This is a genomic window from Planococcus sp. ANT_H30 (genome assembly GCF_008369335.1).
Lineage (GTDB): Bacteria > Bacillota > Bacilli > Bacillales_A > Planococcaceae > Planococcus > Planococcus kocurii.
In genome coordinates, this window is the sequence record NZ_VOBJ01000007.1 from 57672 (window position 1) to 155510 (window position 97839).

General features: G+C 40.6%; 87 protein-coding genes (1 of these 87 cut by a window edge). 25 read left to right on the forward strand and 62 right to left on the reverse strand.

Going from position 1 to position 97839, the window contains the following annotated elements:
* Nucleotides 1-316 carry the start of a DEAD/DEAH box helicase gene (locus tag FQ085_RS13950; RefSeq protein WP_149456889.1) on the reverse strand. Its footprint begins 2837 nt before the window's first position, so 316 of the gene's 3153 nt are visible here — the first part of the coding sequence; its start codon is at nt 314-316; its stop codon lies beyond the left edge, outside the window.
* Between the two features lie 170 nt (nt 317-486).
* The gene (gene mnmH / locus FQ085_RS13955; RefSeq protein WP_058383936.1) at nt 487-1536 is read right to left on the reverse strand and encodes a tRNA 2-selenouridine(34) synthase MnmH; all 1050 of its coding nucleotides are present in this window, start codon (nt 1534-1536) and stop codon (nt 487-489) included.
* Nucleotides 1537-1740: 204 nt separating this feature from the next.
* Between mnmH and FQ085_RS13960 the strand changes: the two genes are divergently transcribed.
* Nucleotides 1741-2724, forward strand: a complete 984-nt coding sequence (locus FQ085_RS13960; RefSeq protein ID WP_149456890.1) for a cation diffusion facilitator family transporter — start codon at nt 1741-1743, stop codon at nt 2722-2724.
* A gap of 63 nt (nt 2725-2787) precedes the next feature.
* On the opposite strand, the gene FQ085_RS13965 is transcribed toward FQ085_RS13960, so the two are convergent.
* On the reverse strand, nt 2788-3669 hold the full coding sequence (locus FQ085_RS13965; protein ID WP_149456891.1) for an HAD family hydrolase: 882 nt from the start codon (nt 3667-3669) through the stop codon (nt 2788-2790).
* 317 nt (nt 3670-3986) lie between these two features.
* Between FQ085_RS13965 and glcT the strand changes: the two genes are divergently transcribed.
* From glcT to FQ085_RS13980, 3 genes are all read left to right on the forward strand, one after another.
* A complete protein-coding gene (gene glcT / locus FQ085_RS13970) occupies nt 3987-4829 on the forward strand; it encodes a glucose PTS transporter transcription antiterminator GlcT (protein ID WP_058383933.1) in 843 nt (280 codons plus the stop codon).
* 158 nt (nt 4830-4987) lie between these two features.
* The gene (gene ptsG / locus FQ085_RS13975; RefSeq protein WP_149456892.1) at nt 4988-7024 is read left to right on the forward strand and encodes a glucose-specific PTS transporter subunit IIBC; all 2037 of its coding nucleotides are present in this window, start codon (nt 4988-4990) and stop codon (nt 7022-7024) included.
* Nucleotides 7025-7220: 196 nt separating this feature from the next.
* Nucleotides 7221-7763: an ECF transporter S component gene (locus FQ085_RS13980; RefSeq protein WP_058383931.1), complete on the forward strand. Its 543-nt coding sequence runs from the start codon at nt 7221-7223 to the stop codon at nt 7761-7763.
* A gap of 489 nt (nt 7764-8252) precedes the next feature.
* On the opposite strand, the gene FQ085_RS13985 is transcribed toward FQ085_RS13980, so the two are convergent.
* The 9 genes from FQ085_RS13985 to FQ085_RS14025 form a co-directional block, all read right to left on the reverse strand.
* Entirely contained in the window at nt 8253-9752 is a 1500-nt protein-coding gene (locus tag FQ085_RS13985) for a malate:quinone oxidoreductase (RefSeq protein WP_149456893.1), read from the reverse strand.
* A 273-nt stretch (nt 9753-10025) separates the two neighbouring features.
* Nucleotides 10026-11165, reverse strand: a complete 1140-nt coding sequence (locus tag FQ085_RS13990; RefSeq protein ID WP_149456894.1) for a mannitol-1-phosphate 5-dehydrogenase — start codon at nt 11163-11165, stop codon at nt 10026-10028.
* 5 nt (nt 11166-11170) lie between these two features.
* Nucleotides 11171-13258 carry a BglG family transcription antiterminator gene (locus FQ085_RS13995; RefSeq protein WP_149456895.1) on the reverse strand — a complete coding sequence of 696 codons (2088 nt, stop codon included), beginning with the start codon at nt 13256-13258 and terminating at the stop codon, nt 11171-11173.
* A gap of 96 nt (nt 13259-13354) precedes the next feature.
* Entirely contained in the window at nt 13355-15268 is a 1914-nt protein-coding gene (locus FQ085_RS14000) for a PTS mannitol transporter subunit IICBA (RefSeq protein ID WP_058383927.1), read from the reverse strand.
* 184 nt (nt 15269-15452) lie between these two features.
* Nucleotides 15453-17927, reverse strand: coding sequence for a sensor domain-containing protein (locus FQ085_RS14005; RefSeq protein WP_149456896.1), 2475 nt, complete (start codon nt 17925-17927; stop codon nt 15453-15455).
* A gap of 469 nt (nt 17928-18396) precedes the next feature.
* Nucleotides 18397-19575, reverse strand: a complete 1179-nt coding sequence (locus tag FQ085_RS14010) for an ankyrin repeat domain-containing protein (RefSeq protein ID WP_149456897.1) — start codon at nt 19573-19575, stop codon at nt 18397-18399.
* Nucleotides 19576-19594: 19 nt separating this feature from the next.
* Complete coding sequence (locus FQ085_RS14015) at nt 19595-20815, reverse strand: amidohydrolase (protein WP_149456898.1); 1221 nt, start codon at nt 20813-20815, stop codon at nt 19595-19597.
* A 22-nt stretch (nt 20816-20837) separates the two neighbouring features.
* Complete coding sequence (locus FQ085_RS14020; protein ID WP_149456899.1) at nt 20838-22064, reverse strand: amidohydrolase family protein; 1227 nt, start codon at nt 22062-22064, stop codon at nt 20838-20840.
* 68 nt (nt 22065-22132) lie between these two features.
* Nucleotides 22133-23704: a glutathione ABC transporter substrate-binding protein gene (locus tag FQ085_RS14025; RefSeq protein ID WP_149456900.1), complete on the reverse strand. Its 1572-nt coding sequence runs from the start codon at nt 23702-23704 to the stop codon at nt 22133-22135.
* Between the two features lie 260 nt (nt 23705-23964).
* Between FQ085_RS14025 and FQ085_RS14030 the strand changes: the two genes are divergently transcribed.
* The 8 genes from FQ085_RS14030 (at nt 23965) to FQ085_RS14065 (ending at nt 32216) form a co-directional block, all read left to right on the forward strand.
* Nucleotides 23965-24867 carry an ABC transporter permease gene (locus FQ085_RS14030; protein ID WP_058383921.1) on the forward strand — a complete coding sequence of 301 codons (903 nt, stop codon included), beginning with the start codon at nt 23965-23967 and terminating at the stop codon, nt 24865-24867.
* A gap of 28 nt (nt 24868-24895) precedes the next feature.
* Nucleotides 24896-25816 carry a nickel ABC transporter permease gene (gene nikB / locus FQ085_RS14035; RefSeq protein WP_058383920.1) on the forward strand — a complete coding sequence of 307 codons (921 nt, stop codon included), beginning with the start codon at nt 24896-24898 and terminating at the stop codon, nt 25814-25816.
* Between the two features lie 16 nt (nt 25817-25832).
* Nucleotides 25833-26849 (forward strand): ABC transporter ATP-binding protein, encoded by a 1017-nt coding sequence (locus tag FQ085_RS14040; protein WP_058383919.1) that lies wholly within the window; start codon nt 25833-25835, stop codon nt 26847-26849.
* Entirely contained in the window at nt 26849-27844 is a 996-nt protein-coding gene (locus FQ085_RS14045) for an ABC transporter ATP-binding protein (protein ID WP_058383918.1), read from the forward strand. The genes FQ085_RS14040 and FQ085_RS14045 overlap by 1 nt, the downstream gene beginning before the upstream one ends.
* Before the next feature lie 149 nt (nt 27845-27993).
* Nucleotides 27994-28749 (forward strand): sensor histidine kinase, encoded by a 756-nt coding sequence (locus FQ085_RS14050; protein ID WP_058383917.1) that lies wholly within the window; start codon nt 27994-27996, stop codon nt 28747-28749.
* An 8-nt stretch (nt 28750-28757) separates the two neighbouring features.
* Nucleotides 28758-29450 carry a response regulator gene (locus FQ085_RS14055; protein ID WP_058383916.1) on the forward strand — a complete coding sequence of 231 codons (693 nt, stop codon included), beginning with the start codon at nt 28758-28760 and terminating at the stop codon, nt 29448-29450.
* Complete coding sequence (locus tag FQ085_RS14060; RefSeq protein ID WP_058383915.1) at nt 29447-30790, forward strand: sodium:solute symporter family transporter; 1344 nt, start codon at nt 29447-29449, stop codon at nt 30788-30790. The genes FQ085_RS14055 and FQ085_RS14060 overlap by 4 nt, the downstream gene beginning before the upstream one ends.
* Nucleotides 30777-32216 carry a cytosine permease gene (locus FQ085_RS14065; RefSeq protein WP_149456901.1) on the forward strand — a complete coding sequence of 480 codons (1440 nt, stop codon included), beginning with the start codon at nt 30777-30779 and terminating at the stop codon, nt 32214-32216. The genes FQ085_RS14060 and FQ085_RS14065 overlap by 14 nt, the downstream gene beginning before the upstream one ends.
* 36 nt (nt 32217-32252) lie before the next feature.
* On the opposite strand, the gene FQ085_RS14070 is transcribed toward FQ085_RS14065, so the two are convergent.
* The 5 genes from FQ085_RS14070 to FQ085_RS14090 form a co-directional block, all read right to left on the reverse strand.
* Complete coding sequence (locus FQ085_RS14070; protein ID WP_149456902.1) at nt 32253-33467, reverse strand: amidohydrolase; 1215 nt, start codon at nt 33465-33467, stop codon at nt 32253-32255.
* Nucleotides 33468-33573: 106 nt separating this feature from the next.
* Complete coding sequence (locus FQ085_RS14075; RefSeq protein WP_149456921.1) at nt 33574-35088, reverse strand: glutathione ABC transporter substrate-binding protein; 1515 nt, start codon at nt 35086-35088, stop codon at nt 33574-33576.
* 108 nt (nt 35089-35196) lie between these two features.
* Nucleotides 35197-36717, reverse strand: coding sequence for an amidohydrolase family protein (locus FQ085_RS14080; protein ID WP_149456903.1), 1521 nt, complete (start codon nt 36715-36717; stop codon nt 35197-35199).
* Nucleotides 36714-38228, reverse strand: coding sequence for an amidohydrolase family protein (locus FQ085_RS14085; protein WP_149456904.1), 1515 nt, complete (start codon nt 38226-38228; stop codon nt 36714-36716). The genes FQ085_RS14080 and FQ085_RS14085 overlap by 4 nt, the downstream gene beginning before the upstream one ends.
* A 244-nt stretch (nt 38229-38472) precedes the next feature.
* Nucleotides 38473-38814, reverse strand: coding sequence for a winged helix-turn-helix transcriptional regulator (locus FQ085_RS14090; RefSeq protein ID WP_149456905.1), 342 nt, complete (start codon nt 38812-38814; stop codon nt 38473-38475).
* A gap of 157 nt (nt 38815-38971) precedes the next feature.
* On the opposite strand from FQ085_RS14090, the gene FQ085_RS14095 reads away from it, so the two are divergent.
* A complete protein-coding gene (locus FQ085_RS14095) occupies nt 38972-39466 on the forward strand; it encodes a lactoylglutathione lyase family protein (RefSeq protein WP_058383910.1) in 495 nt (164 codons plus the stop codon).
* Nucleotides 39467-39551: 85 nt separating this feature from the next.
* Here FQ085_RS14095 and FQ085_RS14100 read toward each other — a convergent pair whose 3' ends face one another.
* The gene (locus tag FQ085_RS14100) at nt 39552-40364 is read right to left on the reverse strand and encodes a MerR family transcriptional regulator (protein ID WP_058383909.1); all 813 of its coding nucleotides are present in this window, start codon (nt 40362-40364) and stop codon (nt 39552-39554) included.
* Between the two features lie 77 nt (nt 40365-40441).
* Here FQ085_RS14100 and FQ085_RS14105 point away from each other — a divergent pair, with 77 nt between their 5' ends.
* Nucleotides 40442-40879, forward strand: coding sequence for a GNAT family N-acetyltransferase (locus FQ085_RS14105; RefSeq protein WP_262499806.1), 438 nt, complete (start codon nt 40442-40444; stop codon nt 40877-40879).
* A 53-nt stretch (nt 40880-40932) separates the two neighbouring features.
* Here FQ085_RS14105 and katG read toward each other — a convergent pair whose 3' ends face one another.
* From katG to FQ085_RS14150, 11 genes are all read right to left on the reverse strand, one after another.
* A complete protein-coding gene (katG, locus tag FQ085_RS14110; protein WP_058383908.1) occupies nt 40933-43149 on the reverse strand; it encodes a catalase/peroxidase HPI in 2217 nt (738 codons plus the stop codon).
* Nucleotides 43150-43387: 238 nt separating this feature from the next.
* Nucleotides 43388-44581: a DUF4317 domain-containing protein gene (locus FQ085_RS14115; RefSeq protein WP_071152925.1), complete on the reverse strand. Its 1194-nt coding sequence runs from the start codon at nt 44579-44581 to the stop codon at nt 43388-43390.
* A gap of 153 nt (nt 44582-44734) precedes the next feature.
* Nucleotides 44735-45220: a nucleoside deaminase gene (locus FQ085_RS14120; protein WP_058383906.1), complete on the reverse strand. Its 486-nt coding sequence runs from the start codon at nt 45218-45220 to the stop codon at nt 44735-44737.
* A 29-nt stretch (nt 45221-45249) separates the two neighbouring features.
* Nucleotides 45250-45867, reverse strand: coding sequence for an NAD(P)-dependent oxidoreductase (locus FQ085_RS14125; protein WP_149456906.1), 618 nt, complete (start codon nt 45865-45867; stop codon nt 45250-45252).
* Nucleotides 45868-46152: 285 nt separating this feature from the next.
* Nucleotides 46153-47112 carry a nucleoside hydrolase gene (locus FQ085_RS14130; RefSeq protein WP_058383904.1) on the reverse strand — a complete coding sequence of 320 codons (960 nt, stop codon included), beginning with the start codon at nt 47110-47112 and terminating at the stop codon, nt 46153-46155.
* A 49-nt stretch (nt 47113-47161) separates the two neighbouring features.
* On the reverse strand, nt 47162-47575 hold the full coding sequence (locus FQ085_RS14135) for a MarR family winged helix-turn-helix transcriptional regulator (protein ID WP_058383903.1): 414 nt from the start codon (nt 47573-47575) through the stop codon (nt 47162-47164).
* 144 nt (nt 47576-47719) lie between these two features.
* Entirely contained in the window at nt 47720-49021 is a 1302-nt protein-coding gene (locus FQ085_RS14140) for an MFS transporter (RefSeq protein ID WP_149456907.1), read from the reverse strand.
* Nucleotides 49014-49811 (reverse strand): SDR family NAD(P)-dependent oxidoreductase, encoded by a 798-nt coding sequence (locus FQ085_RS14145; protein WP_058383901.1) that lies wholly within the window; start codon nt 49809-49811, stop codon nt 49014-49016. Before FQ085_RS14145 ends, FQ085_RS14140 begins: the two co-directional genes overlap by 8 nt.
* 32 nt (nt 49812-49843) lie before the next feature.
* Nucleotides 49844-50110, reverse strand: coding sequence for a hypothetical protein (locus tag FQ085_RS18130; protein WP_223145208.1), 267 nt, complete (start codon nt 50108-50110; stop codon nt 49844-49846).
* On the reverse strand, nt 50052-50210 hold the full coding sequence (locus FQ085_RS18135; protein WP_188074757.1) for a hypothetical protein: 159 nt from the start codon (nt 50208-50210) through the stop codon (nt 50052-50054). The genes FQ085_RS18130 and FQ085_RS18135 overlap by 59 nt, the downstream gene beginning before the upstream one ends.
* Nucleotides 50211-50489: 279 nt before the next feature.
* Entirely contained in the window at nt 50490-51161 is a 672-nt protein-coding gene (locus tag FQ085_RS14150) for an ankyrin repeat domain-containing protein (protein WP_058383900.1), read from the reverse strand.
* Between the two features lie 101 nt (nt 51162-51262).
* On the opposite strand from FQ085_RS14150, the gene FQ085_RS18140 reads away from it, so the two are divergent.
* Nucleotides 51263-51400, forward strand: coding sequence for a hypothetical protein (locus FQ085_RS18140; protein ID WP_169793172.1), 138 nt, complete (start codon nt 51263-51265; stop codon nt 51398-51400).
* A 411-nt stretch (nt 51401-51811) separates the two neighbouring features.
* Nucleotides 51812-52501: a class I SAM-dependent methyltransferase gene (locus FQ085_RS14155; protein WP_149456908.1), complete on the forward strand. Its 690-nt coding sequence runs from the start codon at nt 51812-51814 to the stop codon at nt 52499-52501.
* Nucleotides 52502-52637: 136 nt separating this feature from the next.
* Here the strand turns inward: FQ085_RS14155 and FQ085_RS14160 are convergent, their stop codons facing one another.
* Nucleotides 52638-53009, reverse strand: a complete 372-nt coding sequence (locus FQ085_RS14160) for a winged helix-turn-helix transcriptional regulator (protein WP_058383898.1) — start codon at nt 53007-53009, stop codon at nt 52638-52640.
* A 207-nt stretch (nt 53010-53216) separates the two neighbouring features.
* On the opposite strand from FQ085_RS14160, the gene fdhA reads away from it, so the two are divergent.
* Nucleotides 53217-54434 carry a formaldehyde dehydrogenase, glutathione-independent gene (gene fdhA, locus FQ085_RS14165; protein WP_058383897.1) on the forward strand — a complete coding sequence of 406 codons (1218 nt, stop codon included), beginning with the start codon at nt 53217-53219 and terminating at the stop codon, nt 54432-54434.
* A gap of 317 nt (nt 54435-54751) precedes the next feature.
* Here fdhA and FQ085_RS14170 read toward each other — a convergent pair whose 3' ends face one another.
* The 3 genes from FQ085_RS14170 to FQ085_RS14180 all read right to left on the reverse strand — a co-directional run bounded on the left by FQ085_RS14170 (nt 54752) and on the right by FQ085_RS14180 (nt 57313).
* Nucleotides 54752-56260 (reverse strand): DUF1846 domain-containing protein, encoded by a 1509-nt coding sequence (locus FQ085_RS14170; protein WP_149456909.1) that lies wholly within the window; start codon nt 56258-56260, stop codon nt 54752-54754.
* 319 nt (nt 56261-56579) lie between these two features.
* A complete protein-coding gene (gene rlmH, locus FQ085_RS14175; RefSeq protein ID WP_082707516.1) occupies nt 56580-57059 on the reverse strand; it encodes a 23S rRNA (pseudouridine(1915)-N(3))-methyltransferase RlmH in 480 nt (159 codons plus the stop codon).
* An 89-nt stretch (nt 57060-57148) separates the two neighbouring features.
* Nucleotides 57149-57313 carry a CxxH/CxxC protein gene (locus tag FQ085_RS14180; RefSeq protein ID WP_071152944.1) on the reverse strand — a complete coding sequence of 55 codons (165 nt, stop codon included), beginning with the start codon at nt 57311-57313 and terminating at the stop codon, nt 57149-57151.
* 386 nt (nt 57314-57699) lie between these two features.
* Here FQ085_RS14180 and FQ085_RS14185 point away from each other — a divergent pair, with 386 nt between their 5' ends.
* Nucleotides 57700-58449 (forward strand): SDR family NAD(P)-dependent oxidoreductase, encoded by a 750-nt coding sequence (locus FQ085_RS14185; protein ID WP_149456910.1) that lies wholly within the window; start codon nt 57700-57702, stop codon nt 58447-58449.
* Between the two features lie 131 nt (nt 58450-58580).
* Here the strand turns inward: FQ085_RS14185 and FQ085_RS14190 are convergent, their stop codons facing one another.
* The 14 genes from FQ085_RS14190 to rpsF form a co-directional block, all read right to left on the reverse strand.
* Nucleotides 58581-59783: a S1C family serine protease gene (locus FQ085_RS14190; RefSeq protein ID WP_049693586.1), complete on the reverse strand. Its 1203-nt coding sequence runs from the start codon at nt 59781-59783 to the stop codon at nt 58581-58583.
* A gap of 348 nt (nt 59784-60131) precedes the next feature.
* Nucleotides 60132-60920, reverse strand: a complete 789-nt coding sequence (locus tag FQ085_RS14195) for an MBL fold metallo-hydrolase (protein WP_058383875.1) — start codon at nt 60918-60920, stop codon at nt 60132-60134.
* 13 nt (nt 60921-60933) lie between these two features.
* Complete coding sequence (locus FQ085_RS14200) at nt 60934-61740, reverse strand: two-component system regulatory protein YycI (protein WP_058383874.1); 807 nt, start codon at nt 61738-61740, stop codon at nt 60934-60936.
* Nucleotides 61727-63070: a YycH family regulatory protein gene (locus FQ085_RS14205; protein WP_262499807.1), complete on the reverse strand. Its 1344-nt coding sequence runs from the start codon at nt 63068-63070 to the stop codon at nt 61727-61729. The genes FQ085_RS14200 and FQ085_RS14205 overlap by 14 nt, the downstream gene beginning before the upstream one ends.
* Nucleotides 63061-64887 (reverse strand): cell wall metabolism sensor histidine kinase WalK, encoded by a 1827-nt coding sequence (gene walK, locus FQ085_RS14210; protein WP_058383872.1) that lies wholly within the window; start codon nt 64885-64887, stop codon nt 63061-63063. The genes FQ085_RS14205 and walK overlap by 10 nt, the downstream gene beginning before the upstream one ends.
* Nucleotides 64888-64891: 4 nt before the next feature.
* Nucleotides 64892-65599: a response regulator YycF gene (gene yycF / locus FQ085_RS14215; RefSeq protein WP_058383871.1), complete on the reverse strand. Its 708-nt coding sequence runs from the start codon at nt 65597-65599 to the stop codon at nt 64892-64894.
* Between the two features lie 286 nt (nt 65600-65885).
* A complete protein-coding gene (locus FQ085_RS14220) occupies nt 65886-67172 on the reverse strand; it encodes an adenylosuccinate synthase (RefSeq protein WP_149456913.1) in 1287 nt (428 codons plus the stop codon).
* Between the two features lie 131 nt (nt 67173-67303).
* Nucleotides 67304-68659, reverse strand: coding sequence for a replicative DNA helicase (gene dnaB, locus FQ085_RS14225; RefSeq protein ID WP_049693565.1), 1356 nt, complete (start codon nt 68657-68659; stop codon nt 67304-67306).
* A gap of 12 nt (nt 68660-68671) precedes the next feature.
* Entirely contained in the window at nt 68672-69121 is a 450-nt protein-coding gene (gene rplI / locus FQ085_RS14230; RefSeq protein ID WP_058383869.1) for a 50S ribosomal protein L9, read from the reverse strand.
* Nucleotides 69118-71094, reverse strand: a complete 1977-nt coding sequence (locus tag FQ085_RS14235) for a DHH family phosphoesterase (RefSeq protein WP_058383868.1) — start codon at nt 71092-71094, stop codon at nt 69118-69120. Before FQ085_RS14235 ends, rplI begins: the two co-directional genes overlap by 4 nt.
* A 14-nt stretch (nt 71095-71108) precedes the next feature.
* A complete protein-coding gene (locus tag FQ085_RS14240; RefSeq protein WP_058383867.1) occupies nt 71109-72068 on the reverse strand; it encodes a YybS family protein in 960 nt (319 codons plus the stop codon).
* A 204-nt stretch (nt 72069-72272) separates the two neighbouring features.
* Nucleotides 72273-72509, reverse strand: a complete 237-nt coding sequence (rpsR, locus tag FQ085_RS14245) for a 30S ribosomal protein S18 (RefSeq protein WP_006830564.1) — start codon at nt 72507-72509, stop codon at nt 72273-72275.
* Nucleotides 72510-72558: 49 nt separating this feature from the next.
* Complete coding sequence (gene ssb, locus FQ085_RS14250; RefSeq protein WP_008497641.1) at nt 72559-73032, reverse strand: single-stranded DNA-binding protein; 474 nt, start codon at nt 73030-73032, stop codon at nt 72559-72561.
* Between the two features lie 50 nt (nt 73033-73082).
* Nucleotides 73083-73370, reverse strand: a complete 288-nt coding sequence (gene rpsF, locus FQ085_RS14255) for a 30S ribosomal protein S6 (protein ID WP_058383866.1) — start codon at nt 73368-73370, stop codon at nt 73083-73085.
* A gap of 179 nt (nt 73371-73549) precedes the next feature.
* On the opposite strand from rpsF, the gene FQ085_RS14260 reads away from it, so the two are divergent.
* Complete coding sequence (locus FQ085_RS14260; protein WP_149456914.1) at nt 73550-74107, forward strand: DUF3267 domain-containing protein; 558 nt, start codon at nt 73550-73552, stop codon at nt 74105-74107.
* A gap of 17 nt (nt 74108-74124) precedes the next feature.
* Here FQ085_RS14260 and FQ085_RS14265 read toward each other — a convergent pair whose 3' ends face one another.
* The 15 genes from FQ085_RS14265 to rpmH all read right to left on the reverse strand — a co-directional run bounded on the left by FQ085_RS14265 (nt 74125) and on the right by rpmH (nt 87566).
* The gene (locus FQ085_RS14265; protein ID WP_058383864.1) at nt 74125-74505 is read right to left on the reverse strand and encodes a gamma-glutamylcyclotransferase family protein; all 381 of its coding nucleotides are present in this window, start codon (nt 74503-74505) and stop codon (nt 74125-74127) included.
* A gap of 598 nt (nt 74506-75103) precedes the next feature.
* Nucleotides 75104-76204: a redox-regulated ATPase YchF gene (gene ychF / locus FQ085_RS14270; RefSeq protein ID WP_058386809.1), complete on the reverse strand. Its 1101-nt coding sequence runs from the start codon at nt 76202-76204 to the stop codon at nt 75104-75106.
* An 88-nt stretch (nt 76205-76292) separates the two neighbouring features.
* Nucleotides 76293-76493, reverse strand: coding sequence for a DUF951 domain-containing protein (locus FQ085_RS14275; protein WP_058383863.1), 201 nt, complete (start codon nt 76491-76493; stop codon nt 76293-76295).
* Nucleotides 76494-76508: 15 nt separating this feature from the next.
* Nucleotides 76509-77399 carry a mechanosensitive ion channel family protein gene (locus FQ085_RS14280; protein WP_149456915.1) on the reverse strand — a complete coding sequence of 297 codons (891 nt, stop codon included), beginning with the start codon at nt 77397-77399 and terminating at the stop codon, nt 76509-76511.
* Nucleotides 77400-77417: 18 nt separating this feature from the next.
* On the reverse strand, nt 77418-78131 hold the full coding sequence (locus tag FQ085_RS14285) for a DUF554 domain-containing protein (RefSeq protein ID WP_149456916.1): 714 nt from the start codon (nt 78129-78131) through the stop codon (nt 77418-77420).
* Between the two features lie 128 nt (nt 78132-78259).
* Nucleotides 78260-79093: a ParB/RepB/Spo0J family partition protein gene (locus FQ085_RS14290; protein ID WP_149456917.1), complete on the reverse strand. Its 834-nt coding sequence runs from the start codon at nt 79091-79093 to the stop codon at nt 78260-78262.
* Nucleotides 79086-79847, reverse strand: a complete 762-nt coding sequence (locus FQ085_RS14295; protein WP_058383860.1) for a ParA family protein — start codon at nt 79845-79847, stop codon at nt 79086-79088. Before FQ085_RS14295 ends, FQ085_RS14290 begins: the two co-directional genes overlap by 8 nt.
* Nucleotides 79848-80066: 219 nt before the next feature.
* On the reverse strand, nt 80067-80933 hold the full coding sequence (gene noc, locus FQ085_RS14300) for a nucleoid occlusion protein (RefSeq protein WP_149456918.1): 867 nt from the start codon (nt 80931-80933) through the stop codon (nt 80067-80069).
* 78 nt (nt 80934-81011) lie between these two features.
* The gene (gene rsmG, locus FQ085_RS14305) at nt 81012-81725 is read right to left on the reverse strand and encodes a 16S rRNA (guanine(527)-N(7))-methyltransferase RsmG (protein ID WP_058383858.1); all 714 of its coding nucleotides are present in this window, start codon (nt 81723-81725) and stop codon (nt 81012-81014) included.
* Between the two features lie 93 nt (nt 81726-81818).
* Nucleotides 81819-83708, reverse strand: a complete 1890-nt coding sequence (gene mnmG / locus FQ085_RS14310) for a tRNA uridine-5-carboxymethylaminomethyl(34) synthesis enzyme MnmG (RefSeq protein ID WP_058383857.1) — start codon at nt 83706-83708, stop codon at nt 81819-81821.
* 22 nt (nt 83709-83730) lie between these two features.
* On the reverse strand, nt 83731-85116 hold the full coding sequence (gene mnmE / locus FQ085_RS14315; protein ID WP_149456919.1) for a tRNA uridine-5-carboxymethylaminomethyl(34) synthesis GTPase MnmE: 1386 nt from the start codon (nt 85114-85116) through the stop codon (nt 83731-83733).
* Nucleotides 85117-85428: 312 nt separating this feature from the next.
* Nucleotides 85429-86169, reverse strand: coding sequence for an RNA-binding cell elongation regulator Jag/EloR (jag, locus tag FQ085_RS14320; RefSeq protein WP_058383855.1), 741 nt, complete (start codon nt 86167-86169; stop codon nt 85429-85431).
* On the reverse strand, nt 86166-86945 hold the full coding sequence (yidC, locus tag FQ085_RS14325) for a membrane protein insertase YidC (RefSeq protein ID WP_058383854.1): 780 nt from the start codon (nt 86943-86945) through the stop codon (nt 86166-86168). Before yidC ends, jag begins: the two co-directional genes overlap by 4 nt.
* Nucleotides 86946-87005: 60 nt before the next feature.
* On the reverse strand, nt 87006-87347 hold the full coding sequence (gene rnpA, locus FQ085_RS14330; protein ID WP_058383853.1) for a ribonuclease P protein component: 342 nt from the start codon (nt 87345-87347) through the stop codon (nt 87006-87008).
* A gap of 81 nt (nt 87348-87428) precedes the next feature.
* Nucleotides 87429-87566, reverse strand: a complete 138-nt coding sequence (rpmH, locus tag FQ085_RS14335; protein ID WP_038705267.1) for a 50S ribosomal protein L34 — start codon at nt 87564-87566, stop codon at nt 87429-87431.
* Nucleotides 87567-88057: 491 nt separating this feature from the next.
* Between rpmH and dnaA the strand changes: the two genes are divergently transcribed.
* From dnaA to gyrA, 6 genes are all read left to right on the forward strand, one after another.
* Entirely contained in the window at nt 88058-89401 is a 1344-nt protein-coding gene (dnaA, locus tag FQ085_RS14340; protein ID WP_149456920.1) for a chromosomal replication initiator protein DnaA, read from the forward strand.
* Nucleotides 89402-89573: 172 nt separating this feature from the next.
* Nucleotides 89574-90710, forward strand: coding sequence for a DNA polymerase III subunit beta (gene dnaN, locus FQ085_RS14345; RefSeq protein WP_058383851.1), 1137 nt, complete (start codon nt 89574-89576; stop codon nt 90708-90710).
* Nucleotides 90711-90816: 106 nt separating this feature from the next.
* On the forward strand, nt 90817-91056 hold the full coding sequence (gene yaaA / locus FQ085_RS14350) for a S4 domain-containing protein YaaA (RefSeq protein WP_058383850.1): 240 nt from the start codon (nt 90817-90819) through the stop codon (nt 91054-91056).
* Nucleotides 91046-92158: a DNA replication/repair protein RecF gene (recF, locus tag FQ085_RS14355; RefSeq protein WP_058383849.1), complete on the forward strand. Its 1113-nt coding sequence runs from the start codon at nt 91046-91048 to the stop codon at nt 92156-92158. The genes yaaA and recF overlap by 11 nt, the downstream gene beginning before the upstream one ends.
* A gap of 149 nt (nt 92159-92307) precedes the next feature.
* On the forward strand, nt 92308-94236 hold the full coding sequence (gene gyrB, locus FQ085_RS14360; RefSeq protein WP_058383848.1) for a DNA topoisomerase (ATP-hydrolyzing) subunit B: 1929 nt from the start codon (nt 92308-92310) through the stop codon (nt 94234-94236).
* Nucleotides 94237-94266: 30 nt separating this feature from the next.
* The gene (gene gyrA, locus FQ085_RS14365) at nt 94267-96849 is read left to right on the forward strand and encodes a DNA gyrase subunit A (protein WP_058383847.1); all 2583 of its coding nucleotides are present in this window, start codon (nt 94267-94269) and stop codon (nt 96847-96849) included.
* Nucleotides 96850-97839 lie beyond the last annotated feature (990 nt).

Consider the following 97839-nt stretch of genomic DNA (forward strand, 5'->3'; position numbering starts at 1 on the left):
CCAACATTTTCACAGCTGGATTCTCACGTTGTTGCATGTCATCTATCGCTAGTAAAACTCCTGCAATATGATGGCAATAGGTCTGCACAAAACCTACCGGTGGACAGCTACAAGAAGCGAGGATTTCACCATCCTCCTGTTGTTTAACGCTCACGTAAAATTCATTGCGTCCTGTAACAACAGCTTTTATCAGTCGGTCATCACTCAAATCTGGTAATAGCCGAATTTTTCCAGCTTGAATAAAGCTTTTGCCTTTTTTATAAGCTGCGATTCCGCATAATTTTTTTATTTTTATTTCATTAAGTGAAAAATTCATGATAGTAGTTCCTTTCCAGGACACTCGAATACCGGTGACAGTTGTCTTTATTATCCCCGACTGCGGAGGGTGAATCAACTTCTCTACCTGTTCGACTTTGATAGTTAAAGAAAATCCCCTCCAACAAGACGTTGAGGGGATTTTTTTTGATTTTAAAAGTTACTTATCATTTATATGATTGGAGATTCTTCAATTTTCGGAATCTGTTTTTTTATCGCTTCAATGGCTTCTTCTAAATTCCTAACTTGCAGTACTTTTTTTTGCGCATCAGGATATTGAAGACCTGTATGTTGATAGCGTGAATCGTAATAATACTCCAGCAGCAATCTTACTGCAGAGGGAAATTCACCGACTTCTAAAGCTACTTCAATTTGCTTTGAAATGTTTAAAGGCATCCGTGTTTTGATTCGTTGAAAAGCTGCGATACACTCGGCTTGGTATTCCACTGGACGGTAATCTTCAATAATTTCTTTGATTCGTTCTTCCATGGGCATGTCGATGATCAGTTGAACGCTATTGGCTTTCAATTCTGTTAGCCAACTCGGAATGACAATTTTCCCGATTCTCGCGCTTTCGGCTTCAAAAAGAATAAATGGAGATTTCTCTAGCTCTCGGCATTGCTGGACCAGCAGCGAATCAAACATTTTCTGATTATGTGGCTCAACGCCAATATGACCGAAAATCGAACCTTTATGATTGGCCAGTCCTTCTAAATCGATAACCGGATAGCCCTGCTTTTCCAAAGCTTTTAAAATTCTTGTTTTACCTGTACCGGTTAAGCCGTTCAATACATATGCTTTAAAAGGTGCTTCTGGCTGGTCGAGCTGGCTCACAACCCATCTGCGGTATTCGCGGATTCCGCCCTCTAAGCGACTGACGTGAACGTCCATCAACGACAAAAGTGTAGCTGTAGTGCGGCTACGCATGCCACCGCGCCAGCAAAAGACCGTTTTGCTGCCTTCAACCTGCTTAAACCGTTGAACAAATTCTGGTAATTTAGCTGATATAATCTCCAGACCTCGTACTTTTGCAGCTTCCACACTCGCTTGCTTATAAAGAGTTCCAATTTCTGCTCGTTCTGTATCATCGAAAAAAGGAATATTGATGCTGCCTGGTATTGAAAAATTCTTATACTCCGATGGCGACCTGACATCGATTAGCACCATCTTTTTCTGTTCACTTAAAGGCATCAAATCATTTACTGAAATATTGCTAAACATCCTTTTTCCTCCAAACACGCGCTTGTTTTACGTATTGTAACAGTATACACCCATATGGAACGGTTTTCTTTTTTGATTGCTCATCAGATTTTCACCGTTTTATTGTTCTCTGCCAACTGCTCTGTGTTTCAACTTCGGGACTGAGGGAATTGAATTAACTAATGGTAAATTATCAATGTCTCATGGCTGGAAGGAGAAAATAGTATGAGGGAACTTTTCGGATTGATGAAATTCGGTACAAGGTCGGCTTTATGGGCAGCCGTTATTAATAGTGTCGTTGCCATCATCAAGACGGCAGCCTATATGATTACTGGGAATGTCGCGATGTTTGCTGAAATGATGCATAGCTTTGGTGATGCCGCCAATCAATTTTTTGTGTTTATCGGCTCCGCATTGAGTAAGAAAGAACCAACAGAAAAATTTCCTGGAGGATTTGGACGTTTGGTCAATCTCGTCCTGCTCGGTGCCGTATTGATTGTTGCTGTCTTAGCTTATGAAACAATTGTTGAGGGAATTCATCACATTTCGAATGCTACACATTCAGAAGATTGGTTTTGGTTGAATATTGGTGTATTGGGTGCTTCGGCGCTTCTTGAAGCTGCTGTTCTTTATAAAGCCATGAAAGAAATTACGGAGCACCTTCCAAAAGAACAAGTTAAAGGATTTAAATTGATTCCAGAAAGCTATAAACACGTGAAAGATGCTAAACCTGCTTCGAAATTGGTCTTTTTAGAAGACAATGTTGCAGTTGGTGGAGCGGTCCTTGCCATGCTGGCAATTATCGTTGCGACATATACACCTTTTCATAGTGCGACAGGCTACGCTTCGATTATTATTGGTGTTGCACTTGTTTTGGTAGTCGGTCGTATCTTTATGGATAATGCAGCCGGTGCACTTGGTGTAGCTGATGTGAAAATGCAGGCACGGATGGGTGCTCGAATTTTACAACATCCACACATCAACGACATTCAAGATCTGGACGTCATTAAAGAAGGTGAAAGTCTTCATGTTGAACTCAAAGTTGAAGTAGATTCCAATATGACCATTAAAGAAGCAGATGATATTCGAAATTATATTGAGAAGAAAATAAAAGAAAGCGTAAAAAATGTAACAGATGTTATTATTGAATTTGACGACGATGATGGTATTGATACATGGAGCAGTATCTCTCCTAAAGATAACCAATAGTTTCGTGGTTTCATAAAAAATAACCCAAACTGGAAAATGAAAACATCTCCGGTTTGGGTTATTTTAAGCTCTTGGTGATTTCTTAGCGATATTTGCCAACACACTCGTTTTCAGGTAATGGTAAACACCGTTTTCATCACAAGTAAACGCTGTGACTTCATCCACTACTGCTTGAATGTGAGCGGGGGCGTTTTTCATTGCTACAGCGTGAGATACGTATTCGAACATCTTTACATCGTTGTCACTGTCTCCAATGGCGAGTGTTTCAAAGCCGATTAACCCAAAGCGTTCCAGCATTTGAGCGATTCCAGACGCCTTGCTCACATTCGCGACCATTACTTCCATATTATTTGGAGAAGAGGGAGTCATCGTAAACTGCATAAGCTTTTGTAGCTCTTCTAACTCTTGTTTCCAGTTGTCGATTTCATCGCGAGTTCTTGCAAAAAAATAAAATTTGGAGAAATGACTTTCTGTTAGTTCCTCTACCCATCTAATATCTTCTTTGATTGCTTGTTGGCGTGAAATCCATTCGTTCGTCTGTACCGATTCGGGCTTGGGATCGCGCACTGCAGCTTCGACAAATTCTTTGTCCTGCTTTAATACTTGCTGGGATTGACCATGCGGAAAAAGTTCGTAATAGATTTTATGTTCACGCGCTTTCTTGATGATGGCTTCTACTAAATCCAGCGGAAGAGAGTGCTCAAAAACTACTTCGTTTCCAATGTAACCCGCCATGCCGTTTGCGGTAATGATGCCATCTACCATAAACCCTTCCGGTAGCATCCCCACCAGTTCAGCAGAAGACCTTCCTGTCGCGATAAATACGAAAATGCCTTCATTTCGCAGCTCATCTATAATTTGTTTCGTTTCTGCACTCACTTTGTTGTGGTGATTTAAAATTGTTCCGTCCATGTCCAAAAAGACGGCTTTAGGTTTGATTGACACGTTATTACCTCCTGTTGATTAAAGACAACTAATTAATACAAGTATACGTCCTGTTATTTTTAAACTCAATGAATCTGCCGTGCCGCCTACCGTATCTACACCGATTAAAACTCTGGTACCTTCTTTAAGGCATCCAAATAGCTAGATATCCTCAGTTCTAGAATATAGCGTAATAAATTTCTATTGCGAATAGACAGAAAATGTTAGAATGACGGAAAGAGGAATTTCGAATTTTACGTATGGTTCACAGAAAATACGCCTAACACGCAAGAAATATTCAGCTGTTACATAAGTTGAAGCTGCAGATGGAGGCTAGTATGGAACAAATTTTAATCATTCAAAAAGTATTAAATAATAATGTTGTGATTGCCCACCATGATACCTATAAAGAAGTCGTATTAATTGGCAATGGCCTCGGATTCAATCGAAAAAAAGGAGATTCGATTCCTTTTGACGAAGCAGATAAAACATTTTTGCTAAAAGATGAAAATGAAATGGAACAATATGTCAATCTACTTCCTTATATTGAGGAAAAGCTCCTTATCTTTATTCATGAACTCCTTCTTTTCATCGAGGAAAAAATGGATAAGCAATTGAACGAGCATATCCACGTGGCTTTGACTGATCACATTGCGTTTGCCATTAATCGTGCAAAAAAAGAGATTCAATTCTCCAATCCTTTTTTATTTGAAATTGAGTCACTGTATCCAAAAGAATACTTAGTGGCCAAAGACGTTGTGACAAAGGTGGAAGAGCGGACAGGCGTTTCTTTTCCAGAAGGTGAAGTTGGTTTTATCGCGCTCCATATTCACAGTGCGGTAACAGATAAGTCTTTACGCGACATCAATCGGTACCATGCGCTGATTTCAAAAATGGTGAATATTATCGAAGACAATCTTGATATTCAATTGGAAAAAAACAATATTGACTATCATCGTCTCATTCAACACCTTCACCGCGCGATTGACCGAGCCGCAAAAGGCACGTTGCTTGGTGAAGAAAATAAATTAGCTGCTATGTTGAAAAGTGAATATCCTGTATGCTATAATCTTGCCTACAAGCTCATTAAAGTCATGCAAAATCAATTGAATAAGCCGGTAGATGAAGCGGAAGTCATGTATTTGACCATTCATCTGCAACGCTTAACACATAAATTCTGACATACGTGTTACTGATTCGATCAGGCATGAGTATGAAAAGATGAAAAGTTGACTACTAGGACAAACCTGCCCTCTGACCAACTTTCCCTTTTCTGCTCATGCCTTTTTGTATCCATTCAATTGTTTTTTCATAGTTAAAACATAAAGGAGGAAGTTATATGTCATTCAATTTTTTCGGTACTTTGCAAAAAGTAGGTAAAGCTTTAATGTTACCTGTCGCACTCTTGCCCGCTGCTGGTATTCTGTTAGCTTTTGGTACTAGTTTTGCACAAGAATCATTTTTGGAAGCGGTTCCTTTTATGGGAGCTGACTGGATTCAGCAATTATTATACGTTATGGCAGAAGCGGGTGGAGTTGTCTTTGCTAACTTACCTTTACTCTTTGCTGTAGGTGTCGCCATTGGTCTTGCCGGCGGTGACGGGGTAGCAGGACTCGCAGCCATCATCGGTTACTTGATCATGAATGTTACGATGAAGGCATTTGGTGGAATTACGCTGGAAATGACTACTGATCCAGCATACGCTAATGTATTAGGCATCCCTACGCTACAGACCGGTGTTTTCGGCGGAATTATCGTTGGTGTCTTAGCCGCTTTCATGTACAATAAATTTTTCAATATCCAATTGCCACAGTTTTTAGGATTTTTTGCAGGAAAGCGCTTTGTTCCCATCGTTACGGCTTTCTCTGCTGTTTTTCTTGGCATTATTATGTTCATGGTTTGGCCATTCGCTCAAACTGGATTAAATACACTTTCCCATTTCATGTTGGAGACAAACCGTACGCTTGCAGCTTTTGTATTCGGTGTTATTGAACGCTCTCTGATTCCATTTGGATTGCACCATATTTTCTACTCGCCTTTCTGGTTTGAATTCGGTCAATACACAACAGCGGCTGGTGAAATTGTCCGCGGCGACCAACGGATCTTCTTTGCTCAATTGCAGGACGGTGTAGACTTTACGGCTGGTACATTCATGACCGGTAAATTTCCATTCATGATGTTCGGCCTTCCCGCTGCAGCACTTGCTATCTATCATTGTGCACGCCCTGAGAAAAAGAAAATTGTTGGCGGTATTATGGCCTCAGGTGCGTTGACTTCTTTCTTAACTGGAATTACAGAACCACTTGAGTTCACATTTTTGTTTGTAGCTCCTGTGTTGTTTGGTATTCATGCTATTTTCGCAGGATTGTCGTTTATGACGATGCACTTGCTCGATGTTAAAATCGGAATGACGTTCTCCGGTGGACTGATTGACTTTTTGCTCTTCGGTGTTTTACCCGGTAGAACAGAATGGTTCTGGGTCATCGTTGTCGGTCTCGTGTTCTCGGTCATCTACTACTTTGGTTTCCGTTTTGCCATCTTGAAATTCAACTTGATGACACCTGGACGCGAACCAGAAGAAGAAGGCGACGAAGAGATGGAAGAAATCGGCGACTTGCCGTATGAAATTCTTGCTGCCATGGGCGGACAAGAAAACATCAAACACCTTGATGCTTGTATCACACGTCTGCGCGTCAGTGTAGCAGATAAAGGAAACGTCGATAAAAAGAGATTGAAAAAACTTGGCGCTTCCGGTGTCATGGAAGTCGGCAACAACATTCAGGCGATCTTCGGACCGGTTTCGGATAGCTTACGCGGACAAATGCAGGATATCATGAATGGTAAATCCCCTCGTCCAGCTTCCAAAACTGCTGCTCCGACGGAAAATACAGTTGCATCGGCAACGCCATTAGAATTCAATAGCCCGATTACAGGTGAACTTCTTCCAATTTCAGAAGTTCCGGACCAAGTATTCTCCGGCAAAATGGTTGGAGATGGATTTGCAATTAAACCGACAGAAGGAAAAGTTTTTTCTCCGGTAAACGGAAAAGTTGTTACGGTCTTCCCTACTAAGCACGCTATTGGGATTGCGGCAGATAACGGTACGGAAATTCTAATTCACATCGGTATTGATACAGTCCATCTAAAAGGCGAAGGGTTTACATCGCATATTGAACAAGGTGACTTGGTAGAGCAAGGACAACTCTTGATGGAAATGGATCTTGATTATATCGCTGAACATGCGGCTTCCATCGTTACGCCTATCGTTTTCACAAATCTTGAAGAAAGCCAGTCAATCAAACTCCTAAAGTCTGGTGCAGTGACAGCTAAAGATACAGGAATTATGGAAATTATCCACGGAGAACCTGTTGTTTGACTTGATACCCCTACTTAAAAGCCCAGCTAGACTCGGAAACTTTCCGAATCTAGCTGGGCTTTACCGTCTTATAAATTTCTCCTATCAATTTAAAATACAATCTGACCTCTAAGTTTTGTTCGGAATTGATACTTTTAACTAGTCCAATCTTCTGCTAATGTTATGTGAAAACGGACAGATAGGAAGGTTACTAACGATGCAAAAAACGACTAGCTATTCACCTGCCGCTAATTCACGGACACTCGATTTGATTTTGAGCGCTATGGCCATTGCCCTTGTCTTCGTCGCTACTTTACTACTAAATATTCGCTTGCCAATTGCTGCAAACGGCGGCCTTGTCCACCTTGGTACTGCGATGCTTTTCATCATCGCCATTCTTTTTGGTCCCAAAAAAGGCTTGATTGCTGGTGCAATCGGCATGGGGCTATTTGATTTAGTCTCTGGGTGGACTTTATGGGCGCCCATTACAATTGTGGCTCGTGGTCTCCAAGGTTACTTAGTCGGGAAAATTGCTTGGTCTGGTGGCAGAAATGGTAGCAGTACAGCTTTCAATATTTTTGCAGCAACTCTTTCAATTCCGCTGATGGTTGCCATTTATTACGTCGGGGAAGCTATTATCTTTAGCAGTTGGATTATTCCTGCTGCTTCGATTCCTGGAAACTTAGTTCAAAACTTCGTCGGACTGATTATTGCCATTCCAGTTGCAGTTGCCTTGAAAAAAACTCCATTCTTTAAATAACACAACCGGAGAAAAATAGTTTTTGAATTGCCACTGGGAATGTAAAAAGTAGAATTTAAAAGGGGCTGTCCCATAAGTCCCTAAAAAGACGATGAAAAAGAAATTTTTTTCATCGTCTTTTTTTGTGATGAGCTTCCTGAACGCAGTTGACGATGCCGTATGCTTTTAGAAGATTGTAGGTCCATGCCACAATTTCGAACGTCGTATACACTTTATCGAGGCCCGGGAGGAGGAATCGACGGAACGACGGATTGCCCTTAGTAGGATGCAACACACTTTCTCGGTCAATTTTGTGGTGCCTGTTCAAAGAAGCTGATGGGAGCAGTGACGGAGCGACGCGTGGTGAAGACGGCAGCCGGCTGAGGCCGTGCCCGCGGAAAGCGTCCGTCGGAATGGACAGCAACTATTTCTCAGCCATACAAAAAAGGGCTGCCCTGAAAAGTCATTTTTCATGACTTTTGGGACAGCCCTTTTGATATATTTTTCTACTTAAATTCCGATTGGGCTTTTTTCATCCAATTGCAACGCTTTTGCTGTTGAAGTATGGATTTCTTGAAGAAGCTCAGGATTCTCAGCCAACGAGATGCCGTAAGACGGAATCATCTCTTTGATCTTCGGTTCCCATTCGCCCACATGATCCGGAAAACATCTTTGGAAAATTTCAAGCATGGCATGAACAGCCGTAGATGCACCTGGTGAAGCGCCTAATAAAGCAGCAACCGAACCGTCCCCAGAAGTAACAATTTCCGTACCAAACTGAAGAGTTCCTTTGCCTTTATCCGTATCTTTAATAACTTGTACACGCTGTCCTGCGACTACTACATCCCAGTCTGCAAGTTTGGCAGTCGGAATAAATTCGCGCAGTTCTTCCACGCGTTTTTCATTGGATAGCAATACTTGCTGAACCAAATATTTTGTTAACGACATTTCTTTCGCCCCTGCAGCAAGCATGGTAAAGACGTTATTTGGTTTTACAGAACCGAGTAAATCCATGTTTGAGCCTGTTTTCAGGAATTTCGGTGAAAATCCTGCAAATGGTCCGAACAATAATGATTTCTTGCCGTCAATAAAGCGTGTATCCAAATGCGGTACGGACATTGGCGGAGCGCCAACTTTTGCTTTTCCATATACTTTTGCATGATGTTGCTCTACAATTTCAGGATCGTTGCAAACTAAGAACAAGCCACTCACTGGGAAGCCGCCAATATGCTTAGACTCAGGAATACCCGTCTTTTGAAGCAAAGGCAAACTTCCGCCACCGCCGCCGATAAAGACGAAGTCCGCGTTATGGTACTCAATTTTGTTGTTTTCAAGGTCCTGAACTTTGACTTCCCACGTGCTATCACTACTACGTTTAATGTCTTTAACTGCATGGTTGTAGTTCATTTCGACTTGTTGCTCTTCCAAATGAGTAAACAGCATTTCCGTTAAAGCACCAAAGTTAACATCCGTACCCGTATCAATTTTGGTTGCCGCCATGGCTTCAGTTGAAGTTCGACCTTCCATAATAAGGGGAATCCATTCTTTCAACTTTTCTAGGTCAGCTGAATATTCCATGCCTTTAAATAAAGGACTTTTTGATAATGCTTCAAATCGGTTGTTTAAGAAACGTACATTGTCTTCTCCTTGTACCAAACTCATGTGCGGAATCGACATAATAAAGTCCTGTGGATTAGCAATGCGTTTGTGATTTACAAGAAACGACCAAAATTGTCTCGAAAGTTGAAACTGTTCGTTGATGCTACTCGCTTTTTTTATATCGATAGAGCCGTCAGCTTGTTCAGGTGTATAGTTCAGCTCGCAAAGTGCTGCATGTCCTGTTCCAGCGTTATTCCATTCGTTGGAACTTTCGGCTCCTGCTTTTTCAAGTTTTTCAAACACTTTAATATTCCAGCTAGGGGCTAACTCTTTAAGCATTGCTCCCAAAGTCGCGCTCATAACTCCAGCGCCGATCAAGATAACGTTCTTGTTTTTTTGTTGGTTGTCCATTATAACCTTCCTTATCCCGTATATTTGCAAATAGGTGCAGCTTGCTCCTGATCAAATAATACAAAAAGCCAGGCTCAACCGTAAAACACACCTTTTCTGCCTCAATTTAATAATTATATCACATTTTTCGATTCGACCTATGTGGTTTTGCCTGTCAATTATACCTTACTTAAAGCCTGTAAAAAAGAAAGACCTCTATTGCAATTGGAGATTTACTCGAAGCAATTAAAAAAGCCACTACTTTTTATCAGTAGTGGCCTTTTCCGTTGGATTTTACCCTTGCAGCACTTTATAACGACGAATAACTTCTTTGGTAACATCGCTATCTTCAGCGAGGCCACTAAACTTCTGTAACGTCTCTGCAAGTCCATGTTCACGAATCATTTCTTGGATTTCCACCGCTTCTTCATCTTCTGGGTAATCGAATAATAACGCAGCTGCAACCGCATTCGCTAGATGTGTGTACGGCAATCCCGCTTTTTGCGCTTGTGTAGCTGGTCGAATTAGCCGATCTTCAGGTCCTAGCTTACGAATAGGAGCACGTCCGACTCGTGTCACGCCATCGTTCAAATAAGCATTTTTAAAGCGCTCGATATTTTTATCAATATAGGCCAAATGCTCAGCTTCATCAAGTTTGTATTGCTTTATTAAATAAGCACCTGTTTCTTTTAACGTCGCTCTTACTTCCCTAACAATTTCTTCATCGCCTAAGGTTTCATCAATGGTCGTTTTTCCCGCTAAATAGCCCAAATAAGCAATCACGGCATGACCAGTATTCACGGTAAACAACTTCCGTTCGATAAACGGTGCAAGATCTTTGACTATTGTCATGCCAGTTACTGGCGGAATATCCTCTGTCGTTTCCACGACCCACTCGTAATACGGTTCAACTAACACATCCAATGAATCCTGATTTTGGATTGGCACAATGCGGTCAACCGCTGAGTTGAAAAAGCAAATTTTCTCTTCCAGTTGGGTTTTCGTTTCTTCGTCTAGATTATCCAAAATGTGCTGCTTTAGTATGTCGGTCGCCCCAATTTGATTTTCACAGGCAATAACATAAAGCTTATCCTCTGTTGCCGTGATGCGCTTAGCTAAACCACGAGCAATTAACGGTGCAATTAACGGCAAAATTTTCGGACCGATGGCAGTGGTTAAATAAGTTGCTTGTTGAATCGCCTCAATGACGTCATTTTCATGTGTCCGGTTGTTAATACCCGAAACATTGGTGATCGCAATGGTTTCTTCCTGCGATTGTGCCAATTTTACTTGATAGCCTTTTTCTTCATTTAACTTATTGATTACTTGATCTGCAACATCCACAAACGTTACGTGATAGCCCGATTCGGAAAATAACGCACCGATAAACCCTCTACCAATGTTTCCCGCTCCAAAATGAATAGCCTTCTTCACTGTCATCATTCCTTTATCAACTTATTTTGTAAATAATCCAAAAAGAGTTCTTCTAATTTTTGCCGAATTACTTTTTCGTTAGCTGATGTGTAAATCATCATAGACCTTTCGCTTTCAATCAAACTGGTACTGATTAAACTTAGTATTTCCTGCTCTCTAGCTGTCAGCAATGTAGGGGCTAGCATTAATAAGAGGTTTTTTATACGCATTTCTTTCCCATCCATCCCTCGAACAACAAGAGCGGTATCGAGATGAACAACTTGAAACAATAGCCCACGGATAGAGTCGTCACGACAATGAAAAAGAGCCATATTCGTATCTGGAATTCCAAGTCCACCTTTTTTCTCTCGTTCTTTTAGTTCATGCATGGCAGCGTCAATGTCTGTAATAAGTGCTTCTTTTTCAGCCTGTTCCATTACTTCCCGCAAAACTTGCCAATGATCTGTAGCAAGCTGTGTGTTAATGACTTTAAAATTAGTTAACAGTGTATCCATGCTTACTTGTACTTCTTTAATTTCCCTCAGTACATTTTGAATATTCGGCTTTTTGTTAGCAGTTACCGACCGGTCAGAATTCTCAAGATCCAAATATCGTTTCTTACTAGTAATTTTTTCTACATTTTTTTGCAAATAGTTTTCAATATAGCCAATATCTTGATCACTCAATAAAGGACTAACCATAATATAATCCACTTCTGTTACAGGCAATCTAATTGTCGAAATGACTAGATCGTAATCTTGGAAATGAGCTGTCTGAAATTCGTTAATAGAAAGAATTTCAACTGAATTGATTTCAGGAAGTTCTTTTTGAATCCGACTGGCTAGCATTTTAGAAGTTCCGATGCCTGTTGGACAAATAACAACTGCATCAATCCGAACCCTTTCTTCATTCATCAGTAAAGCTGAGCCGAAATGCAGGACGACGTAGGCGATCTCACCTGCCGGAAAATCCAAATCCTCAAATTCACTTTCTAAACTTTGCTTGACTGCCATAAACAAAACGGGGTATTTTCGCTTGATCTCGTCTGTTAACGGATTAAAGGATTCTAGTTTTTGGTTTAAACGGAAAATCGATGGGCCCATATGCGCAAGCAACCCTTGGTACAATGAAAAGTCATCGACAAGATCTACATGTAGTTGCGCTGAAACGTCGCGGATTAAATTTTTTATCAATCGACCTAGCAAGACGCTATCGTAATAACCCGTATCAGCCGCTTGAACTTTTGACCCTTTTAAAATCACTGATAAAAAATAGATATCTTCCGCAGTCAATGGAATAGAAAGCTGTTTACTCAACTCTCGACAAACTGCATCCATCAATTGATGTTCGCGCTCAGTGCCATACTCTGGTTGTTCTTCAAGTTCAATCGGAAATCCATTTTCCGTGCGCTGTACTGTCAAGCAACAATAAACAACCAGGCCAATATAATCTCTATCCGCTAACTTCGTTTGTTCTTTATTGATTTTCTGGTCAACTAATCCATCCACGACAATCATGTATCCCGGTAAAAAATAACCGAGAATTTTTTGTTGTTGTTTTTTTCCTTGTTGAAGAAAATACAAACTTTCAACCATCTCTTCGTAAAAAAAGGACAAAACATAACTTCCTAAAGCATGACGCTTGTCGGTCTCTCTACCAACCACTTCCACACCTACGCCACGTGTTCGTGATAACTCAACTGAAAACTTCCCTAACCAGCTTATTAGATCCTCTAAATAAACGGTTAGTGTAGCGGTGCTGACACCTAGATTGTTGGCGAGCATTTGCTTTTTAAAAAACGGGCCTTCATGCAGCAAAATTAGGAGCAACTTCAATTTTCTCTCCTCTGCTGTTTCATCTGCCGGACTGGTCGTTATCAAATTTTGTATGAGACGATAAACTTGATCGTTGGGTCCTTCGATAAAAAGCCCTTCATCCGCGGTACGTTCCACCGTCAAGTCGAATTGCTGCAATAGCTTTCCTACTGATTTTAAATCCCGCTGAATGGTTCGAGCACTAACATCCAAATAGGAAGACAGCGAATTTACCGTATGTTTTCCAGAGGTTTTAACAATTAGCTCGATTATGGATTTTTCTCTAAACGTGATAAACATGCAGCTCACTCATTTCGCTTTAAAATGCCTTCAACAAGACTGGGAAATGCAAATAGCACAAAAAGGCAGGAGCTCCCGCCTTTTTGTTGTTGTCATTTAATTGCTGTTAATGATGTCGATGATTTCTTTAGCAGATTTCGCTGCTACGAGTCGATCGACATTGTCTTGGTCCGCACAAACGACTGCGATTCCTGAAAGGATTTCTAAATGTGTGCCATCTTTTCCAGCAATCCCAAAAATCATTTTTGCACGCTCTCCATCAAAGTCTACTCCATTTGGGACTTGAACAACAGTAAAGCCAGACTTGATGACTGCTTTTTTCGCCTCTTCTGTGCCATGAGGAATGGCAACGTTATTGCCCATATATGTCGTTGTGATTTCCTCACGCTTGAGCATATCCCCCACATAGGATTCTTCCACATAACCCGCTTTTACTAATGCCTGTCCAGCAAATCGAATAGCTTCTTCTTTTGTGCGGAATCTTTGTCCGATAAAGACATTTTCTTCAAGCAACAGCTGATCCTCTTCAGCGCTGCCAGCGACAACCGCTCGATTTTCTTCCACCACTTCTTGCTCTTCACTCGTCGCATCGTTTTGTAAACGCTCGATCAGCTTGTCGTATTCCGGACTGGATAGAAAATTGTCAACTGAAATATGATAAGCAGCTGGCACCTTATTTTCAGCACGCGGTGTCAATTTTTCCTGCGTAATGACGATTTGTGAGTCACTTGGAATTGTGCTGATGGCCGTATTTGTGACGACTATACCTAATCCTGCCTCTTTTACTTTCTTACGTAATAAAGAAGCACCCATAGCACTTGATCCCATCCCGGCATCACAAGCAAAGACAATTTTTTGGACATTTCCAGGAAATACACTGCTAGTAGCTGTAGCTGTTGGAATTATTTCCTGGGAAATAGAACTCTTCTTCCCTTTCATCTGTTCCATTTTCTTTGTTGCTTCTTCGATTCCTTCATCTGTTTGTTTGCTTGATTTTAAAACGATTGCTGAAATAACAAAAGATACAGCCGTTGCAACAAATACCGCAGTAAAGTTGGCTAAGTATGCCAATCCTTCAGGTGGTGTGACCGCTGCAATGGCTAAAATACTTCCTGGTGATGCAGGCGCAACCAATCCGCCACCCATTAACACAAGAGTAAAGACGCCACTCATCCCCCCAAAAATTACGGCCAACAACAACATTGGCTTCATTAGTACATAGGGGAAATAAATTTCGTGAATTCCCCCGAAGAAATGAATGATCGCTGCTCCAGGTGCCGATTGTTTCGCAATTCCTTTTCCAAAGAACATAAAGCCCAGTAGAACGCCGAGTCCTGGACCTGGATTCGCTTCAAGTAGAAACAAAATTGATTTTCCTGCTTGTTGAACTTGTTCCAAGCCGATCGGTGTCAAAACACCATGGTTAATTGCGTTGTTTAAGAACAAAATTTTCGCAGGTTCAATCAAAATACTCGTCAATGGTAACAATCCAGCTTCTAACAACCAGTCTACACCTGAAACGAGAACGCTCGTAAAGGCACTTACAGCAGGTCCGATACCGAGAAACGCAAAAATCGCCAGTGCCCCACCCAAAATTCCTGCAGAGAAGTTGTTGACCAACATTTCAAAGCCAGTCCGAATTTTCCCATCAATCAACTGATCAAATTTCTTGATCACATATGCGCCGAGAGGACCCATAATCATAGCACCTAAAAACATAGGTGTATCAGGAGCCCCAATAATGACACCCATGGTCGCAATTGTTCCGACTACTGCACCTCGCTGGTCATAAATCAAGCGCCCACCTGTATAGCCGATAAGAAGCGGCAGCATATAGTGAACCATTGGTCCAACTAATTTCCCAAGCTCTTCGTTAGGAAAGAACCCTGTTGGAATAAACAAAGCTGTGATTAATCCCCACGCAATAAATGCACCAATATTCGGTAAAACCATAGAGCTCAAGAAGTTCCCAAACTTTTGTATCCCGACCTTTGTTTTCGAATCGTTCATGTGATCCTCCCTTTCTCAAAATAGTTAGTTATGTTGTTTCTTTATCATAGTTCATAATTGGAAGCGTATTCAATAACAAGCAAAGTCAACTTTGTCGTTTCCTTCACGACAAGACTACTGTTTCTGTAGGTAGCAAAAAAAGCTGTCGAGAACTCAACAGCTTTACATTCATTAGAACTAATTTTTAATTGTCTGTCACCCCTAAATAATTAGGAGGAACGTAATCCATTTGTGAGCTTTTTAGCAAGTTAGCATTAAAGTTCTCTTTCAAAAACTTCGTCATTTCATTTCGATTTAAAGGTTTGGCATACAAATACCCTTGTACTTCATTACACCCGATAGCGGTTAAGTAATCTTGTTGCTCTACCGTTTCCACTCGCTCCGCAAGCGAAACTAACTTTAAGTTTTTTGCCATGACAATGATGGTATTGATGATGGTTCTTGCTTTTTCATCGGTTGCAATGTCTTGAACAAGAGAACCATCAATCTTCAAGCGATCGATTGAAAAGTTTTTTAAGTGATTTAACGAACTATAGCCTGTCCCAAAGTCATCCATGCTAATTGAAATGCCGAGATTTCTTATCTTATCAAAAATATCCTTGGCATATTCTACATCTCGAATAGCCATACTTTCCGTTATTTCTAAGTCGAGCATGTTAAGAGCATAGCCCGTTTTTTTAACTATCTCTTTAATATTCTTGATAAAGTTCTGGTGGAAAAATTGTTTAATGGAGACGTTTACACTCAAGTGCAGTTTCTCGTGTCCTGCTTCTTGCCAAATTTTAACCTGTTTACTAGACTCTGCTAACACCCACTGCCCCAATTCAATAATCAACTGGTTGTTTTCCGCTGTTGCAATAAAATCTTCTGGACTGATCAATCCTTCCTCTGGATGATTCCATCTCAATAAAGCTTCTACGCCAAATACTTTTCCAGTCGCGAAATTTATCTGAGGTTGATAATATATCTCGAATTGCTTTTCTTTTACTGCTTTTCTCATATCTGCTTCTAACAACAATTGTTTAGGGTTCATTTCTTTCAGGTGATTTTGATAAAACTCATACATGTTTTTACCCTTTTCCTTAGCACTATACATCGCCGCATCCGCAAATTTCATCAAATCTTCTCCAAAGCAACTATCCTGAGGATATAAAGCTATTCCGATACTTCCTGTTATGTAAAATTCCTGATTTTCGAGAAGAAACGGCGTTTGTATTTGACTTAAAACATCTTCTACCTGTTTTTCGAAATTTTCATGTGATGAAATATCCGAAAACAGAAAAGTAAACTCATCCCCGCCTAACCTTGAAATGACTAGGTCTTGTTTGTTCATAGCGGTAAATCGATTTGCCAATACCTGAAGCAAATGATCTCCTGCTTGATGACCCAATATATCGTTCACCAACTTAAAACGATCCAAATCCAAGAAACACACAGCCATCTGTGCGTCGGGGCTAGAAGCAGCAATTCTAAGACTTAACTCTTCTTCAAAAAACCTTCTATTTGGTAAGAGAGTGAGTGGATCATGGTAAGCCAGATGATGAATTTTTTCTCTCGCCTCAACAATTTCCGAAATGTCTTTTGCAAAAATAGTGATATGTGTTAACTCTTCTTCTAAAAAATTAGGCACTAACGTGATTTGTACATTGACCTCCGTTTTCATATGAGTGAGTAACTTCGTTTCGAACATTTGTGATTCCCCGTTAAAGGCTATTACCGATAAACTTAGAAACTCATCTTTTCGTTGAGCATGAATCAATTCACTAAACGAAGACAATTCTTTTAACTCCTTTAGTTGAAAACCTAACATTTCTTGAGTCGCCTTATTAATTTTAGTTATTTTCCCGCTCGCATCTAGCGTAAAAATCGCAATCGCTTGGTTTTCAAACAGTGTCTCGTATTGATGCTTATTTTTATTTATCAGCTCTTTTTGTTTTTCACTATAAAAGTCTGAAACAAAACCTGGGAACAGTTCTAAGAATACTAAGCCAAACACGTTGATCGTTAACGGCAATAGCGTGTCATTTAGGTAAAGCCAATTAGAAATCGGAATGTCACGATTATTAAACAGATCTATATTAGAAAATAGCGTAATGCTGGAAAACAATGTAAATCGAATGCTCGCGAATGCGATGCCAACTGCAATACTTCCGTAAATGATCCAGCTAATATTTACTTTCTCAATTTTTCTCAACTGCCGTATAAATCGAAAAGTGGCAATTGTGTTACCTAACAGCAAAATGTTCGCACTAACAAATAATAAAATATTCATTTTTAGATTCTTCTCGACCATTTCCGTTCGAATATCAATAAAGTTAACTAAACTAATGCAACAAGCAAAAATGATGGCGCCCAACAATAATTTTTGAAAGGAAATTTCTTTAGAACATATCGCAAGTACTGCCGTATAAACCGCAAAAGAACTGAAAAGAAAAACAAAGATACCCGTTAGTAAACTACTCAGTGAACCAATGTCTAAAAAGGAAGAGTCGAGATAAGTAAAATAAATGATGGCTCCAACGATAATTGAGAGAATGCGTACTTTGTTTTTGTTCTCTCTTGTGAAATCTACTTTTCTTATGACTGTAATACCAATAAAGGCCGCTATACTGGCAATTGTAATTGATAACATGTAATCACTAAGTGAATAGTAATCCACTACAAACCCCTCTTTTCTGACCAATTACACAGATGACAAATAATTAATACAACATACGTAACGAAAAGTTTATTTAGCCACATTTACGAACTTCGATTTACAGTTCATACACATCACTCTTTTAGATTCCAATTCACATGTATCTAACGAACTAAATTACACCCATAATACAGGTATATCTGCTGATTATCAATAGCTGTACTCTGATAATTCAGTTAGTTGAATGTATCATTACTTTTTTAATGTTAGCAAGTACCTCTCATTAATGCGGTAGTCGAAATTTAGATAGCCTTATTTAATTTTTTTATTTTGTATAACGGATTGTCAGCAAAAAAATAATAGTACTCGCTTCTTGTCTAGCAACATCGTTTAAGTAGCCAATACTCCGTTATTTTTCACCATGACAAAAAGGCAGATCATTTTGATCTGCCTTTTTGTCATGGTGAAAAGAAAAAAAACGAGAATTTTACTAGCCTTTTTTTCCGCTCTTGTTCAGTAATTCAATGGAACGATTTTTATGCTCTGTGAATAACTTATTGTCGGTATCTAATGCGATAGCTAAATCCATCGCTTGGATTGCCTCACTGTGACTCGCTATCGCTCGTAAACTATTTGCTTTATGAAATAGGTAGTCAGGGCGTGCTGGTGACTTTTCTAACAGCCGGTTCATCACACAGACTGCTTCTTGATGTCTGCCAAGTTCGCGCAAGTAATTAGATTTGTGATACAAGAAAAAAGAAGCTGCAGGATTTTTTGTGATGGCCTTGTCAAATACGTTCAATGCTTCTTCTGGCTGCTCCAATAAGCGATAGCAATTTGCGATGTAGAAATAAAATTGGCTGTCTTCATCATCTAATTCTATAGCTTTTCTATAAGCTGTTATCGCAGAACTGTATGCTTTTGTTTCCTGCAGCATTAATCCTTTCCAAAAATACCGTTCACCGTTATTTTTGTCGGTTGAAAAAGCTTTTTCAACCATCTCTAACCCTTCGTCATAGTTTTCTTTTTTATAAAAAGATGACAAATTGACTTCTCCAGAACTACCTTCTATCGAGTTTCCTTCAAAAAGTTCTATTATAGTCGTTTGCTTTAGTTGATAAGCATGGTCATAAGCGTTTAACCCTTGGCGATCTTTAACTTGAAAATCGGCACCTGCTTCTAGTAGTAATCGAACGACGAGCGTATACAAATGACCTCCATCGCCTAAAATAACGGCTTCATGGAGAGCCGTCCAGCCGAGTTTGTTTACATGATTAACTGGAACACCTGCTTCTAAACAGTATTGAACCGTTTTGGCATAGCCTTTTTCGCTAGATGGTAGCAATGCTGTACCACCAAATCGATTTACACCGGTAACATCTGCACCAAATCGCGTCATCAACTTCAATGTAGCTGAAAAACCATTGGCTCCTGCTGCAATGAATGGACTTAATCCCGTAGAATCTTTATGATTCGGATTACTTCCTTCTTTTAATAGAAATTCAGTTATTGCAAAGTGATTGGATAAGACAGACCGCATAAATGCGGTCTGTCCAAATTCATCTTTGTATTGAATACTAACTTTTTTCTCTAGCAACATTCTGACTTGTTCTACATCTCCCGAGGCACTTGCTGACAAGAGGCGTTTATCGCTAAAATCTATCGTCATCTACTTATCCACTTTTCTCTTAAAGTTCTCCGTATACTAACTTACCACGGAATACGACAGCTTTTCTTTCTGGCGTACGAGCCACTGCTTCAGCAGAGCATGAGGCTTCTACAAAAACAAAATCTGCATCATCGCCAACAATTGGCCACAATACGTCCCCTTTATCGGATAACGGGGTAATTCCATTTGTGATAAACTTCAATGAATTGGCCAAGCCACGTTCGTCACTTTTCCGGAATACTTCACTATACAGCGAAGCTTTTTCTAGCAAGTCTCCTGAGCCATATGGCGACCAGGAATCATAAAATCCGTCACAGCCAAAATGAACGTTTACGCCTTGTTGATCTAATAGGGCAACAGGTGGCATTGTTTTTATAATCGGCACAGTCGACATAACAGCCACCCCGACTTCCGCCAATTCTTTTGCTATTTTCTCTTGCTGAGCAATTGGCGATTCACCCAAGTTAAACGCATGACTGACGGCGACACGATTTTGCCATTGTGCTTGTTTTGTTAATTCGATTAGCTTCTCGGTCGTATAATACCCGACTTGTCCGCTGTCATGTAAGTGAATATCGATATCGGCATCGAATTCAGTCGCGATATTCATCATCGTATCAAGTGACTTTTCAATGTTTCTATCGATACCAGCTGGGTCTAATCCACCAACCATTGTCGCACCCGAACGCATGGCTTTTTTCATCAATCCAGGAACCTCTCCATTTAATAGACCATGTTGGGGAAACGCCACAATATCGTAACTGAGCTGATCGGAATGAGCTTCTAATACCGAGCGTATGCCTTCTAGATTTTTAAGCCCGACGTACGGATCAATATTTACGTGAGTTCGGATATGAGTCGCGCCTTTTGATTGAAGTAACTGAATCATTGCTGTGGCACGTTGCTCGGTCGTTTCGGAAAGCTCTTCTAGTTCAATAGCTTCCAAACTCAATCGCTGTTTTAAACTAGAAACCGGCTGGCACGCTTTCCAGTCGAGCGAAAGATAGGTTTTATCTAAATGATTGTGCATTTCTTTAAAAGAAGGCAGACCGAGTAGCCCTTTGGCATCCATCGTTTTTACACCTGTTTCAATGGTTTCAGTGGCTGGCTTTTTTTCTGTAATTTTACCCTCTTCAATCTTTAAATGATAAAGAGCAGTGTTTGTTTCTAGTGAGTTGTTGGTGCATGTACTTAATCCTTTTTCTAAAAGAACATTTTTTATCCATAATGCTGTACTCATCAAATTTCCTCCTTCTACCGGTTCACTGCATTTGCGGCAGTTTATTTTTGATTTCTTGACCTTTGAAAAAGACAGCTTTTATGTCAGCTCTTCTGGCAATTGCCTCTGCTGTACAACTTGCATTCACTAAGATCATTGATGCAGTATCACCAATTTGTGGCCATACTCTTTCTCCTTGTTCGTTAAGAGGCGTTATTCCACCTGTAGCGTATTTCAAAAGACGATTTAACGAATATTCATCAATGTATTTAAAGCGTTCTGCGAGAGTTGCTAATTTCCGAATCGTATTTCCAGTACCGAATGGCGACCAATGATCCGTAATGCTATCATGACCAAGCGAAACTTCGATACCCGCCTGATCTATTTTTGCAACTGGAATGGTTGGACGATTAATAGGAATCGTCGTCGTTACATCAATCCGGCTTTCGCGCAAGTCAGCAAGTGTTGAGGCAAGGACATCTCCCTCTAAATCACCTAATGCTATGCCGTGACTTATCGTTACACGTCCCTGCATATTTGCTTGTTTCGTATAGTCCGCCAGTCGACTAAAGGTGAAAGCACCGAGTGTATCTGGGTCGTGCAGGTGCAAGTCAATGCCTGCATTATGCTCGGCAGCTATATCAAAGACCGTTGATAAAGAGCGTTCGATGTGGCGATCCACTGTTGCTGGGTCTACGCCACCCACTAAAGTCGCTCCGTTTTTCATCGCTTCTCTTATTAATCCTACAGAATCACTTCTAAGCAAGCCGTGTTGTGGAAACGCAACAACATCGTAGGTGATGGCATCTTTATAGTTTTCAAGTGCTCGCATCGTTGCTTCAAGATTTTTCAATCCAATAACCGGATCAACGTTGCAATGCGTGCGAATATGCGTATGGCCATTGCGAATCAGCAATTCGATCATGTTTTCTGCTCGTTGTTGTGCAGTTGGCAACAGTTTAGGTAATAGCTCTTTTTCTTCTTCTAATCGCGTGAAAATGCCTTTCGTTATAGGCGTGCACGCTTTCCACGGTCCGCTGTAAAACGTTTTGTCGATATGAATATGCATTTCGCGTAAAGAAGGCAGAAGAAGTTGATGTTCGGCATCGTATTTTTCTACCAAATTGTTCGGTAATTCCTTAGAAATAGACTTAATTTTGCCTTCTTCAATTTCTAAATGGACGATTTCTGTTTCAGTTCCAGTAATGCGATTGCCATCTCTTTTAAAGCCCTTTTCTAATCGTACGTTCATTAACCAGTAATTTTTCATGTTCGTACCTCCATTGAAAAACAGAAAGAGCACTAGGCATAGTGCTTTTTCTGTTTATTTTTTTAATATTATTCAGCAATTTTCACTTTGTCGATCATTAAATAGTTTGCGGCATTCAACCAGTAGCCGCTGACCTTTTCATTGTGTACTGCCATATGTTCGTAATTGCGAATGGGTACGTATACGGCATCGTCAAGCTCCATTTGTGCCAGTTCTTCATAAATTTCCAATCGTTTGTTCTCATCTGTTTCTTCACGTGCTGCTTCAATCAACTTGTCTACTTCTGGATTGCTGTAGTAGAAAGAGTTACCAGCAGGTCCTTGTGACGCCGTATGGAACAGGTTGTACTGATTGTAATCGCCATCACCTGTCGCATTACCCCAACCACTAATATACATCTGTTGCTCTCCAGCGTTTGTCATTTCAATAAACGTTCCGTATTCCACTACTTGAATTTCTACTTCGATGCCAATTCCTTTTAATTGAGACTGAATAACTTCTGCCATATTGATCCGTTCTTTTCTGTCGCTTGTCAGCAATGAAATTTTCAAGTTCTCTGCTCCAGCTTCTTTCAGTAATTTCTTCGCTTCGTTTAAATCGTATTCTGCAGGTTTGGTATTTTCACTATGACCAAAAACTTTCGGGCTCATCGCTGAGTTTGCCAAAGTTCCTACATTGTTATAAACACCTGAGATAATCGATTCGCGTTCGATGGCATGACTGATTGCTTTACGGACACGTACATCATTCAACGGCGCTTTCTGTGTATTAAATCCAAGAAATTCCACTGCAAGACCTTCAGTACGTGTAAGACCCATCGTACTAGAAGCTTCGATTCGTTCGATTTCAGTGACTGGAACTTGATCATTAATATGTGCTTCTCCGGTTTCAATCATCGCCAGCCTCGTTGCATCTTCTGGTACAACTTTAAAGACAACACGATCAATGCTTGCTTTTTCACCCCAGTATTCTTCGTTTCTAGTTAGTGAAATTTCTTGACCGCTCTTCCACTCTTCAAAGACAAATGGCCCAGTTCCGACTGGCTTATCTCTCAAGGATTCCGGATCTTCCGCTAATGCTTTCGGACTTAGGATACTACCTTCTTGGCTAGCTAAGATAGATAGCAAGGGGGCATAGGGGTAGTCCAAAAGAAATTGCACAGTAGTTGGATCCACTACTTTCACTTCTTTAATCATTGAAAATTTCTCACGTTGTGGCGAACCTGTTTCTGGGTCTAACAGACGGTCGAATGTAGCTTTAACCGCTTCTGCATCAAAGGTAGCTCCGTCGTGGAACATAATTCCTTCATTCAATTTGAATTCCCAAGTTGTATCATCAATCACTGTCCATTCTTTAGCAAGTGATGGCTGAAGTACGAAATCTTCATCTGGCTTTACTAAGTTTTCATATACTTTTTGGTAGTTGATATTTGCGGATGGGATATCCGTGATGAAATGCGGATCTAAGTTAGTAGCATCTGAAAGTCGAACGATATTTAAAGTTCCTCCTGTTGAGTTCCCATCGGCTGATGCTGCTTTTTCCGTTGATTGTGAAGAACTGGTCGAACATGCTGCCAGTAGCAATAGAACAAACACTAACATAGAGCCTAGTACAACGTGCTTAAAATTGTTTCTCTTCATAAAGTCTCCCTCTTTCTCCTTTTGATTTTGTTGCCTTTACCGATGAGCAGTAACTGTTTACCTCAAGCTCATTCTTAATGATAAGAGAATAGTCCGAAGATTTTTTACATTTTATCTACAAATAATTTAACTATTTCGACTACTAGTGACAATTCCATTTACTTTCAGTGAGATTCTGATAATTTGAAATAAATCGCCTGCTACTTTTCGGTAAGAAGCAGAAGCTTTCTTTTAAAAATAATCAGTTTCGGAGGGATAGTATGAAAATTGAAATGGACAAAGAAAAACCGTTACTAGTTACGCAAACAATCGATCACCCGAGGCAATCCGTATTTGGCAGTTTCTTTTCTGTCTTTATGGAAAACAAAGCTGCAGTCGTAGGAGGCCTCATTATTCTCTTCTATATCTTCATTGCCATTTTCGCACCTGTTTTAGCTCCCTACCATCCACACGAAATCAATTTGGACAACAAGCTGATCCCCCCCTCAATGGAGCATTGGATGGGGACAGACGATAAAGGAAGAGATATTCTAAGCCGGATTCTTTACGGATCTAGGTTGTCGATGGGAGTAGGTTTTGCTGCTGTTGCCTTTGGCGGATTTTTTGGTATCACGCTCGGATTAATCGCTGGTTATTACGGAAAATGGTTGGATACGATCATTATGCGTTGTATGGACGTCCTCTTGGCTTTCCCGGGAATTCTACTAGCACTTGCAATCGTCAGTGCATTAGGGCCAAGCCTAATCAACGTAACCATTGCAGTTGGCGCCTTTTCAGTTCCTCTGTTTGCACGAATAGTAAGAGGTTCTACATTAGAAGTAAAACAACTGGAATACATTGACGCGATTCGTTCACTTGGAGCAAGAGACGGCACGATTATTTTCAAGCACATTCTTCCTAACATCTTGTCACCGATTATTGTTCAAGGAACATTACGCGTAGCAACAGCGATTTTATCAGCTGCTGGTTTATCTTTCTTAGGATTAGGCGCTCAGCCACCTTCTTCAGAATGGGGAACGATGCTCAGTAGCGGACGAGATTTTCTTTTCACCGCTCCATACATCGCCATCTTCCCAGGTCTTGCTATCGCATTTCTGGTTCTTGGCTTTAACATCTTCGGCGATGGTTTACGTGATGCATTCGATCCACGTATGAAAAAATAATACTACTCACATAGAGGAGGTCCTTTCCATGCTCATGTTCATTTTAAGACGTCTATTCCAAACAATTCCCGTCATCTTCGGAGTGACGATCGTGGTATTCATCATCATGCAGCTCGTTCCCGGTGACCCAGCCGTCCTGTTAGCTGGTGAAGGTGCCACACAAGAAACAATCGAAGCGCTTCGAACGCAACTTGGTCTCAACCAACCCTTATACGCTCAGTACATTGACTATGTCACCAATATATTCCGTGGTGATCTTGGAACTTCTTTAAAAAACAATCAGCCAGTACTTGATGAAATCATGTTGCGACTACCGATTACACTAGAATTGGCTATCTTTAGTACAATCATCACGATTGTTCTTGGAATGGCTGCTGGCATCATCTCAGCAGTAAAACCTTACTCCATTATCGATACGGTCGTAATGGTTATCGCCCTTTTAGGAATTTCTTTACCGAGCTTTTGGTTTGGTTTGATGCTGATGTACGGATTTTCCGTAAAGCTTCAACTATTCCCGGTTGCCGGTTGGGATAGTCTAGCGCACATTGTCTTGCCTGCTTTCACACTTGGTGCAGGTGGTGCAGCTATCGTTGCGCGAATGACTCGCTCAAGTATGCTTGAAGTGATCCGTCAAGATTATATTCGGACTGCTCGAGCAAAAGGCGTGAAAGAACGCGTCATTATTTACAAACACGCCTTACGCAATGCCTTGATCCCCGTTATTACAGTTATCGGTCTTCAGTTCGGAGCGCTACTGGGTGGAACGGTACTCGTTGAATCTATCTTTGCCATCAATGGCCTTGGACGAATGATTGTCGATTCAATCAGAATGCGCGACTTGCCAATGGTTCAAGGTGGCGTATTGGTTGCTTCCTTAGTTTTCGTAGCCGTCAATTTACTCGTAGATGTTTTGTATAGATTCTTCAATAAACGGATTGAACTAAACTAAAAGGCGGTGCATTCAAATGGAACCACGTGAAACTATTTTAGAAGTTAAAAATTTAAAAACTTATTTCCATACAAAGCGCGGCATTAGTAAAGCCGTTGATGGCATTGACTTTTCACTCAAAAAAGGAGAAACCTTGGGCATTGTAGGTGAGTCTGGTTGCGGCAAAAGCATTACGTCTCTATCGATTCTTCGGCTGATCCCAACACCACCAGGGAAAATTGAAGGCGGTCAAGTCTTGTTTAAAGGTAGAGACTTAGTCACGCTTTCTGACAGTGAAATGCGTAAAATTCGTGGCAATGAAATCTCAATGATTTTCCAAGAGCCAATGACTTCCTTGAATCCTGTTATTCCTGTCGGCGAGCAGATTGCAGAGGCTATTCGGCTCCACCAGAAAATGAACAAAAAAGAAGCCCGTGCGAAAGCCATTGATATGCTGAAATTAGTCGGCATTCCTTCTCCGGAAAAAAGAGCTAAGCAAGAGCCTTTTCAATTAAGTGGTGGAATGCGACAGCGTGTCATGATTGCCATGGCACTTTCTTGTAATCCCGAAGTACTGATTGCAGATGAACCCACAACGGCTTTAGACGTAACGATTCAAGCACAAATTTTGGAGCTGATCAAAGATTTACAGGCAAAACTAGGAATGGGCGTCATCATGATTACTCACGACCTGGGTGTAGTCGCAGAGACATGCAATAAAGTCGCAGTCATGTATGCAGGGAATATCGTAGAATATGCAGCTACGCAAAATCTTTTTGATGAACCTAAGCATCCTTACACACGAGGACTTTTAGCATCTCTCCCAAAAATTGATGAAGATAAAGAAGAACTGTATACAATTGAAGGCAGCGTACCAAGTTCTTACAGCATGCCTGAAGGATGTCGCTTCGCATCCCGTTGTCCGTTTGCGGAAGCCATGTGCCACCAGAAACAACCTGAACTTCTTGAACACCAAGATGGTTCGAAAGTTCGCTGCTGGATGTACTCAAACGAATGGACAGGTGAAAAACGACAAGAGGAGGTATTCAGCTAATGCAGACAGTTGAAGAGAAAAAAGTTTTATTGGAAGTTTCAAATCTGAAGCAATACTTTTCTGTAAAAAAAGACTCGATCTTTCAGCCGAAGGCATATGTTAAAGCAGTTGATGGTATTTCTTTTGTCGTAAACGAAGGCGAAACGCTGAGCATTGTAGGGGAATCTGGTTGTGGAAAATCGACGACGGGTCGTGCGATTTTAAGACTCGATGAACCGACAGACGGCAAAGTGCTTTATGCAGGAAAAAATATCGTGGATTTATCTAAACAAGAAATGCGTGAACTGCGCGGCGACTTGCAAGTCATTTTCCAAGATCCTTTTGCTTCGCTAAATCCGCGGCAAACGGTCAAACAAATTCTTCGGGAAGCGATGACTATTCAAAAATCCGTTACTAAGCCCCTGCAACACGATCGAATGATTGAGTTATTAACGCTAGTTGGCTTACCCGCAGAAGCGTTAGACCGCTATCCTCATGAATTTAGCGGTGGGCAGCGCCAACGAATCGGCATTGCGCGCGCGCTTGCAGTAGATCCGAAACTAATCATTTGCGACGAAGCTGTATCGGCACTTGATGTTTCCATTCAGGCTCAGATTTTAAATTTATTAAAAAAATTACAAAAGCAATTCAAGTTGACTTACCTCTTTATCTCCCATGATTTAAGTGTTGTACGCTACATCTCTGATCGCGTAATGGTTATGTATTTAGGGAAAATTGTCGAAATTTCAGATAAAAAAGATTTGTTTGACGTTCCATTGCACCCTTATACGAAAGCTCTGTTGTCTTCAATTCCTGTACCCAATCCATCTGTCAAAAATGAGCGGATTTTACTGAAAGGGGATGTACCATCTCCTATTAATCCACCAACTGGCTGCCGCTTCCACACGCGCTGTCCATTTGCTACAGATCGGTGCAAAACAGAAGAACCGGCTTTACAAGAACTTCGCCCAAACCATTTTGTCAGCTGTCATTACGCAGAAGAACTATTGGGATGAAAAAGTTCTTTACCGTATGAACAAAATAATGTGATATAACTATTGAGCATTTCTGAATATTGGAGTAGGTTTAAGTAACAGCCCTCCAAAACAGAATGCTCTACTTTCATTCTTCCTCACATTCAGTTAAGCAAGGAGCAGTGCATGCGATGCTGACGATCGAAGCTTTTTCTTTTTATATTATGATGTGTGTACTGGCTCCGCTCATCGGTGCCTTCACATTATTATTTTTGTTTGTCTTTGAAAAACGGATTGATTTGATTGAAAAAGAAAAAAATGAAATTGTATTAGAGAGTGAATTACAAAAAGCTCTCTACAATCAGCTAAATCAAGAAATACAGCCTCATTTCTTTTTCAATACGATGAATTCTATTTTGAGTTTGGCTCGACTTGAACGAAAAGAAGAATTGATTTATTCAATCGAGACATTCTCCAAGCTTTTAAAGCATAAATACAAAACAAACACGACATTTATTACGATTGAAGACGAATTATCGTACGTCGTTTCTTATTTAGATATCCAAAAAATTCGCTTTCGAGAACGGCTTGATTATCAAATTGATAGTGAGCCAGTTGTTCAAAAAGCGATTACCTTACCCTTTTTAATTCAAACACTCGTTGAAAATGCCTTTAAGCATTCTTTCGAGAAAAAAGCCGGAAAAGCTGAACTTCACATAGTCATCTCAAAGCAAGAATCTATGCTTTGCATTCTTGTTGCTAACAGTCTGCCAAACGAAGAACAGCAAAGTTCAGCCGATGCTGGAACTGGACTTGCTAATATTTCCAAAAGATTGAATTTGTTGTTTCCAGATGATGAAACATCTGTTGATATAACACATTCAGAAGATTGGACAACTGTACAAGTACTATTTCCGCTCGTTTATCAATTAGATTTAAAGGAGTGAAGCTACTGATGAACATCCTGCTTGTCGATGACGAACCACTCGAACTAGAACAAATGGAGTATTTGATCAACAAAAATTTTCCGATGTGGGATATATACAAAGCTCAAGATGCTTCTCAAGCAATGAAAATAGTCAATCACTCCGATATTTTTTTAGCATTTTTGGATATTCAATTACCCGGCAAAACCGGACTTGAATTGGCCAAAGAAATGCAAGCTGTTTCCGATGCAGATATCGTCATGGTAACAGCTTATCAAAGCTTTGAATATGCTCATACCGCACTGCGACTAGGAGTTGTCGATTACATTACAAAGCCCGTAATCGAAGAAGATTTAGTAAAAGTATTAAATAATTACTCACGACTCACCCATTACTCGCATCAAATCCAACAATCAATCAAATTAATTCATCAAAATTACGAAGAAAAAATGACACTGCATTTTTTGGCAACCAAAATCCACATCAATCCTGCTTACTTAAGCCGGAAATTTCAAGAAGAAGTGGGCGTTGGTTTTTCTGAATATGTAAATAATTACCGCTTAATGATGGCTAAAAAAATGTTAATTGATCGACCAGAAGCCAGCATCGGAGAAGTTTCCGAAAAATGTGGATTTAATAGCCAGCATTACTTTAGCCAAATGTTCCGAAAAGAAACTGGATTATCACCCAGAGACTTTCGACTAAAGGAGACTGGGCATTGAAGAAAAAAGGGTTTGATTTTTATATTCAAGGAGCTGTTCAGCTGGGAATTGCCTTTGGAGTCGTTAGCATACTGGCTAGATGGATTACCGGAAATACCATTCTCTCTTCTCCTCAAACACTCATTCGATACGGTTTAATAGGTGGAATTGGCTATGCATTTATGGGTGGTCTTGCTTTGGTTCTCTTTGGCTTTGTTGCTCGGAAAATCAGCTATACTTTCACAGGCCAAATGACCATTGGTGATGTGCTCAAACAAAAGCTGAATCCGTTCGGCTACTGGTATATGATGATTCTGCTATTTGTAATGGGATTCTATGCACTGTTTATTCAAACCATGGGTGCCGGCTTGCTGCTATACATCCTTTTTCCTTTCCCTCTTTTCATCGGAATGACTGTTTTTTTGTTGCTGCTGTTTTTGATTGGCGGAATAGGTGGCCTCTACCGAATCCACCAATTGGCAGGAATAAGTGTCATCTTGATTTTTGGAACGATCATTCTCATTCCTGTCTACTTGTATATGCACGAAGGGGTTACGACGATTTTTGAAGGCATTCGCCTTTATCACCCCTACTTATTATTTACAAAGAATAACGAATCGTTATGGTTTATTTCAACCGGGTTACTGGTTTTTTTCGGACAGATGATAACGGATCGAGCTACATGGCAACGAGTATTTATCATAAAGAAAGAAAAAGTTAAAATGGCTTTTGTCCTTACTGGGATGATTTGGTTAACAATTCCCATTGCGATTACTTCACTTTTTTTGCTAGCCATTTCTGGTCGTTCTTTTGACAATCCTTATTCTCTTATTTTCGAACTGATTAGCATTTTAAATTCTACTGTTTTAATTTTTATTTTCGTCCTTTTTTGCTTTGCTGCTGTCATGTCTGCTGCAAGTTCAGAACTGCAATCATTGAATTCTCTGTTTATCCGCAATGTTGTGGCAGAATTTAAACCATTGTCGACCAAACAGCAATTCAAGTATAAAAATAGCTTCTCTATCGTACTGATTGGGGTCCTCTTTCTGGCCGCACTTTTCTTAACACCTTATCCTACTCAATTATTGTTTTTCTTTGGCAATATTTATAGCTCTATGATTTTTGCCATTCTCTATATCGTTTTCAACAAAGATAACGAAACACTTCCTCCGGTTCTTTCTTCCTTTGTTGGAATCGTCGGTGGGTTTATCTCTTCTCCGTTTACAACTTATTTTGAATCAGTATGGATCAGTTTTTTACTTTCGGGAATTCTTTGTGGCCTGTTCCTTATAAAAAAATCCATTCAACAACATTCCCCCGCGAGTTTAAATTCGGAGGAGCAACCTTATGATGCAAACTAATCAAGAGACTAGTCCACGCTCTTCAATTAACAGTGATTTACTTCCGACTGCTGTCGAAAGTCGCACGTGGAATTTTAGTAATTATTTTTCGGTTTGGATGGGTTCTGTTCATAACATCCCGTCTTACGTTACGATTGGTGGTTTTTTTGCATTAGGACTTTCTACTGGTCAGGTTTTTGTGGTAATTTGCTGTGCGGCTCTGCTTGTAGCGGGATTACTCGTTCTTAATGGTCATGCAGGAAATAAATATGGCGTTCCGTTTTCAATTCTTTTACGCGCTAGCTATGGTAGAAAAGGGGCTATTCTGCCAGGAGTTTTCAGAGGGATTATCGCAGGGATTATGTGGTTCGGCTTGCAAACCTATGCTGGCAGCATTGCAGTTTCCATTTTTATTGGCACATTTTCCCCAGAGTATTTGACACTCGGTGGCAATTTTCTTTTTTTCGGTTTGAGTTTATCTAGTCTGCTGTCTTTTTTGTTGTTTTGGCTTATTAATTTACTATTTGTTTTTGCTGATGTTACTACACTCGGTAGGCTGACCAAAAGTGTGACAGTTCTTGTCTTTATCGTTTTTGGTGGCATGTCCATCTGGTCGATCCAATTAGCTGGTGGCGTAGAGATGATTTTGACTTTCGAACCCTCTGCTGGTGGCAATGTGAATTTATTTCTATTGGTTTCTTGTGTTTCTGCTATCGTTGCTACGTGGGTTGCGCCGATTTTAAGTGTTTCCGATATTACGCGCTATTCAAGCTCTAAACGGGCACAGGCAGGTGGACAATTCATCGGTATTTTAGCCACTTATCTATTGTTTGCTTTCGCTAGTATCTCCATTATTATTGGTTCTGAAATTGCTTTTGGTGTCCCGGTCTGGAATGTGCTTGAAGTGGTCGATAAATTCGATAATGTCTTCGCTGTCATTCTTTCGCTGACGACATTAGCTCTTGCGACTTTGTCGGTGAACATTGTCGGAAATGTGATTCCAGCAGCTAATCAATTAACCGCGCTTTTTCCAACCAAATTAAATTTCAAAAAGAGCGCGCTTGTCGTAGCAACTTTAGGCATTCTATTATTGCCTTGGAAGCTGATGGAGAACCCGACGAGCATCTTCATGTTTCTTAATATGGTAGGAGCATTGTTAAGCCCTGTTATTGGGGTCATGCTGACGCACTATTACTTTATAGCGAAAAAAATGATCAATCTAGATGCGGTATATGGACTCCCAGGAAAGCAACCGCTCGCTTCTTTTCAAGTTCCCGCATTACTAGCAACTTTACTCACCGGTGGACTCAGTCTACTCGGTAGTAGAGTTGCTGCACTAGAAGTGTTTTATACGATTTCCTCACTTCTTGGAATTGTTGTCTCCGCTTCCTTATATATTACTTTTTATTCTATCCAAACAACTTTTAACCTTAAAAAAGTTCAGTAAAAAAGAGAGAATGGCAGCTATTCTCTCTTTTTTCTTTTAATTTAATTGTCCCGCTACGAGTGATCCTTTATGAAAAACAGCCGTGCGTTGTGCTCGTCTTGCTACAGTCTCTGCAGCACATTTAGCACCCACTAAGACAAAGCTAGCCACGTCACCTTCTACGGGCCATACCTGCTCCCCGTTCGCTGTCAGAGGGGTAATGCCATCGGTTATGAAACGCAACGCCTGAGACAGCGATAACTCGTCTGTCCAACGATTGATTTCTACCAACCTTCCGAGTCTTTCTAAGACATCTCCGTTTCCTGTAGGCCACCATGAGTCATAAATATTATCGTTTCCAAGTGAAACAGTCACTCCAACTTCAGCTAGTAAACTAACTGGCGGGATGTTCCTTCCAATAGGTACACTCGAAATAATCGATACTCCTGCTTCTTTTAAAGACTCTGCTACTGCTCTTGCTTCTAAAGGGGTTACATCACCGAGTCCGAAGGCGTGGCTGATTGCTACTCTTCCTTGCCAGCCCGCTTCTATCGTTAAGGCAGCCAAGCGCTTCATAGTAAACGTCCCTAAATGACCTGGGTCATGCAGATGCAAATCAATTCCGACGTTTCCCTCAACTGCGATATCCATTAATTGAACGAGAGACGCTTCGATATTCAAATCAACTGTTGCCGGGTCGACTGATCCCACTAATCCCGCACCGTTACGCACAGCTTCTCTCATTAACCCAACTGTATTGCCATAAAGTAAGCCGTGCTGAGCAAAAGCGACAATTTCCGAATCGACTTTCTGCTCATAATCAGCTAATGCAGTCTGAACCCCACTTAAATTCTCCAGTCCAACTTCTGGATAAATATCGACATGCGTCCTAACGGCTGTCGAACCGTGTGACAGTAACACGTCTAGTAAATTTTTCGCTCTATCTACTGTGTTCGTTTCAATCGATGCAAGAATGTTTTTTTCTATAGTGCTTCTTTCAATGACAGAAGAAGCAGGTACACAGGCGCGCCATGGTTCTCCCATATAGGTTTTATCAAGGTGAACGTGTTTTTCTTTAAAAGCAGGTAACACGAGCAGTCCTTTACCATCCATCGTTTTCACGTCTTTTGGAAGTGCTTGTTCTGAGTCGATTATTTCAGCAATTTGGCCTTCTGCAATTTTCAAATGAAATAACTTTGTCTCAGTAGCCCTTACTTGCCCATTTTCTTTCACATACCCTGTTTCGAGTAAGACGTTCTTCAATATGTACATGTGGAGCCTCCTATATAAGTTGATATGAACTTTTATCTTTCCAACTAGATTGTTTACTACCCTATAAGAAAAAAGGGGTATCCTTTTGGATATCCCTCATTACTTATTACTTTATCGATACGTTATTGATTTCCAAATACCCAGATGGACTAATTTCAAAACCGCTAACATCTTTGGACATTGCTGCGACATTCTCGATTACGCGTATGGGAATGTACACTGCTTCTTCCATTTCAATTTCTTGTGCTTTTGCGTATAGTTCAATCCGTTTTTCAGAATCTGCTTCTTTTCGTGCTTCTTCAATCAATCCATCCACTTCAGAATTACTATAAAATGATGTATTGCCACTAGCCCCTATTGAGCTTGAATGCATCAAATTATACTGGTTATAATCTGCATCTCCTGTGGCATTTCTCCAGCTAATGATAAACATTTCCGTGTCGCCAGAATGAGTCGATTCAACAAAAGTTCCGTATTCCATCACTTCAATTGTTACTTTAATACCAATTCCCTTTAGTTGTGATTGAACTACTTCCGCTAAACTAATTCTTTCTTTATTGTCCATTGTCGACAACTTAATTTCGAGGCCATCAGCATAACCGGCTTCAGCCAGTAATCTTTTGGCTTCAGAAAGATTGTATTCATAAGTTTCTAGTCCTTCGTGATAACCAAACACTTTAGGTCCTAATAATGAATTTGCTTCCCCACCGACATTATTGTAAACGCCTTTTCGGATTGCATCCATTTCGATCGCGTGTGAAACTGCTTTTCTTACTCTAACGTCATTAAAAGGTTCTTTTTCAACGTTAAACGTAATGTATTCCGTTCCAAATCCTTCACTTTGATAAACTTTGGAATTTTGAGAAGCATTGACCCCATCAAACTGGGCGATGGACAAAGGTTCAGCAATATGAGCTTCTCCTGTTTCAACCATTGCTGTACGCGTCGTTTCTTCTGGTACAACTTTAAATTCGACTCTTCCTACTTTGGCTACTGTGCCCCAATAGTCTTCGTTTCGATTTAAGATAATCACTTGTCCAGGTGTCCATGATTCAAAGACAAATGGTCCTGTGCCACTTGGTTCTTGAATATCTTCTCCGCCAAACTCTTCAATTGCCTTCGGGCTGATGATGCCACCTTCATGACTTGCTAAAATTGAAAGAAGCGGAGAGTAAGGCTCCGACAATAAAAACTGAACCGTATAATCATCAATGATTTTTACTTCTTCTACCATCGACAATACTCCTGCTCGAGGAGAACCCACTTCTGGATCCAATAATCGATCAAATGTTGCTTTTACAGCTTCTGCTGTAAAGTCCGTTCCGTCATGGAATTTAACATCTTGACGAAGCTTGAATTCCCATGTTTTATCGTCAAGCTGTTCCCAGCTCTCTGCTAACAATGGTTGCAGTTCTGCGTTTCGATCGCGACCAACTAAGCCTTCATAAATTTTTCCATGAGTGACACTCGCTGCATTGATAGTTGACATAAATTGCTGATCCAAACTTTCAGCATCTGAAAGTCTTGCGATAATTAACGTATCTTCAGAACCGGCAGCTTTTACTTCGCCATTTTCTGTTGATGCGGCTTTTTCTCCGGTAGAGCAGCCTGCCAGAGCCATCACAAGTAATGCTGAAGCTATCCCGTTTCTTATCCATTGGACCTTGTTCAAATTATTTCCCCCTCGTGTTTCGATTTTGTTAGTTCATTATAAAAAATATTCTGACAATTAAGTTTCAGTATCTTTACTGATTTTTACACAATCTTTACTTAAATTTTTTTCAACTGAGTCAACGACAGAAAAAGAAGAGGGAAACAGCTTTTCTTCTCCTAACTGTTGGTAATCTCTTTGTAAATAACCCCTTTTCATTTTTTCGAAATAGCGCTGAGCTTTTGACTGCAGTTCTTTCAAATCAATTTGAGGAATTTGTCTATCTTTCATAACTATTTTTCCATTTATAATAGACAGTTTAATATCTCTTCCTGATCCGCTCATAATCATTGTTCGAATAGGATCGTCACTTATCCCCATATGATATCCTTCTAAATCGACGACAATGATGTCCGCTTTTGCTCCTACAGCTAACCTACCAAGGTCTTCTCTACCTAAAAATTTTGCGCCACCTAGAGTTGCCGCTCTGAAAAAATCAGCAAAGGATGAACTTTCGACATCCTTTTCGTGCATACGGGAAATCATACTGCCTGCTCGAATGTTTTGGAAGATATCCGGAGGAAAAGTATCTGTCCCGATAGCTACGTTTACGCCTGAACGTTTGTATTTGGCAAAGGATTCTAGCCCGCTACCACGCCTTCCCATAATGACCGGACAGTGAATCACCGTTGTGCCGGTTTCAGTTAATATGTTGATATCATCACCTTGGCCAGTTTCCGCTTCACTATATCCTGCTATAAAATTAGCATGTGGAATGCCTGTTTTCGGTCCTAAAAACCCTACATTTTTGAGGTATTGAATTGGCGTGACGCCGTGCTTTTCAACGATGGTATGGTATTCAAAACTTCCTTGTGCAGCGTGAAGTTTAATCGGAACTCCTAATGACTCGCTATAAGCTTTTGTCTGTTTCAAACTTTCTTCTGTCTGGCATTCAATTCGCTCTGGTGCAAGCATGCCTCTCACTAAATCGTCATAGCTGCCGTCAAATTCTTCGATAAACTTAACTGCTCGATCAAGACCTTCTTTGCCACTTTCTTCGTCCCACATTAACTGAATGGTGCCATCTGGTTGTACAACGCGCATACCCGATTGGTAGCTCGGTCCCAAGTATATTCTTAACCCTAAATTTCCTGCATAATGCGCAGCTGATGCTAATTCTTCATAAGTCTCTGCCCATTTTTTATAAAAGACGGACGTAATCGGCATAGCTGTTGTAATGCCGTTTAAGATTAATTGGCTATAGGCATAAAGAGATTTAAACGCTTCTTCCTCTTCTGTCATGACTTCCTGTGGACCATTCTTCATGTATTTTTCAGACCATAAAAGATTTTTTGCTTTTTCATTATCTGCTTCTACGTGAATAATATCGTGGTCGATATCGCCAAGTGCATTTAAATCAATAAATCCTGGGCTTATCACGGCGTTTCCACAATCGATGGTTTCATCTACAGACTCGGTGTATTCTTTTCCTACATAAATAATGGACGTTCCTTCATAAACGACTTCTGCATCTTTTAGTATGACGTGATCCTCACCGTTATAGCCGATAACATATTGCCCTTTTAATTTTGTCTTCATGTAAGTTCCTCCTCTGTAATAGCAAACACATAGTCTGCTTCATCAAATCGTTTTTCGTCAACATAAGCACGCGTTGATCCCCAGAAATATTTGGTTGGGGTCATGTATTTTTCCAAACCTGCACGCTCAATTGTTTCCAAAGCTTCTGCATTTGCTTCTTCGATTAGTTGGTTTTCTTCAACAGTTGTTACGTTACGTTCATTCATCAATACTTTCCCATCCACGATGACATGATTCACATCGTTTCCGACGGCTTGGTAAACCAACCGGTGAATATGCATAGTTTCAGGAGTTAAATGCGCTTGTTTCATATTTACCGTGATAATATCTGCTTTTTTCCCAATTTCAATCGATCCAAGCTCGTCGTCCCACCCTATACATTTAGCTGCATCAATGGTGACCATCTCCAAAAGCTTGCCAGGAGGTAAATAATGCTCATCCATCATCGCTGCCTGATGAATCAATTGCGTTTTTCGCATCGCTTGAAACAGATCAAAACTAGTTGAAGGTGAAGTGCCATCTGTAGAAATGGCAACTGTCGCTCCAAGTTCGATGAGCTCTACAATCGGTGTTCTTGCTGTCATCTGAGTGATGCTCGCACTCGTACTGACGTTGGTTCCGGTATCTGCTAGAATTTTCACTTCATCAAAGGAGATCCCTCGACAATGTTGCAAATGGACGTCTGGTCCTAATAAAGCATAATCTTTGTCTTGAATTGCCATGTGAATCATTCCACCAAATGCATCCGAATGGATTCTCGTTTTGTACTTGTTGGCAATTTCTCTAATTTTACGTGCTTGGTAGCGGTCGTGGTCAGTTAACTGGTGCAACCTAGACGGCGGTGTAGGACCAGAACCTTCTATCGATGTCACAATGACAAAAGGGGTAACAAAAGCTCTTGTCCGGTCGTCATTGGCATGGTTCAACGCTTCAACAACCGCTTCTGTTCCTTTTAGTACATCTTGATAATCAACTTCTTTTGTAATTCTTTTGCCGTTTTTCCAGCGGCTGTATAGTTTCGGCCACTTAGGGTTGGCAGGCCCCGTACAGACGACATTGCGAATTCCGACTTCGTTATAGGCCTTTGCATGATTTAATGCAAAAATAGGGTCATCTGCTCTTGGTGTCGAACCGATCACGGAGACACCGGTCGTAATGCCCGCTTTTAATCGTTCTAATGCGGAAACCTTTCCTTCGTAATACCAAAAATCATCTGTCACATAATGATTGTATGTATTGGTCATAATGGGCATCCACTGTTCCAAGTTGTCCATGGCGATTGTTTTAAACATCGAATGACCTCCATGACCATGAACATCAATCAATCCAGGTAAAATGCAGTGGTGCTTGCAATCGATCAGTTGTTTAGCTTCGTATTTCACTTCCAACACTGCAGTAAGCCCAACATCCAAAATTTTTCCATGATGAACCGCTACGGCTCCACCGTAAATAAGACTTCGTTCTTTATTCATTGTGATTAGCGTGCCATTTATTAAAAGCAAATCAATCATGGTACCACTCCCTCTTTATAAAGTTCTACTATCAAGTTAATTATTCATTATAGAGAAAAACTCGAGTGTTTAATTAAGCGAATAATACAACTTTTTAAACTATTTATACTTTTTTCGTTGTTTTTAGAAAAAATTCTTTATTTATTAACATCTCTTCTACTTTTAGAAGTTGATTTGCGACACAAGCAACTAAAAAAAGAAAGCAGCCAAATGACCGCTTTCCTTTCTTAGTTTATTTATCTGTTTAGTCTCCACTTATTTCGATATCATTTTCACCCGCATATTGTTTTGTCCAGTCACACAAATCATGAATTAGTGGAATAAGACTTTCTCCGTAATCAGTCATAGAATACTCTACTGTAGCTGGTACGGTCGGATACACTTTTCTAGAAATGATATGGCTACTTTCAAGCTCTTTCAGTTGCTCCGTAAGTACTTTTTGGCTAATTGTCGGAATGCTTTTTTTTAGCTCGCCAAATCTTTTACTCCCATTGATTAAGTACCAAAGAATCATCAATTTCCACTTTCCACCGATCAAATCAATTGTCAGCCCTAAAGAGCAGATATAGCTATTTTTAACTCCCATTACATCTCTCCTTATCCTCTCGGTAGTCACATTTTCGTAACTATACCACTTAAATGTGCCGTATTGTTATTCTAAAAACTCTTTTGTATGATGAAGATGTCCAGGATAATAAAGATCAATCGTCATACTATATAAAAAACAGATAGGAGCGATCAATATGGCCTACCCAAGAGCATTTTCACACATCGGATTATCGGTCACAGATTTAGACAGAGCCGTCACATTCTATAAAGAAGTTATGGGCTGGTATGTAATTATGGAGCCGGCAGAAGTAAAAGAAGAAAGTGACACACCCATCGGGCAAATGTGTATCGATGTGTTCGGCGCCGGATGGGGAACGTTCCGCATCGCACACATGGCAACTTCTGACGGGACTGGAATCGAAATCTTCGAATTTCCGAATAGCGAAAAACCCGAAAATAATTTTGAGTACTGGAAGTCAGGCGTCTTCCATTTTTGCGTTCAAGATCCAGACGTAGAAGGATTGGTTCAAAAAATAGTTGAACATGGTGGCAAACAACGGATGCCAATTAGAGAATACTATCCAGATGATAAGCCTTACAGAATGTGTTATGTAGAAGATCCGTTTGGCATCATATTTGAGATTTACAGTCACAGCTACGAAATCACTTATTCTTCAGGAGCGTATTGATAACTAAACAACCTCACACTGAATTTGAATTTAACTCCTCTGCATCTGTTAGAGGAGTTAACTTCATAACTTGAGCTTTAATTTTTCATTTTAACTGAACAAGAATCTTCGTAATGTAATGATCCTCGCCACTTTTTACTAACCCATCGTATATATACTCTTCCATGATATAATCGCCAATTTCATAGTGATTCCTGCGAATTTCTGAAAATAGCCGTTCATATGTGACATGGATCGTGTCTTCTTTTCCTAAATGATAGCCAACTGCATACATTCCTGCTGCGATTTTAAAAAATGGCTGACTTTTTCTTTGCTCTAGCTGCTTCATGTAGAGATAACTATAATTCGTATACTCGCCTTTTACTACTTGTTCGTGCAAAGTCATTCCACCAATTTGAAAGCCTGTATCTAAATTCTGTTCATTTAATGTATTGATGAATTGCGTGACTACCTTTGCAAAATCGTCGTCGTTTATATCGGTTATATTTGGACTCAGATACAAAAAACTTTCGGACAAGTAGAGAAAGCTAACTTGATGGAAGTCTATTTCTTCAGCCTCTTCTAGCAAGTTGATTTTTACATCCATCATCATTTCCAAATGATCCAACATTCTTTTTTTCGTCCGCACTTTTTCTTTTTGCTCAATCATCAAAGAGTGAAACAATTCAGGTGACTTCTGTTCCATATAGCTTTTAATTTCTTCTAATGACATCCCGAGTTCTTTTAGTAGATAAATGACATTGAACACCTCCAGCTGCCGAAACGAATAAAAGCGGTAACCTTTTTGATTGCGATAAGCTGGTGTTAACAAGCCGATTTGGTCATAGTAAATAATTGTTTGCTTATTAACTTTACATAATTTTGAAAAATCTCCTGTTGTCAAATATTTTTCAGTCACATGGAGGCTCCTTTCTTGACTACCTAGTTACTATATACCTTAAATTTTATCTATACACAAGAAAGAAAGGTTTTGACATGATGTTTACTGGAATTCGAGCGATTACAGACTCGAACAAACAAGAAGTTTTAAATTTAAAAGTGGCAGCGCAACAACGAGGATTTATCGAATCGGTCAGTCAGTGTTTACTAGAGGCTGAACAAGACACACGTTACGTCCCTTTGGCTTTATACAAAGAGAATAAAATTATCGGATTTTCGATGTACGGAAAATTTGATGAGCAGATTTGGTTGGATCGTTTTTTAGTTGACGAGCGTTTTCAACAACAAGGACTGGGACGTTATTTTTTCTGCGTACTTGTTGACTATTTAACTGAACTCTATCCTAAAAAACCTATCTATTTAAGTGTCTTTGAACAAAACAAAGTAGCCATTCGACTTTATCAAAAACTAGGGTTTGGTTTTACGGAAGAAGTAGATGAAAACGGTGAAAAAATTATGATTTATCCGCATTAATGCACAAAAAATCCCAATCAGCAGCATTCGCTGCTGATTGGGATTTTCTTTACTTAGTTTTGTAGATCAAAACGATCGGCATTCATCACTTTGTTCCAAGCTTTGATGAAATCACGAGCGAATTTCTCTTTGCTATCATCTTGTGCATATACTTCTGAAATAGCACGCAGAATTGAGTTTGAACCAAATACTAAGTCAAAACGTGTAGCTGTACCGACTACTTCACCAGTTGCATTGTTTTTACCTTCGTATTTATTGAATTCTACTGGCGTCCAGTCGATGTTCATATCCAATAGCTTAACGAAGAAATCATTTGTTAACGCGCCGCTATTAGTAGCAAAAGTTCCTTCTTTTGCGCCTTGATAATTTGCATCTAATGCACGCATACCGCCAATTAATGCGGTCATTTCTGGCGCTGTTAAGCCAAGTAGTTGTGCTTTATCAAGCAACATTTCTTCCGGGCTTACTGTGTATTCTTTCTTCTGGTAGTTTCTGAAACCATCTGAAACTGGCTCTAACACATCAAAGCTTTCTGCATCTGTTTGTTCTTCAAGAGCATCTCCACGACCTTGCGTAAATGGAACAGCTAAATCGAACCCAGCTGCTTTGACAGCTTGTTCAAGGGCTACATTTCCTCCAAGTACAATCAAATCAGCCATGCTTACTTTATTGCCAGTCGAAGCTTTAAGGTTTTCGTAAACAGCGAGCACTTTAGCTAATTCTGCTGGCTCATTTGCTGCCCAGTCGCGTTGTGGAGCAAAGCGAATACGTGCTCCGTTGGCACCGCCACGTTTATCTGAATTTCGGTATGTGCTAGCAGAAGCCCAAGCTGTTTTAACGAGCTGTTGCGAAGTTAACTCACTCGCCAAGATTTTCTCTTTTAGCTCATCCAACTCTTCAGTCGTTAATGTATGTGTTGCTGCTGGTACTGGATCTTGCCAAATCAATACTTCTTCTGGAACTTCTGGTCCCCAATAACGTGCTGTAGGTCCCATGTCACGATGAAGAAGTTTGAACCAAGCACGCGCAAATGCATCTGCAAACTCATCCATGTTCTCATAATAGCGACGAGAAATTTTTTCGTATGCCGGATCCATGCGAAGTGCCATATCTGCTGTTGTCATCATTGTTTTCACTTTAATAGAAGCATCTTCTGCGTCAGGTGCCATTTGGTGTTCTGACAAATCTTTTGCTGTCCACTGGTACGCGCCAGCAGGAGATTTTGTTAACTCCCATTCGTATTCAAACAATTGCTCGTAATAGCCATTGTCCCATTTTGTTGGGTTAGCCGTCCAAGCGCCTTCAATACCACTTGAAATTGTATCACGGCCTTTACCAGAACCGTGCGTGCTCTTCCAGCCAATTCCCATATTTTCCATTACGGCTGCTTCTGGATCGTCTCCTACTTCAGCAGGGTCTCCCGCTCCGTGTGCTTTACCAAACGTATGGCCACCTGCGATTAGCGCAACTGTTTCTTCATCGTTCATTCCCATACGTGCAAAGGTTTCACGAATATCAACAGCACTAGCAAGAGGATCCGGTTTGCCGTTTGGTCCCTCTGGGTTTACATAAATTAAGCCCATCTGTACCGCAGCGAGAGGGTTTTCCAAATCGCGTTCACCTGAATAACGATTATCTTCTAACCACTCTTTTTCGTTACCCCAATAAACATCTTCTTCTGGTGCCCAAATGTCTTCACGTCCTGCTCCAAATCCAAAGGTTTTAAAGCCCATCGACTCAAGTGCTACGTTACCCGTCAATAGCAATAAATCGGCCCAAGAAATTTTGCTGCCGTATTTTTGCTTGATTGGCCATAACAAACGACGTGCTTTGTCCAAGTTTACGTTATCTGGCCAGCTATTTAATGGCGCAAAACGTTGGTTTCCAGTAGAACCGCCTCCGCGACCGTCTGCAGTTCGGTAAGTACCTGCATCGTGCCATGACATACGGATGAATAACCCGCCGTAATGACCATAATCCGCTGGCCACCAGTCTTGGCTATCTGTCATGACTTTGTGCAAATCTTGCTTTAATGCCTCATAATCCAATTTCTCGAATTCTGCTTTGTAATCAAATGCCTCTCCTAGAGGATTTGTTTTAGTGTCATGCTGATGGAGAATGTTGACATTCAGCATGTTTGGCCACCAGTCTTTGTTTTGTGTTTTTCCTGGCTTGTTTGAAGTCGTGATTGCACTATCTTTATGGCCACCTGTTACTGGGCATTGACCTTCTCCTGCTGCAGTGTGGCGCTTTTCTTCATTGTTTTCCATCTTTTAAAACCTCCTATTGAATAATGAAACCTAGTCGTACGTGTATTGATTGAGTGAAGATTAATTCTTACATTAGAATTATACTAAACTAGAAGGAAACTGAACAGTAATAAGCGTCTAACAAGAGAACCAATGTTTCATAGCCTCCTTAAATTAAATCAAAAATTCCAAATTTAACAAAAGTAGATATCTTTGCTTTTGTTAACTTGCATTTCGTTCATGTTAGTCATGCACTTTTTTACTCCAACAACTCTTCTGAAATCAGTTTAAAGCCCTCAATCATCGTATCTTCTTCTACCTCGATCAAGATACAGCGTTTGCCATCGTAATTAACTTGTTTGACGTAACGTAAGTCTTGAGGGCTGATGGCGATATCCGCTACTTTGGTGCTAATTTTGATGGATTTGGATGCATAACTTGGCACGATATGACTTGCTTTCATTTCATAGGTTTTGTCTTCCACTACGCTTTGGAACGCTCTTTCTACCTTTTCCGTGCTCACATCTTTTACACCGCTTGCTTTTAGTACACGCGTAACTTCTGTGACATCCAAAGTAGGCGGTTGCTCATCTTCGTCATCACTTTCTGCTTCGATGACTAGCATTTGATTGATTTCATCATATAAACCCGCAAGCGTTCTCGAATTGACTTCGTCACCAATGACCGCTTTCACAATTTCTTCAAACACGGTCTTTTCTTCTTCAGCTGTGAGAATTTCATCGCCATTTAGAACATTTTCGATAAATTGATAATCCGGTTTGTTTGTTTTACCAGCAGCATACAAAATACGGTTAATGTCTGCCGCATTATCTGTAAAACTTGGGAACAAGAACCCCCCGATTGGTGCAGATAGCTTAATAACAGGATCCATTAGCACATTGGACTTAAATTCTTTCTCCGCAAAGTCAAACACTAAGGAGCTTTTCGGCAGTTCCGTTTGGTTCATGCTACTAAGAATAAATGAAGTGGTGTACATTTCATCTCGGAAATCCATGTCCGATTCGTCCGTCTTGCGTTTGGTCGTCTTAAAATAGTTGCCACGAATAAACGTAACGACCATATCCTTTTCGTACGGGTGGTCTTCAACCATTTTTAAGGCGATACGCTGCATGTTTGTTTTCCAGTCACTAACTTCGTCTGCTTGAAGTCCTTCATATAAGAGTCGTTGTGTATGATCTACTTGTCCTTCTTCTTGCGGTTGAAATTTAACTTCAAACAGCTTTTCATCAAGCTTTCCGCCTAAAACTTTTTTGAAATTGGCCAGAAACAATTCTTGTTGTTCCCGGTCTAACAAAGAAAATGAGCGGCTCTCTTCGTGATAGATTTCACTGCTTTCTTGTTGGATGTAGACATTATAAATTTCACCGATTTTCAGTAAATCTGTATCTAACTTAAATCGTTTGCGGATATCGGCTATCTCTTTTTTATTCATTGCTATTTCCAACTCCCTAACTAATAAACTCCATGTCATGACAAAAGAGCATCAAAGCGATAGGTTCGCTTTTGATACTCCCTTATTATAACAATGATTAGACAGTAACAAAAAGTGAAAAAGAAATGCCTACATTAACCTCAACTATTTGTTTTAACGTTTCATTTCAAATGCTCTCTGATGAAGTCCACGCATCTGCTCTGTCAGTTCAGAAGCAGGACCGTCGACAACTGTGTCTTTAATAACTTCTTCAATAGCTAACCTTCGAACACGCGATGAAGCGGTCGCACCCATTTCACTCAACCACTCAGCTGATTGCTGTGACGAGCTTGCATAGACGATTCTTCCTAAACCTACCAATCCGTGAGCTGCTGCACACATCGGACAATGTTCGCCTGACGTATAAACCGTCGCTGTGCTCCGTTCTTCCGGCGACAAGTGATTCGCGGCCCAGCGTGCAATCGCAAACTCCGGATGCTGGGTATGATCGCCGCCTGCTACGTGGTTATGGTCTTCAAAAAGAACGGCTCCCTCCACCGAAACAAGAATAGACCCATACGGCTCATCTCCTTTTTCAAGGGCGGTTTCCGCCAACTCTACACAACGTCGCAAATACGTTAAATCCTTTTCGGTAATCATCTTTACTCCCCCTTTTTGTTCGTAACACGTTAACTAGAAATTCCAACCGACGCGTTTTCGTACTGTGCATCGCTTAAGGCTTTGACGATAAAATGCGCAACATCCGCACGAGGAATTGATTTCGACTTATCCGGCACACCTGTCGTAGCTTCTTTGTACTGCCCTGTAAACGCGCCATTTGTTAATCCCATCGGTCGAACAATGGTAAAGGTCAGTCCGTGTTCTTGAATCAAATCTGTAGCTGCTCGGTGATCGATTAGCGGGTTCTTCAGCATCTTCATGATTAGCTTTCCACTGACACCTGTGAGTTCATTATGAACACCCGCAGATGCCGTGTAGACAATGCGCTTCACACCGTGGTCCTCCATGCCCATGACAATGTTTTTTGTCATCTCTTGAAGTTCTGTTGACTGCTTCATTCCTTGACTAGAGCCTAAGCACGATACAACTGCATCATGCCCTGCAATGGCTGCTGAAACTTCTGCTGTGTTAAAGGCATCTCCTTGGACAACAGTTAAATTCTCGTGTGTTACTTGTAACTTCGTTGGTGTTCGGACAAATGCCGTAACCTCAAATCCACTTTCTACTGCTTGCTTGACAACCGATTGACCTACGCCACCCGTAGCACCGAATACGATAATGTTCATTGCGTTTCACCCTACTTTCTTATGATTGGTATACCCTTTTTTCATTTAAAAATCAATCTATCTTAACTGTCTAAAAAAATGCACACCGCGTTCAGGATTCTGACACCGGCTCACAAGCTTTTAAAAGTAGCTCGTATCGCCAAGTCCTTTATACATTCTCGCCCACGATTCAAAAAACAGACGGAGAAAAAGAACATCTTTTTCTCCGTCTGCTTTATTTTAGCGGCGTATGGGACAGATCCTTAACTAAAAAGACATGACCTTAAAAAATAACGTCAACTACACTTACTGAAGTCGTTCTGAAATAACCTTTACTGCCTTCACAAACTCTGCAACGAATGCTTTGCGGTTAACGCTGTGAAGAACATGCACATTTGGCGTTTTCCCTGAACGATTCGTATAGTCAACGACTGTCGCACCTGCTGCTAGTCCTTCTAAAGCGACTTCTACAAAGCAGTCCTGACCTTCGAAAAACTCCGGTTTCAATAAATACATAACGGCGCAAACATCATGGAAATGCAGCACTTGATCGTAATTTTCTTCATGGAAAGAGGTTCTCTTGATGACATCCAAATAATACGTCACCAGATGATAAGCTTTCTCCGCAAACTCCGTACCAATGTTTAAAATGCTTTTTGCTTCGTCGATTGTGACAAACGCTTTATGAGTGACGTCTAATCCACTCATGACAACCGGTACACCCGAACGGAACACAATCTCTACTGCGTGTGGATCGACGTACGCATTAAACTCCGCAGTAGGTGACATATTACCTCCTACTGCCGCTCCACCCATCCAGGAAATCCGCTCAATTTTTGGTTTTACTTCAGGGTGCGCAAGCAATAACGCCGCCACATTGGTTAGGGGTCCTGTTGCAACAATGGTGATTTTCTCATCACTCGCCATAATCGTTTCCAGCATGGCTGTGACAGCTGGTCGTTTACTAACTGGTAAAGTCGGTGCTGGAAACTGCACATTGCCAAAGCCGCTTTCCCCGTGAATGTCTTCTGCTACTTCGAGTTCACGGAACATCGGCTGCTCCAATCCACGTGCAATTTCAACGTCGGCTCCGATATAACTTAAAAAAGAACGAGCGTTGTAATTTGTCTTGTCTTGAGAGATATTTCCTGAACACGTGGTAACAAGTCGTACGTCCAGTGTTTCACGATTAGCAAATGCTAAAGTTAGCATCATTGCGTCGTCGATTCCTGGGTCTGTATCGATGATGATTGGTAATCTTGTCATAGAGTGAGCCACCTTTACATTTTTAAGTATCGTTGCTTGCAGGAACGCTTTAGTTACTTAATTTGCGGTAAATTTTTAGTAACTGATCTCGTTCTTCAGTGGTTAGGGTTTCAAATAATTTTTTTCGCAAAGTAACACCTTCTTTGTTAGCTCTTTTGACCATCTCTACCCCTTTATCTGTAATGGATAAAATAATCATTCGACGATCGGATTCAGACGTTGTTCGGACGGCTAACTTTTTACTGATCAACTTTTCTGCCAAATGGGTAATCGTTGGAGGAGTTAAGCCTACTTCTTTGGCAATATCCGAAGGAGAGCTTTTTCCGTGTACCATCAAATGAGCGAGCACCAAAATGTGAGAAACCCCCAAGTCTTCATTAAATGATTTGTTCCACTGAACAATTAAGTTATCGGTTACTTTATCCATATTGTGTATAATTTCGAAAATAGTTTGTTCACTCATGCTAATGAATCCCTGCTTTCTACTAAATAAGAGCCCCTATTGGCTAGGGGCTCTTATTATACATATTTTAGGCGCAACTTGAAACAAGCATACCACAAAGAGAAGACCTATCCGGAAAAAATATTCCATATCCTCTCCACTTATTTATTTTTTCCAAGCACCGGCTGCTAGTAGTTTTTCTTTTCCTTTGAAAGCGTATAGAACTGCTACAATCGCGAGCACTAACATGACAAGAATGGTATACAATCCACCTGAGTAGCTGCCTGTAAATTGGAAGATGTATCCGTAAGCAGGTAAGGCAACGATTGCAGCAATCGCCAATCCTAGTGAAGCAGTAGAGTAAATTTGGCTGTAGTCTTTATTGCCAAACAAACTTTGTGTCAATGATGGCGTCAGCGTTCCAATGCCACTTGTTACAAAAGCAAACAACACAAGTGCAACAAAAATAACGGTAGCGCTTGAAGTCACAAACAATAACAGTGAAATCGAAATCAATCCTAAGCCCATCGTCATAATGGTCGTGTTTCGAGATCCAATTTTATCGTTTAACATTCCGATAATAATCGCACCCAATACCACACCTAACATATAAACACCCATTGCGGTTCCTGCAAATTCTTGTGTAAAGCCTTTATCGACAATATACGATGGAATGTGCATCATAAAGCTCGCAACGGAAGTAATAAGGAAGAAAAACAGCATCAATGCATAAAACGAAGACGATTTTTTCGCATCGCTCATCGCAATTCCTTCGTTTTGTGTTTCACTTGAAGATCCTTGGTCGGCGATTTCCGTGTCCGTCATGCCGTAAGGATACAAGCCTTTGTTTTGAGATAATTTTTTAATAAGAAGGAGCGTAACGGGAATCACGACAATGATTGCTGTAATCCCTACTGCCATATACCCGTATCTCCAGCCTTGGTTGACGATTACTGAACCAATAACAGGCTGTGCAAATGCACCGATTAACCCGCCAGTTGCTGTCAAAATGCCCAGTGCCAATCCGTTATTTTTTCTAAACCATTGGTTGATTAAAACCGGTCCTGCTATAACGTTAATAAAAATAGCACCAAACGCTAATGGAACAGCCAAAATATACCAGCCCCATACTGAATTCATCAGTCCGAACGCCGCAAACGAACCACCTTGTAAAATAATCGCGACAATCAACAATAAACGAATATCGTATTTCGCCATTAACTTACCCGCAACAGGTAGTAATATAATCGTAACAACTGCAGATATACTCATGTACAAGGTTAAATCACCAATACCAATACCCAACTCTTTTGAAACAGGTGTTAAGAACAGACCGGACGAGTTATTGACTACCCCTTTACCAAACGCGACGATGATACAAAGACCAATCAGCACCAACCAAGCTGCATGAATTTTACTTTTACTTGCTTTTACTTTTTCTTCTGGCTTGACCGTTGTATTAACCATTCATCTGCTCCTTAAAATCGGGAATGGTCGGATTGCTTAAATAATGTCCGCCTTCCACTTTAATCGTTTGACCGGTAATAAATTTCGATTCATCTGATGCTAGGAATAATACCGTATTTCCAATATCGTCTGGCTCACCGTGGTAAGGTAACTGGTTGTATCTCATAAAGGTATCCAACAGTTCTGGAGACAAACTATTTTTAGCAGCTGGCGTTAAAATCAGTCCAGGCGCAACTGCGTTACACCGAATATTTTGCTTGCCGTATTGAGTGGCAATGTATTTTGTTAAGTTAATGACGCCCGCCTTTGATGCTCCGTATGCTGTACGAACAGAGTCGCCTGCAAATCCTGCCATAGACGTGGTATTAATAATTGCGCCGCCGCCATCTTTGATCATATGCGGAATCGCAAATCGGCTTCCTAGAAGCACGCTCTTCAAATTCAAGTCCATTAAGCGGTCCCATTCTTCAAGATCCAAGTTGACCACATCGATATCTTTTCTCAAGTTGGTTCCACCAACATTATTCACCAAGACATTGATTTTTCCGTACTGTTCGACCGTATACTCTACAGCTTCTTGAATCGAACTTTCTTTACTTGCATCCAGGAAGATACCTAGCGCATTACCGCCTTGTTCGTTAATCTGTTTTGCTGCTTCTTGCGCGCCTTCTAGATTAAAGTCTGCAATGACGACTTTTGCGCCTTCTTTAGCTAATAAACTTGCAGATGAAAGCCCAATTCCAGAAGCACCACCTGTTACTAATGCTACTTTGTTTTCTACTCTAGCCATTCCTTTTCCTCCTCTTCAAAATTAACGTAGTTTCATGCTACTGCCATCAACCAGCCATGTTTAACCGGTACTACTAACCACATCTTTACTGGCCAAGAAAACGGCTGCTGTTCCGAATCGCCAACGCGACCAAGTAGAATAGTGTTCATCATGGCTTCGTACATTATTTGTGTGTTTGCAGCACTCACCATTTGTTGCACATTTTCTTTTGCAGATATATCTCTACTGAATAGAGCGCCTTTAGTGTACTGATTGATTTCGGCTACAGTTTCTTGACTTTTTTTCATTGATACCGACAAGTGCAAATCGTGCTCCTTCTTTTGCTATTGCAAGCGCAATGATTTTGCCAATCCCTGAAGCGCCACCGATAGTAATCCCAATTTCTCCTGCTAATTTCATAATAATGCATCATTTCCTTGCATAATACTTAGATATCTAAATATTTGACATCTAAATATTATCAGCAGCCTATATATATTACAACATAATTATTTTATTTCAAGATATCGTGCAATTTTTTGGCATAGAGAAGTTTTTTATGGTTTACACTCTTGTAAAAAACACGTGATTTTGGGGTTAAGCGAATCGTCTAGTTAAATTCAGTAACGTTAAAAAAGACGATTCCCTTTTGAACGGAATCGTCTTTTCGGTATCAAATTTTTCATGTCCTTCTCTGCCTCAGTCTTCTAACAGTTCGACCATTGCGGTATAGCCTTTTTCTTTCGCGTAATCGAGTGCTGTTTTACCCGAGTTGTCTCGAAGTTCTTTATTGGCATGAAATGTGATCAATTCCTGTACAATTTGCTGATAGATTTCTGAACCATCCGTCAGAGCGACTGCTTCAATCAATGCGGTATAGCCAAAATTATTTTGATGATCGATATTTACGCTACCGTCTTCTAACAGTAGCTTAACATTGTCTAAATGGCCTTTTTCAGCAGCCGGTATTAATGTATTGCCACCATAGCGATTCACAATTGTTTGATTGGGCTCGGCATGCTCCATCATATAAGCTAAAATTTCTGTTTTTCCTTGTGCACCTGCATATAGGTAGGCACTATCTTGAATATTATCTTGTTGATTGATGTCTGCTCCCGCATCAATTAACAGTTTCGCGATTTCAATGTAATTGCTATGCGTCGCAATTAACAATGGCGTTTCTTTTTTCGTATTCGTTTCATTTAGTGGATACGACGGATCCTGTAAAATTTCTTGCACCTTTTTTACCTCGTTGTCTTCGACTGCTTGAATCAGTCCACCTGAGTATTGCTCCACATTGCTTTCCCCTTCCTGACTACATCCCGTGATTAGCAAGAACATGCTTGCGACAAGGCCTATAAAACGGTTCATGCAAAACCTCCCTTACGCGATACCCTATTAGAAAACAGCAAAGTACCATTCAAGTAGTCTCTGCTTTATACTAATCATACTTACTGAAGGGGGCAGACACAATGTCCGAAATGGTCAATGATTTGAAAGAAGCGTTAATCGCGAAAGCCAAATGCCTATTTACGAGTTCGCTGTATCTGCTAAAGTACATGGCGATTGTTTTAGTGCCGCTATACATCATTTATTTAGTTCTGAATTAACGCACGTTTAAAGGCGAGTTCCTTTTGAGTAGAATCGCCTCAATGCTTCCTACGTCATTAAACCCATTGTATCAATCCAGGGTATTCTAAAATAAAATTCTGCAAGCCGTTTTAAATAGGTTAATTTGAAAGGGATTTGTTATCTTTTATTGAATTAGTTCCTATCATCATTTACCTCACTCGTTAGTTCCAAAACCGCTATTGCCTTCTTCCATCATCTAGTTCAAAACCTTTACCTCCTCCGACAAATTGGAACATGGAATTTCCGCTCCTTGTATAATTTTTTTGAAAGGTGGATGATTTCACAAAAAATCTTAGGCTGAATAAGAGCGTACCCCACTTCTTTTCAAGGGAAATGTATAAGTTTTCTCGCATATCTTAAAAGAAATTTAAAATCTTAGGAGGGTAATCATGAATAACAGCCAGCCCGATTTTAATTCTGATTTTGCTCAGCATTATGATTCTTTTATTCGTATAGCAGTGCCTGCTTATGACCAATTGTTTTCGATGGCGGACTCTTTTTTCTCCCTATCGAAAAAACCTTCTCCACATCTGCTGGTCGTTGGAGCCGGAGGAGGGGCCGAGCTGCTTTACTTTAGTCAAACTCACCCTAATTGGTTTCTAACCGGAGTTGATCCATCCGAACAAATGCTAAAAATTGCTTCGTATAAAATTCAGCAAGCAGGTACCGAAAATCGCGTTACCTTGCATCAAGGGTTTCTTCATGAATTGCCAACCGCCCCCAAATTCGACATGGCTACCTGTATTCTGGTTCTTCAATTTCTACCGGATGACCAGGCAAAGCTCAATTTGTTAACGAGCGTGGCTAATCGATTGGAACACGGGGATCCCTTTATTCTTGTGAGCATATATGGGAACAAGCAATCGATTGAATTCGAAAAAAATTTTACTGCGTGGAAAGAACGTTTTCGAAGTCATGGGATAAATCCTGAAAAGAGCGAGGATGTACAAAGAATTCTTAACATGCCTCTCATCTCCGAAGAACGGATACAAGAATTACTCGAAGAGGCCGGTTTTCAAAACATTGTTAACTTTTACTCTGCTTATCAAGTTGGCGGTTGGGTAGCTGAGTTGAAATGATGCATCTGCTTGCATTTCACACCACTGCTCCGTTTCCTGAGAAATAAGTTATGTTTTGTGCTGATTATAGAAAAAAGGCAATACTCCTCATGCGATGGATTATTGCCTTTTTTCTTGGAGATTCAGATGGGATTCCTCACACATTTTTCGCAATAGGAAAGTGTTTGATGTTTTTCTTTCCCCATTCATCCATCATTAAAACGATTGGAATGAGGCTTTCTCCTAAAGTGGTTAGTGAATATTCTACTTTTGACGGAACTTCAGCAAATACTTCCCGGTGAACGACCCCGTCCTCCTCCAACTCTCTAATTTGAGTAGTCAGTACCTTATGCGAAATTTTAGGAAGCAGGCGGTTAATCTCACTAAAGCGCAAGACACCCTCTGTTCCTAAATAGTAAATAATAATAATTTTCCACTTGCCGCTAATAATCGATAAGGTCAGTTCCTTTTCACAATTAAATTCGCCACTCTCAATTTCCCTTTTTATTGCTGACCGCAGATCACTCATGAAACTGCCCCCTTCTTCCATTTCCTTCTGAAAGTATCCTTTAGGTAACCTTCTCACAAAAAAGTGCGTTCTTCCATTAAAAAGAATTATAATTTAGAATATAGAGAATACTTAATATAAATAGTGAAATTTTGTCCCTTCTTCGATGCTGCCCTGGTGTAAAAATGTGATCTTTATCTGTACAAAATTAGATAGGAGCTGACAGAAATGGCAGGAAACAGAGCGGTTGTATACAGAGGTACTGGAACGGTAACAGTTGAAGATATAAGCTACCCTGAATTAATCATTAGAGATGGTCCCGGGGTAAATCCATTGAATGTCGGGCGTAAATGTGAACATGGAGTGGTGGTAAAAGTCGTTACCACCAATATTTGCGGAAGTGATCAACACATGGTGCGTGGCCGGACAACAGCTCCTGAAGGCCTTGTACTCGGTCATGAAATTACAGGAGAAGTCATTGAAGTCGGTCGTGATGTGGAATTTATCAAAAAAGGTGACCTGGTGTCGGTACCATTTAATATTGCTTGTGGCCGCTGCCGCAGCTGTAAAGAGCAAGACACTCATATTTGTGAGAACGTCAACCCAGATCGTCCCGGTTCTGCTTATGGCTATGTAGACATGGGTGGATGGGTCGGCGGGCAATCGGAATACGTGATGGTCCCTTATGCAGATTTTCAGTTGCTGAAATTCCCGGATAAAGATCAAGCGATGGATAAAATACTTGATTTAACGATGCTTTCCGATATTTTCCCGACGGGCTACCACGGCGCTGTGAGTGCGGGTGTGAAACCAGGAGCTACTGTCTATGTTGCCGGGGCTGGTCCTGTCGGTTTAGCCGCTGCCCACTCTGCCCAGCTACTGGGTGCATCTGTTGTTATCGTAGGGGACTTAAACAAAGAACGCCTTGCACAGGCCCATAGTTTCGGCTGTGAAACGGTCAATCTTCGTGAACACGCAAACCTTGCGGAACAAATTGCTCAAATTCTAGGCGTCCCAGAAGTGGATTGCGCGATTGATTGTGTAGGTTTTGAAGCTAGTGGACATGGCGAGGGAGCTGGTGAAGCACCGGCTACTGTATTAAATTCCATTATGGAAGTTACGCGTGCAGGCGGACGTCTTGGTATACCTGGACTCTATGTAACCGGTGATCCAGGCGCTGCCGACCAAGACGCTCAAAATGGAACCTTGAAGGTGCGCTTAGGACTTGGCTGGGCAAAAGCTCATACGTTTGTAACGGGCCAAACTCCGGTTATGAGGTACCATCGTGACTTGATGAAGTCGATTTTAAGCGGCAAAGCACAAATTGCCAAAGCGGTAAACGCAACGGTCATTACGTTAGACCAATCACCAGAGGCATACGCTGAATTTGACCAAGGCGCTTCCAAGAAGTTTGTTATTGATCCTCATGGGCATTTTAAAAAGTAAGTTGCTTGCTCCTGTGCTTATGGAAAAACAGGGAGGTTCATTTCCTTTTGAATGATGCGTGTTTGGCTAGTAGATTCACCAGAACCAAGCATTAATATTTTAATATAAAAAAGCGCTAGGATGATAATCCTAGCGCTTTTGTGAAGTTGTGTTACTAAAAAGTCTACTAGCTCTTTACAGAACTAATCTGTCCTTGCTTAATTCAATTTTAAGCCGACCAAAGACACCGCAAGTTCAAAATAATCATAACTGTATACATGAAAAACACCTGCCTCAGACTTCTATATAAGAAGAAAAAGGCAGGTGTTTTCTAAAATCTAATTGTAATACAAGTTCTCAGTTGGATAGATCGGATCATTGGTGATGTCGATTCCAAGCTTTTTAAAAGTCTGTTCGTTTTCTCTATTCAATATGACCGTAGAATGAGCTTGGGTGTCTTTTAAATTTGGCAATTGCTTATAAGCCAGCTCAGAAGTAGGATTGGTGACCGCACTGATTGCCAGTGCAATGAGCACTTCATTGGCGCTTAATGTTGGGACACGGCTGTTCAAGTCATCCGTTTTCAACCGTTGAATCGTCTGTAAAATCATCGGCGACAACAAATTAATTTCATCGGAAATATTGGTCAATTTCTTCAACCCATTCAAAATCGCGGCTGCCGAAGCATCCATCAAAGTTGTCGTTCGACCGGTGATTATCTCGCCATTCGGCAGTTCTATCGCAATTACGGCTTGTAGATTCGTGCTGTCAATTTGCTCTTGGATTGCTTTCGCATAATTACGGGCCGGCAATACAGGTATCCGATCCTCTTTCTTTAAATCGGTCTCTTCCAGAATCACTTGCATGTGGCTTACACTGTCTTCATCGGCAAGTCCTTTTTTATAGTCATTCTCTACGACGAAACTGCGCCGAATGATTTCCTGCTTGGCAGCTTCCTGGACAACCCGATCGTCGGTGATGCCCGATTTCAGGCGATTGACCCCCATATCAGTCGGTGAGCTGTAAATAGACACTTTACCGGTAATCCTTTCGATAATCCGTTTGATGACAGGAAACGTCTCAATATCACGATTGTAATTGATCGCTACTTTTTCATATGCTTCATAGTGATAATTATCAATCATATTTACGTCTTTCAAATCGACGGTAGCCGCTTCATAAGCGATGTTTACCGGGTGCTTTAACGGCAAGTTCCAAACCGGAAACGTCTCAAACTTGGCATAGCCGACTTCATTTCCAAGTTTATTCTCATGGTACATTTGGTTAAGGCAGGTGGCAAGCTTTCCGCTACCTGGGCCAGGGCCCGTCACTACCACGATCGGCTTTGTCGTTTTAATATAAGGGTTTGTCGCAAATCCCTCTTCCCCAAGGACCGCGTCCACGTTTGTCGGATAACCTTCGATTTCACGGTGAATACAGACGCTAATTCCGCTTCTCTCAAGCTTAGTCATAAATACTTTGACCGTTGGTTGCCCTTGATAACGAGTGATTAAGACACTGTTGACAGAAATACCATATGCTCGATATTCATCAATTAAGCGCAAGACATCTTGGTCGTAAGTGATGCCGTAATCTTCACGGACTTTGTTTCGTTCGATGTCTCCAGCGTAGACACAGATGATGATTTCCGCCTTTTCTTTCAGTGTATGCAATAGTTTGATTTTGGCATCTTCATCAAACCCAGGCAAGACACGCTTGGCATGTTTGTCGCCTATCAATTTTCCGCCAAACTCCAAGTAAAGTTTATCGTACTGCTGCACCCGTTCTAGAATGTAGGCTGATTGTTCTTGCAAATATTTCTCCGAATCAAATCCAAGTTTTTTCATTAATTTTGGTCCCGCTTTCTTTGCTTCAAGCTTTCTCTTAACGCAATAGATAAAAACGCCTTAAGTGAAAATCCCAGCTAAAATTCATCTTTTATCATTATATAGCTTTTTAAAAAAAGAGAAAGGAAAATCGCCTCGATCCGTTCGATGATTGAGTGATTTTAATAAGCGCAGTCATAACTTATCGTCAATGCAGTCAAACAAAATAACGAAATCTGGACCCGTATTTAGCAAATCCAAATAGCCAAAAGCTTATTTCCTTTTGATGGTTTTGAATAACTGAATTGTTTTTAGCGTTTGGTAATGGTAGAAACCTTACTTACTTATGGTACGGCTCCCCCTTCATAATCCGAAACGCCCGATAAACCTGCTCCACCAAAATCAGCTTCATCAATTGATGAGGAAACGTCATCTTTGAAAATGACAACTTTTCATCCGCCCGCTTTAACACCTCATCATGTAACCCAAGTGATCCGCCAATCACAAAGACAATTTTGCTGCGGCCGTAAGTCATCAACGATTCGATATCTTTTGCGAGCTGCTCTGAGGTTTTCATTTTGCCGTCGATCGCTAAGGCAATGACGTACGCGTCAGCGGAAATTTTCGCCAAAATTCGGTCGGCTTCTTTCTTTTTGACGATTTCCATGTCCGCATCGCTCAACTGCTCTGGTGCTTTTTCGTCTGCTACTTCGATTTCATTTATTTTTGAATAGCTTCCCAGTCTTTTTATATACTCTTCAATGCCTGATTTCAAATATTTTTCTTTCAACTTTCCTACACTGATAATTGAGATATTCACATCTTATCCCCCTTTACATTAAATTTACAAACAAGTTATGCACATATGTTATGCACATATCCACAAGCTTTTCTACATCTTGTGCCAGATCATTCGTTCGCCACAAGATACGTTGCAGCCTCTTCACAGTAATCGCATACTGTGGATAACTTTTCTATTTCTGATAATTCTGTAAGTATGGGGTAGCTTTTCACTTCAGCTACAAACTTGTCTAAGGCATGCTCTACATGGGTTTTACAGCATTTAATCTCCATTTTTTTCACTCCTTTTAAATTCCGAATATTCCACACAGTTATACACATTTTGTTCCTTTTATCCACAATCTATTTTAACAGAAGCAAAGAGTTACGGATAGCGAAGCTTTTGTTGGCCTGTGGATTGTTAATAATAATTTAACAAGTAAAAAGTTATCCACATATTATTCTAACTTCTCTTCCGCTTCTTACATTCTAAAATCTTGATATTTGAATAGTATTTGTTCAAGACAATAAAAAAACATTCATAGATTAAATCCTTTCCAATCAAGATGAAGTTCATGTCTTCCTTAAATAGCTTATACTCAGATTTCCTTTGCCTATACGAATGTTATATACTGATCTCACATATCTATCACTTTACTATTACATTTGGAGGAGATCTCATGATGTTCGAAAACAAAGTAGTAATTGTTAATGGTGGAACCGACGGAATTGGTAAGGAAGTCGTCTATTTCTTTTGTAAAGAAGGGGCTACTGTTCATTTTACTGGAAGAGATCGCGACAAAGGCTCTCAAGTAGAGAGTGACTGCAACGGAAACGCTCATTTTTACCAAGTGCATAACGAAAACGTAGAAGAAATCGAAAACTTTTTTAAAACACTTGAAACTAACGAACACCCTATTGATATTCTATTCAACAATGCGGGCATTCTATCTACAGGAATGGGGCCTTTGTCTCGAGTAAAGCTAGATGACTGGAATTACTTAATCGCTGTCAATCAAACGGCTATCTTCCTCTACATGAAATATTCTTTACTTGTGATGAGTAAGAAGCGTAATGGAGTCATTATTAACAATGCCGCGATTCTTGGAAACGACAAGGTTAATCCGATGCTACCCGCTTATAGTGGAACAAAAGCAGCCGTTGTCGCGATGACTCAAAGCACGGCACTTCGCTTTGCTAATCTGGGAATCCGCGTCAATTGCATATCTCCTGGCCCTACAGAAACCGATTTATCCATTAACGCATATGGTGGAAAAGAGAATTATGAAAAGCAATCTAAAGGACACCCTAGAGGAAGTTACGGGAAACCCAGTGAGATTGCAGAAGTTGTTTTGTTCTTAGCTTCAGACAAAGCATCTTATATAAACGGTGCGGAAATAGTCGTAGACGGTGGCTATTCCTTAAAATAAAAAAATTCAGGGTGCAAAAAAAAACAATTTTCCTATCTTAAAAAGAACCTTTCACTAGAGAAGGCGCCTACTCCGGAGCGATAGATTTCCACAAAAAACCTGCATAGAAGCTTCTATGCAGGTTTTCTATTTTACAATGCTGAATTATCCACAAGCTCTAATTCAAATTCCATCAGTTCTCCGTTGCGATAAGCGCTAACTTTCAATAGATCTCCGATTTTCTTTTCATTATACAAATGCTGACGCAGCTCAATGATATCTGCTATGGCAACTCCGTCCATCTCCACAATGACATCAAACTGTTCCATGCCGGCAGCTTCTGCTGCAGAGCCTTCTACTACAGAATTCACCACAACGCCCTCTGTGACGTCTTCAGGAAGCTTTAATGTCTCTTGACGATAGACTTGAGGCACTTGAGCTAAATCAAGCAACGTAACACCCATTGATGGCCGAATCATCTCGCCTTTCTCTTCGAGCGAATTAATAACCGGTATCGCTGAATTGATTGGAATGGAAAAGCCGATTCCTTCTACTGATGATGTTGCGATTTTCATTGAATTGATGCCGATCAACTGTCCAGCCAGATTAACCAACGCACCGCCGCTATTCCCCGGATTAATCGCAGCGTCTGTTTGAAGTACTTCTGCCTGCCAGTCTTCTTGACCATCACCGTTCAAATCCACTGGAACCGCACGATCTTTTCCTGAAACGACACCTGTTGTCACCGATCCTGAAAAATCGAGTCCTAATGGATTACCAATCGCGATAACCGCCTCGCCTTGTTTCAACGCATCCGAATCTCCAAATTGAGCAACCGCCTGTACCTTCGCTCCATCCATTTCCAGAACAGCAAGGTCCGTCCAAATATCGCTACCCACTACTGTCGCCTCGACTTTAGAACCGTCTGACAAAGTGACTTCTACTCCCGTCGCACCATCGATTACATGATGGTTCGTCACAACATATGCTTTGCCGTTATCATTTTTATAAATGACACCAGAGCCTGTTCCAACAGCTTGCTCTTGTTGAGGTGCTTGAGACCAAAAATCTCCAGCCGATTGCAAATTGGTAACGCCCACTACCGCATCCGCTGCTATCTCAACCGCTTCTGTCACATCAGTCGTAATATCAACCGAAACCGCTTCTGAACGCCCTTCCGCTTCCTGCTGAACAATCTGTGTCTCACTACTACTATCCGGTCTCAATTCCGGCATCGAATAAAACAATAACCATACCAGTAATGCACCTACTACCACTCCGCCTAAACCTGCAGCAAACGCACCTAAACGACTAGGTCTCTGCCTACCGTTCGGTGTTTGATTGTAATAACCCACCGCACTCATCCTTCCTCTATCTTCTCTATCTGTTTACCCCGCTTGAACCATTTATAAGACCTTTATCATTTCAGTTTAAAAATTTCACGTGACCAAAGCAAGTCGGAAAACTTGGTTCCTCCCTACTCATCGTTTATAGAACATCCTCTAGCTGCTTGGAGTGTAAGCGCTCGACTCCTGCGGGAATAGTGCTAGCCGGAGCCACTGGACTGAGCAAAGCGAGGGAAGCGGCAGAGGCTGCACCCGCGGAAAGCGAGCGCTGGAACGGAAAGCTTGCTTACAAATTTCAATGTACAACAAAAAAAGCCATCCAAAAGTCACTTTCATGACTTTTGAACAGCTCTTCTCTTACACAACAATCAACTTAGTCGGTATATTGGCATCGGTATCAAACAAATTCACGTATTCGCCCGTAATAATCCCTTTCGACTGCAAAGTTTGTTCAACACTCATGCGCGCCAAATCCTTCATATTATTATCCTTACTCAAATGCGAAAGATAAATACGCGTCGGTTTTTCAGCAAGTACTTCGCTCATCGCGACCGCTGCATCTTCATTGGACACGTGACCGACATCGCTTAAAATTCGACGCTTAATCGACCATGGATAACGCCCCATCTGCAACATTCCAACATCGTGATTGCTTTCAAACACATACGAATCCGACGCTTGAATAACACCTTTCATCCGGTCGCTGACATAACCTGTGTCTGTAATCAACGACAGCTTCCGGCCGTTTGCATGAAAGACATAAAACATGGGGTCTGCCGCATCGTGCGACACCGCGAACGATTCAATGTCCATCGAACCAAAAGTTTTTATCGTATCCATATCAAAATGGAAGCGCTGCTCTACTGGAACCGCTCCGATTAACCCGTCCATCGCAGTCCACGTTTTCGCATTGGCATAAATCGGCACTTTGTGTTTACGTGCCACAATGCCGAGTCCTTTAATATGATCACTGTGTTCATGTGTCACCAATATTCCATCTAAATCGCTCATTTTTTTACCGATTGCAGCAAACAACTCTTCCATCTTACGACCGCTGAGTCCCGCATCGACTAAAAAAGAATGTTCGCCGTTTTCGATGTAAGTAGCATTGCCGGTTGAACCGCTGGCTAATACACTGAATTGCATAGCAAAAATCTCCCTACTCTATTTCTTCTTGTTTGTTCAATTCGATCACGCCATCTTTTACAGCATTTACGAAATAATCCTCTCGACTACCATCCTTGAGTTCTGCTTCAACATGCCAAGTCGGCACAAACATTTGCCGGTTTTTTGATACTTGTACATGTACGGAATAGCCAAGTTCTGTTTTAACGATTTTCAATCCAGGCTTCAACTTGTTTTTTTGATACAGCGTATGAATAGCTGTTACAGCTGTTACTAATTCTTTGGATTCCTGATTTTCGATAACATCTGTGAACATCGTTTGATCGTAGCGGACGATATCCCCTTGGTCGTTCCAATAAACCGTTACTTTTCCACTCTCACTAAAATAAAGAATTTCACCACCAAAGGTTTGGAAAAAAACGGCTCTGTTTTGTTCTTTATCAATTTCCCACAATTCATAAGAAGTGCCTTCGTAAACAGTTTGTTCCATGAATGCATTCAAGGCTTCTACGCTCTCTGCTTCTCCAGTTGGAGAAACCGCTTTTTCAAAGGACACCTGCAGCTGTTTTCCATCTTGAATATTAACTTGAACGTTGTCTTTTGGTGCATCTTTAGAAGTGAAGATTTTCGTCTCACCGCGAATATAAGGCATGCCTTCCAAGTTTTCAGGAAGATTTGAATACGTAATTTTATCTGCAGCTAATTTTTCATCCACTGATGATTCCGAAAGGACTTCTACGTTTTTTGCCTCTGTATAGCGATTTAAATACAGCGAATACAAAAAGACATTCAAAATAGAAAAGACAATAATAAAAATGGTTTTGGTTTTATTCCAATCCAAGTTCGCGTCCTCCCGTCAATTCACTCGTCAGCTCTGTCCAACTACCATTCGCTTTAAAATACCATGCGGGCTCAAAAACAGCTACAGTGACGACAGAATCTCCTTCTCTTCTTGTTAATGTATAGGCAAGTGTAATATCGGTTATAGTGGCTAGTTCTTTTTTATCCCCTTGGCTTAAAGCTTTCAGCACTTCTTCTCCCGACATTAACACTCTGGGCTCTTTTTCTGCTTCAGTTTCTAACTGATAGGTCGGGCGAACATAACTATAAACTTGTTCTTCGCCTTCATCTATCCCCCACTTAATATCCAAATCAGTCGTTGTGGAAGTGCTAAAGACCGGTAAATCGCCTACGTATAATTGATACTTAATTTGCTGATTTACTGAATTCATTCCTGCGAATAAATACTTATCCGTCCAACCACCATGCGCATTAACGTAGCTGAGAGAATCGAATAACAAGTCAGAGGGAATAGCTGGATCAGATGTTTCAGCTTTTGGCTGGATATAGCTAATACTTTTAGTCGTTAAGTTTTCTCTCATTAATGCTCCAGAATCGTCTGTATACTCTTGTGTCATTAAGTCCGCAGATAATCCAAGTGAAGGACTGTCGAGCAAAGCTTCAGCAAATTTTGCATTCGGCGTTTCCTCTAGTACATAATCCACACTTTCTTTCTCAACTTGGCCTTTTTGTACATAAATCGGCAAAGTGCCAATTGTTTCATCTGTTACGTAAGTTTCGTAGTTGGCAGCTTGATCTCCAATTTCCGTTTGAAATTGATCCAGATCTTCTGGACGAATATCTGCTTTGTAGATTCTTCCAGACAACGTATTGATAAAGTACAAGGTCGGTTGACCATTCGCCAGTGTTTCCCATTCGATGATAAGCCTGTCAAACGAAGATTCTGGAATTGTTGCATCCACGATATTGTTAATCGAATCAAATACAGGGAGTGGAACCAATCCTGGATAGTAAAGAACTGTTCGCTTAGAACTATGCATATAAGACGTTAACGTTGCAGGAGGTGCTTCTTCTTGTACCAATCTTATATTCTTTATTTCCCATTGCTGCAATGAATCGACCAGCACTTCGATATTGGTTTGATCGACTGTTCCAGTCACTAACTCCTCATCATGAAACAGCAGTTTTACCGGACGAACAATTTCTTCAATATTCTTAGTTTCTGCTATCGGTGTTTCTACTGTCGTCGATGGTTCAATGGTTTTGTGCGTTGGAGTGAAAGTCCAGATCGTAAAGGTCAATGCCAGACTAAGTAGAATCAGCAAAAATAAGGCAACTGACTTAATTAGCTCTACATATTTCAATCCCACTCACCTCCATCATCCATCTCGAATGGCAGCGTAAAGAATATATTGGTCCCTTTTCCGAACTTGCTCTCTGCCCAGATGACACCACCATGCGCATTAATCATTTCTTTAGAAATGGCCAACCCTAAGCCGGTTCCGCCCATTTCGCGAGATCTCGCGCGGTCGACACGGTAAAAACGATCAAAAATCCGATCGACATTTTCTTTCGGAATCCCCATGCCTTGATCACTAATTTGAATCAACAAAGATCCTTCTTCTACAGTCATATCAAAACGGACTTTGCCACCTTTTGGAGAGTACTTCAAGGCGTTGGAAATAATATTATCGATTACTTGCGTTAATTTATCGGGATCAATTTCGACAAAATACTGCTCTTTTGGTAAATGACGTTCAAAATCCACTTTGTGTGATTTCGACATTTCAAAACGATCAATAATACGATTGAAAAAGACATTAAATTCAACCATTTCCTTGCTCAATTCCGTCTCACTAGAATCCATTTTCGATAATTTCAACAAATCATTAACAAGTCGAATCATTCGTTCTGTTTCTGTTTGTGTGACATTTAAAAAGTTTGGTGCCAAGTCTGGATCTTGCCACGCACCGTCCGCTAAGGCTTCTAAATAACTGCGCATCGTCGTTAATGGCGTCCGCAATTCATGTGATACGTTGGCGACAAATTCGCGGCGTTCCATATCAATTTTTTCCTGCTCCGTATTGTCATGCAATACAGCAATTAATCCATTAACAAAACCTGTTTCCTTTTGGATAACAGAGAATGTTGTCCGAAGCAAAGTGCTTTGATCATAAGAACTAAAATCGAGCGTTATAGCTTCTTTCATATCTATCAAATCTTCAAAAGTATATTCTTCATCGAGACCTAGTATGCTTGTTACAGGACGATTTATCACCGTTTCACGTGAAACATTAAGCAATTGCAATGCCGGATCATTAATTAAAATAATTCGACCTCGTCGATCAGTTGATAATACACCGTCTGTCATATTCGAAAGAACCGAAGCCAATTTACGTCGTTCACTTTCAGTAGACTGTTGGGATTCCTGCAGCCTATTTGTTAAATGGTTAAAAGCACGAGCAAGCTGGCCAATTTCGTCATCGCTATAAACCCTAACTTTGCGTGAAAAATTCCCTTTTGCCATAGCCTGCGCCTGTCTACGCATGTCGGCAATTGGTCGCGAAATCGTTTGGGCAACTAGAATACCTAAAATTGCCGTAATTACTAGCGATATGGCCGTACCAACAGCGAGTATCGAGTTAATGTCGTCCATTTGGTCATATACATTTTCAATTTCTGCCACGACGTATAAAGTTCCGAGGAACTCTCCACCGGCGGCAACAATTGGCAAGGTACGGACCCAAATACGCTCTTCACTGTCAGGATCAACATATGTCTGCTCAAGTCCGATTTCTCCGATAATGGATTGCCGCACTAAATCATTTGTTGAACGTTGACCGATCAGCGCTTGGTTTTCGATTACCGAAGACGCCAGAATACTGTACCGCGTGTTAACAACACGGATTTCACTAATATCATCCGATTTAAAACCATACAATACCGTCCGCAAAGTTTGCTCGAGCGTCAAACTTTCTTCTGTACGTTCTTTAATCATTTCTTCCCGCACACTAAATTCGATAATTTCCATACGATCTTCAATTGAATTTTCGAAATTACCTTTTAGCGTTTCTTCAAGCTGTTGAGCGAAGTACAGTCCTATGATCTGCATCGCTAGTAAAATCAGCAGAATATAAATCAAAACAAATTTCACATGTATCGATTTTAAAAAATTAAATTTTGACATTTAACTACTCCTGTTCAGGATTTCGTAAATAATACCCTACGCCACGTCTTGTCACGATCCATGCAGGATGGCTTGGATTGTCCTCGATTTTTTCGCGTAAACGACGCACTGTAACGTCTACTGTCCGGACATCTCCAAAATAATCGTAGCCCCACACAGTTTGCAACAAATGCTCACGTGTCATAACTTGTCCAATATGCTTGCCAAGATAGTGAAGCAACTCAAATTCACGGTGAGTCAGTTCGATCGTCTCGTCACGCTTTAAGACTAGATACGCATCTGGCTGAATCGTCAAAGAACCAACTTGAATATCATTTGAATTGGGTCCTTCTTCTTCAGCTGGTGCAATGTTTTGACGACGTAAATTCGCTTTGACACGGGCAATCAATTCACGTGTTGAAAATGGCTTTGTAACATAATCATCGGCACCTAGTTCTAAGCCCAAAACTTTATCGATTTCTGAGTCTTTTGCCGTTAACATAATGATGGGAAAATCAAATTTCTTACGAATCTCACGGCATACTTCCATGCCGTCACGGTTTGGTAACATGATATCCAGCAACATTAAATCCGGCTGAATTTCTTCTGCAATTTTGATCGCTTCGTCCCCGTCATATGCACATACGACGTTAAAACCTTCTTTTTTTAAGTTGAATTGCAAAATATCTGCAATTGGTTTCTCATCGTCTACAACTAGAATTGTTTTACTCATCATTTTTCTCCCCTTTTTCTTTCAACTTGACACCCTTTTTCTTACCGTTGCACATTCTTTACTACCCTATACTTTATCATTGTTCAGACTAATCCGCATCTATCTGTAGCTAAACACCGTGCCCATTCAACTGCCTAAAAATTAATTGTCTCTCTCAAAACATCAAAAAGCAGCCGCTCATAGGCGACTGCTTGGTAAAAACGATATAAGTTGAGTCAAGGGTAAAAATTGAAAAGCTCGTTAGAAGAAAACACGAAAAGCATTTATCTGCAGCAATTTAATAACATTATCTCCAAACACTTGTCACAATGTTTGTTTGGTTACGGTCAGGACCGACAGAGAAAATCGAAATTTGAACGCCTGTCAATTGTGCAATGCGCTCCAAATAATGACGTGCATTATCAGGAAGCTCGTCTAACGATTTGCAGCTCGTTACGTCTTCCGACCAACCTGGAAGTTCTTCATAAACAGGCTCGCATTCAGCAAGCATACGCAAGTTTGCTGGATATTCTGTAATTAGCTCTCCGTTATGACGATAAGCTGTACAAATTTTCACGGTTTCAAGACCTGTTAATACATCGATTGAGTTAACTGTTAGATCTGTCAAACCACTAACACGTCTTGCATGGCGGACAACTACACTATCAAACCAACCAATGCGGCGTGGGCGTCCAGTCGTAGTTCCGTATTCTTTACCAACTTCGCGGATTTGTTGACCCACTTCGTCAAACAATTCTGTTGGGAACGGGCCGTCTCCGACACGTGAAGTATAAGCTTTACAAACTCCAATAACATGCTGAATTGTTGTGGGACCAACGCCTGCACCGATTGTCACTCCACCCGCTACAGGGTTCGAAGATGTCACATACGGATAAGTTCCTTGGTCGATGTCGAGCATCACACCTTGAGCGCCTTCAAACAATACACGGCGACCATCGTCGATTGCATCGTTCAACACTTTTGATGTATCTGTTACGTATTTAGCGATTTCTTGACCATATGCATAATATTCTTCCATAATTTCTTCTGCAGTAAAACCTTCTGTTTCATAGAATTTCTCAAACAGACGATTTTTCTCTTTTAAGTTCATGCGCAGTTTTTCCTCGAACACAACGTGATCCAATAAATCCGCCATGCGAATTCCGACACGTGCTGCTTTGTCCATATAAGCAGGGCCGATGCCTTTGCCCGTTGTTCCGATTTTATTTGCTCCGCGGCGTGCTTCTTCCACTTCATCTTGCTTGATGTGGTATGGCAATAAAACGTGTGCGCGGTTAGAAATACGCAAGTTCTCCGTTGTTACGCCACGGTCATGAAGACCTTTTAACTCTTTCACAAGTGCTTTCGGATCTACGACCATGCCGTTACCGATTACAGATGTCTTATCTTTATAGAAAATCCCTGAAGGAATCAAATGCAGTTTGTACGTTTCTCCACCAAAAATAATGGTATGTCCAGCGTTGTTTCCGCCTTGGTAACGTGCAATTACTTCTGCATGTTCAGATAGAAAATCTGTGATTTTCCCTTTTCCTTCGTCTCCCCATTGCGTTCCTACTACTACGACTGATGTCATAATCCGCACCTCCGTTAGGCATATGCCCTATCTCAAACAGTTTTTATTGTACCAATTAAACGGGAAATCGTCAATACGCAACAGAAGAAAACACGAACATATAAATGTGTTACCACATTTAATGTTCGTGTTTAAAAGTCTCCACCTGATTCATGTTGACTCCAATCGATGGTAACGAATTTATTATATTCTTTCACAAATGCCAGTTTTACCGTACCCGTTGGACCATTACGTTGTTTGGCGATGATGATTTCGATCATGTTCTGATCTTCGGTTTCTTTGTCATAATAATCTTCACGGTACAAGAAGGATACAATATCAGCATCCTGCTCAATACTTCCTGATTCACGTAAATCCGACATCATCGGCCGCTTGTCTTGCCTTTGCTCGACTCCACGAGATAACTGAGACAACGCAATAACCGGTACCTCTAACTCACGAGCTAAGCCTTTCAACGAACGGGAAATATCCGATACTTCTTGCTGACGGTTTTCTCCTGAACGTCCAGGTCCTTGAATTAGCTGAAGATAATCAATCATAATCATGCCAAGTCCATATTCCTGTTTGAGTCGACGACATTTGGCACGAATATCGTTCACTCGAATTCCGGGCGTATCATCGATGAAAATTCCAGCATTTGATAAACTACCCATAGCCATTGTCAACTTGCGCCAATCTTCGTTTTGAAGTGCCCCTGTCCGTAATACCTGTGCATCGATATTACCTTCCGCACATAGCATACGCATGACGAGCTGTTCAGCACCCATCTCCAAACTGAAAATCGCGACGTTTTCGTCTGTTTTCGTTGCAACATTTTGTGCCACGTTTAAAGCGAAAGCGGTCTTACCAACAGAAGGCCGTGCAGCCACGATAATCAAGTCGTTTCGCTGAAATCCTGCTGTTACCTTATCAAGGTCACGGAAGCCTGTAGGGATCCCTGTAACGTCTCCTTTGCGGGTATGCAGCAATTCGATATTATCATAGGTCTTAACTAAAACGTCTTTGATGTGAATAAAATCGCCGGCATTCTTACGATTCGACACTTCCATCATTTTTTTTTCAGCTTCAGCAAGCAAGGCTTCTACTTCGTCTTCACGTGTAAACCCATCCTCTACAATCGTTGTCGCTACTCGAATGAGGCGGCGCAATATCGCTTTCTCTTCCACAATATGAGCGTAATGCGCAACGTTTGCTGCCGTTGGTACGGCGTTAGCGATTTCCGTTAAATAAGATAAACCGCCAACGTCCTCTAATTCTTTTTTGACAGAAAGCTCTTCTGTCACAGTCACAACATCAATTGCTTTTCCGTGATCCGCTAAATTCAGCATCGTCTGGAAAATCTTTTGATGGGCAATCCGGTAAAAATCTTCTGCCATGACGATTTCAGCAACCGTGATCAGAGAAGGTGGTTCTAAAAAGATGGCACCAATCACCGATTGCTCAGCTTCATGGTTGTGCGGGGGGACACGATCTATCGTTTCGTTCATCGGTGTCTCACCTTACGCTTCTTCGGTAACGTGAACTCGAAGTGTAGCGGTCACATCCTGATGCAATTTTACAGGAATATTCGTATAGCCAAGCGCGCGAATGGCATCGTCTAATTCCATTTTACGTTTGTCTAATTTGATACCATTTTTCTTCTCAAGAGCTGTCGCTACTTGTTTCGTCGTAATTGATCCGAAAATACGTCCGCCTTCTCCAGATTTAGCAGTCAATTCGATTGTTAAGCTTTCTAGTTTTTCCTTCAACTGTTCTGCTTCTTGACGCTCTAGGTCAGCTTCTTTTTGCTCTTTTTTCTTTTGTCCGTCCAATTTGCTAATGGTTGCTTGGTTTGCTTCAATCGCCCAATTGTTTTTCAATAAGAAGTTATGCGCATAACCATCCGCTACGTTTTTAATTTCACCTTTTTTACCTTTACCTTTTACGTCTTTCAAAAATATCACTTTCATTCGTTTGTTCCTCCTTCAGTATCTTCTAAAATTACCGCTTTTAATTGTTCAACGGCTTGTTCGATTGTGGTATTCGGCATTTGAGTGGCCGCATTGGTTAAATGACCGCCCCCACCGAGATTTTCCATAATAATTTGAACGTTGACTTCACCTAGTGACCGTGCACTGATGCCAATGCCACCTTCTGTACGCTCAGCGACCACAAAGGATGCATTAACATCTTTCATCGTCAGCAGGATATCTGCTGTTTGAGCAATCAGAACAGGACTGTAAACGCGGTCAGACTCACCTCTTGCAATAGCAATGCCTTCACCGGCAAATTCTACTGTCTGAACGATTTTCGCACGTTCCACATACGTTTCCAAATCTTCTTTTAGAATGCGTTGGACGAGCACCGTATCAGCTCCGTTCGAACGCAAGTAAGACGCAGCTTCGAATGTTCGAGCTCCTGTTCTCAGTGTGAAGCTCTTCGTGTCTACTATAATACCAGCCAACATCGCTGTCGCTTCAAGCATTGATAACTTTTCATGCTTTGGCTGATATTCGATGAGTTCAGTCACCAATTCAGCTGTTGATGACGCATAGGGCTCCATATAAACAAGCATTGTATTGGTAATAAATTCCTCGCCTCTTCGGTGATGGTCAATTAAAACAACGCGTTCCATCCGTTGCAGCACACGTTCATCGATGACCATCGATGGTTTATGCGTATCTACGACCACAAGCAGTGAATGCTCGGTCATATTTGCTAACGCTTCTTCAGGCGTGATAAACTGCGCAAACAGTTCAGGGTCCCCTTCAATGGCTTCCATCAACCTCATGACGCTACGATCGTATTCATCAAAATCAAGAATAATTCGTCCTTTGACTTTATTCATGGCCGCCATTTTTGCTACACCCACTGCAGCACCAATCGAATCCATATCCGGCATTTTATGGCCCATGATAAACACTTGATCACTTTCTTGAATCAAATCACGCAGCGCATGCGAAATAACGCGCGCCCTGACACGTGTTCGTTTTTCAACCGGATTGGTCTTGCCACCATAAAATTTCACTTTTCCACTCGGATGTTTAATAGCGACTTGGTCTCCACCACGTCCGAGAACTAAGTCAAGTCCTGACTGAGCCAGTCCACCAAGCTCAACTAGCGACGCAGAACCAGCACCTACACCGATACTCAACGTCAGCGCTAAATTATCTTTAGATGTGACTTCACGAATATCATCCAAAATAGCGAATTTCGACAACTCCAGCTCTTTTAAAATCGATTCATTGAAAACAGCCATAAAACGCTCAGAAGAAATGCGTTTCACGAAAATGCCATGCTTTGCGCCCCATTGATTGACGAGCGACGTTACTAAACTACTTAAATTACTCCGCGTCTGGTCGTCCATTCCTTGTGCAAGTTCATCGTAATTATCAATGAATAAAATACCGATAACGGTACGATCCGCGTAATAAAGCGTCTCAATCTCTACCTGCTCCGTAATATCAAAAAGATAAAACAAGCGATCGTCCGCTTTATAATAGACACGGTATTTCCGATCTCCTAACGCGATCGTCATTTCTGTCGTTTCTTCAGATTTTACTAATGGATGAAAATCATCAGAAAGTGTATAAAGTGACTCTCCAATTAATGAATCGTACTTAAGGGTCGAAGTCATATAGGGATTTGCCCACTCAATATGATAATGTTCATTGACTAGCAAAATTCCGATTGGCATCTCGAGCAATGCTTCCTCGCCGACTTTCTTCATTCGGTAAGACAATGCTTCAATGTGTTTTTCAGTAGCCTCATAGACTCTTTTTTCTGTTACCCAAGTTATGGTAAACACTAGCACAAAAAGCAGTATAAAGATGCCAGCTGCCCATTCCGACCAAAGTGAAATTAGAATGGATGCGGCCATACCAAGAACTAGCAAGGCGATAAGTGGATATCGAAGTTTTCTTTTTCTGAAAAAAGCCGACATTATTCTTCAGCTCCTTATTTTCCTTTAAATTCGTGCGCTCGCTTGACCCACCCACGGATATCAAATCCAAGGTCTACGATTCCGACAATACTCGTGAATGACTGCAATGGAAATGCCAACAATGTCACCAGTACGGTTACCCATTTCGGCCAATTTTCCTGATGGATGTAAAAATGATAAAAAGAGACACCTTGCAGGAATAATAGGAATTGGAGCAGCACGGATGCATTAATGAAAACCATATATGCCATTGTTCCGGGTTCAAAGTCCGATAATAATGACACCAGCAACACGATTAAATAATACCATAAAACAGATTTTGGTAATCGCATATTTCGAAAAGGTGGAAACTTAGGAGCTGTAATGCCAACACGTTTTAATATAGGCAACACAATTAATAGCAACACCCATACCGACATGAAAACACCCAATACCAATAACACAGGCACTAAAGTTTCGAACGACTGCTGCAATTGAACAACCAGTTCGTTGTATTCTTTTATCGAAGCTTCGGAAGCTCCTAAACTTTTCATCATTGAACCTGTCTGCTCATAAGATTCATCGAACATCACCATAAATTCTTCTAATACATTGATACCAAATAGTACAATCGAAGCCACATATTGAATCATCAATGATGCTAAAAGAACGATACTGGCACCCATGAACATGAATAATTTACTTTTCTTATAATAAATTGAAAGACCAATTGCTAAGCCGAGTGGTACATGAATTAACGCTAGTGGTACTGATAAAAGACCACCAATGATAAACGATAGCACCAGACAGACCAACGCAAAAAGAGCAGAAGCTTTCCACGGATACTTCGCGCTGTACCAAGCGACGGGCAATGCGAGAATTAACGTACTGACTATACTCAAAACGGGCACATATACCGAGATTGCTAGCAAGACTGTAAACACTGCTGCCATCATTGCCCCGTTTGTAAGTTGTCGTGTTTGTTGATTTTGCATATGACTGTTTTTCCCCTTCTTTCGGGTAGATTTCATCCTTGTAATTGTACCATGATTCAAGAACCTGAACAAAACGAGCAGTACCATAGAAAGCCATAGCTACTTTGAATCCGATGAAGACACTAAAACACTCTTCTACGACTAATGCTGTCTATTTCAGCACACAAAAAAAAGACCGGTTTCCCGGTCTTTTCAGAATCATAATTATCTTTCTTCCGCAACAAACGGTAGAAGTGCCATGATACGTGAGCGTTTAATAGCGATTGTCAACTTACGTTGCCATTTAGCGCTAGTGCCTGTAACACGACGTGGCAAGATTTTCCCTCTTTCAGAAATGAATTTCTTCAAAAGATCAGTATCTTTATAGTCAATGTGCGTGATGTTGTTGGAAGTAAAGTAACAAACCTTTTTCCGTTTTTTTCCTCCGCGACGTGGTGCCATATCGAATTACCTCCTTTACTTAATAGTTAATCGTCAGTTCCAGTCCATCTTAGAACGGTAAATCGTCATCCGATACTTCGATCGGACCGCTACCGCTTGAGAATGGATCTTCATCTACACGAGTATGGTTTTGCTGACTTGGGCTCGGTGATTGGTTCTGTTGATAGGAAGGCTGCTGCCCTTGTGAACGATCCGTATTAGCGCTTTTCGGTTCAAGGAATTGAACACTGTCCGCTACTACTTCTGTTGTATAGACGCGTTTCCCGTCTTGTCCCTCGTAGCTACCAGTCTGGATGCGGCCTTCAACACCAGCCAAGCTCCCTTTTTTCAGGAAGTTCGCTGTATTTTCAGCTTGTTTGCGCCAAACAGTACAATTAATGAAATCAGTTTCGCGTTCACCTTGAGCGTTGGAGAAAGTCCGATTTACAGCAAGTGTAAAACGAGCAACTGCCGCGCCGCTTGGTGTGTAACGAAGGTCTGGATCTTTTGTCAGTCTTCCGACTAAAACAACTCGGTTAATCATCAGAATTCAACCTCCTTCAAGTCAAAAAAATTTCAGTGCCAGTATCCTGTTTACGCGTCTTTGCGTACAGCGATATGACGAATAATGTCTTCGTTAATGTTCGCAAGACGTGTGTATTCGTTGATAGCTTCAGAACCAGAATTGATTTTAACGATCTGGTAGAAACCTTCACGCAAATCGTTGATTTCATAAGCTAAACGACGTTTACCCCACTCTTTCGACTCGATGATTTCAGCGCCGTTAGAAGTAAGGATGTCGTTAAAACGCTCAACTAGAGCTTTTTTCGCTTCCTCTTCAATTGCAGGCTGAATGATATACATTAATTCATATTCTCTCATCGTGTTGTCACCTCCTCATGGACTTGGGCCCTGCTGTATCCAGCGGGCAAGGAGCAAGCAATTCATAAATATTACTCACATCACAGTATTGTATCATAACTACAAAGCTCCCGCAAGCATGATTTTCCATTTGAAATCATCTATACTTTTCTGCATAGACTGTTAAAGGATGTGAAACGATGCCCCCTAGCCATATTATCGAATTGAAAATGGACGAGATCGCGCCAAAAGCACTTGGATTCAATGTAATCTTGTTGTTTGCATTTGCAGCTGCTTATCATTTCTTCAATGAATCTTTATCGTTTCGTTTTTCATTGACTGCCATTTTGTCATTTCTACTCGGCTATGTGGTTTTAATTGTCGTGCATGAGCTTTTTCATTTGATTGGTTTTGTACTGTTTGGAAAAGTTCCAATTTCTTCGTTGAATTATGGTGTCAATTTGAAACTGGGTATTGCTTACGCTACTACGACTAAACCCGTTCAAAACCATGCCATGAAGAAAGCATTACTGCTTCCTTTTTGGACGACTGCTTTTCTTCCTACGATGATAGGATTTTTGTTTGATAGCCAGGTTCTCGTTTTATTAGGCGCTATGCTTACTGCAGGAGCTTTTGGCGACTTTATCATGTATCGTGAATTGCGCAAAGAAAAAAGCGCGGCATGGGTCGTTGATGACCCTTCACTGCCGCGCCTCCATATTTACAATCAGTATCCCAAAAACGACAGCACCGATTAATCGGTGCTTTTCTTTTCTTATCTAACCAGATGAGTAACTTCCCATTTCCCAGTCAAAATTTGTTTTTTTACTAACTTTTCGTCTTTTGCTATATAAACAATTGTTTCGAAAGATTTGTTGCCCGCCTCTACTTCAATCGTTACCTTATCGTATAAATCTGTTTCAGGATTTCCAGAATAATCCTCAAGATAGTCTAAAGCTGGCCATAAAACATCCGGGATGTCGTAAATCTCCCCTTCAATTTGACCAGCACCCGATAACACCATTGCCGGATAACCCATTCCCGTGTCGTACAAAGTTCCTTTTGTTACCGCTTGTTCCTCCACCAATTCAGCTTCTTCCAAATAACAATGATACTTCCCGCCGCGCTTAAGCGTTCCGTATGCAAATAACAACATTTCCTATTCCTCCATACAAAAACCGGATGCGGCAAGGCACCCGGTTGCTTTTTTAGTTTTGTCGTGCTTTGAAACTAGATGCTTCGATAGATAACAATCATTGCAGCTTTTGGACTTATCTAGCTGCGGTAGCCAGATTCTCGGGTCATAAGTCAACCCAGCTACATGGCAAAAAGCGCCACTTTGCTGGTTCGCCTTATGCCTGTCGAATCTTAACGGCCATCCTCGCTTTTAGTCTTATCCAGCTCCGGTAGCCAGATTCTCGGGTCATAAGTCAACCCAGCTACGTGGCAAAAAGCGCCACTTTGCTGGTTCGCCTTATGCCTGTCGAATCTTAACGGCCATCCTCGCTTTTAGTCTTATCCAGCTGCGGCGCCTAGTCCCTCGAGTCGCTTCGACCCTGCCTGCAATGGCAAAGTACGCCATTACCTGCAAGGTCTCCAGCGCTTGTCGGGACTGAACAGGCGCCTCCGCTTTTAGATTTATCCAGCTGCAACGACCTGCTCCTCGGGTCATAAGCCACTCTGGCTGTGCGGCAAAGAACGCCGCTTCGCCAGATCGTCTTACGCCTGTCGGAGCATAACGGTCGTTTCCGCTTTTAGACGTTAAATCTAAATAGCATGACGTCGCCGTCTTTGACGATGTATTCTTTGCCTTCTTGACGTACTTTCCCTGCTTCTTTTGCTGCTGCCATTGATCCGATTTCGACCAAGTCATCGTAGGCAACTGTTTCGGCACGGATAAATCCGCGTTCGAAGTCAGAGTGAATAACGCCGGCACATTGTGGAGCTTTCATGCCTTTTTTGAATGTCCATGCACGCACTTCTTGAACGCCCGCGGTAAAATAAGTTGCTAATCCGAGCAAGCTGTATGAAGCTTTGACCAATTGGTCCAACCCAGACTCTTTAATGCCCAACTCTTCAAGGAACATTTCTTTTTCCTCGTCTTCAAGTTCAGCCATTTCTTCTTCGATTTTCGCACAAATAACGATGACGTCTGCATTGTCTTTTGCAGCAAAATCACGAACTTGTTGAACGTATTCGTTACTGTCAGCATCTGCAATTTCATCTTCTGAAACGTTTGCCACATAAAGCATCGGTTTGATTGTCAATAAATTCAAACCTTTTGCAATTAACAGCTCATCATCCGTAAATTCGATTGAACGTGCCAATTGGCCATTTTCAAAAGCTTCGCGTAATTTCATCAGGACTGGCTCTTCTGCAACAGCGTCTTTGTCTTTTTGTTTTACTAACTTCGCTGCGCGGGCAATGCGTTTTTCGATGCTTTCCATATCTGCCAAGATCAATTCCAAGTTAATCACTTCAATATCAGAAATCGGGTCTACTTTTCCGGTTACGTGCGTGATGTTATCATCAGCAAAACAACGGACCACTTGGCAAATTGCATCTACTTCACGGATATGAGACAAGAATTTATTTCCTAATCCCTCACCTTTACTAGCACCTTCTACAATTCCTGCAATATCAGTAAATTCAAAAGCCGTCGGTACAGTTTTTTTCGGATCTACTAATTCCGTCAATTTGTTAAGACGCTCATCTGGAACTTCAACAATCCCAACGTTTGGATCTATTGTACAGAACGGGTAGTTTGCCGCTTCGGCACCCGCTTTAGTTATTGCATTAAATAATGTGGATTTCCCCACGTTTGGTAATCCTACAATCCCTGCAGTTAATGCCATAGGATGCACAACCTTTCCTCTATATAAAACGAATTATTTTTTACACAACCATTTCATTATAAGAACGAAACCTGGAATTGTCCATTTTTCATTCTGTTTCGGACTTAATTAGAATCTTTTTCATCTTTTTATTAAACTCCATACGCGGCAACATGACGCTATGTTGACACCCCTCACACTTAATGCGAACATCCGCTCCCATGCGAATAATTTTCCAGGCATTGGCTCCACAAGGATGGCCTTTTTTCATTTCAACTATATCGTTCAGCCCAAACTCCTTCATTTCCATGAGTCTGCCTCCCTTTTACGTTTTAACATTTCTTGCTGTGGTCACTTCTTCTGGAGATCGCTGCATCATTACCATACGCGGATAAGGAATTTCAACTCCACGTTGGTCCAAAAAGTCCTTCAAATCGCGACGCATTCCTCTCGCGACAGCAAAATGCTGCATTGGTAAAGTTTCTGCTGTAATCCGCATAACAATTTCAGTTGTCGTTAAATTTTGAACACCTAATAGCTCCGCTGGCTTAATAATCTGTTCATAACGATCTTGCAAACCATTCAAAAATTCCATTATGAGCTTTTCAACGCGCGTAATATCCGATTCATAAGAGATGTTGACATCGACCACTGCGATAGAATTGTGAATTGAAAAGTTTACAACGTCCATTATGTTGCCATTCGGGAAGATAAACAGTTCACCCGTCCATGCTTTTACTTTGGTCGTACGTAACCCGATTTCTTCCACGGTTCCTTCGGCAGCACCGATTCGAACATAATCACCTACAGAAAATTGGTCTTCAAAAATAATAAAGAAACCCGTAATCACATCTCGTACTAAGTTCTGAGCACCAAATCCGACTGCTAAACCTAACACACCAGCACCTGCAATCAAACCGGTAATATCAATCGTGAAAGTTGACAAAATGGAAACTGCCGCTATGAAATACACGACATACGCCACGACGTTTGATAATAATTTTGATAAAGTTTGCTGTCTTCGCTCGTTATAAAGTAGCGGACCTTTAATACGTACAGAAAAAGTTTTTCGAATCAATACACGTAATACTTTCACCAGTACAACCGCAGCTACAGTAATCAACACGACTTTTAATAAAACAATGATTAGACCTATCCACATTGCTTCGTCCGCGAGAACATTAAAAATTCGTTGCATCATTTTCTCAACGCTCACTCTTTCACCTTCCCACACTTACATCAAATTAAATTTATAAATAATTGTAACGACCACTCCAACAACAACTATACCTGGCAATAAATTCGCTACTCTAATTTTTGTTACACCCATCATATTCAGACCAATTGCAAAGATCATCACTCCACCTGTTGCACTCATTTCCAATATGAACATATCGAGTGCTACATCAGGAATTGCTAAGCTAATTTGAGTTGCAAACAAGGCGATTAATCCTTGATAAACAAATACTGGAATCGCTGCAAGCATAACACCAAAGCCAAGTGTAGAAGCTAAAACGATGGAAGTAAATCCATCAATTATCCCTTTTGAAATTAATACGCCATGCTCATTACTCAAGCCACTTTCCATTGCTCCGATGATTCCCATTGCTCCAATTACAAATATTAAAGTAGCTGTTACAAATCCTTGAGCAAGGCTGCCATTACTTTCTTTAGCTCCAAGCATGCGTTCAATCCAATGACCAAAATCGTTCAACTTACCTTCTAAGTTTGCCCATTCTCCAATAACTGCGCCCAACACTAAACTAATAATAACAATTATAAAGTTTTGACTTCCCAATCCCATTTGTAGACCAAGCACAATTACTGCTAAGCCAATAACATACATGACCGTTTCTTTCATGTTGTCAGAAATATTGCGAAGAGCTCTTCCAAGAATGGTTCCCACTACAATTAAAACAGCGTTTATTAACGTCCCTAAGAGAACCACTACATTTCTCCTCCTCTACAAGTTTCCTCGTCTACTGCAAGACAATCTTCTCCCTCTTTTCAACGTTCTATTTGGTTTCTCACTTATCAAAAACAGAACCTATTCCCTTTCTAAGGAATAGGCACTTGTCAGCTTAACAATTCCAAAATTCGCTCCAGGTCATCTTCAGAGAAAAATTCAATTTCTATTTTTCCTTTATTCTTATTTTTTTTAATCTGGACTTTTGTGCCAAAACGATCTCTTAGTTCAGATTGTTTTTCTTCTATAAAAATATCTCTCTTTTTTTCAATTGTTTCACGTGGAACATCTTCATTTAAACGCTGTACCAAATTCTCTAGCTGACGAACGTTCAAGTTTTCTTTAACCACTTTTGTGGCTGTTTCTAAAATGATTTTTTTGTTTCTCAAGCCAAGAAGTGTACGCCCGTGCCCCATTGACAATTCCTTGTCAGAGATAAGTTTACGTACCGTATCAGGCAACGCTAAAAGCCGAATATGATTGGCAATATGCGGACGACTTTTACCTAAGCGAAAAGCAAGTTGTTCTTGCGTTAAGTTTAATGCTTCCATTAGTTTCTGGTAAGCTTCTGCTTCTTCAATTGGCGTTAAATCTTCTCGTTGAAGGTTTTCCAATATAGCAAGTTCCATCATTTGTTGGTCCGTCAACTCTTTAACAATCGCCGGAACTTTTTTCAACTTAATCAATTTTGCTGCCCGGAAACGACGTTCACCAACAACCAATTCATATTTTTCTCCCACTTTTCTTACAACAATCGGCTGCAAAATCCCATGTTCTTTAATAGATTCTGCCAACTCCTCCAAAGCTGCTTGATCGAAAATTTTTCGTGGTTGATACGGATTTGCTTGAACTTCACTTGTATTAAGTTGATTTACTTTGTCTGCATCATTGCTTGCCTCTCCTGGAAACAACGCATTGATGCCTTTCCCTAAACCTTTAGCCATTATCAATCACTTCCTTCGCCAATTCTAAATACACTTCTGCGCCTCTGGATTTTGGATCATAGATAATAATTGGCTCTCCGTGGCTCGGTGCTTCACTCAATCTTACGTTTCTAGGAATAATAGTTTTATAAACTTTATCTTGGAAGTATTTTTTCACTTCATCAATTACTTGCATCCCTAGGTTTGTTCGTGCATCGTACATGGTCAATAAGACACCATCAATCATCAAATCGTGATTTAAATGTTTTTGCACTAAGCGAATTGTGCTCAATAATTGGCTCAACCCTTCTAATGCATAGTATTCACACTGTACCGGAATAATAATTGCATCAGATGCTGTTAAAGAGTTTAAAGTTAGTAATCCCAATGAAGGTGGACAATCGATGATTATGTAATCGTACATATCTTTGACTTCTTCCAGTGCATTTTTCAAGCGAGCTTCTCTTGAAATGGTAGAAACTAATTCAATTTCAGCTCCAGCAAGAGAAATTGTCGCCGGAACTACATGTAGATTCTCCACTTTTGTTTCCATTATTGTGCTTTTCACATCTATATCGTCAATTAACACTTCGTAAATGCATTTATCCACGTCGCCTTTGTTGACTCCTACCCCACTGGTCGCATTTCCTTGAGGATCTACATCTATTAAAAGAACTTTTTTGCCTAAATATGCAAGGCAGGCACTTAAATTTACTGAAGACGTTGTTTTTCCTACGCCGCCCTTTTGATTGGCGATCGCAATAGTTCTACCCACACTTGCACCAACTTTCTCTATTACTTTCTTTATTTTACTGCGGAATCTTTGTTTTAGCTATTTTATTACTTATAAAGCACAGCATTTTCAAGGAATAATTATAGACAAAAATCATAACTTTGACTTATACTAGCTTCCATTTTTCTATTGTATCAAAATTTTTCAACAATACGACGATGGAGCCATTAAAAAAACTCTTTCCATACAGGAAAGAGCTTCTCATGATTTTTTTTTCGGAATTTTTACTGTGATTTGATAATATTCTTCGTATTCTTCTTCTTCTGTTGTTAAATCAATGCCGCTTTTAGTAACCATACTCAGTGATTCTTTAATCGTGTTCATTGCAATTCGCATATCTCTGCTAATTGCTTTTCTTCGGGCCTTTGGTTTTTTTGGCTCATTTGAAAGCAACTTACTGACTTTTATCTCTAATTGCTTTACATTTAAACTTTCTTCAATCGTTTCATCAAACAGCTTTTTTTGCTGCTCTGCATCTTTTACTTGTAACAATGCTCTAGCATGTCGTTCTGTTAGTAATCGCTTTAACAATGCCGTTTGAATTTCTTCAGGCAACTTTAGTAACCGTAGCTTGTTGGCAACTGTCGACTGTCCTTTACCTAGACGCTGCGCCAAAGCTTCCTGCGTAATTTCTTGTATATCAAGTAAATTACGATAAGCATGTGCCTCTTCTATCGAGGTAAGCTCTTCACGCTGAAGATTTTCAATCAAAGCTATAGACGCAGTTTCTTTGTCACTCAAATTCCGGATGATGGCTGGCACTTCTGTCCATTCGAGTGATTTCATTGCACGAAAACGACGTTCTCCTGCAATGATTTCATACTCTCCTTCAACTTCAGACTTCCTAACTACGATTGGTTGAATCACTCCATGAACATGAATTGTCCGTGCAAGTTCTTCAATTTTTTCTTGATCAAAAATTGTTCTTGGCTGAAATTTATTTGCATGTATTTTGTCGAGCGGTAATTTGAGTACTTCTTCTGAAGACTTGTGTTCTACCGCTTCTTTTTTTGCTGTCTCATTTGCTTTATCGCCGCCTCCGAAGAAACGTGAAAAAGGACTTTTCACCTTCAAGCACCACCTTTTACAAGCTCACTTAGCTGTTAAATCTTGATCACTGTTATTTTAAATGTTTCACGTGAAACATTAAGAGATAGGTGATTTGTTTGGAATTCCAGCTTTTCGCGGATATTTCTTTGGTGTGTCTTTGAACTTTTTAAAGACTTGAATGTACCGTTCGCTTTCCTCTATAGGCAACAAGAAAGAGTGAACAGCTTCTAGTTTTACGCCAAGTTTCTGCAATGCTTTTTCCGCATCTTCCAATTCATCCGCCGCTGAAGCAGCTTTCATTGCTGCAAAAACTCCGCCCTTTTTAACTAAAGGCACACATAACTCGGCTAACACTGACAAACGAGCTACAGCACGAGCCGTTACGACATCGTATTTTTCGCGGTGAATAGACTGTCCGAAATCTTCTGCTCTTGAATGAATAAATTGTACTTTGGTCAATTCAAGCTCTTTACTTAAATGCTCTAAAAACTGAATTCGTTTGTTTAAAGAATCAACGATTGTAATTTCGATATGTGGAAAACAAATTTTTAATGGGATACTGGGAAATCCGGCTCCGGCACCCACGTCACAAATTTTCATTGATTTTGTGAAATCTAAATAAAATGCTGCTGTAATCGAATCGTAAAAATGCTTTAAATAGACAGCGGGTTGTTCGGTTATGGCTGTAAGATTCATTTTTTCGTTCCATTCGACCAATGCCTTATGATAAATACGAAATTGCTCTAGTTGTTGTTCAGTCAAGAAGATTCCTTTTTCACTGAGAGCATCTTTAAACTGTTGTTCGTTCAAACTGACTTCCCCCTTCTTGCAAGTTTTTTATGTAAAAAAGAAATGAGCTGGTGTGAGCCAGCCCATTCTGTTGTCTAGCTTATGGCTTTACTGTCATACTGAGATTTTCGCAATCTTTCCTTGTTCAATATACACCAATAAGATGGATATGTCAGCCGGATTCACACCTGAGATGCGAGTAGCTTGTGCGATAGACAGCGGACGAACTTCTGCAAGTTTACCTCGAGCTTCAGTCGCAATTCCGGAAATCGCATGATAATCAATATTATCAGGAATTTTTTTGTTCTCCATTTTTTTAAGTTTATCGACTTGTTGCAACGACTTCTCGATATAGCCTTCATATTTAATATGGATTTCGACTTGTTCTTTTACTTCAGCTTCCAATTCTATCGTTGAAGCTGTCAGTTGTGAAATCATGTCATAAGTCATTTCCGGACGTTTCAATAAATCCGCTCCGCGAATACCGTCTTTCAATTCACTGCCGCCTGCGTCACGAATCACTTGCTGAGTCGTTTCGTTTGGCTTTATCATAATGCCTCTCAAACGCTTAATTTCTTCTTCAATACGCTCTTTTTTCGCAAGGAATTTCACATAGCGTTCTTCTTTAACCATGCCGATTGCATAAGCCAGTTCCGTTAAACGCATATCTGCATTGTCATGACGAAGCAATAAGCGATATTCTGCACGAGATGTTAACAAACGATAAGGTTCGTTTGTCCCCTTTGTTACCAAATCATCAATTAAGACACCGATATACGCGTCAGAACGACTCAAAATAACTTCTTCTTTGCCGAGAACTTTCGCTGCTGCATTGATTCCCGCCATTAGTCCTTGACCAGCTGCTTCTTCGTAGCCAGACGTTCCGTTAATTTGACCAGCCGTATAAAGATTTTCAATTTGTTTTGACTCTAATGTTGGCCATAATTGCGTCGGAACGATGGCATCATACTCGATGGCATAACCTGCACGCATCATTTCAGCCTTCTCAAGCCCTGGAATCGATTCTAACAGCTTCCGTTGGACATGTTCAGGCAAACTTGTTGAAAGACCTTGTACGTAAACCTCGCGCGTATTACGCCCTTCAGGTTCTAAGAAGATCTGGTGACGTGGTTTGTCATTAAAACGAACGACTTTGTCTTCAATTGAAGGACAATAACGCGGACCCGTTCCTTTGATCATTCCAGAATACATCGGTGATAGGTGTAAATTATCATCAATTACTTGATGCGTTTGCTCATTTGTATAAGTTAACCAGCATGGCAGTTGATCCGTGATATATTCTGTCGTTTCATAACTGAAAGCGCGAGGTACATCGTCTCCAGGTTGAATTTCAGTTTTGCTGTAATCAATGCTGTTACTGTTAACGCGCGGAGGTGTTCCCGTTTTAAAGCGGACTGTTTCAAATCCAAGTTTTTCTAGATTTTCTGCCAATTTAATGGAAGGTTGCTGATTATTTGGCCCACTTGAGTAACGCAAATCGCCAATGATAATTTCACCACGCAGAAATGTTCCAGTCGTGATAACGACTGATTTGGCACGATAAATGCCTCCTACTTGTGTGATCAACCCTTGAATTTTACCGTCTTCAACAATTAGTTCCTCAGCTATCCCTTGATGCAAGGTTAAATTTGGGGCTTCTTCCATCAGACGCTTCATTTCCTGCTGGTAGAGCACTTTATCAGCTTGTGCGCGTAGTGCGCGTACAGCTGGTCCTTTAGCGGTATTCAACATTCTCATTTGAATGTGTGTTTTATCGATCACGCGTCCCATGGCTCCGCCAAGTGCATCAATTTCACGTACAACAATACCTTTCGCCGGCCCACCAATTGATGGGTTACAAGGCATAAATGCGATCATATCCAAATTCATCGTCAAAACAAGCGTTTTAGCGCCCATTCGTGCAGAGGCAAGAGCAGCTTCCGCTCCTGCATGTCCTGCTCCTACAACGATGACATCGAACGTACCTGCTTCATATTGTGGCATGTTCGTTCATTCCCTTCGAGTTTTATTTCCCTAGACAGAACTGAGAAAATAATTGGTTAAGGAGGCCATCATCTGCGGTGTCTCCAATAATTTCCCCAAGAATTTCCCATGTTCGAGTAACGTCAATTTGAATCATGTCTACGGGAACTTCCATTTCAGCGGCCTCTATAGCGTCTGAAATGGTTTTGTGCGCCTGGTGCAGCAATGCAATGTGGCGCACATTGGACACATAAGTCATGTCCCCGGCCTCTATTTCTCCCTGGAAAAATAGAGCAGCTATCGCTTCTTCAAGTTGGTCGATGCCTTCTTCTTCGATTAACGAAGTCGTTACAAGCAATTTATCGCCTGCAAGCTTCTGTACTTGACCTAAATCTATTTTCTGCGGCAAATCGGTTTTGTTGATAACAACGATATAGTCCATGTCTTTAACTGTTTCAAACAACAATTCATCTTCTGGAGTCAGTGCTTCTGCGTAATTCAGCACGTAAAGAATCAAATCTGCTTCCTTTAGTACTTTTCTTGAGCGCTCAACACCAATCCGTTCGACAATATCTTCCGTTTCGCGAATCCCAGCTGTATCAACTAAACGCAATGGAACACCACGGACATTTACGTATTCCTCTATTATATCACGGGTTGTTCCCGCTATTTCGGTGACAATGGCTTTATTCTCTTGAACAAGGCTATTTAATAGCGAAGATTTCCCAACATTGGGGCGCCCCAAAATAACAGTTGAAAGTCCTTCTCTCAAGATTTTTCCTTGTGATGAGGTCTGCAACAGTTTATCAATTTCCGAACGGACCCACTTCGATTTTTCTAGCATAATTGGACGTGTCATTTCTTCTACGTCGTCATATTCTGGATAATCGATATTGACTTCCATTTGAGCAATCGATTCAAGTAAAGCTTGGCGCAATGTGCCAATTAGTTTTGATAACTTGCCTTCCATTTGGTTAAGTGCAACATCCATGGCACGATCCGTTTTTGCACGAATCAAGTCCATCACTGCTTCTGCTTGAGATAAATCGATTCGGCCATTTAAAAATGCTCGTTTCGTAAACTCACCTGGTTCGGCAAGTCTTGCTCCTGCACGTAGTACCAATTCAAGCACACGATTGACCGACACAATTCCGCCGTGGCAGTTAATTTCTACAACATCTTCACGGGTAAAGGTTTTTGGTGCTTTCATGAGCGATACCATGACTTCTTCCGCTACTTCTCCTGTTGTTGGATCTTCAAGGTGTCCGTAATGGATTGTATGCGTTACTTGGGAAGCTAGCGCTCTTTTGCTTGGAGCCCGAAACAGCTTGTCCGCAATTGCAACAGCTTCAGGACCACTCAAGCGGACAATTGCGATTGCTCCCTCTCCACTCGGTGTCGATATGGCAGCGATTGTATCGAATTCCATGATGCTTCCTCCTCTTAAGAAAAGCGACAGCGGCCGTTTTGCAGACCGATATAGCTTGACAGTTGAAAAACAGCATCGCTCGTTCTGTGGATAAAAACAGAACAGCGAGGCAGCTTAATGATCAAAATATATATTCACAGCTTTATTTTCGCTTAAAAAAAGTTGTCCACATGTGGACAACCAGTAAATGAACGTGGCTTTCTAACATATTACATTAGCATAAACCACTCCAAATCAAAAGACACAGAGCTCCATTTTGATAAATTTCGTCAATTTGGCATAAAAAAGCCCACCAAATTGGCGGGCTTTTTATTATTTATGAGGTTTGATGACTAGGTAGCGGTTTGGATCTTTGCCTTCCGAATGCGTATCGATGTCTAAACGTCTTGATAATGTCTGATGGATGACTTTTCGTTCAGAGGATGGCATTGGTTCAAACTGAACACGCCCACCGGTCCGAATTGCCTTGTCTGCCATTCGATCTGCTAATTGTTCTAGCGTCTCTTGGCGACGTTCACGATAATTCTCAGCATCTAGTTGAATCATCATAAATTGATTTGAATATTTATTGGCAACCAATTGAGCTAGTTGCTGAAGGGAATTTAAGGTTTGTCCTCGTTTGCCGATCAGCATCGCTACTTTTTCACTTTCAAGATAAAAACTGACTTTTTTGCCACGCTGTTCATGTGTAATCGATAAATCTTCAATTTTCATGCCTTTAGCAATCGATTGAATATAGTTTTTTGTTTCTTCAATGGCTTGTTCGTTAGAGAGCGCAGGAACTTCTTCCTTTTCTCCTTCTTTTTCAAGCAATTCTCCAGGTATTTCAAAAATTTCAGTCGTTTGTTCGAGTGTGTCACTATTTTCAGGAGCAGCTGTTTTTTCAATTACGGTAACTTCAACTTCTGCTTTTTTAGCACCAAAACCGAAAAACCCTTTCTTTTCTTGCTGAATGACCTGGATTGTAACTTCTTCACGTGGAACTTGGAGTGTTTCTAATGCTTCAGATATCGCGTTTTCAACAGTTAAACCCGTTTGCGTAATCTGTTTCACTTTTTAGCCCCTCCTGCTTTCGTTTTAACAGGCTGTTGTGTCTCTTTTTTCTCCCATGGACGATAAATAACCAAGTTTTGAATAAGGGAAATAACATTCCCAATTACCCAGTACAATGTCAATGCAGATGGCAACACGATACCAAATCCGATAATCATTACCGGCATGAAATACATCATAATTTTCATTTGAGGATTATCCATTGCTGGTCCAGTACGCAATACGACAAATTGCATCAATCCAGCAATTACCGCTAAAATAATACTCGGTTCTGCTAATGGAAAAATAAGGAATGATCCTAAATCGATTTCAGGCGTATTATTCATACGACTAATTGCGTGATAAAAACCGATCAGTACCGGCATTTGAATCAAAACAGGCAAACAACCCGCCATTGGATTGACGCCTCTTTCTTGGAACAAAGCCATCATTTCTTTTTGATATTTCTGTTGTGTGACAGCATCTTTTGACTTGTATTTTTCTTTTAACTTAACAAGTTCAGGCTGTACTTCTTGCATACGTTTCGAACTCTTCGTCTGTTTGATCATTAATGGCAGCATGACCAATCGAATGATGATCGTAACAGCAATAATCCCGAAGCCGTAAGTTCCTAGTAAACCTTTAAAGAATTTAATAGTTGATACCAGTGGCCAGACAATAAATTCATTCCAAAATCCTTCACTTTGATCACTAATCGGCTGATCGAACTCTGTACAACCCGAAAGCAGCAAGGCTACCGCGATCAATGAAATAAGCAGAACTAATTTCTTATTCACCCTTCTTCCCCCAAACTAATTTCAATTACTTCTATAATAACATCTATTCTGACTAGTCTTCTACTTCTTCGGCAATGTACGGGCAATCTTCAATACATGTTCGAGACTTTTCTTGCTTTCATGAAAATCCAATGTGGCCGCCTGTGGTCGGGCGATGATAATGTAGTCTGCATTCGGCAATAGTTCGTCTTTCAATTCCAAGAAAGTTTGCCGGATATAACGTTTCACCCGGTTACGTACTACCGCATTTCCTACTTTTTTACTGACGGATAGTCCTATGCGAAACTCTGGCTGCTCACTCTTTAGCACATAAACAATAAACTGCCGATTCGCAAAGGATTTTCCTTTTTTAAAGATTTGCTGAAATTCTTTATTCTTCTTGATCCGTTGATCCTTGTTCATTCTTTCACCTGCTTATTTTAATACCTTTTCGCCAAAATCAAGCAGAAAAGAAAAAAAAGACCACTGATGCGGTCAGTGGACTTAAGCTGATAATACTTTTCTTCCTTTACGGCGACGAGCTGCGATAATGCGACGTCCGTTCTTCGTGCTCATACGTGCTCTAAAGCCGTGTACTTTGCTATGCTTACGTGTATTTGGTTGGTATGTGCGTAATGTCATATATGACACCTCCTATATTGAGAGTTAACTATTTATCTAAAGACAGTCTCGACTATTATAAAGGCGCAAGGCTATAAATGTCAATGTCTCATTAAAAAACAACTCAAAAACCTCTTCTTCCTTATTGATTAAGTTATACACAATTTGTAACTGTATCTCTTAGCCTCCTGTTTACTATTTTTACGATGAAAATAATTATCCACAAGCCTTATCTACAGTTTTTTAACATACGAACCCCTTGTGGATAGTTTATATGTGCAGAAAAAAAGTTATGTGGATAACTTAAAGAACTTCTTGTATTGTCTATTCTTTTTTGGTAACATTAACTTGTTTTCACTTGTTAATAGTTTTCACTCTAAATAAGTTATCCACAAATTGTGGGTAAGGTGTGGACAGTTATTCCCCACCTTGTTTATGAATGTTATCCACAAGCTGTGATTTTGTGTATGATATACTTTAAAATATAGTTTAAATATAAAGGAGAAGAGCTATTGGAACACTTAGACGAACTTTGGTCGAGTGTCTTAGCCCAAGTTGAAACTAAAATCTCCAAACCAAGTTTTGAAACGTGGTTAAAATCAACAAAACTTTTATCCTATCAGGATGATACAGTCACCATTTCAGCGCCCAATTCTTTTGCACGTGATTGGTTGGAAAACCATTATGTACACTTGATCACCGGAATTTTATCAGATTCCACTGGCGATGATATGATGATTAAGTTTGTTGTGCCCAAAGATCAGGATATGGATGATTTTCAACTCCCTGCGCCTCGCGTTAAACCGGGTCAAGACCAGCAGCAAGAGTTTTTGCCTGGCATGCTGAATCCTAAATATACTTTCGATACGTTTGTAATTGGTTCAGGCAACCGCTTTGCGCATGCCGCCTCTTTGGCCGTGGCCGAAGCACCCGCAAAAGCTTATAACCCGCTGTTTATCTATGGGGGAGTTGGACTTGGTAAGACACATTTAATGCATGCTATTGGACATTACGTCCTCGAACACAATCCGAATGCGAAAGTGGTTTATTTGTCTTCGGAAAAATTTACAAACGAATTTATTAACTCAATACGTGACAATAAAACGGGCGAGTTCCGCGATAAATACAGAGGTGTCGACATTCTTTTAATTGACGATATTCAGTTTTTAGCGGGGAAAGAACAAACACAGGAAGAGTTTTTCCATACGTTTAACACGCTGCACGAAGAGTCCAAGCAAATAATTATCTCAAGTGACCGACCGCCAAAAGAGATTCCTACACTAGAAGATCGATTGCGTTCTCGTTTTGAATGGGGATTGATTACAGACATTACACCACCTGATTTGGAAACCCGTATCGCTATTTTGCGCAAAAAAGCAAAAGCGGATGGACTGGATATTCCAAATGACGTCATGACGTATATTGCGAATTCTATAGATTCGAATATTCGTGAGCTTGAAGGAGCATTAATCCGCGTTGTGGCTTACTCTTCTTTGATTAATCGTGATATGAGCGCTGAGCTCGCTGCTGAAGCTTTAAAAGATATCATGCCAAACTCAAAGCCAAAAGTTATTACAATTTTAGACATTCAACATGCTGTTGGTGATCAATTCAACGTTAAATTAGAAGATTTTAAAACAAAACGTCGCACAAAAGATATCGCATATCCGCGTCAAGTTGCGATGTATTTGTCACGTGAGATGACTGATTTCTCTTTGCCTAAAATTGGAGAAGAATTTGGTGGACGTGATCATACAACCGTTATTCACGCTCACGATAAAATTTCAAAAATGTTAAAAGACAATCAGCAACTTCAACAAGATGTTAAGGACATCAAAAGCGCATTGGGCAAGTAAATACCTTGTGGATAACCCGATAAATTAGCAAGCAGTTTATGCACAGTTTATCTACATGTGGATAAACTGCTTTTGTTGACTTTTTAAGGCTTATCCACATATTCACAGCCCCTACTACTACTATTACTTTAAAAGCCTTTAAATAAAATATATATATAAGCGAGGTTCGAGAATGAAATTCGAGATAAAACGTGAACGATTAGTTGAAGGATTAAACGATGTAATGAAAGCAGTAAGTTCAAAAACAACGATTCCGATCTTAACAGGAATTAAAATGGATGTATCTTCAGAAGGAATGAGATTAACTGGTAGTGACTCTGATATCACGATCCAAACATTTATTCCAGCAGAAGAAGATGGAGAGCAAATCATTCAGGTAACTGAAGGAGGAAGCATTGTTCTTCAAGCGAAGGTTTTCGGAGAAATCATTCGTAAATTGCCAACTAACGAAGTTGAAATTGAAATCACAGGAAATTTCCAAACGCATATTCGTTCAGGAAAATCTGAATTTCATTTAATCGGCTTGGACGCAATGGATTATCCACAATTACCAGACATTCAAGACGATCGTTTGTTTACAATTCCAGCCGATTTACTAAAAACAATCAACCGTGAAACAGTCTTTGCTGTATCAAGTTCAGAAACACGACCTGTACTCACTGGTGTTCATTGGGAAGTAAAAGATGGCGAACTTATTTGTGTGGCAACCGACAGCCATCGTCTGGCACGTCGAAAAACAAAGTTAGAAACACTACCAGAAGGGGAGTATAGCGTTGTTATCCCTGGAAAAAGTTTGACTGAATTAAATAAAATTCTTGATGACACTTCTGAAGCAGTAGAAATCGTCATGACAAATCAACAAGTTTTATTTAAATCAAAACACATTCTTTTCTTCTCTCGTCTATTAGAAGGAAATTATCCTGACACTACTCGCTTAATCCCAGCAGAATACAAAACGACTGTAACTGTTAACGGACGTTCCCTTTTACAAGCAATCGATCGTGCGTCTTTGTTAGCAAGAGAAGAACGCAATAATGTCGTGCGTTTCTCTGCGAAAGCAGGAAATGAAGTAGAAGTTTCTTCTAATTCACCAGAAGTAGGTAAAGTAGAAGAACAGCTACAAGCACAAAGCATCGAAGGAGAAGAATTAAAAATCTCTTTCAGCGCGAAATTTATGATGGATGCGCTAAAAGCAATTGATGGACAAGATGTTATTATTCAGTTTACTGGGGCAATGCGTCCTTTCATTTTAAAATCAGCTTTAGATGATTCGATTTTGCAGCTAATTCTTCCTGTCCGAACATATTAAAATTAAATCACACCCTCAGGATAGCCATATAGGCTATCCTTTTTACTTTTTAGCTAAAATAGGGTAAAATAGAGGGATAGACTATGAATCGAAGGATGAGTGCATTTTGAGAGAAATCGGGATTGAGACTGAATATATAACACTGGGACAATTATTGAAAATGACGGATACAATAAGTTCAGGTGGAATGGCTAAATGGTTTTTAGGGGAACACGAAGTTTTTGTAAACGGTGAAGCTGAAAGCCGTAGAGGACGTAAATTACGTCCGAGTGACCTTATCAATATTCCAGGGTTTGGAGAATTTCGTATCGTGACTGCTGAAGGCATGAGCTTCGATGCGGATTGACCGCCTCGAGCTTGTCAATTATCGAAACTACGAATCACTAGAACTAAATTTTTCTCCAGAGATTAACGTCTTTATAGGAGAAAATGCACAAGGCAAAACGAATATCATGGAATCACTTTACGTTTTATCCATGGCTAAATCGCATCGCACGTCAAATGACAAGGAACTGATACGCTGGGAAGCCGAATATGGTAAAATTAAAGCTGATGTTTACCGTAAATATGGTAAACTGCCCCTCGAAATCACCTTGTCAAAAAAAGGTAAGAAAGCAAAAGTCAATCATTTAGAACAACGTAGACTGAGTGATTATATTGGCCAATTAAATGTTGTTATGTTTGCTCCAGAAGACTTACACCTTGTAAAAGGAAGTCCACAAGTGCGCAGGCGTTTCATTGACATGGAAATCGGACAAATTTCTCCAGTTTATTTGCATGATTTAGTAACTTACCAAAAACTCCTCAAACAAAGAAATCATATATTGAAACAGCATTACGGAAAACAAACGATTAATGACGTTATGTTCGATGTCTATACAGAACAATTCATAGAAGCGGCTGTCAAAATCATTCGTAAGCGATATCAGTTCATGGAGCTTTTGCAAAAATGGGCTGAACCAATCCATCACGGTATTTCTCGTGGATTGGAACAACTTCAAATCCGCTATCAACCGATCAGCGGTTTAAAGCCTGAATGGACGCCGGAAGAAATGGCGTCTTTTTTAGAGCAGAAACTGATAGAAGTGCGAAAACGAGAAATTGAAAGGGGAGTGACGCTTGTCGGTCCTCACCGTGACGAACTTCAATTTTTTGTTAATGGCTACGATGTTCAAACTTACGGTTCGCAGGGGCAACAGCGCACCACAGCTTTATCGTTAAAACTCGCTGAAATCGAACTGATTAAACAGGAAGTTGGAGAAGCGCCTGTGTTATTACTTGATGATGTGCTCTCTGAATTGGATGATTACAGACAATCTCACTTACTGAATACAATTAAAGGGTCTGTTCAAACTTTTGTTACGACGACAAGTGTTGAAGGAATCCAACATGAAACCATCCAAAGTGCACGTCTTTTCGAAGTTTCCAATGGAAAAGTTAAAGCATAATGCTATTGGTATTTTTACAGCTGAAAATTATAGGTTTTTAGGTACTTACACCTGTGAATGTCTAAATTATTGTGAAATATCGTCCACAGGTTATGTTGATAAATGGAATTCCGGATTATGAAATGCGTAAGAAAGAGCAGGTGAATGGAATGGCTATGGAAGAAAAAGGTTTGCAAGAATCATATGAAGCGAGTCAAATTCAGGTATTAGAAGGATTAGAAGCTGTTCGTAAAAGACCAGGTATGTATATTGGTTCTACAGGTTCAAGAGGTCTACACCATTTAGTTTGGGAAATCGTAGATAATAGTATTGATGAGGCACTAGCGGGTCATTGTACCGAAATTAAAGTTTCCATTGAACCCGATAATTGGATTCGCGTAGAAGATAACGGACGTGGAATTCCTGTTGGTATGCAGAAAAAAATGGGACGTCCAGCAGTAGAAGTTATTATGACTGTTTTGCACGCAGGAGGTAAATTTGGCGGCGGAGGTTACAAAGTATCTGGTGGTCTTCACGGCGTAGGTGCTTCTGTAGTAAATGCTTTGTCAGAAACGACAGAAGTATTCGTTAATCGCGATGAAAAAAGACATTATATTAAATTTGAACGTGGTGCGGTAACAGAAGAACTAAAAGTAATTGGAGATTCAGAACACACAGGCACGACAATCCGTTTTAAAGCGGATCCAGAAATTTTTACAGAAACGACTGTATATGAATTCGATCTTCTAGATCATCGCTTACGTGAACTAGCTTATTTGAATCGTGGCTTAAGAATTGTCATGAAAGATGAGCGCGAAGGCGAAGAAAAAGAGAAAGTTTATCATTTTGAAGGCGGCATTAAGTCGTATGTCGAACATTTAAATAAATCCAAAGATCCACTCCACGACGAGGCTATTTTTGTTGAGGCTGAAAAAGAAGGCATTACTGTTGAAGTAGCGATGCAATACAATGCTGGCTACGCAGCCAATATTTTCTCTTTTGCTAACAATATCAATACCCATGAAGGCGGAACACACGAATCCGGCTTTAAAACTGCTTTGACACGCGTGGTTAATGACTATGCTCGTAAAAAGAGCATGTTGAAAGAACAAGATCTAAATTTAACCGGAGATGACGTGCGCGAAGGATTGACTGCAATCATTTCCATCAAACACCCAGATCCACAGTTTGAAGGCCAAACAAAAACTAAACTTGGCAATACGGAAGTCAGTACTATCGTTAATAATTTATTTTCTGGCGGGTTTGATCGATTCTTGTTAGAGAATCCTACCGTTGCAAAGAAAATTGTTGAAAAAGGGATTATGGCTTCCCATGCACGTATGGCGGCTAAAAAAGCTCGTGAGTTTACGCGTCGTAAATCAGTTCTTGAAGTATCAAGTCTGCCAGGTAAACTGGCCGATTGTTCATCTCGTGATCCTAAAATTAGTGAAATTTATATCGTTGAGGGTGATTCAGCTGGTGGATCTGCAAAATCAGGCCGAGATCGTCATTTTCAAGCGATTTTACCATTGCGCGGAAAGATCTTGAACGTTGAGAAAGCTCGTCTTGACCGAATTCTCACGAACGAGGAAATTCGCAATATTATTACAGCACTAGGTACCGGTATTGGTGAAGAGTTTAATCTTGAAAAAGCACGTTATCATAAAGTTGTTATTATGACCGATGCGGATGTTGACGGCGCTCATATTCGTACGCTGTTATTAACTTTCCTTTTCCGTTACATGCGTCCATTGCTTGAAGCTGGTTACATTTACATTGCCCAGCCGCCGTTGTTCCAAATCAAACAAGGCAAGCATGTGGATTATGTTTACTCAGATGAACAATTAAAATTAGCACTTGAAAAATTGTCTCCAACGCCAAAACCGAATATTCAGCGGTATAAAGGGTTAGGAGAGATGAATGCGACACAGCTGTGGGACACAACAATGGATCCGGATGTGCGGACTTTGCTGCAGGTTACATTAAACGATGCCATGGTAGCAGACGAAACTTTTCATATTTTGATGGGAGACGACGTTGAACCACGCCGTAACTTTATCGAAGAAAATGCGAAATACGTTAGAAACTTAGACGTTTAACAGGTATAGAGTTGAGAGGAGGCTGCGGATATGGCTGAACGGCCGAGCAGTGGTGTTGAAGAAATAAATATAAGTACGGAAATGCGGACTTCATTTTTAGATTATGCGATGAGCGTTATTGTGTCGCGTGCCTTACCTGATGTGCGTGATGGATTAAAGCCTGTCCATCGCCGTATTCTTTATGCAATGCATGATTTGGGGATTACGGCAGATAAAGGGTATAAAAAATCAGCGCGTATCGTTGGGGATGTTATTGGTAAATACCATCCGCACGGTGACTCAGCTGTTTATGAAACCATGGTTCGTATGGCGCAAGATTTTAGTTACCGCTATATGCTTGTAGACGGGCACGGAAACTTCGGGTCTGTCGATGGGGACTCAGCTGCGGCAATGCGTTATACAGAATCCAAAATGTCGAAGATTTCGATGGAATTATTACGCGATTTAAATAAAAATACGGTTGATTACCGCGATAACTATGATGGACAAGAAAAAGAACCAATTGTGTTGCCAAGTCGTTTTCCAAACCTTTTAGTAAACGGTACGTCAGGGATTGCGGTTGGTATGGCTACCAATATTCCACCGCACCATTTGGGTGAAACAATCGATGCTGTTTTAGCACTCGCTGATAATCCTGCAATTACAACCGAAGAATTAATGGAGCATATTGAAGGACCTGATTTCCCGACTGGTGGTATTATCCTTGGTCGGAGCGGAATTCGTCGCGCCTATGAAACAGGCAAAGGTTCTGTGTTAATTCGTTCGGTTGTTGATATCGAAACAAAAGCGAATGGCAAAGAAGTTATCATTGTCAACGAAATTCCTTTCCAAGTAAACAAAGCGCGATTGATTGAAAAAATCGCGGAACTTGTCCGTGATAAAAAAATCGATGGAATTACGGATCTCCGAGACGAATCTGACCGTAACGGTATGCGCATCGTGATTGAAGTACGTCGAGATGCTAGCGCCAGTGTTCTCTTGAATAATTTGTACAAACAAACAGCGATGCAAACCAGCTTCGGTCTTAATATGCTAGCACTTGTGGACGGTCACCCAAAAGTTCTTAGCTTAAAAGAAATTCTTTTCCATTACCTTGAGCACCAGAAAGTAATCATTCGTCGTCGTACGCAATTCGAATTGACAAAAGCAGAAGATCGCGCTCATATTCTAGAAGGTTTGCGCATTGCGTTAGATCATATTGATGCGATTATTGCATTGATTCGTGGCTCACAAACAGCAGAACAAGCACGCAACGGCTTAATGACTGATTTCAATTTAACTGAGCGTCAATCTCAAGCGATTTTAGATATGCGTTTGCAACGTTTAACTGGGTTGGAAAGAGATAAAATCGAAGAAGAGTATCAAGCATTGGTGAAACTAATCGAAGAATTGAGAGATATTCTTGCGAATGATTATCGTATTCTTGAAATTATTAAGGAAGAAATGCTTGAAATTAAAGAACGCTTTAGTGATAAGCGTAGAACGGAAATCACAACTGGCGGAGCAGAAATGTTTGAAGATGAAGATTTGATTCCAGTGGAAGCAACAGTGTTGACACTGACTCATAACGGCTATATCAAACGTTTACCTGCTAACACGTACCGCAGCCAAAAACGTGGTGGGCGCGGCGTACAAGGAATGGGCACGAATGAAGATGATTTTGTGGAACATTTACTGTATACGTCGACACACGATACGATTCTGTTCTTTACAAACAAAGGCAAAGTTTATCGTAAAAAAGGGTACCAGATTCCTGAATACGGCAGAACTGCCAAAGGCTTACCTTTAGTCAACCTTCTTGAAATTAGCAAGGAAGAAAAAGTAACAGCTGTTATACGCGTCGATGAATTCAAAGAAGATGCGTTCTTCTTCTTTACAACACGTGAAGGTGTTAGTAAACGGACACCTGTCACGAATTACGCTAATATTCGACAAAACGGCTTGATTGCTATTAGTCTTCGTGAAGAAGATGAGTTAATTTCTGTGAAATTGACAGATGGTACGAAAGAAATAATCATCGGTACTCGAAACGGTGCTTTGATTCGATTCCCAGAAACAGATATCCGCAGCATGGGTCGAACAGCTAGTGGAGTTCGTGGCATTCGTCTTCGTGAAGGCGATGCAGTGGTCGGCATGGAGATTTTGGATCCTAACGACAATGTATTGGTTATCACGGAGAAAGGATACGGGAAACAGACAAAAGAATCTGAGTACCGCGTCCAATCTCGTGGTGGTATGGGCATCAAGACGTGCCAGATTACAGATAAAAATGGGCCACTTGTTGCGGTGCGAACTGTTAATGGCACAGAAGACATTATGTTAATCACTGTTAACGGTGTTTTGATCCGTATGGATGTTGAAGATATTTCGACTACAGGTAGAAGTACGCAAGGCGTCCGTTTGATTCGATTGGGCGAAGATGAAATTGTTGCTACTGTAGCTAAAGTTAAAAAAGATATTGAGTTACCTGAAGATCTGGAAGAAATCAATGGAGATGTTGATGAAACCTTGATCGAAGAAAGTGCTGAAGCAGATGTCTATGAAGCAGACGATGTCGTTGCTGATGAAAAGATTGATGTTATAGAAGAAACTCCAGAAGAAGACGAAGGATAAGAAGTAATAAAAAGCTCGCTGATCAAATTCAGCGGGGTTTTTTTGTGCGAAGATTTAAGACGTACTACTATTGAAGCTGCCCGAAGTGGCGAGGAAATTTTACAAAGCAACAGACTGCATGAAAGTTTGCTAGATTTTCAACGGATAACGTCCAGTTCGTTCTGACTTAGAGAATCTTTCTGGAGCTTGCTGAAGTTGGAGCAGTGAGTGAACCACAACGCTTTCAATATTTTTTGAAAATGTTAACGCTGCTGGTTATTCATTTTAATATTATTGTTTCAACAGTTTCAAAACAATATCTAAAATTCTATTTGACGAAATAGATGGTAGAAATCTTGTTTAAGTAACTCAAAATAGCATCTCTGATTTTTTGTTTGGATAGAATTTTCAAGCATTGTCCTAACTTAAAGAGAGGATTATTTTTCTAGTGATGCAAGGTGGTGATTCCGGAGGTGTGAAGCTATGTTATATCTGGAAGTGAACCCATTACTAGGGCGTTCTCTTCATATAACAGGGTGTGACTAGTTGGAAGAGCTTTTCATTACCTAAAGAAATAAACCAGATGTATAACAAAACAAAACCTATTACAGCTAGAATACAACAACATGGTAAGCAAAAGTTGCTCTTTTAGATTAGAAAAATTGGGACAAGGATTTCGTTTCAAAGTAGTGTATTTCATAAAGTTAAAGTTTTTTTGCATAAACTGTTGACTCTTATATAACAGCATGGTATATTAGTTGAGTCGCCAATGAGCGCGGCAAACAAAAACACAACAACTTGAACCTTGAAAACTGAACAGCAAAACGTCAACAAATAGCAACGGCCGCGCAAAACGGCCCGCGCAAAACTTACTGATCAGCATCACGCAGATCAAAGCGAATCGTGCGTCTTCGGACGGCGATACGCCAGCAGTATTGAGCAATCAACACTACTCTATAATGGAGAGTTTGATCCTGGCTCAGGACGAACGCTGGCGGCGTGCCTAATACA

Bases quoted from the DNA above. Each gene is read 5' to 3' on its own strand.
- ssb (WP_008497641.1), bottom strand. From the start codon at position 73,032: ATGATTAACCGAGTTGTTTTAGTCGGAAGACTGACAAAAGATCCAGAC.
- yycF (WP_058383871.1), bottom strand. From the start codon at position 65,599: ATGAGTAAAACAATTCTAGTTGTAGACGATGAGAAACCAATTGCAGAT.
- FQ085_RS14085 (WP_149456904.1), bottom strand. From the start codon at position 38,228: ATGATTGATTTGCTTTTAATAAATGGCACGCTAATCACAATGAATAAA.
- dnaB (WP_049693565.1), bottom strand. From the start codon at position 68,659: ATGAACGAAACGATAGATCGTGTCCCCCCGCACAACCATGAAGCTGAG.
- nikB (WP_058383920.1), top strand. From the start codon at position 24,896: ATGCTCATGTTCATTTTAAGACGTCTATTCCAAACAATTCCCGTCATC.
- FQ085_RS14170 (WP_149456909.1), bottom strand. From the start codon at position 56,260: ATGAAAAAACTTGGATTTGATTCGGAGAAATATTTGCAAGAACAATCA.
- ychF (WP_058386809.1), bottom strand. From the start codon at position 76,204: ATGGCATTAACTGCAGGGATTGTAGGATTACCAAACGTGGGGAAATCC.
- glcT (WP_058383933.1), top strand. From the start codon at position 3,987: ATGGAACAAATTTTAATCATTCAAAAAGTATTAAATAATAATGTTGTG.
- FQ085_RS13995 (WP_149456895.1), bottom strand. From the start codon at position 13,258: ATGTTTATCACGTTTAGAGAAAAATCCATAATCGAGCTAATTGTTAAA.
- FQ085_RS14120 (WP_058383906.1), bottom strand. From the start codon at position 45,220: ATGATTACCGAAAAGGATTTAACGTATTTGCGACGTTGTGTAGAGTTG.
- FQ085_RS13960 (WP_149456890.1), top strand. From the start codon at position 1,741: ATGAGGGAACTTTTCGGATTGATGAAATTCGGTACAAGGTCGGCTTTA.
- fdhA (WP_058383897.1), top strand. From the start codon at position 53,217: ATGGCAGGAAACAGAGCGGTTGTATACAGAGGTACTGGAACGGTAACA.
- FQ085_RS14195 (WP_058383875.1), bottom strand. From the start codon at position 60,920: ATGCAATTCAGTGTATTAGCCAGCGGTTCAACCGGCAATGCTACTTAC.
- FQ085_RS14130 (WP_058383904.1), bottom strand. From the start codon at position 47,112: ATGACAAGATTACCAATCATCATCGATACAGACCCAGGAATCGACGAC.
- FQ085_RS14055 (WP_058383916.1), top strand. From the start codon at position 28,758: ATGAACATCCTGCTTGTCGATGACGAACCACTCGAACTAGAACAAATG.
- mnmG (WP_058383857.1), bottom strand. From the start codon at position 83,708: ATGCCACAATATGAAGCAGGTACGTTCGATGTCATCGTTGTAGGAGCA.
- rpsF (WP_058383866.1), bottom strand. From the start codon at position 73,370: ATGAGAGAATATGAATTAATGTATATCATTCAGCCTGCAATTGAAGAG.
- FQ085_RS14090 (WP_149456905.1), bottom strand. From the start codon at position 38,814: ATGGGAGTTAAAAATAGCTATATCTGCTCTTTAGGGCTGACAATTGAT.
- FQ085_RS14015 (WP_149456898.1), bottom strand. From the start codon at position 20,815: ATGAGTACAGCATTATGGATAAAAAATGTTCTTTTAGAAAAAGGATTA.
- mnmE (WP_149456919.1), bottom strand. From the start codon at position 85,116: ATGGAATTCGATACAATCGCTGCCATATCGACACCGAGTGGAGAGGGA.
- FQ085_RS14045 (WP_058383918.1), top strand. From the start codon at position 26,849: ATGCAGACAGTTGAAGAGAAAAAAGTTTTATTGGAAGTTTCAAATCTG.
- FQ085_RS14030 (WP_058383921.1), top strand. From the start codon at position 23,965: ATGAAAATTGAAATGGACAAAGAAAAACCGTTACTAGTTACGCAAACA.
- FQ085_RS14135 (WP_058383903.1), bottom strand. From the start codon at position 47,575: ATGAGTGAACAAACTATTTTCGAAATTATACACAATATGGATAAAGTA.
- mnmH (WP_058383936.1), bottom strand. From the start codon at position 1,536: ATGTTTAGCAATATTTCAGTAAATGATTTGATGCCTTTAAGTGAACAG.
- FQ085_RS14150 (WP_058383900.1), bottom strand. From the start codon at position 51,161: ATGAACCGTTTTATAGGCCTTGTCGCAAGCATGTTCTTGCTAATCACG.
- recF (WP_058383849.1), top strand. From the start codon at position 91,046: ATGCGGATTGACCGCCTCGAGCTTGTCAATTATCGAAACTACGAATCA.
- FQ085_RS14160 (WP_058383898.1), bottom strand. From the start codon at position 53,009: ATGAGTGATCTGCGGTCAGCAATAAAAAGGGAAATTGAGAGTGGCGAA.
- ptsG (WP_149456892.1), top strand. From the start codon at position 4,988: ATGTCATTCAATTTTTTCGGTACTTTGCAAAAAGTAGGTAAAGCTTTA.
- FQ085_RS13980 (WP_058383931.1), top strand. From the start codon at position 7,221: ATGCAAAAAACGACTAGCTATTCACCTGCCGCTAATTCACGGACACTC.
- FQ085_RS14260 (WP_149456914.1), top strand. From the start codon at position 73,550: ATGCCCCCTAGCCATATTATCGAATTGAAAATGGACGAGATCGCGCCA.
- FQ085_RS14050 (WP_058383917.1), top strand. From the start codon at position 27,994: ATGCTGACGATCGAAGCTTTTTCTTTTTATATTATGATGTGTGTACTG.
- FQ085_RS14025 (WP_149456900.1), bottom strand. From the start codon at position 23,704: ATGAAGAGAAACAATTTTAAGCACGTTGTACTAGGCTCTATGTTAGTG.
- FQ085_RS18135 (WP_188074757.1), bottom strand. From the start codon at position 50,210: ATGAAATTAGCAGGAGAAATTGGGATTACTATCGGTGGCGCTTCAGGG.
- rpsR (WP_006830564.1), bottom strand. From the start codon at position 72,509: ATGGCACCACGTCGCGGAGGAAAAAAACGGAAAAAGGTTTGTTACTTT.
- FQ085_RS14140 (WP_149456907.1), bottom strand. From the start codon at position 49,021: ATGGTTAATACAACGGTCAAGCCAGAAGAAAAAGTAAAAGCAAGTAAA.
- katG (WP_058383908.1), bottom strand. From the start codon at position 43,149: ATGGAAAACAATGAAGAAAAGCGCCACACTGCAGCAGGAGAAGGTCAA.
- FQ085_RS14070 (WP_149456902.1), bottom strand. From the start codon at position 33,467: ATGTACATATTGAAGAACGTCTTACTCGAAACAGGGTATGTGAAAGAA.
- FQ085_RS14235 (WP_058383868.1), bottom strand. From the start codon at position 71,094: ATGTCGGCTTTTTTCAGAAAAAGAAAACTTCGATATCCACTTATCGCC.
- FQ085_RS14075 (WP_149456921.1), bottom strand. From the start codon at position 35,088: ATGGCTCTGGCAGGCTGCTCTACCGGAGAAAAAGCCGCATCAACAGAA.
- gyrB (WP_058383848.1), top strand. From the start codon at position 92,308: ATGGCTATGGAAGAAAAAGGTTTGCAAGAATCATATGAAGCGAGTCAA.
- FQ085_RS14155 (WP_149456908.1), top strand. From the start codon at position 51,812: ATGAATAACAGCCAGCCCGATTTTAATTCTGATTTTGCTCAGCATTAT.
- FQ085_RS14000 (WP_058383927.1), bottom strand. From the start codon at position 15,268: ATGAACGATTCGAAAACAAAGGTCGGGATACAAAAGTTTGGGAACTTC.
- FQ085_RS14020 (WP_149456899.1), bottom strand. From the start codon at position 22,064: ATGAAAAATTACTGGTTAATGAACGTACGATTAGAAAAGGGCTTTAAA.
- FQ085_RS14290 (WP_149456917.1), bottom strand. From the start codon at position 79,093: ATGGCTAAAGGTTTAGGGAAAGGCATCAATGCGTTGTTTCCAGGAGAG.
- FQ085_RS14185 (WP_149456910.1), top strand. From the start codon at position 57,700: ATGATGTTCGAAAACAAAGTAGTAATTGTTAATGGTGGAACCGACGGA.
- FQ085_RS14115 (WP_071152925.1), bottom strand. From the start codon at position 44,581: ATGAATAAAAAAGAGATAGCCGATATCCGCAAACGATTTAAGTTAGAT.
- FQ085_RS14010 (WP_149456897.1), bottom strand. From the start codon at position 19,575: ATGACGATAGATTTTAGCGATAAACGCCTCTTGTCAGCAAGTGCCTCG.
- FQ085_RS14040 (WP_058383919.1), top strand. From the start codon at position 25,833: ATGGAACCACGTGAAACTATTTTAGAAGTTAAAAATTTAAAAACTTAT.
- FQ085_RS14145 (WP_058383901.1), bottom strand. From the start codon at position 49,811: ATGGCTAGAGTAGAAAACAAAGTAGCATTAGTAACAGGTGGTGCTTCT.
- FQ085_RS14065 (WP_149456901.1), top strand. From the start codon at position 30,777: ATGATGCAAACTAATCAAGAGACTAGTCCACGCTCTTCAATTAACAGT.
- rplI (WP_058383869.1), bottom strand. From the start codon at position 69,121: ATGAAAGTGATATTTTTGAAAGACGTAAAAGGTAAAGGTAAAAAAGGT.
- FQ085_RS14240 (WP_058383867.1), bottom strand. From the start codon at position 72,068: ATGCAAAATCAACAAACACGACAACTTACAAACGGGGCAATGATGGCA.
- FQ085_RS14180 (WP_071152944.1), bottom strand. From the start codon at position 57,313: ATGGAGATTAAATGCTGTAAAACCCATGTAGAGCATGCCTTAGACAAG.
- FQ085_RS14275 (WP_058383863.1), bottom strand. From the start codon at position 76,493: ATGGAAATGAAGGAGTTTGGGCTGAACGATATAGTTGAAATGAAAAAA.
- rpmH (WP_038705267.1), bottom strand. From the start codon at position 87,566: ATGACATTACGCACATACCAACCAAATACACGTAAGCATAGCAAAGTA.
- gyrA (WP_058383847.1), top strand. From the start codon at position 94,267: ATGGCTGAACGGCCGAGCAGTGGTGTTGAAGAAATAAATATAAGTACG.
- dnaN (WP_058383851.1), top strand. From the start codon at position 89,574: ATGAAATTCGAGATAAAACGTGAACGATTAGTTGAAGGATTAAACGAT.
- walK (WP_058383872.1), bottom strand. From the start codon at position 64,887: ATGTCAAAATTTAATTTTTTAAAATCGATACATGTGAAATTTGTTTTG.
- FQ085_RS14095 (WP_058383910.1), top strand. From the start codon at position 38,972: ATGGCCTACCCAAGAGCATTTTCACACATCGGATTATCGGTCACAGAT.
- FQ085_RS14125 (WP_149456906.1), bottom strand. From the start codon at position 45,867: ATGAACATTATCGTATTCGGTGCTACGGGTGGCGTAGGTCAATCGGTT.
- FQ085_RS14220 (WP_149456913.1), bottom strand. From the start codon at position 67,172: ATGACATCAGTCGTAGTAGTAGGAACGCAATGGGGAGACGAAGGAAAA.
- FQ085_RS14265 (WP_058383864.1), bottom strand. From the start codon at position 74,505: ATGTTGTTATTTGCATACGGAACGCTTAAGCGCGGCGGGAAGTATCAT.
- FQ085_RS14105 (WP_262499806.1), top strand. From the start codon at position 40,442: ATGATGTTTACTGGAATTCGAGCGATTACAGACTCGAACAAACAAGAA.
- FQ085_RS14080 (WP_149456903.1), bottom strand. From the start codon at position 36,717: ATGAAGACAAAATTAAAAGGGCAATATGTTATCGGCTATAACGGTGAG.
- FQ085_RS18140 (WP_169793172.1), top strand. From the start codon at position 51,263: ATGTCCGAAATGGTCAATGATTTGAAAGAAGCGTTAATCGCGAAAGCC.
- FQ085_RS13985 (WP_149456893.1), bottom strand. From the start codon at position 9,752: ATGGACAACCAACAAAAAAACAAGAACGTTATCTTGATCGGCGCTGGA.
- rnpA (WP_058383853.1), bottom strand. From the start codon at position 87,347: ATGAACAAGGATCAACGGATCAAGAAGAATAAAGAATTTCAGCAAATC.